Source organism: Sphingomonas sp. PvP056 (assembly GCF_040549155.1).
In the GTDB taxonomy this organism is placed as follows: Bacteria; Pseudomonadota; Alphaproteobacteria; order Sphingomonadales; family Sphingomonadaceae; genus Sphingomonas.
In genome coordinates, this window is record NZ_JBEPST010000002.1 from 172,151 (window position 1) to 283,513 (window position 111,363).

The window sequence follows — 111,363 nt, forward strand, 5'->3', positions numbered from 1 at the left end:
TGCCGCTGGAGGCGCAGGCGGAGAAGCTCGACCGGATCGTGTTCCACGAGAAGCTCGGCACGGTGGCGGACAAGGTCGCGCGCGTTGCGAAACTGGCACGATGGCTGGTCGAAGAGGGGATCATCTCTTCTAAGCCCCTCCCCTTCAGGGGAGGGGTTGGGGGTGGGGCCGTGCCTACTTCCGAAGGCCAGATTGCTGAACTGCCCCACCCCAACCCCTCCCCTGAAGGGGAGGGGCTAAAGGAAGAGCTCGCCAACCTGGCGGAACGCGCAGCCCTGCTCTGCAAGGCGGATCTCGTCACCGGCATGGTCGGCGAATTCCCCGAGCTGCAAGGCCTGATGGGCGGCTATTACGCCGCCGCCCAAGGCGAAGACCCCCGAGTCGCCGCCGCGATCCGCGATCACTACAAGCCGGTCGGGCAGGGCGACGACGTGCCGACCGATCCGGTGACTGTGGCGGTATCGTTGGCGGACAAGCTGGATACGTTGGTCGCGTTCTTCTACGCCGACCTGCCGCCAACTGGATCGAAGGATCCTTTCGCGCTGCGTCGCGCCGCGTTGGGCGTATTGGAACTAATCACCCGCAACAACCTCCGGATGAGTTTGTGGCACGCCATTACGCGAGGCTTGGCTGGTATGACGACATTGCGGTGTTCGCCTGAAATGTCGAAGGAAGCCGATGAGGCGCATACAAGTGCGATGCGCGCAACGTTCAAGACGCTTCCGGCCTTCTTCGCCGACCGCCTCAAAGTCCAGCAACGCGAAGCCGGCGTCCGTCACGACCTGATCGACGCGGTGTTCGCGCTTGGTGGGGAGGACGATCTCGTCCGCCTGCTCGCCCGGGTCAATGCATTGCAGAAGTTCATCGGCACCGAGGACGGCACGAACCTGCTCGCAGGCTACAAGCGCGCGGCGAATATTCTGAAAAAGGAGGGCGTCCCTTCTTCTCCCTCTCCCCTCCGGGGAGAGGGTCGGGGAGAGGGGGACGCATCAACCAGCGTTCCGCTCGAAAATGCAGCACAGCCCCTCTCCCCGCAGAAACCGCTGTCCTACACGCCCGAACCAGCAGAGACTGCGCTCGCCACCGCACTCGACTCTGCCGAACCCGCAGCCTCAGCCGCAATCGAGCGCGAGGACTTCGAGGCCGCAATGGCAGCGCTGGCAACGCTTCGCGCACCGATCGATACGTTCTTTGAAACCGTGATCGTCAACGACCCCGTGCCCGAAAAGCGCACGGCCCGTCTCGCATTGCTCGACCGCGTTCGTGCTGCAGTGCACAATGTGGCAGACTTTTCGCGGATCGAGGGGTGATGCCAACGCGTTACGCCTGACCTTAGCCTAACCTTCCAATCGCCTCCCCAGCGAATTCAACCTGTTAGAGGGAAGACGCATGACTCAGTACGTATATCGCTTCGGCGGCGGGGTGTCCGATGGGGGCAAGGGCGACCGGAACTTGCTGGGGGGCAAGGGCGCTAACCTGGCGGAGATGGCATCGATCGGCCTGCCGGTCCCGCCGGGCTTCACCATCTCGACCGATTTCTGCGCGGTCTATTACGATGAAGGCGGCCAGTTCCCGCAGGGCCTGCGCGACGAAGTCGCGACCGGGATCGCACATATCGAGGGCATCACCGGCAAGACCTTCGGCGACGCCGCCGACCCGCTGCTCGTCTCCGTCCGCTCGGGTGCGCGCGCCTCGATGCCGGGGATGATGGACACCGTCCTCAATCTCGGGCTCAACGACCAGACCGTCGAGGGCCTCGCCGCCACCTCGGGCGACGCGCGCTTCGCGTGGGACAGCTACCGCCGTTTCATTCAGATGTATTCGGACGTGGTGCTCGAGCTCGACCACGGCGCGTTCGAGGAAGCGCTTGAGATCGCCAAGGAAGATCGCGGCTATTTCCTCGATACCGATCTCAGCGCGGACGACCTGCGCGGCCTCGTCGACGAGTACAAAGGCCTGGTCGAGCAGCAATGGGGCAAGCCCTTCCCGCAGGACGTGCATGACCAATTGTGGGGCGCGGTCGGCGCGGTGTTCGGGTCGTGGCAGTCGGAGCGCGCGAAAGTCTATCGCCGCCTCAACGACATCCCCGCGAGCTGGGGCACCGCGGTCAACATCCAGGCGATGGTGTTCGGCAACATGGGCGAGACCTCGGCGACCGGCGTCGCCTTCACCCGCGACCCCTCGATCGGCACGCGCGCTTATTACGGCGAGTTCCTGATCAACGCGCAAGGGGAAGACGTCGTCGCCGGCATCCGCACCCCGCAATATCTCACCGTCGCCGCACGCGAAGCCGCCGGTGCCAAACCCGCCTCGATGGAAGAGGCAATGCCTGAAGTCTACGGCGAGCTCGCCAAGGTGTTCGACCTGCTCGAGACGCATTACCGCGACATGCAGGACATCGAATTCACGGTGCAGCAGGGCAAGCTGTGGATGCTCCAGACGCGCTCGGGCAAGCGCACCGCCAAGGCCGCGCTCAAGATCGCGGTCGACATGGCGAACGAGGGGCTGATCACGCGCGAGGAAGCGGTTGCGCGGATCGATCCGATGGCGCTCGATCAGCTGCTCCATCCGACGCTCGACCCCAAGGCGACGCGCGACGTGCTGACCAAGGGGTTGCCCGCATCGCCGGGTGCCGCCTCGGGTCATGCCGTGTTCGACAGCGACACTGCCGAGAAGCGCTCCAATGCGGGCGAGTCGGTAATCCTGATCCGTACTGAGACGTCGCCAGAGGACATTCACGGCATGCACGCGGCACGCGGCATCCTCACCGCGCGCGGCGGGATGACCAGCCACGCGGCAGTGGTCGCACGCGGAATGGGGCGGCCGTGTGTATCGGGCGCTGGTTCGATTGCGATTGACGCCAAGGCAGGCACGATGCGTGTGGGTGACCGCACGATCAAGGCGGGCGACATGGTGACGATCGACGGCACCACCGGCGAGGTGATGGCGGGCGAAGTCCCGACCGTTCAGCCCGAATTGTCGGGTGATTTCGCGGCGCTGATGGTGTGGGCGGATGGCGTGCGCCGCCTGAAGGTCCGCGCCAATGCCGAGACCCCGCTCGACGCCAAGGTCGCGCGCGAGTTCGGTGCGGAAGGGATCGGCCTGTGCCGGACCGAGCACATGTTCTTCGATGCCGAGCGCATCACCAACGTCCGCCAGATGATCCTGGCCGAGGACGAGGCGGGCCGTCGCACCGCGCTCGACAAACTGTTGCCGGAGCAACGTGCGGACTTCGTCCAGCTGTTCGAGGTGATGGCGGGGCTGCCGGTGACGATCCGCCTGCTCGATCCACCGCTGCATGAGTTCCTGCCGCACGAAGAATCCGAGTTTGCGGATGTGGCGGCAGCCGCGGGGATCGCGGTCGACGTGCTCAAGCGGCGTGCGGCAGAACTGCACGAATTCAACCCGATGCTCGGGCATCGCGGTTGCCGGTTGGGCGTGACCTATCCAGAAATCTACGAGATGCAGGCGCGCGCGATCTTCGAGGCGGCGGTCGATGTGGCGCAACGTTCGGGCGCGGCACCGATCCCCGAGGTTATGATCCCGCTGGTCGGCACGAAGCGCGAGCTCGAGCTGATGAAGACGGTCGTCGACAAGGCAGCGCAGATCGTCTTCGAGCAGACCGGCACGACGCTCGACTATCACGTCGGGACGATGATCGAGTTGCCCCGCGCCTGCCTGATGGCGGATGAGATCGCCGAGGTCGGTGCGTTCTTCTCGTTCGGGACCAACGACCTGACCCAGACCACCCTGGGCGTCAGCCGCGACGATGCCGCGCGGTTCCTCGGCACATATGTCGAGCGCGGCATCTACGCGCGCGATCCGTTCGTCAGCCTCGATGTCGAGGGCGTCGGACAATTGATCGCGATGGCGGCAGAGCGTGGGCGCAAGACGCGGCCTGACATCAAGCTCGGCATCTGCGGCGAGCATGGCGGCGATCCGGCGAGCATCGCGTTCTGTGAGAAGGTCGGGCTCGATTACGTCTCGGCCTCGCCGTACCGCGTGCCGATTGCACGGCTGGCGGCTGCACAGGCGGCGCTGGCGAAGCGCGACTGAAGAAGGAGGGGCGTACCCGACGTCCCTCCACCGTCCCCGCGCACGCGGGGATCCATATTGGCGAACGGCGCGAGCAACGACGGACGGTGACTATGGATTCCTGCCTTCGCGGGAATGACGGGGAAGGGGCCGATAGCGGTTCCGCTTCAGATCAGGTCGCGCGGCGGCAGAGGCTCGGATCCGCGCAACGCCGCGATGGTCCGATCCGCCTCTGCCAGCTCGTGGCGTAGCACTTCGGTCTCACGGTGCAGATCCGCAACGCGCTGGTCGGCGATGCGCAGGCGGCCTTCCGCATCGTCGTGATAGGCGGCGTAGCGCGTCGCTTCGTCGCGCAGCTGCCGCTTGTACTTCCGCGTACCCGGCGCGCTGGCATAGCCGATCAGCCACCCCGCCACCAATATGACGAAGAGCAAAATGAACTGTTCGGGTGTCGTGAACGGCATTCCGGATCCCCTGTCGCAAAGCCAAGGGCGTGATCCTGGCCGCTCGCCAACCGTACCGCAAGTGCCTCTATTTGAACGCATCCGCGATCGAGCAGGCGGCCGGCCCGAGAATGACGATGAACAGCGTCGGCAGGATGAACAGGATCAGCGGGATCGTCATGATCGCCGGCAGCCGCGCCGCCTTCTCCTCGGCGCGCATCATCCGTTCGTTGCGGAACTCCGACGACAGCACGCGCAATGCGGAGGCGAGCGGCGTCCCGTATTTCTCGGTCTGGACCATCGTGGTGACGACGCCCTTGACCGCGTCCAGCTTGACCCGCGACGCAAAGTTCTCGAACGCCTGCCGTCGCTCGGCAAGGAACCCCAGTTCGATCGCCGTCAGCGTAAACTCGTCGCCCAGTTCGGGATAGGCCTTGCCCAATTCGCGTGCGACGCGGTTGAAGGCGGCGTCGACGGTCAATCCCGCCTCCGCGCAAATGACGAGCAGGTCGAGCGCATCGGGCAGGCCCTTCTGGATCGCCAGCGACCGCTTCTTGATCTTGTTGTCGAGGTAAAGGTCGGGTGCCTTGTACGACAGGACGAAGTTGGTCGCGACGATCGCGTACATCTTCCACGGGGTCCAGTTGGCAAAGATCCCGCTGCCATAGACCAGGTACAGGACCAAGACCCCCCATGTCAGCGGCAGCACCAGCCGCCCGAAGATCACCGCGACCGCATATTCCTTCGACCGGATTCCCGCCTGCATCAGCTTGACTTGGGCCGCCTTGACCTGGCTGTCCTGCAACACCTTCAGGCTGGACAGCAGGCTCTTGATCCGGTCGGTCGTCTCGTTCTTGGTGACGAGCTTGGCGCGGCGCTTGGTCGAGGCGGTGATCCCCGCCTTCAGCTGCTCGCGCCGGTCGTTGAGCGCCTTGACGCGCTTGGTCATCGGGTCGTTGACGGTGGTCACAGCGTAGATCGCGAGCAGCACCATGAACGCCGCCACCCCGGCGAGGAGCGTCGCCACGGTATAGACGTCGATGCCAAGGATCATCGGGCCGGTGGAGGATGGAGGGTTCATCGCTTAAATCTCGAAACTGACCATGCGGCTCATGATGAACGCGCCCATTCCCATCCACAGCATCCCGATCCCGCCCGTCACCATCAGCCGCTGATCGATGAAGAAGTTGGCCATGTACGGCGGGTTAATGATCCAGATGAGGGTGAAAACGATGAACGGTAGCGAGCCGACGATATAGGCGGACGCCTTCGATTCAGACGACATCGCCCTGATCTTGAGCTTCATCTGTCCGCGCATCCGCAGCACCGTCGCGAGGTTGGCGAGCGTCTCCGCGAGATTGCCGCCGGTCTCGCGCTGGATCGCGATGGTGATGACGAAGAACTGGAACTCGGGCGTGCCCAGCCGGTCGGCGGTGTCCTGCAACGCCGCGTCCAACGTCCGCCCGATCTTCATCTTGTCGGTAATCGACTTGAACTCGACCCCGACCGGGCCATCGACTTCGTTCGCAACGACCGAGATCGTCTCGGTGATCGGCAACCCCGAGCGAAGGCCACGCACGAGCAACTCGATCGCGTCGGGAAACTTGGCGGTGAACTTCGCGATCCGGCGCTTGATCGTGATGCCGATCACCTTGTGCGGCACGCCTGCGCCGATCACGACGCCGAGCAGTAGCGCCAGCAGGAGCGGCAGCCCGAGGATCGCCAGCAACAGCGTGACCCCGGTGATCGCGCCAAGCGTCGCCATCCCATATTGACCGACCGTCCAGGTCTTGCCCGTCATCGCAAGCCGCTTCTTGAGCAGCGCGACGTTGGGCAGGAAGCGCGCCGCCGCCACGTCCATGCGGTTGCTGCGCGCGGCGGCGATCCGGCGCAGCTGCGCATCCGCCAGCACATGGGCCGCCTCGCTGTGCCGCTCGCGCAAGGCACCCAGGCGACGCGCGCCCGCCTTGTCCGCATTGGGCCCGGCAAAGGCGAACGCCATCAGCATCAGCACAATGAGCGCGCCCACGCCCAGCGACAGGATCGGCATCAGGTTCATGACGCTATCAGACGCCTCGCACCGTTACAGGCGCGTTACCGGGGCAGGGGGTGGCGCTCATTTCTTCTTGCCCGACTGGCTGATCATCCCCTTGAGGTTGAACTTGCCGATCAGCGACGTCCCCTTGGCCCCCGTCGCCTTCTTGCCCGGCTTGCCTGCGCTGTCGATCGGCGCTGCGGAGTCCCCCACCGCCATCAGACTGGCGGCGAGATCGACCATCGGCTGGATCGTCTTGGAATTCTTGCCCGCCTCGGCAAGCGGTTTGCCGAGCTTGGCGGCTTGTGCCGCAAGCTTCTGATCGAACGGAATTGCGAAATCGACCTTGCGCTCGATCGAACCCTCAAAGTCCTTGCGGCTGATCTCGAGCTGGGCGGCGATCTGCACCTTGTTCGCGACCACCACGACCTGCGTCTGGGGTGCGTTCGATCGCAGCCACGACAACAGCCGGATCGTGTCGCGCGCCGCCGCCAGCGTCAGTTCGGTGACGATGACCGCGACCTGGATATCGGTCATCAGATGCGGATGCTGCACCAGCATGCCGCGCGGCAGGTCGACGATCGTGCATTCGAACGCGGCGCGCATTTCTTCCTGCAACTGGTAGAAGGCGCTGCCGTCGGTCATCACGGGGACGCTGATCGGCGCTTCGGCGGACAGCACCGACAGCCGCTCGCTCGCCTTGACCATCGCGCGTTCGATGAACAGTCCGTCGATCCGGCTCGGGTTGTCAATCGCATCAGTCAGGCCACGGCCGGGTTCGAGGTCGAGTGTCAGCGCGCCGGTGCCGAAATGCACGTCGAGGTCGAGCAGCGCGGTGGTGCGGGCGCCTTTCTCGCTCATCATCCAGGCAACCGAGGTCGCGAGCGTCGACGCGCCGACCCCGCCCCGCGCGCCGATGAAGCAGGTCGAGATATGCGGGCGCTCGGTCGACGCCTCGACCGCCTTGGGGGCGTTGAGCATCGCCTGCGCATGACTGAATGCATCGCGCAGCATGTCCGCGCTCAGCGGCTTGAGCAGGTAATCCTGGATCCCGCTGACGACCAGTTCACGGTACAGCCGCACGTCGTTGACCTGCCCTGCCGCGATGACGACCGTGCCCGGCTCGCACACTTCGGCAAGCGCATTGATGTCGTTGATCGGATCGCCGCTTTCGGACAGGTCGACGAACAGGATTTGCGGGGAGGCGGATACGGAGAGCGATTGCACCGCATTGCGCAAACCGCCCTTGTTCACCTTCTCCGGCGCCCAGCCCATTTCGACCGCGACCGGGCGCAGCGTCTCGGCGGTGGTTTCGTCGCAGACATAGGCCGCAAACGGATCGCGCAGCCCGAGGCGGCCTGAATTGAAGGGTGCGTTCATTGCTTGCTGCCGCTTCCGGTGGTTTCCGACTTGATCGTTGTGCCGCCGGCGCCGGTCGGTACGGCCTTGCGGTAGGTGTCGATCGCGCGGTTCGACGTGGCCTGATCGGTGATCGCGCGTCCGGTCTGGCCCCGGACGAGATCGCCCGGATTGGCGACCATCGCGGCGATGTTGGAATTGATCGCGCAGCCCTGGTTGGACGATGTGTTGCTCTCGAACTCAGGCGAACGGACGCGGCTGAAATCCGGACAGCCGGGCACCTTCGCGGACATCCGCGTGACGACGATCCGGGCGGTACCGGGAAGGACGGGCGAATCGGTCAGCGGCGTGTCGTTCGACAGGATCAGGCCGTACCGTTCGGTTTCGGCCGCGACCGTGTCGCGAACCGCGCTGCCATAGCTGTCGGACGTCTCGACCGAGACCGCATCGCCATAGCCGACCCGCAGCGACGCCATCCATCCCGCGAGTCGCTGTTGCTCGCCGGGCGCAAGGCCGTCCGGCGTGGTCGCCACGTCGAAGGCATAACTGGTCCGGCTGACAACCGGCTGATGCACCGATTCGAGGCCGCGGTTCTGGGTCCCGGCGCAACCGCCTGCGATCAGAAGCGCGGGGAGCAGGCCGATCGCGATCGACCGTGCGCGCATATCCATCATCATGTCCCTCGAAGACCTCACTTCAGGTTGAAACCGGGCGCGGCATTGCTGTCGCGCTTGGCGGACGAACGCGGGGCGGCGGTCGGGGCGGCCGGATCAACCGTGCGCGGTCCCTGGTTCATCGGAAGGGCCGGCGCGGCCGGGGCGAAACTTGGCTTCGGCCGTTCCGCGCCGGTCTTCCCTCCGCCGAGCTGGCCGAACAGCACGCGGTCGAGATCGGTCGGAGCCTTGATGCCGTCGGTCGGCAGGACGATGTCGTTCGCGTTGACCGGCTTGACCAGATACGGCGTGATGACGATCACGAGTTCGGTCTCGTTGCGCTGGAACGCGTTCGAGCGGAACAGCGCGCCGAGGATCGGCACGTCGCCGACACCGGGGGCCTTTGTGATCGAATTGTTGTGGCTGTTCTGGAGCAGCCCGGCGATCATCATGCTCTGACCGGAACCCAGCTCGACCGTCGTCTCGGCGCGACGGGTGGTGAGGGCCGGGATCGTGGTGCCCGAGATCTGCACCGCGCCGTCCGAGGTCAGCTGCGACACTTCGGGACGAACACGCAGCGAGATGCGGCCGTCCGCGAGCACGGTCGGCGTATAGGACAGGCTCACGCCATATTGCTTATACTCGACCGACACGGCGCCAAGACCCTGACTGAGCGGGATCGGAATTTCACCGCCTGCGAGGAACGAGCCCGTTTCGCCGGAGATCGCGGTGAGATTTGGATTGGCCAGCGTCGATACCTGCCCGTCGGTTTCCCCCAGATCGAGCGAACTCAGAAGATCCATGCCAAGCATGCGCCCGGCCAGCCCGATGGTCGTGCCGGAAGCCGTTGCACCCGGGAAGCCGAAGAGCGTGGCGCCGGGTCGCGCACCGTTTGCATCGACCGGAGCATTGGGCTGGTTCGGCACGCCTGGGACAGTCGTGATCGTACCCTGACGACCCTGGCTAATCCCGAACAGGACGTTCCCACTGCCGCGGTTGGTCAGATTGACGCCCAGATTCTTGACGAAAGTGCGGCTGACTTCCGCGATGCGGACCTGTAAGTTGACCTGCAATGGTGTCGCCGTGGCAAGGCGCGACAACACCTTCGTGGTTTCCCCCACGAACGCCTGGACGAGACGGGTGGCTTCCGCGCCATCCTCGGGCGAGGCGACCGTGCCGGTGAGCAGGACCAGCCCGTTCATCGGCGTCGCAACGATCTTTGCCTCGGGCATGGCGAGCCCCAGCATCTGCTGGATCGAGTCGAAATTGCTGCCAACCCGGATCGTCGCCGAATAGACGACCGCGCCGGTCCGGCTGGTCGCCGAGATCGTCGTCTCGCCCGCGCCCTTGCCGAAGATGTAGAGCTGGGTCGGCGAGCGGACCTGGACGTCCGCGATCTTGTCGTCGGCGACGAACACGTCGCTCATCGGGCGCATCAGCGTGACCAGGCGGCCACGACCGGTATTGACCTGGAACACCGGCGTGCCCGTGCCGGCTTGTACCGGCGCGGCGGTCTGCGCGGATGCGGCGGTGGGCAGGGTGGCCACACTGCCGGCGACCAGCGCGCAGGCCAGCGACCAGCCGAGCGAGATCGAAACGCTACGCATTTTACTTCTTCCCCCCGACGGCGACGTCCGTCACCGTATTGCCGCGTGCGACGCGGATCATTGGTCCTGTGGCCATCGAGCCGCCCGGGAAAGCGGCGCCGGTCGAGCTCGTCGGGGCCATGGGAACGCCGCCGTTCCCCCCGGATTGATCGACTGCCTTGCCGGGCACGGTGCGGCGCTGGTAGCGCGATACGTCCGCACCCGTCGCCATCGAGCCGCCACCCGCCGAGGGCGCGCTTGCGATCCGCGTCAGCATCGCGCGTTCGGCCTTGGGGTCATCGGGCATCGACACGTCGCCGCTCGCGATCGCCTGCTCCAGTTCCGTACTGTTGTCCGCGATCGAGCGCAGCGACAGCGACAACGTCCCCACCGTCTGCGCGACCGCGATCTGCTCTGCCATCCGCGGCGTCGCCTCGATCGTCACGTTGGAGAAGGTCTTCACGATCGTCTTGCCGTCGTCGCCGACGGCGTTGTCGGTGCGCTGGTCGGTCGCCAGGACCCGAATGTTGCGCATGATCGTCTCGGCTGCCTTGAGCGGTGGACCATCGCCCCCGCCCGCGACGCTCTGCGTTAGGATCAGGTCGATCCGGTCACCCGGAAAGACGAAGCCCCCGACGCTGGTGGTCGCCTCGACCGGCACGGTGACCGCGCGCATCCCGGGCCCGAGCGCCGCCGCGAGGAACCCCCGGTCGCCCGGCTTGACCAATGCGCCCTGCGTCAGCGGCTGCCCCGCGGTGATCGCGTTGCGGACGACGGTGCCCTGGAGCGACTTGGGGTCGAACCCGGCCTTCTTGATGTAATAGACGTTCTGGACGAGTTCCTTGGGCCACGGCTGATAGCGCAGCGAACTCGCGTCGAGGATCGTGCCGACCGGCAGCGCCTTGGTCGCGACGAGCACGTCCGGGCCATCGGGTGCCGCGGCGACGACGGTCATCGCGGCAGATTGCGGCGCCGGGCTGCCAACGATCAGCGACCGCGCCATGAATGCGGTGATCGCGGCGACGATCAGCGCGCCCACCAGCAATATGACCTTACGACTATCCATTTCCGACCTCTCGAACACGGCCGGTTGGGCCTGCGTTAAGCATATCCACCAAGGTGGTTAAAAAGCGGTGCACGCAGGACCAAAAGCGCGGCGATGGCGATTGCGACACCGTAGGGGACCTCGATTGGGGTGGTGCGCGGCCGCACCGCACGATCGATCAGCAACACCACCGTCAGCACGCCGCCCAGCAGCGACATCACGACCAGCATCCACATCAGCGGTTGCAGCGGCAGCCACAGCGCGAGCGCGCCGATCATCTTGACGTCGCCGCCGCCCATCCAGCCGAAGTGAAACGCCGCGACGAAGCCCGCGAACACTACCGCCGCAAGGCCCAGCTGGATCGCCATGTCAGGCCAGAGCGAAAGCCCGTTGCCCCACCACCACAAGGGCGCGAGCAGCGCGATCGTCGCGTTTTTCCAGTTGGCGATTTCCCGGACTCGCGCGTCCTCGACCGCGGCCGAGAGCAGCAGGCACACCAGCGCGAAGAGCACCGTGGCGGAAAGAGAAGGCGCGCTCATGGCCGAAAGCCCTAGACGACGTGCCTTTCGAAAACGTAACCATGCCGCATGGTCTCCCCCCAATTGTACCGGCGCGCGATTCCCGCAGCGGCGCGGATCACGCGCTGGGCCGCGCCGGACGGATGGATGCTCCGCCGGTTCGACTGGCCCGCCAAGGGCACGCCGCGTGGGCGCCTGCTGTTCCAGGGGGGACGCGGCGACATTTTCGAGAAGTATCTGGAAACCTTCGCGCACTGGCACGCGCAAGGTTGGTCGGTAACGTCGTTCGACTGGCGCGGGCAGGGTGGATCTGGGCGACTGGCGAAGACCCCGCACGTCGGCCATGTCGAGGACTTCAAACACTATATCGACGATTTTCGAGCTTTTTGGGCCGAATGGGTGACCAAGGGCGCAGGACCGCACGTCGCGATCGGCCATTCGATGGGCGGGCATTTGCTGCTCCGCGCGCTGGTCGAGGGCGCCGCGACCCCCGATGCGGTCGTACTCGTCGCGCCGATGCTGGGGTTACACAGTCCGGTCGGTCAGGGGCTGGGCGGACGGGTTGCGGACGCGATGGCGCGGCTCGGCGATCCCGCGCGCCCAGCCTGGCGCGGCAACGAACGCCCCGCCACGACCGAGACGCGGCAGGCGCTGCTGACGCACGATCCGGCGCGGTACGAGGACGAGATCTTCTGGCAGTCGACTCGGCCCGAGCTGCTGCTGGGACCACCGAGCTGGCGCTGGCTCGCGCAGGCCTTCGCCTCGACGCGGGCGCTGCAACGCGATTCGCGGATCGCCTTGCTCAGCGTGCCGACGTTGTTCCTCCTCGCCGATGCCGACAAACTGGTTTCGACCAAGGTCGCCGCGCGCGTCGCCGGCCGGATGCCGGCGAGCGAAACGCTGCGCTTCGGATCCGAATCGGCACATGAGATCCTGCGCGAGGCGGACGGGGTCCGCAGCCGCGCGATCGGCGCGATCGACGCGTTCTTCGCGGCGCACGCAGCAAAGGGATAAGCGGACATGCGGTATGATGTCGCCATCGTGGGCGCGGGCATGGCGGGCGCGAGCCTCGCCGCCGCGATCGCGCCACATGCCTCGGTCGTGCTGCTCGAGGCGGAAGACCAGCCCGGATATCACGCGACCGGGCGGTCGGCGGCGTTCTGGTCGGAGACGTACGGCGGTCCGGGTGTCCAGCCGCTGACCACCGCCTCCGGCCCCGCGCTCCACGGCGGCGGGTTCCTGCAAGCGCTGGGGTCGCTGCATATCGGGCGGGAAGCGGATCGCGCCGCGATCGACGCCTTTCTTGCGGAGTTCGACGGGAGCGGGGTCGTGCTCGAACGAGTCGATCCGCAGGCGATGGTGCCGGGTCTGCGCCCGGACTGGACGCTCGGCGTGCTCGAACAGAGCAGCACGTATATCGACGTGGGGGCGCTCCATGCGCATTACCTTGCGCAGGCACGGCGCGGGGGCGTGCGGCTGGTCGTGTCCGCGCCGCTGTCGGGTGTGGCGCGGGTCCACAATGGCTGGTCGCTCGAGACGGGGGCGGGGACGTTCGATGCCACGGTGCTCGTCAACGCCGCCGGGGCGTGGGCCGATGCGGTCGCGCTTATGGCGGGAGTCGCGCCGATCGGCATTACCGCCTACCGCCGCACGATGGTCCAGCTCGCGACCGATCCGGGCGCGCCGGAGGGATTGCCGCATGTTGTCGGGATCGGCGGGGATTTCTATTTCAAGCCCGAGGCGGGCGGCAGGATCTGGCTCAGCCCGCACGACGAGACCGCGACCGACCCGGGCGACGTCCAGCCCGAGGAAATCGACGTCGCCACCGCGATCGACCGGTTCGAGCATGTCGTCGACTGGCGCGTGATCAAGGTCGAACGGCGCTGGGCAGGACTGCGCAGCTTCGCGCCCGACCGGTTGCCGGTCTACGGTTTCGCGCCGGATGCGCCAGGGTTCTTCTGGTGCGCGGGGCAGGGCGGTTTCGGGATCCAGACGGCACCCGCGGCGGCGGCGCTGGCGGCTTCGTTGCTGCTGGGGCGGGTGCCGGACGATAGCGTGAGCGGGATCGATGCGGAGCGCTATGCGCCGGGGCGGTTCGGCGTGTGCAAGTGAAACCGTTTGCTAGGGTCGTTGCGAGCTGATCCCAAAGACGCTTCCCCGGCGAAGGCCGGGGCCCACTCGAAGTGGCCGACGTAACGAAGCGCAGCCGCACGCACCCTCAGGTGGCTCTACTGGGCCCGGCCTCCGCTGGGGAAGCACTTTGAAGTCTCACGATCTTGCTTCGCTATCCGCCGCCTTGCCGGGCCGATGCGGTAACCCAACGGCATTCTCATCACCGATAAAAGACGCCCAAACGCCCCCCGGCTGCCAGATGCTTTCCATCTCCTGCCGCGCCAGCTGTTCGTCCATGCCAAGGACGTCGCGGCGATATCGGTACAGGAACGCCGAAACGCGCGCATTCACGATGCAATGAACGTGCACTTTCGCCCCGGCCATGCTTTCCATCGCCGCACAGAAGCGGCGGAAATCCCCCTCGGTCGGAGCGTCGAACGCGACCGGGATGTGCGTATAGGTCATCCCCAGCGCGGTTACGCTGCCAGCTTCGTCCGGCAACGCACGCTCGTGCGTGTGCAAGGCCAGGTTGATGACATGTTCGACCCCGAGCGCCGAAAACGCCTTGAGATCGTCCTCCGTCGGCTGGCCGGATGTCGTGAGCTCTCCATCAAGGCGGCGCCAGACGGGGATGTGGGTCGGGTCGGACATGCGGCATCCTTTCAGTAATGGATGCCCAGGCGCGCGGCATAGTCTTTTCCGCTTCCCGGTGGTGCTCCACCCAAGTCGCCAGTCACGGACACGGTGCCGAGTGTACCCCACTGTTCGACCGTTCGCTACTGCGTGTCCCTCGGTATAGCGTGTCCTACAGGTCTCGCATTTGCTGTCGACTCTAGAGCTAGAATGCGATCCGTTCGCCCTGAGCGCAGTCGAAGGGCACCGTGTTACAGAGCGTGACGCTCGACGAGATGGCGGGGCTTCGACTACGTTCAGCCCGAACGGGTGTCAGAGATGCCAAACGCGCCAACCGGCACCCCCCACAGAGTTACCCGCGCCGCGCCGCCAGCACCGCCGCGTCGCTCGCCAACTTGTCGCACCGCTCATTGTCCGGATGCCCGGCGTGGCCCTTGACCCACACCCAGTCGATCCGGTGCGGCTTGGCGGCATCGAGCAGCGCCTGCCACAGTTCGGCGTTCTTGACCGGCTGCTTGGCGGCGGTCTTCCAGCCGTTCTTCTGCCATCCCTTGATCCACTTGGTCAGGCCATCCATCACATAGCGGCTGTCGGTCGACAGCGTGACGCGGCACGGGCGTTTCAGCGCGCGCAGGCCCTCGATCGCGGCCATCAGCTCCATGCGATTGTTGGTCGTCATCTTCTCGCCGCCCGACAATTCCTTCTCGGTCCCGCCGCTGCGAATCAGCGCGCCCCAGCCGCCCGGGCCTGGGTTGCCCTTGCAGGCACCGTCGGTGGCGATTTCGACCTTGGTCAGTTCGGGCGGGGTGATCGGGGGAGGGGTATCGGTCATCGGCTGCGCTTAGCCAGCCGATGGACGCTTAGCTAGCTCCGGCGCATAGTGCGAAAGCCGCCGGACATAAGCGAGCGGATCCTTACGCGTCACCAGCGCGTCCGCCGGCGTGTTGAGCCAGTCCCACGCGCGCGACAGCGCGAAACGGATGCATGCGCCCGCCGCAAGCGTCGGGAAGTGCGAGGTTTCGTCCGCCGTCAGCGGGAAGCGATCGGCATAGCCCGCCATCAACGCCGCGCTGATGCCCGCATCGAAATACGTGCCCGTCGGATCGAACGACCAGGCGGTGTCCATGATCGCGAGGTCGAACACGCGGATGTCGGTGCAGGCGAAGTAGAAGTCGATCACCCCCGACACCGATTCGCCGCGCATCAGTACATTATCCGGGAACAGGTCGGCATGGATCGCACAGCGATCGAGCGAATCACCGGGCCATTGGCGGACGACCGAGTCGAGCGCGAACCCGAGATCATCGTACAGGCCCGGCGCAATCTCATCGAGGCTGCGCCCGCAGCGGTCGAACAGCGGCTGCCAGCTGTCGACGCCCATCGTGTTGGGGCGGGTCAGCGGGAAATCGGCGAGGCCTGCGTGCATCGCCGCCATCGCCGCGCCCGCCGCGCGGGCCTGTCCCGCGGTCGGGTGCGAGATCGAGACGCCGGGCAGGAACTGGATCAGGCACGCCGGTCGCCCTTCGAGCGTGTGGATCGCGACCCCGGCGCGGTTCTTGATCGCGGGCGGGACCGGATTACCGCGCGCCGCGAGATGATCGAGCAGCGCGAGAAAGAACGGCAGATCCCCGCTGTCGACGCGTTTCTCGTAAAGCGTAAGGATGAACCGCCCGGTCGTCGTGTCGACCAGATAGTTAGTGTTCTCCACCCCCTCGGCGATCCCCTTGGCCGAGACGAGCGCGCCGCAATCGAAGTCGCGAAGGAAGGTGCCGAGCGCCTCGGCGGAAACCTGCGTGTAGACCGCCATGGTTCAGGCCGCGACTTCGAGGCCGCGGGGCAGCTTGAACGAGACCGTCTCGCGCTTGGTCTCGACCTCGCGCTCGGTTACGTCGTAGCGTTCCGCCAGCCGGTCGACCAGTTCGCGCACCAGCAGCTCGGGCGCGGACGCCCCGGCGGTCAGCCCGAGCGTGCGGACACCCTCGAGGAACGCCCAGTCGAGCTCGGCGGCGCGCTGGATCAGGCGGGCTGGGGTGCCTTCGCGCTCGGCGACTTCGACGAGCCGGACCGAATTGGACGAATTGGGCGCGCCGATCACCAGCATCGCATCGCAGGTCTGCGCGATCGCCTTGACCGCGGCCTGGCGGTTGGACGTCGCGTAGCAGATGTCCTCGCCCGGCGGCCCCTGGATCGCGGGGAAACGGCGCATCAGCACCGCGACCACCTCCGCGGTGTCGTCCATCGACAGCGTGGTCTGGGTCAGGAAGGCGAGATTGACGGGGTCGCTCGGGCGATACGCCTCGGCATCGGCGACCGTCTCGACCAACGTCATCGCGCCGTCTGGTACCTGGCCGAACGTGCCGATGACTTCGGGGTGGCCGCTATGCCCGATGAACACGATGTGGCGTCCCTGTGCGACCATCCGCTCGGCCTGGCGGTGGACCTTGGACACCAAAGGGCAGGTCGCGTCGAAGAACTCGAGCCCGCGTTCGGTCGCCTTGTCGGGCACCGCCTTGGGGACGCCGTGTGCGGAGAAGACGACGGGCACGCCGTCCGGAACCGCGTCCAGTTCCTCGACGAACACCGCGCCCTTGTCGCGCAGCATGTCGACCACGAAGCGGTTGTGGACGATCTCGTGACGGACATAGACGGGCGCGCCGTATTTCTGGAGCGCCAGTTCGACGATGCGGATTGCCCGGTCCACCCCGGCGCAAAACCCGCGCGGGGCGGCGATGACGAGGTCGAGCGGCGGCTTTGCGATGAGGGTACCCATACCCCAGGGAGCCTACGCGATTGCTTGCGTGCGCGAAAGGCGGTTCCTATGAAGCGAGGCGTCCGTTCCGTCGCTTTACGGGGCGGCATCCTTTTGCATGATAAGGTGCGTGCCCCCGTGACCAACCGGAAATCAGCCATTGCCGCTCTCGCGGTCAGCGCGTGCGGTGCGATCCTGCTTGGTGGGTGCGCCAAGACCGGCGAACTCGATGCGTCGGGCGGCATCACCGCGGTTCGCAATGCGTGCCCATCGGTCGGCGTGCCCGCCGCGACCGGCGACGTCACGATGTTCGATCCGCCCGCCAGCCGCGAAGCGAATGCGATCGATTTGACGGCGGTTTTGACCAACGTCCGTTCGACCTGCGATGATTCGACCGCCGACGTGCTCACGAAGCTGACGTTCTCGGTCGAAGCGCGCCGCGTTCATACCGAGACCGCACGCGACGTGACGCTGCCGTATTTCGTCACGGTCGTGCAGGGCGGTACCGCGGTCGTCGCCAAGCGCGTGGGTCGTGTGACGCTGCACTTCGATGCCGGGCAGGCACGCGCATCGGCGCAGGGCACCGGCGAGGCGAGCGTCTCGCGCGCAGCGGCGACGCTTCCCGACGACGTCCGCAAGAAGCTGACTGAGAAGCGTAAGGCCGGCGACGAAGACGCCGCGACCGACCCGCTGAGCCGTCCGGAAATCCGCCAGGCGGTGCTGCGCGCGAGCTTCGAGGCGCTGGTCGGCTTCCAGCTGACCGACGAACAGCTCAAATATAACGCGACGCGCTAAGCCTTCTCGTTGACTTGCCTGTTGCGGCGCGGCAAACCGGCCGCGTCGTTGACGGGCAACCGTCAAGGGTACGCGCGGGAGAGCGTCCGGGGTAACTCGGACCGCCGAAGGAGCAACCGCCCCGGAATCTCTCAGGCAACCGGACCGCGCGGATCGAATCGACACTCTGGAAAGCGCGCTGCCCTGTGGGCGAGCGCCACCGAAGGGGTAAGCGGAGCATGAGGTTCCGTGAAAGCTCTCAGGTTCCGTGACAGAGGGGGCGGCACATCACGGCGTTCCGGCGCCATGGCGCGCCGTTGACCTCTTGCGGAAGACCAACATGAGCGACCTCGACCCATACGAGACCGAAGCCGACGAGATTGCGATCGAGCAGCTCCCGCTCGATGCGTGGCATCGCGCGCGGGGTGGCCGGATGGTGCCGTTCGCGGGCTACGAAATGCCCGTTCAATATGAAGGCATCATGGCCGAGCATCTGTGGGTGCGCGAATCGGCCGGGCTGTTCGACGTCAGCCACATGGGCCAACTCCTGTTCCGCTCGGAAGAGGGCGCAGACGTCGTCGCGGCGCTCGAAGCTGTGCTGCCGGCCGATGTCGCCGGTCTGGGGCAGGGCAAGCAGCGCTATTCGCTGCTGCTGTCGGAGGATGGCGGTATCCTCGACGATCTGATGGTCACGCATCTGCCGGACGCCAACCCGTTCGACATCCAGGGCTATTACATGGTCGTCAACGGCGCGACCAAGATCGACGATATCGCGCATCTGCTCGAATATCTGCCCGACGGGATCGCGCTCAACCATATGGAAGACCAGGCGCTGCTCGCGTTGCAGGGACCCAAGGCGGTCGATGCGCTCGCACGGCTGGTGCCGGGCGTCGAAGCGCTGGTGTTCATGACCGCGGGCGCGTTCGCGTGGAACGGCGTTCCGCTGTGGATCAGCCGCTCGGGCTATACCGGCGAGGACGGGTATGAGATTTCGGTGCCCGCGGAGAATGTCGAGGCGCTTGCCGACGCACTGACCGCCGAGCCCGAGGTCAAGCCGATCGGTCTTGGCGCACGCGATTCGCTGCGGCTCGAGGCGGGCTTGCCGCTTTATGGGCATGATCTCGACCCCGAGACGACGCCGGTCCAGGCCGACCTCGGTTTCGCATTGTCGAAGCGCCGCCGCGAGGCGGGCGACTTCATGGGCGCGCCGCGCATTCTCGCCGAGCGCGAGTCGGGTGCGATCATCAAGCGTGTCGGCCTGCTGGTCGAAGGGCGCCAGCCCGTTCGTGAAGGTGCGGCAGTGCTCGACGAGCAAGGGTCCGAAGTCGGCCGCGTCACCTCGGGCGGGTTCGCGCCGAGCGTCGGTGCGCCGATCGCCATGGCCTATGTCCCTACCGCGCTGGCGGTTGCGGGCACCACGATCCAACTCGCGCAGCGCGGCAAGGTCCATCAGGCGACCGTGACGACGATGCCGTTCATTCCCCACCGCTATGTCCGTGCAGGAGGCAAGTGATGAGCCGTTATTTTACCGAAGATCATGAATGGGTCGATGTCGATGGTGACGTCGGCATCGTCGGCATCACCGAATATGCGCAGAGCCAGCTCGGCGACATCGTGTTCGTCGACGTGCCCGAAGAGGGCAAGGAGCTCGCCAAGGGTGACGAAGCCGCGGTCGTCGAATCGGTCAAGGCGGCGTCCGACGTCTATTCGCCGGTGTCGGGCACGGTGATCGAAGGCAATGCCGCACTCGCCGACACGCCCGGGCTGGTCAACGAGGATCCCGAGGCGGAAGGCTGGTTCTTCAAGCTTACGCTGAGCGATGCAGACGAGCTCAACGCGCTGATGGACGAGATCGCGTACAAGGCGTTCGTCGAGAAGCTGTGAGTCTTCCTCCCCTCCCTGGAAGGGAGGGGATCGAGGGGTGGGTCGCTCTCAACGGGAACGTCACGCCAGCCTCATGCCAACCCACCCCCAGCCCCTCCCTTCCAGGGAGGGGAGAGGATTGATTGATGCGCTATCTACCCCTGACTCAGCCTGACCGCGACGCGATGCTCGGCGTGATCGGCGTCGCGACGATCGACGACCTGTTCGTCGACGTGCCCGAAGCCGCGCGGCTCGACGGGCCGATCCACGGCCTGCCGATGCACGCCAGCGAAATGGCGGTCGAACGCCACATGACCGCCCTCGCGCGCAAGAACCTGACCGCGGGGGAAGCGCCGTTCTTCCTCGGCTGCGGCGCGTACAAGCATCATGTCCCGGCCTCGGTCGATCATTTGATCCAGCGTGGCGAGTTCCTCACCGCCTATACGCCGTACCAGCCCGAGATCGCGCAGGGCACGCTGCAGATGTTGTTCGAATTCCAGACGCAGGTCGCCCGGCTGCTCGGCACCGATGTCGCGAACGCGTCGATGTACGACGGTTCGACCGCGTGCTGGGAAGCGATCGGCATGGCGCGGCGGATCACCAAGCGCGGCAAGGCGATCCTGTCGTCGGGGCTGCATCCGCATTACGTCTCGGTCGCCAAGACGATGGCCAAGTTCACGGGCGACCTGCTGGAGACGTCGGTTCCGACGCTCGCCGCAGAAACCGACCTCGACGCGCTGATCGGCGCGATCGACAAGGATACGTCGTGCGTCGTCGTGCAATATCCCGACATTCTCGGGCGGATCGCGGACCTCACGCCGCTTGCGGACGCGTGCCATGCCAACAAGGCTCTGCTGATCGCGGTCGTGACCGAGCCGGTCGCGCTGGGCGCGATCAAGTCGCCGGGCGAGATGGACGCGGATATCGTCGTCGGCGAGGGGCAGTCGCTCGGCGTCGGGTTGCAGTTCGGCGGGCCCTATGTCGGGCTGTTCGGATGCAAGGACAAATATGTGCGCCAGATGCCGGGTCGCCTGTGCGGCGAGACGCTGGATGCGGATGGGCGGCGCGGGTTCGTGCTGACGCTGTCGACGCGCGAGCAGCATATCCGACGCGAAAAGGCGACGTCGAACATCTGCACCAACTCGGGGCTGTGCGCGCTGGCTTTCTCGATCCACATGACGTTGCTGGGCGAGAAGGGGCTGCGGACGCTGGCGCAGATCAACCATCGCGGCGCGGTCGCGGCGGCGGAGCGGCTGAGCAAGGTTGCCGGCGTCGAACTGGTCACGCCTGCGTTCTTCAACGAATTCACGCTCAAGCTGCCGGTCGAGGCGCGCCCGGTCGTGCGGACGCTGGCGGATCGCGGGATCCTGGCGGGTGTGTCGCTCGGGCGTCTCTATCCGGGTGAGGACGGTCTCGCCAACGGGCTCGTCGTCGCAGTGACCGAGACGACGTCGGCAGAAGATGTGGAAACGCTGGCGGCAGCGCTCGAGGAGATCTTGGCATGAGCATCAACGCAAGCGGATGGCGCCCCGAAGCGCCCGTCGCCGGGGGCAAGGCGTCCCCGACCGTCACCGGCAACAAGGGGCTGATGCTTGAAGAGGCGTTGATCTTCGAGATTGGTGATGCAGGGACGACCGGGGTAGATTTTTCTGAAGCCCCTCCCCTTCAGGGGAGGGGTTGGGGTGGGGCCGTACCAGGCGCTGGTCTCGGTGAGACTCCCCCCACCCCCAACCCCTCCCCTGAAGGGGAGGGGCTTGCTCGATTAGGCTCCCTCGCGCGCACCACCCCGATCGGTCTCCCCGGCCTGTCCGAGCCCGAGACCGTGCGACACTACACCCGTCTGTCGCGTCAGAATTACGGGATCGACCTCGGCTTCTTCCCGCTCGGCTCGTGCACGATGAAGCACAATCCGCGGCTCAACGAGAAGATGGCGCGGCTCCCGGGTTTCGCGGACATCCATCCGCTTCAGCCGATCGACAGCGTGCAGGGCGCGCTCGGCGTCATTCATGAACTCGCCACCTGGCTGATCACGCTGACCGGCATGCACGGCGTCGCGATGAGCCCCAAGGCGGGCGCGCATGGCGAGCTGTGCGGCGTGCTCGCGATCCGCGCTGCGTTGGAAGCAAAGGGCGAGGGGCATCGCAAGATCATCCTCGTCCCCGAAAGCGCGCACGGCACCAACCCGGCGACCGCGGCCTTCGCGGGCTATCAAGTCGAGGATATCCCCGCGACCGCCGAAGGCCGCGTCGATACGGCGGCGCTGATCGCGCGACTCGGGCCGGACGTGGCGGGCGTGATGATCACCAACCCCAACACCTGCGGGCTGTTCGAGCGCGACATGCGGACGATCTCGGACGCGGTCCATGCGGCGGGTGGCTACGTCTATTGCGACGGCGCGAACTTCAACGCGATCGTCGGGCGCGTGCGGCCGGGGGATCTCGGCATCGATGCGATGCACATCAACCTGCACAAGACCTTCTCGACCCCGCATGGCGGCGGCGGACCCGGCTCGGGCCCGGTCGTGCTGTCGGAAGCGCTGTCGCCGTTCGGCCCGTTGCCGTTCGTCGCCAAGCAGGCGGACGGCCATTTCGCGCTGATCGAGGAAGAGACCGCAGGCGACGATCACCCGCAGGCGTTCGGCCGGATGGTCGCGTTTCATGGCCAGATGGGCATGTTCACGCGCGCGCTCACCTACATCCTCAGCCACGGCGCGGATGGCCTGCGGCAGGTGGCCGAGGATGCGGTGCTCAACGCGAACTACATCCTGCGCAGCCTCGACACGACGCTCGACGCACCGTTCGGGGCGTCGGGGCCGTGCATGCATGAGGCATTGTTCTCGGACAACGGTCTGGCGACCGGTTTCTCGACGATCGATATTGCCAAGGGGCTGATCGACGAGGGGTTCCATCCGATGACGATGTACTTCCCGCTGGTCGTCCACGGCGCGATGCTGATCGAGCCGACCGAGACCGAATCGAAGGCCGCGATCGACCAGTTCGTCGCCGCGCTGCGTTCGGTCGCGGAGCGCGCCAAGGCGGGCGACGTCAGCCTGAAGAGCGCGCCGCATTTCGCGCCGCGCAGCCGCCTCGACGAGACGCTCGCCGCGCGCAAGCCGGTGCTGGTATGGAAGGAACGACCGCTGGCGGAAGCAGCGGAATGATCGTGCGGCGTCCGGCATGACCGGGTCGGGGCCCTGGATCCCCGGGGAGGCGGGCAGCGAGGCACGACGCCACGCGCCTGCCACGCTGCGCAACCGCATGGCGATCGCGGACGTGCTGCGCGAGCATCTGCCGCGCAGCGGAACGGTGCTGGAAGTCGCGAGCGGGTCGGGCGAGCATGTCGCCTATTTCGCGGAGGAGTTTCCAGCACTCGACTGGCAACCGAGCGATCCTGATGCGGACGCATTGGTGTCGATCGCGGCATGGTGCGACGGAATCGTCAACGTCGCGCCGCCGCTCGCGCTCGACGCGAGCGCAAGCGATTGGCCGATCGCGAGGGCGGATGCGCTATTGTGCATCAACATGGTCCATATCAGCCCGTGGAACGCGACGCTGGGCCTCCTGACGGGCGCGGCCAGACTGTTGGCGCCGGACGCACCGCTGATCCTGTACGGCCCGTTCCTGCAGACCGACGTGCCGCCCGCACCGAGCAACACCGCCTTCGACGAATCGCTGCGGGCGCGCGATCCGCGCTGGGGATTGCGTCAGGCCGAATCAATCGAGCGTATCGCGGCGGGGCACGGTTTCACGCGCGACCGGTTGATCGAGATGCCGGCGAACAATCTGATGCTCGTGTTCCGCGCCGGGTAACGCGTTACTGCACTTCTTCGAGCGCGCGTTTGACGTGGCGAACGCGTTCGCGCCACAGGATGTAAAGGCCACTCGCGACAATGACGGGTGCGCCGATCCACAGGGCGGCGGCGGGGAGCGTTCCGAAGATCAGCCAGCCGAACAGCGTCGCCCAGAGCAGCGACGAATAGTCCATCGGCACCACAACCGACACCGGCCCCCAGCCGAGCGCGCTCGTCATCGCCAGCTGCGCGATGCCGCCGATCAAACCCACGCCCGCGAGCAACAGCCAGACGTCGGCGGAATGACTGCGCGCGACGAACACGTAGATCAGGCCGAGCGGCAGCAACGACAGGGTCGAGAACCAGAAGACGACCGTCATCGCGCTTTCGGTCCGGGTGATCTGGCGCAGCAGGATCGACACGCCCGCGGTCCCCAGCGCGCCGAGCAGTCCCGTTACCGCGCCCCAGAGCGGAAAATGGCCGGTGCCGGGTTGCGCGATGATCAGCACGCCGACGAATCCGGTTACGACGGCAATCCACCGGTGCCAGCCGGTCGGCTCGTGGAGGATGAGCGCACCCAGTATCGTCGCGAAGATCGGCATCGTAAAGCCGAGCGTTGTCGCCTCGGCGAGCGGCAGCGTGACGATCGTCGTGAAGGTGAACGCCATCGCCACCAGACCCAGAACGGCGCGCGAAATATGTGCCCCGATTTTCTGCGTCGCGACCGAACGCCAACCGGGGCCGGCGAGCACGATGCTGCCGACCAGAACGGATGCCCCCAATTGGCGGAAGAAGAGAATTTCGCCCAGCGCGGCACCATGTTGTTCGGCCAGCTTGATGACGACGTTCATGATGGCGAACAGCATGACCGACACGAGCCGCATCCCGATCGCGGCAAGAATACGGTCGGGTGTGCGCAGGATGTCGCGAGGAATGTGCTTGCTGGGGGCAGGGGACGTCATTGGCGTCCTACTAGGAGGATGCTCGCCCGACCGCCAGCTACGGGGTCAGGCAAGCGCGTCCCAAGCAGCCTCGAACGCGCTTCGTTCGGTCTCGCTCAGGTGCAGGCCGATCTTGGAGCGCCGCGACAGCACGTCTTCCGCGCTCCGGGCCCATTCGCGGGTGCGCAACCACCGCGCTTCGACTTCGCTCACACCCCCGCCGAGGTCCTGGCCCAGATCCTCGGCACTTTTGACGTCCTGCAACATATCCGGAAGCATCGATCCATAGGCATGAGCCATCCGCTCCGCGCGGGCCGCGCCGAGAAAAGGCCAGGTCGCGCAGACTTGGGCGACATATTGCGGGAAGGCGGGGATTGCACCGCCGGGAAACGCGCGCGCGCGCGTGACGGGATACGCGCTGAAGCCCATCGGGGTAGACAGCTTCTCGAGCGCTTCCTCCGCCAGATGCCGTGCGGTCGTGATCTTACCACCGAAGATTGACAGGAGCGTGGGGCCGTTCGTGTCGAGCTCCAGCACGTAATCGCGCGTTACCGCCTTCGCTTCGCTTGCGCCGTCGTCGTACAGCGGACGGACCCCCGACCAGGTCGAGGTGACGTCCGCGGGGGTGATCTGCCGCGTGAAGTGGCGGTTCGCCGCTTCGCAGAGATAGGCGATCTCGTCCTGATCGATCACGGCGTCTTCTGGCGCGTCGACCGGGACGTCGGTGGTGCCGATTTCGGTGAAGCCGTCCTGATAGGGGATCGCAAACACGATCCGCCGATCGGGCTGTTGCAGGATATAGGCGTGGTCGCCGTCATACAGCCGCGGGACGACGATATGGCTGCCCTTGACCAACCGCACGCCCGAGGCGGCGTTGACGCCGAGGCGTCCGAGCAGTTGCGAGACCCATGGCCCCGCTGCATTGACCATCCCGCGCGCGCTGACGCTGCTGCCGTCGGACAGATGCGCCTGCCATACGGCTCCGTCCCGCCGTGCCGAGTCGAGCGCGACTCCGACCCGGATGTCCGCGCCATTGGCGGCGGCGTCGATCGCGTTGAGCACGGTAAGCCGCGAATCGTCGACGAACGCGTCCGAATAGACGAAGCCTTTGGACGCGACCTTGAGCGGGGCCACGAACGCCGCGTCGCTCTTGCGGAGCCCGCGCGAGCGCGCCAGCGTCATCTTGCCGCCAAGGAAATCGTACAGATACAGGCCCAGTCGGACCATCCACCACGGCCGCACCGCATTTTCGTGCGGAAGCACGAAACGGAGCGGGTGGATGATGTGTGGTGCCGCTTTCACCAGCCGTTCGCGTTCGCGCAAAGCCTCGGCGACGAGCTTGAACTCGTAATATTCGAGATAGCGAAGCCCGCCGTGGATCAGCTTGGTCGATGCAGACGACGTATGCGCCGCGAGATCGTCGCGTTCGACGAGCAGGACCTTGAGGCCGAGCAGACTCGCTTCGCGCGCGATCGCGCAACCGTTGATACCGCCGCCGACGATGAGGAGATCGTATGTCACCGTTGTCCTGTATCGCACTCATGCGCGCGATGCGACCCGGCGTTTACGTGCTTTAGGGGGTAGAATGGCAGTTTGGGAAACGAGCGGCCAACGCGGAAGGTTAGGGGCAAGTCAGGCGGAATGCGCCGGTCAGGGGGCGGATGTCTCGAAGGACGTGAGGATCGGGCACGGCCCGGTTCCCCCGCTGCCGCACAGTTGTGCAAGCCGGTGCAACGACGTCCGGGCCTGCTCCAGCTCTGCGATTTTTGTGTCCAGCGCCGCGATCCGTTCGCTAGCGAGTTCTCGCACGCGGGTTCGATCGTCAATCGCATCGAGGGCGAGCAGTTCGCTGATCTCCGCAAGCGTAAATCCGGCCGCTTGCGCCGAGCGGATAAAGCGCAGCCGGCGCACATCTGCCGCGCTGTAGCGCCTAACGGTCCCTCCATGTCCGGCGTCGCCCGGTCGGTCGGGCGTCTCCAGCAATCCGCGCCGCTGGTAGTAGCGCACGGTCTCGACGCCGACGCCCGCTGCGCGTGCCAGCCCGCCAATGGTCATCTGCGGCATCCCTTGACTCCGTACCATGGTACGCACCCCATATGGATGGCAATCCGACAGATACCAGTTCGAAAGCCGCTACTCATGAACACGATCGCCGAACCGCGCCGCGCCATCTTGTACCGGATGGTGATGGACGCGCACGTGTGCCCTTACGGACTGAAGGCCAAGGACCTGCTCCAACGCGAGGGGTACACCGTCGACGATCGCTGGTTGACCACACGTGAGCAAACGGACGCCTTCAAGGCTGAGCATCGCGTAAAGACGACGCCGCAGACTTTCATCGGCGGTAAGCGCATCGGCGGCTATGACGACGTCCGCCGCCACTTCGGCAAGGTCGTCCGCGATCCCAAGGCGACCACCTACACTCCTGTCGCCGCGCTGTTCACGATGACGGCACTGATGGCGCTTGCCGCCAGCCACGCGGCCTACGGCACGCCGCTCACGTTCCGGGCGGGGGAGTTGTTCATCGGGTTCAGCATGGCAGTACTGGCGCTGCTCAAGCTCCAGAATATCGACAGCTTCGCCACCATGTTCCTCAATTACGATCTGCTGGCGAAACGCTGGGTGCCCTATTCCTACATCTATCCTTTTGCCGAGGGCGTGGCGGGCGTGCTGATGGTCGCAGGGGTACTGCCCTGGATCTCGGTGCCGGTCGCGTTGTTCATCGGGACTGTCGGCGTGGTGTCAGTGTTCAAGGCGGTATACCTCGATCGGCGTGAATTGAAGTGCGCTTGCGTAGGCGGTTCCAGCAATGTGCCGCTTGGCTTTCTGTCGTTGACCGAGAACCTCATGATGATCGCAATGGCGGTGTGGATGGGGCTGACAGCCTCCGGTCTCGGCAGCGGGGCGGCGCACGCCATGCCGCATCCTTCGCCTGTCGCTGTGTCCCCTGCGACCGTAGCCGACCAAACGGGGCACAGCGCGATGACGCGCGGGATGACACAGGGCTATACTGGTGATGCGGATCAGGATTTCATGCGCGGCATGATCCCGCACCACGAGGGCGCGACCGCAATGGCGCGTGTGGCGCTCCGGCACGGGCGTGATCCGGAAGTGCAACGCTTGGCAACCGACGTCATCGTCAACCAGGAACGAGAGATCAGCCAGATGAAGGTCTGGCTGGCAAACCGGCACCGGCAAGACGCGGATTGACCCGGCATGCTCGACGCGCCGCCCGAACCCTTGACGGTTCGACCCGTCCCAGTGCCTGGCTTGCAGCGTTTCTGAACCATCCGACTCGGTTGACCCGATCGCCGTCTCGCTGTATGCGCACCTCCGCTCGACCGAAGGTTTTCCTGCGGGACAGTGCTTGAACATTGCTGGATGCATTCCAGGACCCGGGGGGCGCATGTCCCTGACGGTCCTTTTTGTATTCCCGAAATTTGTTCTCGGGGGGCGTGATGGCTCCAGCAAAGTAACCATCGATCCAAGGTGAAGAGATTCAATGCCGACAATCAACCAGCTGGTCCGCAAGGGCCGCGACCCGCAGAAGGCCAAGTCCAAGGTCCCTGCGATGGAAGCAAATCCGCAGAAGCGTGGTGTTTGCACCCGCGTCTACACGACGACCCCGAAGAAGCCGAACTCGGCTCTGCGCAAGGTGGCCAAGGTTCGCCTGACCAACCAGCGCGAAGTCATCAGCTACATCCCGGGTGAGGGCCACAACCTCCAGGAGCACTCGGTCGTGCTGATCCGCGGCGGTCGCGTTCGCGATCTTCCCGGCGTGCGTTACCATGTCCTGCGCGGTGTCCTCGATACACAGGGTGTCAAGGATCGTCGCCAGTCGCGTTCGAAGTACGGCGCCAAGCGTCCGAAGTAAGCCGGTCGGCTCTGATAGCCGACCATCTTATGGCTGAAGTTAGAAAAGGTTTTTGATATGGCACGTCGTCGTCGGCCCGAAAAGCGGGTCATTCTTCCGGATCCCCAGTATGGGGACGAGGTTCTCTCCAAGTTCATGAACAGCGTGATGCTCGACGGCAAGAAGTCGGTCGCCGAGCTGATCGTCTACGGTGCGCTCGCAACCGTCGAGACGCGTGCCAAGAAGGACCCGATCGCGGTTTTTCATGATGCGCTAACCAACGTGAAGCCCGGCATCGAAGTTCGCAGCCGCCGTGTCGGTGGTGCGACCTATCAGGTCCCGGTCGAGGTTCGCCCCGAGCGTGCCCAGGCCTTGGCGATCCGCTGGTTGATCACTGCCGCCCGTGCGCGCAGCGAGAACACCATGTCGGCACGCCTGTCGGGTGAGCTGATGGATGCGGCGAACAATCGCGGCAACGCGGTCAAGAAGCGTGAAGACACGCATCGCATGGCCGAAGCCAACCGCGCCTTCTCGCATTATCGCTGGTAATCGTTCAGACGGCGGCTTTTCGCCGACAGAACTAACACCTATATATTGGGGAGCCGGTTTCGCTGGCTCCCCATATCCTTAAGGAAGCACTGACATGGCCCGCAGCCATCCGCTCGAACGCTATCGCAACATCGGCATCATGGCGCACATCGACGCCGGCAAGACGACGACGACCGAGCGTATCCTCTACTACACCGGCAAGTCCTACAAGATCGGCGAAGTGCATGAAGGCACGGCGACGATGGACTGGATGGAGCAGGAGCAGGAGCGCGGGATCACGATCACGTCCGCCGCTACGACGTGCAAATGGCGCGCCGAAGAAGGCAAGGGCGAAGAGCATCTGATCAACATCATCGATACCCCCGGCCACGTCGACTTCACGATCGAAGTCGAGCGTTCGCTGCGCGTGCTCGACGGTGCGGTCGCCTGTTTCGATGGCGTTGCTGGCGTTGAGCCGCAGTCCGAGACGGTGTGGCGCCAGGCTGAGAAGTACAAAGTTCCGCGGATGTGCTTCGTCAACAAGCTCGACCGGACCGGTGCCGATTTCTATTTCTGCGTTCAGTCGATCATCGATCGCCTGGGTGCGCGTCCTGCTGTGCTGTATCTCCCGATCGGCATGGAAGGCGGCTTCAAGGGTCTCGTCGATCTCGTCGAGAACCGTGCGATCATCTGGCTCGAAGAGAGCCTCGGCGCGAAGTTCGAATATGCCGAGATCCCCGAGGATCTCGTCGAGAAGGCAGCGAAGTATCGCAGCGACCTGATCGAAATGGCGGTCGAACAGGACGACGCGCTGATGGAAGCGTATCTCGAGGGCAACGAGCCGAGCACGGCCGACCTCAAGAAGCTGATCCGCAAGGGCACGCTCAACTTCTCGTTCGTTCCGGTGGTTTGCGGTTCGGCGTTCAAGAACAAGGGCGTCCAGCCCCTGTTGGACGCGGTCGTCGACTATCTGCCGTCGCCGCTCGACGTTCCGGCCATTCAGGGTCTCAAGCTCGATGGCACGACCGTCGACGAGCGTCCTTCGTCGGACGAGGCGCCGTTCTCGGCACTCGCGTTCAAGATCATGAACGATCCGTTCGTGGGCACGCTGACCTTCGCACGCATCTACTCGGGCAAGCTCGAGACCGCGTCGCAGGTCACGAACTCGGTCAAGGACAAGAAGGAAAAGGTCGGTCGCATGCTGCTGATGCATGCGAACGAGCGCGAGGACATCCAGGTGGCATATGCGGGCGACATCGTCGCTCTCGCCGGCCTCAAGGACACCACGACGGGCGACACGCTCTGCGCGATGAGTGCTCCGATCATCCTCGAGCGGATGGAATTCCCCGAGCCCGTGATCGAGCTCTCGGTCGAGCCCAAGACCAAGGCCGATCAGGAGAAGATGGGCGTCGCGCTCAATCGTCTCGCACGCGAGGATCCATCGTTTCGCGTTTCGTCGGACTCCGAATCGGGTCAGACCATCATTAAGGGCATGGGCGAGCTCCATCTCGAGATCCTGGTCGATCGCATGAAGCGTGAGTTCAAGGTCGAGGCCAATGTCGGCGCGCCGCAGGTTGCTTACCGTGAATATCTCGGCAAGCCGGTCGATGTCGATTACACCCACAAGAAGCAGTCGGGTGGTACCGGCCAGTTCGGTCGCGTGAAGGTCAAGGTCACGCCGGGCGAGCGCGGTTCGGGCATCATCTTCAAGGATGAGATCAAGGGCGGTAATATTCCGAAGGAATATATCCCGGCGATCGAAAAGGGCTTCCGTGAGACGGCGGCGACCGGTTCGCTGGTCGGCTTCCCGATCATCGACTTCGAGATCCTCGTCTATGACGGCGCCTACCATGACGTCGACTCGTCGGCGCTGGCGTTCGAAATCTGTGCTCGTGGCGCAATGCGTGAAGTCGCGCAGAAGGCCGGGATCAAGCTGCTCGAGCCGATCATGAAGGTCGAGGTCGTGACGCCTGAGGATTACCTGGGTGACGTGATTGGCGACATGAACAGCCGCCGTGGCCAGATCCAGGGCACCGACACCCGCGGCAACGCGCAGTCTGTGGACGCGATGGTTCCGCTGGCGAACATGTTCGGCTATGTGAACGCGCTGCGCTCGTTCACGCAGGGTCGTGCGAACTACTCGATGCAGTTCTCGCATTACGAGGAAGTTCCTGCGAACGTTGCGGACGAAGTGAAGGCCAAGCTGGCCTAAGGCACCAAACCTGACGCCCGAGATGGGCGTCAGGGCTGGCGCTACCGAAAAACTCTCGCTATGGGGCGCGCTTCGCGTGGCGCTCCGGGCGAACCGAAAACGATCAATAAGGTAGGAAATCATGGCGAAGGCAAAGTTTGAGCGGAACAAGCCGCATCTTAACATCGGCACGATCGGCCACGTCGATCACGGCAAGACGTCGCTCACGGCTGCGATCACCAAGGTGCTCGCTGAGACCGGTGGCGCCACGTTCACCAGCTATGCCAACATCGACAAGGCTCCCGAGGAGCGCGAGCGCGGCATCACGATCTCGACCGCACACGTCGAGTATGAGACCGAAGCACGTCACTACGCGCACGTCGATTGCCCGGGTCACGCCGATTATGTGAAGAACATGATCACCGGTGCGGCACAAATGGACGGCGCGATCCTCGTCGTCTCGGCGACCGACGGCCCGATGCCGCAGACCCGCGAGCACATCCTGCTCGCACGCCAGGTCGGCGTGCCGACGATGGTCGTGTTCATGAACAAGGTCGATCTGGTCGACGACGCTGAGATCCTCGAGCTCGTCGAGCTGGAAATCCGCGAGCTGCTCTCGTCGTACGACTTCGACGGCGACAACATCCCGGTCATCCAGGGTTCGGCTGTTGCAGCCCTCAACGACGTCACGCCCGAGATCGGCCATGACGCCGTCCTCAAGCTGATGCAGGCTGTCGACACGTACTTGCCGCAGCCCGAGCGTCCGCTCGACAAGCCGTTCATGATGCCGATCGAGGACGTGTTCTCGATCTCGGGTCGTGGTACGGTTGTCACCGGCCGCGTCGAGACCGGCATCGTCAAGGTTGGCGAGGAAGTCGAGATCGTCGGTATTCACCCGGCAGTCCGCAAGACGACCGTCACGGGCGTCGAAATGTTCCGTAAGCTGCTCGACCAGGGCCAGGCCGGCGACAACATCGGCGCGCTGATCCGCGGCGTTGGTCGTGAAGAAGTCGAGCGTGGCCAGGTTCTGGCAAAGCCGGGTTCGATCACGCCGCACACCGACTTCCAGTCGGAAGTGTACGTGCTGTCGAAGGACGAAGGTGGCCGTCACACGCCGTTCTTCGCCAACTACCGCCCGCAGTTCTACTTCCGCACCACGGACGTCACCGGCACGGTCGAGCTGCCTGAGGGCACCGAGATGGTCATGCCGGGCGACAACGTTGCACTCGGCGTGAAGCTCATCGCACCGATCGCAATGGACGTTGGCCAGCGCTTCACGATCCGTGAAGGCGGCCGTACGGTCGGCTCGGGCATCGTCAGCGCGATCGCTAAGTAAGACCTAACCGTCTTTTTAAAAAAAGCTGCCGCCCGCGCCTCAAATCGAGGCGCGGGCGGTTGCCTTTTTGTGGAGGGCCGTGTAGTGGCCCGCCTCCGGTTTTTAAAAGAACTAACTAGCGCCCGGTAACGGGCCCGCTCTTTCGCATTGGTAGGGACTATGGACAGCAATATCCGCATCCGTCTGAAGGCGTTCGATCACCGTGTGCTCGATCAGGCGACCGGCGACATCGCCGACACCGCGCGCCGTACTGGCGCTCTTATCCGTGGCCCCATTCCTTTGCCGACGCGCATCGAGAAGTTCACGGTCAACCGCGGTCCGCACATCGACAAGAAGTCGCGTGAGCAGTTCGAGGTCCGCACCTACAAGCGCATGCTCGACATTGTTCAGCCGACCCCGCAGACGGTCGATGCGCTGATGAAGCTCGACCTCGCCGCAGGCGTTGACGTCGAGATCAAGCTCGCCTAATAGCGGCGCTTCGCAAGAGATTCGGTCCGCCAAAACGGACCTGATAGGGATACCGCCAGCTTCGGCTGGGTCTGCGTCCCCCGACACGTTTCCCGCCACGGCGGGGGCACCAGCCCGGGTCGGGGCAGCAGTATAAAAGAATTTGGGCTGAACCGGTTCCGAACGAGGCGAGACGCTTCGGTCGGGGCCAGCACGCATGTTCCGGAATGGTCCGGGATGTGCCTCTGCACTGATTGGAGCATTGGTCATGCGCACTGGCGTGATCGCGAAAAAGTTGGGGATGACCCGCTTGTTCCAGGACGATGGGCGCCACGTGCCCGTCACCGTCCTGGCACTGGAAAATCTGCAGGTGGTGGCCGTTCGCGAGGCCGACCGTGATGGATATGTTGCTGTGCAGCTTGGTGCCGGCGTTGCGAAGGCGAAGAATGTCGCCAAGCCGCAGCGTGGCCACTTCGGCAAGGCCGAAGTCGAGCCCAAGGCGAAGCTCGCAGAATTCCGCGTCGCCGAGGATGCTGTCCTCGAAGTCGGCGCGACCATCTCGGCAGATCACTATGTTTCCGGCCAGATCGTCGATATCCAGGGCGTTACCCAGGGTAAGGGCTTCCAGGGCGGCATGAAGCGTTGGGGCTTCGGCGGTCTTCGGGCAACCCACGGCGTTTCGGTTTCGCACCGTTCGCTCGGTTCGACCGGTCAGCGTCAGGATCCGGGCAAGGTCTTCAAGAACAAGAAGATGGCCGGCCAGATGGGCGACAAGAACCGCACCCAGCAGAACCTCGAAATCGTATCGACTGACGTCGAGCGCGGCCTCATCTTCGTCAAGGGTTCGGTCCCGGGCTCGAAGGGTGGCTGGTTGCTCGTCAAGGACTCGGTCAAGGTCGCGCGTCACGCTGATGCGCCGTACCCCGCCGGTCTCCGCCAGGTCGCCAATAACAACGACACCGCTCCCGCCGAGACGCCTAACGACGTCGCGACCGTGGACGCGACCGACGGCCAGGAGGGCTGATCATGAAGGTTACCTCTCAGTCTTTCGACGGCGCAGCCGGCACGGAAGTCGAGCTCAACGACGAGGTCTTCGGCCTCGATCCGCGCGCCGACATTCTGCACCGCGTCGTTACCTGGCAGCTCGAGAAGCGTCGTGCGACCGCAAGCGGTACGCGTGAGCGCGCCGACGTTGCTCGCACCGGCAAGAAGTTCGGTCGCCAGAAGGGCGGCGGTACGGCACGTCACGGCGATCGCCGCGCGCCGATCTTCGTCGGTGGTGGTAAGGCGCACGGTCAGCGGACCCGCGACTTCAACCCGGGCCTGAACAAGAAGGTTCGTGCGCTCGGTCTGAAGATGGCGCTGTCTAGCCATGCGCAGGCTGGCACGCTGGTCGTCATGGACAGCCTCGCTGTCGAGGCGAACAAGACCAAGACGCTGATCGGCAGCTGGTCGAACATCGGTGCGGGCAAGACCGCACTCGTGATCGACGGCGACATGGTCGACACGAGCTTCGCACTGGCTGCGGGCAACCTGCACACGATCAACGTGATGCCGGCTGCAGGCGCCAATGTGTACGATATCCTGAAGCACGACACGCTGGTCCTGACCCGCGCTGCCGTCGAGAAGCTGGAGGCCCGCTTCAATGGCTAAGCAGAAAGAGGCGATCGACGCACGTCACTATGACGTCATCGTCGCGCCGCACATCACCGAGAAGGCGACGCTGCTCAGCGAGCACAACGCGGTCGTGTTCAAGGTCACCAACGACGCGACCAAGCCGCAGATCAAGGCTGCGGTCGAGGCGCTGTTCGACGTGACCGTTCTGGGGGTCAACACGATCGTCCAGAAGGGCAAGACCAAGAAGTGGAAGGGTGCTCCTTACAAGCGCTCCGACATCAAGAAGGCGATCGTGACGTTGAAGGACGGTCAGTCCATCGACGTGACGACGGGGATCTGATCCGATGGCACTGAAGCATTATAATCCGACGAGCCCCGGCCAACGCGGGCTCATCCTCGTCGACCGTTCGGCGTTGCACAAGGGCGGCCCCGTCAAGGCGCTGACCGAAGGCAAGCGCAAGACCGGTGGGCGCAACAACAAGGGCCATGTGACCTCGCGCGGCATCGCCGGTGGTCACAAGCAGCGCTACCGCATCATCGACTTCAAGCGCCGTAACTGGGGCGTCGATGGCGTGGTCGAGCGGATCGAATATGATCCCAACCGCACCGCCTTCATCGCACTGATCAATTATGGTCAGACCGCGGAAGGCAAGGACAACGTCGCGTACATCATCGCGCCGCAGCGTCTGGCCGTTGGTGATCGCGTGATCGCCGACAAGAAGACCGACGTTAAGCCGGGCAACGCGATGGAACTGGGCCAAATGCCGGTTGGCACGATCGTCCACAACGTCGAGATGAAGCCGGGCAAGGGCGGTCAGCTCGCACGGTCGGCAGGCACCTATGTGCAGGTTGTCGGTCGCGACAAGGGCATGGTCATGGTCCGCCTCAACTCGGGCGAGCAGCGTTACCTCCACGCCAATTGCATGGCGACGGTCGGTGCGGTGTCGAACCCGGACAATGGCAACACCAACCTGGCGAAGGCCGGTCGTAACCGCTGGTTGGGCATCCGCCCGCTGACGCGTGGTGTCGCCAAGAACCCGGTCGACCATCCGCACGGCGGTGGTGAAGGCCGCACCTCGGGTGGCCGTCATCCGGTCACGCCTTGGGGCAAGCCGACGAAGGGTGCGCGCACCCGTCATAACAAGTCGACGGATAAGATGATCATCCGTTCGCGTCATTCGACGAAGAGGAAGGGCTAAGATGGCTCGCTCAGTCTGGAAGGGTCCCTTCGTGGATCTCCATCTGCTGAAGAAGGCAGAAACCGCGCAGGAAACCAACGCGCGTGGTGCGATCAAGACCTGGTCGCGCCGCTCGACGATCCTGCCGCAGTTCGTCGGCCTCACGTTCAGCGTCTATAACGGTCGCAAGTTCGTGCCGGTTTCGGTCAACGAGGACATGGTGGGAATGAAGCTCGGCGAGTTCGCGCCCACCCGCTATTTCCCCGGCCACGCCGCGGATAAGAAGGGCAAGCGCTAATGTCTAAGGCAAAAGCTCCCCGCCGCGTGGCGGACAACGAGGCGCTGTCGGTCGGCACGCAGATTCGTGGTTCGGCGCAGAAGCTCGGTCTCGTCGCGGCCCTGATCCGCGGCAAGAAGGTCGGCGATGCGATGAACATCCTGCAGTTCTCGACCAAGGGTATGGCCGTCGACGCGCGCAAGGTGCTGGCTTCGGCCATCGCCAACGCCGAGAACAACCATAACCTCGACGTCGACGCGCTCGTCGTCGCAGAGGCTTCGGTCGGCAAGTCGATCGTGATGAAGCGTTTCGCGACTCGTGGTCGCGGCAAGTCGACGCGCATCCTCAAGCCGTTCAGCCGTCTGCGCATTGTCGTGCGCGAGCAGGAAGAAGCATAATGGGTCAGAAATCGAACCCGATCGGTCTGCGCCTGCAGATCAACCGCACCTGGGACAGCCGTTGGTACGCCGAAGGCGCCGACTATGGTCGTCTTCTCCTCGAAGACCTCAAGATGCGCACCTACATCATGAAGACGCTGCCGCAGGCCGCGATCTCCAAGGTGGTGATCGACCGTCCGGCCAAGCTGTGCCGCGTTTCGATCTTTGCCGCACGCCCCGGCGTGATCATTGGCAAGAAGGGTGCGGACATCGAGAAGCTGCGTCGTACCCTCGGTGCGATGACGTCTTCGGATGTCAGCTTGAACATCGTCGAGATCCGCAAGCCGGAAGTCGACAGCAAGCTCGTCGCCCAGGGCATCGCCGACCAGCTCGAGCGTCGTATCGCTTTCCGTCGCGCCATGAAGCGTGCGGTTCAGTCGGCGATGCGCCTCGGTGCCGAAGGTATCCGGATCAACTGCGGTGGCCGTCTTGGCGGCGCCGAGATCGCACGGTCGGAGTGGTATCGCGAAGGTCGCGTTCCGCTCCACACGCTGCGCGCAAACGTTGATTACGCCGAAGCGCAGGCACACACGGCTTACGGCGTGTGCGGCGTGAAGGTCTGGATCTTCAAGGGCGAAATCCTGGGTCATGACCCGATGGCGACCGACCGGCTGATGATGGAAGCGCAGACTTCCGGCGTCCGGCCTGATCCGCGCCGCTAAGGAATAGATCATGCTGCAACCGAAAAAGACCAAGTTCCGCAAGGCCTTCAAGGGCCGCATCCATGGCGACGCCAAGGGTGGCACCACGCTTAACTTCGGGTCGTATGGCCTGAAGGCGATGGAGCCGGATCGTCTCACCGCACGCCAGATCGAGGCGGCTCGCCGCGCGATCACGCGTCACATCAAGCGCCAGGGCCGTTTGTGGATCCGCGTGTTCCCGGACGTTCCCGTCTCGGGCAAGCCCGCCGAAGTCCGCATGGGTAAGGGCAAGGGTTCGCCGGAATATTGGGCAGCCCGCGTCAAGCCAGGCCGCATCCTGTTCGAACTGGATGGCGTTCCCGGTGACATTGCCGCTATGGCGTTCAGCCGCGCAGCGATGAAGCTGCCGATCAAGGTGAAGGTCGTTGCCCGTCTCGGCGACACCTCGCATCTGGGAGTTGCATAAGATGGCCCGCATCGACGACCTCAAGGCGAAGTCCGAGGACCAGCTGGGTGAAGAACTCGGCAACCTGAAGCGCGAGGCCTTCAACCTCCGCTTCCAGGCCGCGACCAACCAGCTCGAAAAGCCGAGCCGGGTTCGTGAAGTCCGTCGCGACATCGCTCGCATCAAGACCCTGCAGACCGCGCGTTCGCGCGACACTGCGGCAAAGTAAGGATTTAGACATGCCAAAGCGCGTGCTGACGGGGCTGATCGTCTCCGACAAGGGCGACAAGACGGTGGTCGTGAACGTGGAGCGCAAGGTCAAGCATGCGCTCTACGGCAAGATCATTCGTCGTACCAAGAAGTACCATGCCCACGACGAGGGCAACGAGTTCAAGCTGGGCGAGATCGTGCGGATCGAAGAGACCGCGCCGATTTCCAAGCTGAAGACGTGGAAGGTGATCGAGCGGGTTAACGCCCACGCGACGCCGCAACGAGTTGACGTCGACGCGTAAGCGTCAGCGTTTATTGAGGCGGGGACCGGTCGGTATCGGCCCCAGATGAGAAGGAAGCGGATCCAATGATCCAGATGCAATCCAATCTCGAGGTCGCTGACAACAGCGGCGCGAAGCGGGTTATGTGCATCAAGGTGCTTGGGGGTTCCAAGCGTCGTGTTGCAGGCGTCGGCGACATCATCGTCGTCAGCGTGAAAGAGGCCGCACCGCGCGGCCGCGTGAAGAAGGGCGACGTGCACCGTGCCGTCATCGTGCGTACGGCGAAGGACATTCGCCGCGCCGATGGCACCGTGATCCGCTTCGATTCGAATGCGGCCGTGCTGGTCAACAAGAACGAGGAGCCGATTGGCACCCGTATCTTTGGCCCAGTCGTGCGTGAGCTTCGCGGCAAGAAGCACATGAAGATCATCAGCCTTGCGCCGGAGGTGCTGTAATGGCCGCTGCACGTATCAAGAAAGGCGACCGTGTCATCGTCCTGTCCGGCAAGGACAAGGGCAAGACCGGTGACGTCACGATGGCCATGCCGAAGGACGGCAAGGTCGTCGTGTCCGGCGTGAACATCGCCGTTCGCCACACCAAGCCGAGCCAGGGTGACCCGCAGGGTGGCCTGATGCGTTCGGAAGCGCCGCTGCACGTTTCGAAGGTCGCGCACGTGACCGCCGACGGCAAGCCGACGCGCGTTCGTTTCGAGACCCAGGACGGCAAGAAGGTTCGTGTTGCGGTCAAGACCGGAGACAAGATCGATGGCTGATGCAGCTACCAAGCCCCGCATGAAGGGCATCTACGACGACAAGGTCGTCGCAGCGATGACCGAGAAGTTCGGTTACAAGAACGCGATGGAAGTGCCGCGCATCGAGAAGATCACGCTCAACATGGGCGTGGGCGAAGCGACGCAGGACAAGAAGAAGGTCGACCAGGCTTTCGGCGAAATGGAATTGATCGCAGGGCAGCGTCCCGTCGTGACCAAGGCCAAGAAGTCGATCGCGCAGTTCAAGCTGCGTGAAGGCATGCCGATCGGCGTCAAGGTCACGCTTCGTCGCGAGCGCATGTACGAATTCCTCGATCGCTTCATCACGATCGCGCTGCCGCGCGTTCGCGATTTCCGCGGGCTCAACCCCAAGTCGTTCGACGGACGCGGCAACTATGCCTGCGGTCTGAAGGAGCAGCTGGTGTTCCCGGAAATCAGCTATGACAAGATCGACAAGATCCGCGGTCTTGACGTGATCGTCACGACCAGCGCGAAGACCGATGACGAGGCGCGCGAGCTGCTCCGTCTGTTCGGCTTCCCGTTCCCGCCAGAAGAGACTGGCTCAGAGTCTGCTGACGACCAGAAGAAGGCGGCATAAGATGGCCAAGGTAAGTTCGGTGAACAAGAACGAGCGTCGCAAGATGCTCGTCAAGAAGTACGCGCCCAAGTACGCCGCGCTGAAGGCAATCGCTGCCGACAGCACGCTGAGCGACGGCGAGCGCATCGAGGCTCGTCTGAAGATGGCCGAGATTCCCCGCAACGGGAACCCGACGCGCATCCGCAACCGCTGCGAGCTGACGGGTCGTCCGCGCGCATATTATCGCAAGTTCCGCCTCTGCCGTATTCAGCTGCGCGATCTGGCCAACAAGGGCCTCATCCCCGGCGTTACGAAGTCGAGCTGGTAAGGATCACGAGATGGCATTGACCGATCCCCTGGGTGATATGCTCACCCGCATCCGCAACGGCCAGCGCGCGCGCAAGGACTCTGTCCTGACGCCGGGCTCCAAGCTGCGGACCCGCGTTCTCGACGTGCTGCAGCGCGAAGGCTACATCCGTGGCTATAGCGAAGAGCAGATGGGCCCCGCGGCCGGCATCCGCATTGAGCTGAAGTATTTCGAGGGCCAGCCCGCAATCAAGCACGTTGCCCGTGTCTCGAAGCCCGGTCGTCGCGTCTATTCGGGTTCGACCGAATTGCCGCGCATCATGAACGGCCTCGGCATCACGATCGTTTCCACCCCCAAGGGTGTTCTGTCCGACGCGGAAGCGCGTGAACAGAATGTCGGCGGCGAAGTCCTCGCGGAGGTGTTCTGATGAGCCGCATCGGTAAAAAGCCGATCACCGTTCCCGCCGGCGTCACTGCGACGATCGACGGCGGGCAGATCAGCGTGAAGGGTCCCAAGGGCACCCTCGCGATGCCGCTGCGCGACGAGATCAGCTACACGCTCGAGGACGGCGGCATTTCGGTCGTCCCAGCGAACGAGACCAAGCGCGCACGTGCCTTCTGGGGCATGCAGCGTACCATGGTTCAGAACCTGATCACCGGCGTGTCGGATGGCTTCACCAAGAAGCTGCTGATCAACGGCGTTGGTTATCGTGCTGCGGCCCAGGGTCGTAACCTGAACCTGAAGCTCGGCTACAGCCACGACGTCAACATCAACGTGCCGGAGGGGATCGAGGTCAAGACCCCCGACAACACGACGGTCGAGATTTCGGGCACGGACAAGCAGAAGGTCGGCCAGCTGGCCGCGGAAATTCGCCAGTGGCGTAAGCCCGAGCCGTATAAGGGCAAGGGCATCAAGTACGACGGCGAGTTCATCTTCCGCAAGGAAGGGAAGAAGAAGTAATGTCGACCAAGGGTATGTCTCTCTTCGAGAAGCGGCGCCGCCGCAATCGCACCGCGCTCCGTGCGCGTGGAACGGGCCGTCCGCGGCTGTCGATCCACCGCTCGGGTCGTCACATCTATGCGCAGATCATCGACGACGCCAAGGGCGTGACCGTTGCTGCTGCCTCGACGCTGGAAAAGGACGTGCGCGACACGACCGGGGCCAATGTCGATGCAGCGATCGGTGTCGGCACGCGTGTTGCCGAAGCTGCCAAGGCAGCCGGCGTGACGCAGGTCGTCTTCGACCGTGGCGGCTTCCTGTTCCACGGCCGCGTCAAGGCGCTGGCGCAAGCCGCGCGCGAAGCCGGATTGGAGTTCTAAGACATGGCGGATGAGATCAACACCGGCGAGATCGCCGCACCGGCAACGACGCCGAACGATGCACCGCAGGGCCGTGGCCCCCGTGGTGGTCGTGGTCGCACCGGCCCAGGTGGCGGTGGTCCAAACCGGGGTGGCCGTGATAGCCGCGGCGGTCGGGACAATCGCGGCGGTCGTCCGGGTTCGGACGATGGTGGCGAAGAGCTGATCGAGAAGCTGGTTCACATCAACCGCGTCTCGAAGACGGTCAAGGGCGGTAAGCGCTTCGGCTTCGCAGCGCTGGTCGTCGTGGGCGACGGCAAGGGCCGTGTCGGCTTCGGTCATGGCAAGGCACGCGAAGTGCCGGAAGCCATCTCCAAGGCGACGGCTGCTGCCAAGAAGGCGATGGTTCGCGTTCCGCTGAAGGAAGGCCGTACGCTGCATCATGACGGTCGCGGTCACTTCGGTGCCGGCCTCGTCACGCTGCGCTCGGCGCCTCCCGGCACCGGCATCATCGCAGGCGGCCCGATGCGCGCCGTGTTCGAGGCGCTCGGCGTCGCGGACGTGGTGACCAAGTCGGTCGGCACTTCGAACCCCTACAACATGATCCGTGCGACCTTCGAATCGCTGACCGCGCAGGTCAGCCCGAAGGCGGTAGCGCAGCGTCGCGGCAAGAAGATTGCAGACCTGCTCGGCCGTGGTGGCGCGGACAAGGACGTCGCCGAGGCCCAGGCCGAAGCGATCGCGGAGTAATATCGATGGCGACCATCAAGATCACGCAGACCGGTTCGCCGATCCGCCGCGAGAAGGACCAGCGCGCAACGCTGATCGGTCTCGGCCTCAACAAGATGCACAAGACGCGCGAACTCGAGGATAGCCCGGAAGTCCGTGGCATGATCCGCAAGGTCGCGCATATGGTGAAGATCGAGGCGTAAGGGTCGCGGGGCCTTTGCAAACAGGCCCTGTGGCGCCCGCCACGACAACAGATATCGCCGGGCGGCTGCTTTTGCAGTCTGCCTAGTGACAAATGCGGGGAAGGGGGCTAACGGCCCCCTTCTTCTTTTTCTCAGCGCGACAAAAGCGAAAGCGAGTGCAACTTATGAAACTTAATGAAATCCGCGACAACGATGGTGCCCGCAAGTCCCGCATGCGGGTCGGCCGGGGTATCGGTTCGGGCAAGGGCAAGACGGCTGGCCGCGGCCAGAAGGGCCAGAAGAGCCGTGAAGGCGTTTCGATCGCCGGGTTCGAAGGCGGCCAGATGCCGCTTCACATGCGTCTGCCTAAGCGTGGCTTCAACAACATCTTCGCCAAGGATTATGCCGAGGTGAACCTCGGTGCGATCCAGAAGGCGATCGACGCGGGCAAGATCGAAGCGAACGCTTCGATCGACCATGAGGCGCTCAAGGCCGCTGGTCTCGCACGTGGTGGTAAGGACGGCGTCCGTCTGCTCGGCAAGGGCGAGCTGACCACGGTTCTCAAGTTCACGGTTGCCGGTGCGTCGAAGGGCGCGATCGAGGCCGTTGAAAAGGCTGGCGGTTCGGTCGACGTGATCTACGTCATGCCGGCAAACGAGAAGGCCGCGGCCAAGAAGGGCGTGAAGTACAAGGAGCGCCAGGCGCACAAGGCGTCGTTCAAGGCGTAACTGTCGCTCGGCGACGCGCACCACTCCGGCAGTTTGCCCCGGGTTCATTCTCGGGGTGAACGGCCAAATCGGGGTGGGCGCGAACGCTAGGCATTAGACAAGCCCGTTCGGGCCCCTATATGAAGCGGCGGGGCGGTAAAACGTTTCCCGCCATTTTTGTTTCCGCCGATATCGATTCCAGGACGATCAACCGCATGGCATCCGCAGCCGATAAAATGGCCTCAAGCATCAGCCTGTCGAAGTTCGCGCAGGCGACCGACCTCAAGAAGCGGCTGTGGTTCACCATCGGCGCGCTGATCGTGTTCCGCCTGCTCAGCTACGTGCCGCTGCCGGGGATCGACCCGACCGCGCTGGCCGCGCTGGCGAGCCGCACCAATGGTGGCGTGCTCGACTTCTTCAACGCGTTTTCCGGTGGTTCGCTCAAGCGAGCCAGCCTGATCGCGCTGGGTGTTACCCCGTACATCACCGCCTCGATCGTGGTGCAGCTCGCGACCTCGCTGTCGCCGACGCTTGCCGCGATCAAGAAGGAAGGCGAGAGCGGGCGCAAGCGGCTCAACCAATATACGCGCTTCGGCACCGTCGGCCTGACCGTCATTCAGGGATATTTCCTCAGCCTCGGCTTCCAGAGCCAGGGCGTCGTGGTCGATCCCGGCATGCTGTTCATCGTCGGCTCGGTCATCAGCCTCGTCGGCGGGACAATGTTCCTGATGTGGATCGGTGAGCAGATCACCAGTCGCGGGATCGGCAACGGCATGTCGCTGATCATCATGGCAGGGATCGTCGCCAACCTTCCGACCACGCTGTTCAACCTCGCGCAGACCGCGCGGACCGGGGGCGGGAACGTCACCGGATTCACGCTGGTCGCGATCATCGTCGCGGTCGCCGGGCTGATCCTGTTCATCTGCTTCATGGAGCGCGCACAGCGCCGCATCCTGATCCAGTACCCCAAGCGTCAGACCCAGCGCGGGATGCAGTCGGACCGCAGCCATCTGCCGCTCAAGATCAACACCGCAGGCGTCATTCCGCCGATCTTCGCGTCGTCGTTGCTGCTGATGCCGCTGACGATCACGCAGTTCGCGGGCAAGAACGTGTCGGGCGATACCTGGTGGGGTTCGGTCGTGATCACGCTCAACCAGTATCTGCAGCATGGCAGCGTCGCCTACATGCTGCTGTACGGCGCCGGCATTATCTTCTTCTCATTCTTCTACACCGCGGTCGTGTTCAACCCGGAAGAGACCGCGGACAATCTGAAGCGTCACGGCGGCTTCATCCCCGGCATCCGTCCGGGCAAGAACACCGAGACCTATTTCGATTATGTGCTGACGCGCATCACCGTGATCGGTGCGGGCTATCTCGCGATCATCTGCTTGTTGCCCGAGTATCTGGTGTCGGCGCTGTCGATTCCCTTCTACCTCGGCGGGACGAGCCTGCTCATCGTCGTCAACGTGACGATGGATACGGTGACGCAGATCCAGAGCCACTTGCTTGCGCACCAATATGGTGACTTGATCAAGAAGGCGAAGCTGAAGGGCGGGCGCCTGCGCTGAAGCGCGGCGACAGTAAACGGGAGACGCGCGTGAATATCATTCTGTTGGGCCCCCCGGGCGCGGGCAAGGGCACCCAGGCGGCGCGCCTCGAAAGCGACCGCGGCATGGTTCAGTTGTCCACCGGCGACATGCTGCGCGCTGCGGTCAAGTCGGGGAGCCCGGTCGGGCTCCAGGCGAAGGCGGTGATGGAATCGGGGCAGCTCGTCTCGGACGAGATCGTCTCGGGCATCATCGGCGAGCGGCTCGACATGGGCGACACCGGCAAGGGTGTGATCTTCGACGGCTATCCGCGCACCGCGGCGCAGGCCGAGCAGCTCGACGCGATCCTCGCCGCGCGCGGCCGGACGCTCGACAAGGTGATCGAACTGACCGTCGACGAGGACGCGCTGGTCGAGCGGATCGTCGGGCGGTTCACCTGCGGCAATTGCGGTGCTGGCTATCACGACCATTTCAAGCAGCCCAAGGTTGCCGACACGTGCGACGTGTGCGGGCACCACGAGTTCAAGCGCCGTCCGGACGATAACGAGGAAACCGTGCGCACGCGCATGGCCGAGTATCGTGCAAAGACCGAGCCGATCATCCCGATCTACGAAGCGCGCGGGCTTCTTGCGCGGGTCGACGGGATGGCGGACATGGAGAGCGTGTCCAAGGCGATCGAGGGTATTCTCAACGCGGTTTGAGGCGTGAGGGGGCGTTCTAGTTGCGGCTAGCACGTTGCGGCTTGGCTGCGCCGTGATCATCCGCCGGCCCCGCCCCACTTCCGTCATCCTGAACTCGTTTCAGGATCCAGCCGTCCACGAGTCCGGTCTAAGCCCGTTGAGCGGTGGATGCTGAAACAAGTTCAGCATGACGCCAGAGGGCGTACGGCGCCCCCGCACGAACCAAAAACCATGACATATTCGTCATCCCAATGTCACCGGATCGCGCAGGCAATCCGGTGCAAACATCCCCCGTGGCCGATGCACGCGGCCGGAAATGATTACCGAGATCGGCACTCGCACTCCCGGGGGTGTCGGTGGCCGGCGGAAGGCTTGCTTTCCGTCGGCCTCATTTCATTCTAGGCATGAGGAAACCGCCCGGAATGCCGCCTGTGACCCGCAAGATCCTGATCGTAGAAGACGATAATTCGACCGCCGCCTATCTCGCGAAAGGACTGGCAGAAGCCGGCTATGCCGTCGAGACCTGTGCCGATGGCCGCGACGGCCTGTTCCTCGCGAGCGAGGGGATCTTCGACCTGATCATCGCCGACCGGATGCTGCCGGGCCTCAACGGGCTTGCAATGCTGGGCGCGATCCGCGCGGCGGGGGTCGGCACACCGACGCTGGTGCTCTCAGCGCTCGGGACGGTCGACGACCGGATCGACGGGCTCAATGCCGGTGCGGACGACTATCTCGTCAAACCCTTCTCCTTTGCGGAGTTGACAGCGCGAATCGATGCGATCTTCCGCCGCGTCGATCGAAACGCAGCAGAGGGGCAGACGACTCGCCTTTCGGTTGGCGACCTCGAGATCGATCTGCTCGCCCGCACCGTCGCGCGGCAGGGCAAAGCGATCTTGCTTGGTGCACGCGAGTTCAACCTGCTCGAATATCTCGCCCGCCACGCGGGGCAGGTGGTGACGCGCACGATGATGCTCGAGAAGATCTGGAATTATCACTTCGATCCGGGCTCGAACGTGGTCGACGTCCATATCGGTCGGTTGCGGCGCAAGATCGAGGACGGCTTCCCCGCGCCGATTCTGCATACGGTGCGTGGCGCCGGGTATCGGTTGTCGGTCGAGCCTTGATTCGTCTGTCGGTCACGGCGCGGATCGCGCTGCTGTCGATCCTGCTGGCGTTGGTCTCCAATCTTGTCCTCGTCGCCTTCGTGTGGAAGGTGGTACGCGACGATGCGATCGACGAATTGCGCCGCGACACGATCGAACAATCCGACGCGCTGATCGCGGTCTATCGCAGCGGCGGTCTCCCCGCGCTGGGTCGCACGATCCGCGAGGCGCGGACGCCGGGCGATGTGTCGCGGATCGTCGCGGTGATCGCGCGGGATGGTCGGCTGATCGCCGGGGTCGGCCCTGAACTCGACGGATTCGCGCGCTGGCCCAATCTCGGTTTCCGCATCCGCGCGATCGGATCGCCCTGGGCGGACCGCGAGGTCGGCTATGCGGTCCGCCAGATCGGGCCGTATCGGCTCGTAAGTGGCCGCGTGCTGGATGACTGGGATGCCGAGCAACGCGGGATCGAACGCGGGCTTGCGGCCGCGATGCTGCTGTCGCTAGCGCTGGGAGTCGGCGGGGGACTGGTCGTCACCCGCTATGTCGGACGTCGGCTCGATCGAGTCGCGGACGTGATCGAGGGCGTCGCGGCGGGTGATCTATCGCGGCGCGTCGGCAATGCCGCGAGCGGCGATGCGTTCGACCGGCTCGCCGTTCGCCTCAACGCGATGCTCGACAAGACCGAGCGGTTGATGAGCGAGCTCAGGATCGTCACCGACGGGCTGGCGCACGACCTGCGCTCGCCGCTCGCGCGGTTGCGCGCCAAGGCCGAGGCGGCGGTGCTCCAGGCGGACCCTGCGCAACGCGAGGCGGCGATGGGCGGACTGCTGATCGAGACCGATCTGGTGATGCGGATGCTGTCGACGATGATCGAGATCACGCGCGCGGAAAGCGTGTCGCGCGACCGGCTCGCGCGGATCGACCCGGCGACGCTGGTCGAGGAAATCGCGGATCTGTACGCGCCCGTGGTCGAGGATGAGGGCATGCGGTTCGAGGCGATCGTCGCGCCTGCGCTGCCGCAGATCACGCTCCACCGCGAGTTGATGACTCAGGCCATCGCCAACCTGATCGACAATGCGCTGCGCCATGCGGTGCAGGGCGGGGAGATCGTGCTGCGGCTTGCGCTTCGGGACAATGAAGCGCGTTTTCAGGTCGAGGATCGCGGCCCCGGCATCGCCGAAGCGGATCGCGCGGAAGCGCTGCGGCGATTCGGTCGGCTCGATCGGGCGCGGAGCTTGCCGGGGGCAGGGCTCGGCATGGCGCTGGTCGAGGCGGTCGCGCGGCTGCATGACGGGCGAGTCGAACTGCAGGACAACGCGCCCGGCTTGATTGCCGCGATCGTGGTTCCCATCTCTCGCTAGGCAAACGGCTCACGTGTGCTTGACAGGCGGCGAGTCGATCTTTACCAGCCCAGCATTCCAAACCACCGGTCTCCGGCGGCGCATGCGTGCGCTCGTCGGTATGTTGCGTTTCGCGGCTAGGCACGGAGTTCGGTAACGCAACGCGATGAGATGGGATGTGCAGCCATGCATGTCCCGTGGAGCAGGAGAACCAAGTTCATGGCACGTATCGCCGGGGTCAACATCCCGACCAACAAGCGCGTTGTTATCGCGCTCACCTACATCCACGGCATTGGAGACACCAAGGCCAAGGAAATCGTCACCAAGCTGGGCATCCCGATGACTGCGCGCGTGCAGGACCTGACCGACCAGGAAGTCCTCCACATCCGCGAAACCATCGATGCCGATTACACGGTCGAGGGTGATCTTCGTCGCACCGTCGCGATGAACATCAAGCGCCTGATGGATCTGGCCTGCTATCGCGGTCTGCGCCATCGCAAGGGCCTCCCCGTTCGCGGCCAGCGCACGCATACCAATGCGCGCACCCGCAAGGGCAAGGCAAAGCCGATCGCCGGTAAGAAGAAGTGAGCTTGAGCCGCGGGTGACCGCGGCTCGCTCCTGCAGTAGGGTTAGGACAAGACAATGGCACGTGAACCGCAACGCATTAAGCGGCGTGAGCGCAAGAACATCACCTCTGGTGTCGCGCATGTGAACGCAAGCTTCAACAACACCATGATCACGATCACCGATGCCCAGGGCAACGCGATCTCGTGGTCGTCGGCCGGCGCAATGGGCTTCAAGGGCTCGCGCAAGTCGACCCCGTATGCGGCCCAGGTCGCAGCGGAAGACGCGGGCAAGAAGGCTGCCGAGCACGGCGTCCGGACGCTCGAAGTCGAAGTGAAGGGCCCGGGTTCGGGCCGTGAGTCGGCGCTTCGCGCGCTGCAGGCGGTCGGTTTCCAGATCACCTCGATCCGTGACGTTACCTCGATCCCGCACAACGGCGTGCGTCCTTCGAAGCGTCGCCGCGTCTGATTTCGTCTCGGCCGTGCGCGGTTGATCGCGCTGCACGGTCCGATTCCCACTTGGTCGGCATCGCCCGTGCCGACCCAAAATCAAGGGATAGCCTATGTCCGTCAATGCAAAGAACTGGCAGGAGCTCAAGAAGCCGTCCGGTCTCGAAAAGAAGCCCGGCGGTGACGGCAAGCGCAAGGCGACCTTTATCGCCGAGCCGCTGGAGCGTGGTTTCGGCCTGACGCTCGGCAACGCGCTGCGGCGCGTTTTGTTGTCTTCGCTGCAGGGCGCGGCGGTGACGTCGATCAAGATCGAGAACGTGCTCCACGAATTTTCGTCGCTGGCGGGCGTTCGCGAGGACGTGACCGACATCGTGCTCAACGTGAAGCAGATTGCTTTGCGCATGCAGGGTGAAGGCCCCAAGCGGCTCCAGCTGTCGGCAACGGGCCCGGGTCCGGTCAAGGCGGGCGACATTGCGGTTTCGGGCGACATCGAAGTGATGAACCCGCAGCTCGTGCTCTGCCATCTCGACGATGGCGCGACGCTGAACATGGAACTGACCGCAGACGTCGGCAAGGGCTATGTCCCCGCCGTCGCCAACCGTCCGGCCGATGCGCCGATCGGGCTGATCCCGGTTGATGCCTTGTACTCGCCGGTCAAGCAGGTCAGCTACAAGGTCGAGAACACCCGCGTCGGGCAGGAGCTCGATTACGACAAGCTGACGCTGACGATCGAGACCGACGGCACGGTTTCGCCTGAGGAAGCCGTCGGTTATGCCGGTCGCATCCTGCAGGACCAGCTCGCGCTGTTCGTCGGCTTCGACGATTCGAGCGTGACGCGTCAGGCCCCGATCGGTCAGGCAGCGCCTGCCGCTGGTGGCACCGAGGTTTCGGGCGATACGCAGCAGATCAACCGCTACCTGCTCAAGAAGGTCGACGAGCTCGAGCTTTCGGTTCGCAGCGCCAACTGCCTCAAGAACGACAACATCATCTACATCGGCGATCTGGTCCAGAAGACCGAAGCCGAGATGCTGCGCACGCCGAACTTCGGCCGCAAGTCGCTCAACGAGATCAAGGAAGTGCTGTCGAGCATGGGTCTCCGCCTGGGCATGGAAATCCCCGGCTGGCCGCCCGAGAACATCGAAGAGATGGCGAAGAAGCTCGAGCAGGAAATTATGGGCTGAGCCGCACGGGATTAGCGCGAGCTAATCCCGAGACGGCGAAGGCCCGGCCGGCGGACCTCGGTCCGACCGATGACGCGGCTTCGCCGCGGCGTATCCGGCATCAGTTAGGGTTCCCGCCATCGCGGGTATGACGGTAATTTGGGTGGGCCACCGTCCCCACCGGCTCTGGGGTACCTCACACGGCCCCTTATCGAACGAAGGAAATACCATGCGTCATCGCGTAGGCGGCCGTAAGCTTCAGCGGACCTCGGCTCACCGCATTGCCCTGTTCCGCAACATGAGCGCCGCGCTCATCAAGCACGAGCAGATCACCACGACCGTCGCCAAGGCGAAGGAACTGCGTCCGTACATCGAGAAGATGATCACGCTTGCGAAGAAGGGTGGCCTGTCCAACCGTCGTCTTGCGCATGCGCGGTTGCTCGACGATGCGCAGCTGACCAAGCTGTTCGACGTTCTGGCCGAGCGTTATGCCGGTCGCAACGGCGGCTACACCCGCATCATCAAGGCCGGCATCCGCCTGTCGGATGCGTCGCCGATGGCGATCATCGAATTCGTCGACCGTGACGTCACCGCCAAGGGCCAGGACTCGGGCCCGGTGATGACCGGCGAGGAGTATGACGAAGCGGCATAAGCCCCTCGTCATCGGACGTTGAGAAAGGAGTCGCACTCGTCCAGAGTGCGGCTCCTTTCTTCGTTTCGGGGCTTTGCATGCGACCTTTTCCGATCCTCGCGGTTCTCTTGGCTTCCCCCGCTATCGCGCAGACACAGGCTCCCATGATGCACTATCCCGAAACGCGCCGCGTTCCCCAGGTCGACGAGCAGTTCGGCGTGAAGGTCGCCGATCCCTACCGCTGGCTCGAGAATGACGTCCGCACCGATTCCGAGGTGGCCAAGTGGGTCACGGATCAGAATGCAGTGACCAACGCCTATCTGGCGACGCTTCCGGGGCGCGACATTTTTGCGGCTCGATTAAAGCAGTTGCTCAACTACGAGCGGTTCGGCGTGCCGGTGAAGAAGGGCGGACGCTATTTCTATAGCCGGAACGCCGGCCTACAGAACCAGGCGGTGCTGTACGTGCGCGACAGCGTGGACGGCGAGGGCCGCGTGCTGATCGATCCCAACGGATGGTCGAAGGACGGCGCGACCGCGCTCGCCGAATGGTCGCCCTCGGAAGACGGCAAGAAGCTACTGTATGCCGTGCAGGATGGCGGGACGGACTGGCGGACGGTCAAGGTGCTCGATGTCGCGACCGGTGCGGTGTCGGACTCGATTGAGTGGGTCAAGTTTTCGGGTCTGTCCTGGGCGAAGGACGGGTCAGGATTCTATTATTCGCGCTTCGCCGCACCGGCGGACGGTTCGAAGTTCCAGGCGCTCAACGAAAACCAACAGGTCTATTTCCACAAGCTCGGCACGCCGCAGTCGGTCGATGCGCTGATCTACGCCACCCCCGACCAGCCGAAGCTCGGGCACAATGCGCAAGTGACGGATGACGGCAAGTGGCTGGTCGTCACCACGCATGAGGGCACCGACAACCGCTATCAGATCACCGTCATCGACCTGACCGCGCCCAAGCCTGCGCCCCGGACGATCGTCAAGGGCCTCGAAAACGAGTGGACGCTCGCGGGCAATGTCGGCGGCAATTTCTATTGGGTGACCAACAAGGGCGCGCCGCGCGGGCGGATCGTCGCGACCAACCTCTATGCGCGATCGGCCGAAGTGCCCGAAACCGAGGTCGTTGCGCAGGGCAAGGACGTGATCGATGGGGCGAACCTGGTCGGCGGGCGGCTGCTCGTGTCCTATTTGGCGGATGTGAAGAGCGAGGTCCGTCGATTCACGCTGGAGGGCAAGGCGGACGGCACGGTCGCGCTGCCCGGAATCGGCGATGTGGGCGGCTTTGGCGGGGACGCGGACGACAGTGAGACCTTCTACGCCTTCACCAGCTTCGCCACGCCCACGACGATCTATCGTTATGACGTCAAGACCGGCAAGGCGACCCCCTGGGCCGCGCCCAAGGTCGCGTTCGACCCGGCGCGCTATCACGTCGAGCAGCGGTTCTACACGTCGAAGGATGGCACACGCGTGCCGATGTTCGTGGTGCGCCGCAAGGATGTCACCGGTCCGGCCCCAACGCTGCTCTACGCGTACGGCGGGTTCAACATCTCGGTCACGCCGACCTTCTCCGCGACGCGGCTGGCGTGGCTCGAGCAGGGCGGTGTGCTTGCGGTCGCCAACATCCGGGGCGGCGGGGAATATGGCAAGGCATGGCACGACGGTGGCCGCCTCGCGCAGAAGCAGAATGTGTTCGACGATTTCATCGCGGCGGGCGAGTATCTCAAGGCGGAGAAGATCACCGGCAAGGACCAGCTCGTGATCCAGGGTGGCTCGAACGGCGGGTTGCTCGTCGGCGCGGTGACCAACCAACGTCCCGACCTGTTTGCCGCCGCGATCCCCGCGGTCGGCGTGATGGACATGCTGCGCTTCGACCGGTTCACCGCGGGGCGCTATTGGGTTGACGATTACGGCTATCCGTCGAAGGAGGCCGACTTCAAGACGCTCTACGCCTATTCGCCCTATCACAACATCCGCGCGGGCAAGCCCTATCCGGCGATCCTCGCGGAGACGGCGGACACCGACGATCGCGTCGTGCCGGGCCATACGTTCAAATATACCGCGATGCTCCAGTCGCTCGATCTCGGACCAAAGCCACGGCTGGTGCGGATCGAGACTCGCGCGGGGCACGGCTCGGGCAAGCCGACCGACAAGGTCATCGCCGAAACCGCGGATGCCTGGGCATTTGCGGCGAAGTGGACCGGGTTGCAGGTGAAGCCGGTTCAGTGACCTCGTGGGGCATCCTGCCCCGCATCGCGCAGGGGCAGGATGACCCGCACGCCGTCGAGCACCAGCACACGGTCAGGGGCGACCGGAGGCAAAGGCGCGTCGGGTAGAAGAACGTAGAGCCGCCGCGGGTCCAATACCCCGCGGGCAAAGGCGCGTTCCTCGGCGATCAGCCGGGCCGCAGTCACACGGTTGGTGCGGGCGGCATAGACCAGCCTGACGGGCCGTCCCGCGTCGATTGCCCGCCACGCGATCTCCTGGAAAAGGTCGAGCCGCCGCGTGGCGTCGGGTGGCATGATCGTGACGTCCCGCGCGCTCGCGATCGCGCTTTGCCAACGCGGATCGGTCGTCCGCTTCCAGATGGTACGGTCTTGCGCCGTATCGGTTTCGGCGCGCGTGAGCCGTGCCAATCCGCCGACATCGAGCAGCTGGATCGCCACCGCCAGGGCCATCAACAGACGCCCCCGCGCGATCGGCAGGCGATAGGCCGCCGTGATCGCTGCAAACAGGAGTCCATAGGCAACGGGCCAAAACAGCCGCGCGGATGCACGGACCGGATCGAGCACAGCCAGGACGCGCGGTGACAGCGGGAGGGTGAACAGCGTCGACCCCGCGAAATCGACTCGGTGCGAGATGGCGAGGAGGGTCAGCACGGTACCGGCCGGCAGCAGCCAGCACAGCCGCCGGTGCAGTCCGGTCGCAGGCGAGGGGGCATTCTGCGTCGTCGCCAATGCGAAAGGCATTGCGATGATCATGAGCAGCAGCCCTGCGCCCAAATACTGGAACGCTTCCAGTTGCCGGTCCGGCGCTTGCGCGCTCGCCGGCAGGAACCGCGACAGACCCGCGATCGCCGGGTTCCACGGGGCATCCAGAGGCATTCCGAACCGCCCGAACGTGCCCGTCGCAACGAACCCTCCGCGATCGATCAGCAAGCCCAGAACCAGGCCGACCGCGATCACAACGACGACCGCTCCTGCCAGCAGTCGTCGACGCGCCACCCAGCCCCCGTCGGCGCTGGCCAACCGCTCCAGGAAAGCGCTTCCCCAGATCGCCGCGACCATCAGCAACAGATAGCTGTGGATCAGCGCGGCGGTCACCAGCACCGCAATCCACCAGCGCCAGTCGCTTGCCCGGTGCGGACTGGCGTAGGTCCACAGCGCCCACAGGATCAGCCAGTGAGCACAGAGATTGACGTGGATCTGGCGGAGATACAGCGACGGCAGCAGCGCCAACACCAGCACACCGGCCCACAACATCCAGCGGTTCGGCGCATATGGCGCCAGCAAGGCGCGCGCCAACCCCAGGTGGAGCATCAGGCATGCCAACAGCCACGGCCCGACGACCTGAAACTCCCGGCCGATCAGGTGCCGGAACGGCGCAACGATCGTCGCCAGCAGGGGATTGCTGTCGGTAAACAGTAATGCGACGCCCTCGGGCGCGTTCAGCATTTGCGTCCGCCACAGACCAGCATGGGGGTCGTTCAGCCAGGCATGCAGCCCAAGCGCATTCTCGCCATTGTCGGTGCCGCGCAAAAGCCACCCGATATTGCCGGGGTCGAGCATGTTCACGTTGAAGAACGTCCAGAACAGCGCGATCGCCAGCACAACGATCAGGGCGAGATCTGTCGGTAGACGGGATGATGAACGCATACAAAGCCAGTGCCACGGCATGATGTAGGACGTGTTAACCGCACTGATCTGCGGAACATGCGCGGCCGGGGGGCTAACCACGCGGGTCTTCTCCGCGGCGCGGCGAAACTTGCGGTGCGACTCTGGCATCGCGGCGCACTTCTGCTATCTGGCCGCATGACCCATCCCAGCGACTCCATCCTTATCGTCGATTTCGGTAGCCAGGTGACTCAGTTGATCGCCCGGCGCGTGCGCGAAGCGGGGGTCTATAGCGAGATCGCGCCCTTCACCACCGCCGCCGATGCGTTCGAACGGATGCAGCCCAAGGGTGTGATCCTCTCGGGCAGCCCTGCGTCGGTGCTTGATGAAAACAGCCCGCGCATTCCGCAGGCGATCCTCGACAGCGGCGTGCCGATCATGGGGATCTGCTACGGCCAGCAGGTGATGATGCACCAGCTCGGCGGGACGGTGACGCTCGGCGACAGCGGCGAGTTTGGCCATGCGGTAATCGAGATCCGCGATACCTGCGCGTTGTTCGATGGCGCATGGGAGCCGGGCGAGTCGCATCAGGTGTGGATGAGCCACGGCGACAAGGTGACCGAGCTCGCCCCCGGCTTCCGTCCGGTCGCGGCAAGCCCCGGCGCGCCCTTCGCGGTGATCGCGGACGATGCGCGGCATTATTACGCGATGCAGTTCCATCCCGAGGTCGTCCATACGCCGGACGGTGCCAAGCTGATCGCGACCTTCGCGCGGCATGTCTGCGGGCTGAGCGGAGACTGGACGATGGCCGAATTCCGCGCGACTAAGATCGCGGAGATCCGCGCGCAGGTCGGCAGCGGTAAGGTCATTTGCGGTCTGTCGGGTGGGGTCGATTCGGCGGTCGCAGCGGTACTGATCCACGAGGCGATCGGCGAGCAGCTGACGTGCGTATTCGTCGACCACGGCCTGATGCGCAGCGGCGAGGCCGACCAGGTCGTCACGCTGTTCCGCAACCATTACAACATCCCGCTCGTCCACGTCGACGCCGAGGAAACGTTCATGGCCGGGCTTGCGGGCGTCACCGACCCCGAGGCGAAGCGCAAGTTCATCGGCGGTGCGTTCATCGACATCTTCGAGGCGGAAGCCAAGGCGATCGGCGGGGCGGACTTCCTCGCGCAGGGTACGCTGTATCCGGACGTGATCGAAAGCGTCAGCTTCACCGGCGGGCCATCGGTGACGATCAAGAGCCATCACAATGTCGGCGGCCTGCCGGCGCGGATGAAGATGCAGCTGGTCGAGCCGCTGCGCGAACTGTTCAAGGACGAAGTCCGTGCGCTTGGGCGCGAACTGGGGTTGCCCGAGATCTTCGTCGGGCGGCATCCGTTCCCGGGGCCGGGTCTGGCGATCCGTATTCCGGGTGAAGTCACCAAGGACCGCTGCGACATTCTGCGCAAGGCGGATGCGGTCTATCTCGACGAGATCCGCCGCGCCGGGCTGTACGACGCGATCTGGCAGGCGTTCGCGGTGCTGCTACCGGTGCGCTCGGTCGGGGTGATGGGCGACGGGCGGACCTATGATTACGTGCTCGCGCTGCGTGCGGTGACGTCGACCGACGGGATGACCGCGCAGGCATTCCAGTTCCCGGGTGACTTCCTCCCGCGCGTCGCCACCCGGATCGTCAACGAAGTCCGCGGCGTGAACCGCGTGACCTATGACTATACGAGCAAGCCGCCCGGCACGATCGAGTGGGAGTGAGACCAGCGTCCCGCAAGTTCCTGGCTCGGTAAAAGAGCCGGCTTGCGGAAACGAGGGAAAGGTTGGCGCGCCCGGAGGGAGTCGAACCCCCGACCGAGGAGGTAGAAGCTCCTTGCTCTATCCAACTGAGCTACGGGCGCGCGCCGGGGTCGGCTTTAGCGTGGATTGCGCGTTTGTGAAACGGTCTTCATACCGGTGATGCGGATGGGATGGGGGCCGATGAACGCACCAAAGAGCATGGCCGCGCGCGACCTGGGCGGGCGGGCTTTCCGATATTATGATTTCGTCATGGTCGCGTTCGTCGTGATCCTGCTGCTGTCCAATGTGGTCGGTGCCGGAAAGCGATCGGTGATCGACCTGCCGGGAGTCGGGCTGTGGCCGTTCGGTGCTGGCATCCTGTTTTTCCCGGTCAGCTATGTGATCGGCGACGTGCTGACCGAAGTCTACGGCTACGCGCGTGCGCGGCGCTGTGTGTGGGCGGGGTTCGGCGCGCTCGTTTTTCTGGCCGTCATGGAGCAGATCGTCGTCGCGTTACCACCCGCGGCTGGGTGGAACGGTCAGGCGGCGTATGAATATGTGTTCGGGCGTTCGGTCCTGATCGATCCCGCGGCCGCCACGGGATTGCGGATCATCGTCGCGTCGGTTGCCGCCTTCTGGGTCGGAGAAATTGCGAACAGCTTCGTTCTGGCGAAACTCAAGATCCTTACCGAAGGCCGAATGCTCTGGACCCGCACGATCGGCAGCACGATCGTCGCGCAAGGATTCGACAGCCTCATTTTCTACCCGCTGGCGTTCCTGGGCGCGCCCGACTGGCCGGTCGAGGCAATGCTGTCGGTGATGATCAGCCAGTTCGTGCTGAAGGTGTCGTGGGAGGTGTTGCTGACGCCGGCTACCTATCTGGTGGTGGGGTTCCTCAAACGTCGCGAGGGAATCGACGTGTACGATCGCGGGACCGATTTCTCGCCGTTCAAGGCGGGCGTCTGACGCACGTCCCGCCGCAGTGTCTGCCACGGCTGCCCTAGCCGGACCGGCAAACGGGGCTTAGGGTGGATCGTGGAAGGAAACTCCAATGACCACCGCGTATGACAAGCAAAAAAAGCTGCACTTCGACCTGACCAACGTGGGGCTGCGCGCGCAGGCGACCGCAGTGGGGCTGGTGCAGCTCTGTCATGAACTCAAGCGCGCGAATGTGCTCGACGAGGCAGCGATCGACCGGATCAAGGATGCGATCGCCGACGAAGTGTCTGTCACGGCACCGCGCTCGCTCGCCGCGAAAGGCTATCGCGGGGAAATCCGCACCCGCCTCGACCGTCTGTTCGACGGAGAGCAGCAGGTCGGAAGCGCTGATGCAATGGCGCTCGGCCACCAGCCGGAGTGATATGAGAGACGGGGGGCTTACGCCCCGACCGTCTCCAACAGGCCTTCGAACATCCGGCGGCCATCATTCCCACCGTGCGCTGCGCCATCGATGCGGCGCTCGGGATGAGGCATCAGGCCAAGCACGTTGCCGGCGGCATTCAGGACGCCCGCAACGTTGCGCGCCGATCCGTTGACGGGTTCGGCATAGCGAAACGCAACGCGGCCTTCGCCTTCGAGCCGATCGAGCGTTTCGGCATCCGCCGAATAATTGCCGTCATGGTGCGCGACCGGGATGATGATCTTCTCGCCCGCGGCATAGCGGCTGGTGAATGCGGTCTGCGCATTGTCGACCGTCAGCGCGACATCGCGGCACACGAAATCGAGCCCGGCATTGCGCATCAGCGCACCCGGCAGCAGACCCGCCTCGGTCAGCACCTGGAAGCCGTTGCACACGCCGAGCACCGGAACGCCGCGCTCGGCGGCGTCGCTGACAGCGCGCATGATCGGCGACCGCGCGCCGATCGCGCCCGAGCGCAGATAGTCGCCGTAGGAGAAGCCGCCGGGGAGGGCGACCAGATCAATCCCGTCGGGCAGCGCGGTGTCGCCGTGCCACACCATCGTCGGCGCGGCCCCGCTCACCTCGCGCAGCGCGACCGCGACGTCGCGGTCACAATTCGAGCCCGGAAAGACGATGACCGCGGTCTTCATGCGCGTTCCACCCGGAAATTCTCGATGACAGTGTTGGCGAGCAGCTTGCGGCACATCTCGTCGACCTGTGCGTCGGCCATGTCGTCGGCGACGTCGAGTTCGATCAGCTTGCCCGCGCGGACATCGTTGACGCCGGCAAAGCCGAGGCCGTCCAGCGCCTTGTGGATCGCGCGACCCTGCGGATCGAGCACGCCGGGCTTCAGCGTGACGAAGATGCGGAGCTTCATAGATATGTCCTGCTGCGACGGTAGGGGATGCGGGCCGCTATGCTCGCCCGGGCTACGGGCTGCAAGGGTTGGATGCGGGGGATCGTCCGCCACACATCTTCAATAGTCCTTCCCCGGCGAAGGCCGGGGCCCAGTAGAGGGCGGGTTATGGCGGGCGCTGTACCCGTCACCAGAACCTGTCCGCCTGGGCCCCGGCCTGCGCCGGGGAAGAAGTAAGGTGAAGCAAGCCCCGCGGCTTACTTACCCTTGTTGAGCCGGTGCTGTTCCATGTCGAGCACCGCACCATCGGCTTCCTCGGGCAACAGCCCGAGCCGGCGGGCGACTTCCTGATACGCTTCGACTTCCCCGCCAAGGTCGCGACGGAAGCGATCCTTGTCGAGCTTCTCGTTGGTGGTCATGTCCCACAGACGGCAACCATCGGGGCTGATTTCGTCGGCGAGGATCACGCGCGGGTAATCATTGTCCCACACGCGCCCGAATTCGAGCTTGAAGTCAACCAGACGGATGCCGATCCCGGCGAACAGGCCGCACAGGAAATCGTTTACGCGAATCGCCAGGTCGGCGATGTCGGCCATTTCTTCTTGGCCCGCCCAGCCGAACGCGGCGATATGCTCGTCGGTGATCATCGGATCGCCGAGCGCATCGTCCTTGTAATAATATTCGATGATCGTGCGGGGCAACTGCGTGCCTTCCTCGATCCCGAGGCGAGTCGAGATCGAGCCCGCCGCCACGTTGCGGACGACGACTTCGATCGGGATGATCTCGACCTGGCGAATCAGCTGTTCGCGCATGTTGAGGCGACGGATGAAGTGGGTGGGCACCCCGATCGCGCCGAGCAGCGTAAAGACGTGCTCGGAAATCCGGTTGTTCAGCACGCCCTTGCCGCTGATCGTGCCCTTTTTCTGGGCATTGAAAGCGGTGGCATCGTCCTTGAAATACTGGATCAGCGTACCCGGCTCAGGACCCTCGTACAGGATCTTGGCCTTGCCTTCGTAGATCTGGCGGCGGCGTGCCATGTTTGCGCTAACCCCTGGAAATGAGCGGCCCCGGCAACGCGGATCACGCGGGCCGGGGCGGGAAGATCACGCCTATACCGGATCGATGCCGGGGGTGCAATCAATCGCTTGGCAGGCGTTTACGTAACCGCGTTGCGCGCCTGATACGCGGGATCGCGGTAGGCACCGCTCGACACGATTTCGCCCAGGATCTCGCCCGCCCGAACGACGTCCGCAAAGCCGAGATACAAGGGCGTCAGGCCGAACCGCAAGATATCGGGATCGCGGAAGTCGCCGATCACGCGGCGATCGATCAGCGCCTGGCAGATGGCGTAGGCATCGGGATGGCGGAACGAGATATGGCTTCCACGTTTTGCCGGATCCGCCGGGCTGACGCAGTCCAGTCCGGCCGCCGCGCCGACCGCCGCCAGCGTATCGAACAAGGCGGCGCTCTTCTCTGCGACCTGCTGCTGATCGACGTCGCGCCAGATGTCGAGGCCGGCTTCCAAAGCGGCCATTCCGAGCATCGGCGGCGTCCCGGCAAGCCAGCGCGTCATGCCGGGCGCGGGGGCATAGGCGTCGGCGAATCCGAACGGTGCCGCATGCCCCATCCAACCCGACAACGGACTGGCGAGCGTGTCCTGCAGCCGTTTGGATACGTAGAGGAAGGCTGGCGCACCGGGGCCGCCGTTGAGATATTTGTAGCCACAGCCGACCGCCATATCCGCCCCGGCACCGTTGAGGTCGATCGGGATTGCGCCGACGCTATGGCTGAGATCCCATAGGGTTAAAGCACCATTCTCACGTGCCTTCGCGGACCACGCTAACATATCGAAACATTCGGATGTTTTGTAATGGACGTGCGTCAGCATCAGCAGCGCGGTCTCGCTGTCGAGCGATGTCGCCAACTGGTCGCGCGCGACGGCGTGGAGACGTGCGCCGGGGACGCAGCCGACCGCGCCTTCGGCGATGTGCAGGTCGGTCGGAAAGTTTCCCGTCTCGCTCAGAATGGTCCCGCGCGGGGTCGCGTGGCGCAGCGCGGCAACAAGCAGTTTGAACAGATTGACCGAGGTCGAATCGGCAACGATCACTTCGTCTTCCGCCGCGCCGATCAGCCGGGCGATCTTGGCGCCGACGCGGCGGGGGGCCTCGATCCAGCCTTCGTTCCAACTGCGAATCAGCCGATCGCCCCATTGCCGCTCCGCCATGTCGGCGAGCGCGGCAGGCGTCGTTCGCGGGAGTGGCCCCAGCGAATTGCCGTCGAGATAGATCACGCCTTCAGGAATGTGAAACGCATCGCGATACGCACGAAGCGGATCGGCGGCATCGCGGGCTTGGGCTTCGGCGAGGGTCATTTCGCAAAAGCCGCGCGGATCAGGCGCTTGGTCGTCGCCCAGGCAGCGGTTTCGGGCGCGACCAGTTCGACGTGCCCGGTTTGCGCAACGATATGCAATTCGGCGCTATCGCCCTTGGCACGCGCGGCGGCGACGTAGGCGGTCCCCATCCGCAGCGGAATGATCTTGTCCTCCTGCCCGTTGACGAGATCCTGCGCCACGCCGAGCGGCAGCAGGCGCGGCACCGACGTGTCCGCATAGACGTCGGGGCGTGAACCGGGTGCCCCGACGAGCTTGCCGACGACCTCGACCCCGCAGCCATTATCCGGGCTGGCGGCGGTGGCCTCGAGATCGGGGAGGCCGCCGAGACTGATCGCATAGGCAATCTTGAGCGGCGACCGGGCATAGAGCGGGCTCGTCCGCGCGATCTTTCCGCGCGCGGCGAGCCACAAGGCGAGATGCCCGCCCGCCGAATGCCCCACCGCGACTACATGCTTCGCATCGAGGTGATATTTGCGCGCGTTGGTCTTCAACGCATCCGCCGCCGCCGCCGCATCCGTGAAGGTCCCCGGATAGCCACCGCCCGGCCGATCGACCCCGCGATAGTCGACGTTCCACACCGCGATGCCGTCCTTGCGCAGATCGTCCGCGATCCAGTTCATCAGACTGCGGTCCGCGATGCTCGTCGTCCAGCAACCCCCGTGAACCATCAGCACGGTCGGGAAGGGCCCCTTGCCCTGCGGCACCCAGACGTCGACCTTCTGATAGGGATCGGTTCCGTAATCGACCGTCGCATCGGGCGCAGGCTTGGCGCGCTCGGTCAGGTCGGGCCAGGTCAGCAAGGGTTTCGGGGCATCCTGCGCGGCAACCGCGACGGGGGTGAGCACCGCGGCGGCGGCGAGGGCGAATCTGAGCATCCCCGCATCGATACGACGCCCCCGCGCGCTTGTCGAAGGGGTGTCACGGTGATCGGATGAGTCGCGGTGGACGGGGGCGGCCCCGGCCTGCTAACCGGAACAGATGGCGACCGACATCATCGACCCCAACGACCCCTTCAACGCGATCGCCGACGCACCGTTCGATAGCGCGCTGTCGGATCGGTATCTGGTCTATGCGCTGTCGACGATCACTGCGCGCTCGCTTCCCGATCTGCGCGACGGGATGAAGCCGGTGCATCGCCGATTGCTGTGGGCGATGCGCGCGTTGCGGATGGACCCCGGCACCGCGTTCAAGAAATCGGCACGCGTCGTCGGCGAAGTCATCGGCAAATACCATCCGCACGGCGACCAGTCAGTCTATGACGCGATGGTCCGGCTCGCGCAGGATTTCTCGGTCCGCTATCCGCTGGTCGAGGGGCAGGGCAATTTCGGCAATATCGACGGGGATAATGCCGCTGCGTTCCGGTACACCGAAGCCCGGCTGACGCAGGTCGCGATCGACCTGATGGCGGGGCTCGACGAGGACGCGGTCGCGTTCAAGCCGACCTACAATAATGAGGAACAGGAGCCCGAGCTGTTCCCCGGCGCCTTCCCCAATTTGCTCGCCAATGGCGCCGCGGGGATCGCGGTCGGCATGGCCACCAACATCCCGCCGCACAATGTCGCCGAACTGTACGACGCCGCGATCGCGCTGATCGACCGATCGGGGGATCTGACCGGGTTCAACATCCTGGATCACGTTCGCGGGCCCGATTTTCCGACCGGCGGACTGGTGGTCGATTCGCCCGCCGCGATCGCGGAGAGCTATGCGACGGGTCGCGGTGGGTTCCGCGTGCGCGCGCGCTGGCAAGTCGAGGATCTCGGGCGCGGGACATGGACCGCGATCGTCACCGAAATTCCATACGGCGTGCAGAAGGGCAAGCTGATCGAGCAGCTCGCCGCGATCGTCAACGACAAGAAGCTGCCGATCATGGCGGACGTCCGCGACGAATCGGACGCGGTGATCCGCATCGTGATCGAACCGCGCAGCCGCACCGTCGACCCGGTCGTGTTAATGGAGAGCCTGTTCAAGCTGTCCGACCTCGAGACACGCTTCAGTCTCAACCTCAACGTGCTCGACGCAAGTCGGACGCCGCGCGTGATGAGCCTGGCCGAGGCGCTCAACGAGTGGATCACGCACCAGTTCATCGTGCTCCAGCGGCGCACGGCGCACCGGCTGGGCAAGATCGCGGACCGGATCGAGCTGCTCGACGGCTATATCGTCGCCTATCTCAACCTTGACCGCGTGATCGAGATCATCCGCACCGAGGACGAGCCCAAGCCGGTGATGATCGCCGAGTTCGGGCTCAACGACCGGCAGGCCGAAGCCATCCTCAACATGCGGCTGCGATCCTTGCGGCGGCTCGAGGAGATGGAGTTGCGCAAGGAGCGCGATACGCTCGACGCGGAGCGCACCGGGCTCGAGGCGCTGCTCGGCAGCGAAGCGCGCCAGCGGACGCGGCTGAAGCGCGACTTCGGCAAGCTGCGCGACCGCTACGGGCCGGAAACCACGCTCGGCAAGCGGCGCACCACGATCGAACAGGCGGCCCCTTTGCGCGACATTCCGCTCGACGCGATGATCGAGCGCGAGCCGATCACCGTCATCCTGTCGCAGCGCGGCTGGATCCGCGCGATGAAGGGGCATGTCGATGCCGCCGGGGTCGCTGCAGTCAAGTTCAAGGACGGCGATGCGCCGCTGTTCGACTTCCACGCGCAGACCACCGACAAGATCCTCGTCGCGGCTGAGAACGGACGGTTCTTTACGCTACCCGCGGACAAGCTGCCCGGCGGGCGCGGGTTCGGCGAGCCGCTCAGGCTGATGATCGATCTCGACGGCGACATCGGGATCGTCGGCGTGTTCCGCTCCAGCCAGTCCGACCGCTGGCTCGTCGCAGCGACCGACGGACGCGGGTTCATCGTCCGTACCGCCGATACGCTGGCGGAGACGCGCAAGGGTAAGACGGTCGTGACGCCGCGGCTGGGCGCCAAGCTCAAGCTGGTCAAGCCGGTCGGGCTCGAGGACGATTACGTCGGTGCGATCGGCGACAATCGCCGACTCCTCGTTTTCCCGCTGAGCGAACTTCCCGAACTGACGCGGGGGCAGGGGGTGCAATTGATGCGCTTCCGGGATGGCGGGCTGTCCGACGCGATCACCTTCGTCTTTGCGAACGGTCTGAGCTGGCAAATGGGCGGCGATACCAAGCGCGTTCGGACCGAAACCGATCTTGGTGCGTGGCGCGCCGCGCGCGGTGCTGCGGGGCGCATGCCGCCCAACGGATTCCCGCGCGACAATCATTTCGGATGAACAGATACGATCGCACATAGAAGCCGCAAGGCGCGAGGTAGGATCCATCTCACGCGGTTTTGCCGCGTCCTACAATGTTCTTTCTGCTCGGCTTCGTTGACCAAATCATCCCTGTTCTGAGCACCGATGCGGCAAGAAATCCGTCATCACGGGCATGGTCGACACCCGGTGGAATCGTACGATTGCAGCGGCTTGTTAACTATTGCGCACTACTACCGAATGCATGGCGCTCAGGACCAAACCCGTCTTGGTGGAAGATCCCGTGGTCAGCGCGCTGACCATGATCGATAACAATGCGCTATCGGTCATGCTGGTGTCCCGCGCGATCGATTTGTTGCCGATCCCCGCTGCGCTGGTTGTCCTTGGGGATGACGGTGTACGCATCGAGGTCTCCAATACCGCGTTCGATCTTGCAGGGCTGGGACCGGGCGAGCGACGGCAATCGCTGGTCGCGCAGATCGAGCCGCAGATCACCGCCTTCATCCGCGGCGAAACCCTGCGCGCCGAATTTCGGATCGATTTCGGCGATCTTGTGGACGGGCGCCATTACCAGGCGACCCTCGCGCGGCTTATCCGCAACCCTGAGCAACGCTGCATTCTGACACTGGTCGACCAGACCGCGGAACTGCGCACCGAACATAATCTGCGGCGCGAGATGCTGACCGATAGCCTCACGGGGCTGCCGAATCGCGCAGGATTCAGTGATCGGCTGGAAGGATTGATCGAGGACCCTGCGACGCGGGAACGATATGCCGTTCTGGTGATCGATCTCGACCGGTTCAGCCGCGTCAACGCCTGCCTGGGGTCGATGGCGGGGGATGAACTGCTCATCACCGTCGCCCGGCGCATGAAGGGCGCGCTTCGGGCGCAGGACGTGCTGGCGCGCACGGGGGGCGACGAGTTCGCGATCCTGTTGACGCTTGAGGATGGCGCAGTCGATGCGGATCACGTGTCTAAACGCATTTTCGGCGCGCTGGCGACGCCATTCCGCTTGTCCGACTTTGAGATCCGGGTCGCCTGTTCGATCGGTATCGCCTTCGGGGCGGCCGAGATCGACGATGCGGAAGAACTGATCCGCCACGCCCAGTTCGCGGTCAAGCGGTCCAAGGTGACGGGCAAGTCCGAAGCATATCAGATTCAGGCGTTCGACATCGCGCGGGAGCAGTTCGGCATCGAAACCGCGCTGCGCCGGGCGATCGAGCGTGGACAGATGCGGCTGTGCTATCAGCCGATCATCGATCTCGCGACCGGCAAGCTCGTCGCCTTCGAATCGCTTGCCCGGTGGCGCGCGGAGGACGGGACCGAATATTCACCCAACGATTTCATTCCCGTCGCCGAGGAATCCGGGCTGATCGTTCCGCTCGGGCGGTGGGCGATCCAGGAAGCGGCGGCGACGCTGGCGGGATGGGATGCGCGCCTCGGCGGGGATTGCGGCATCAAGCTTGCGGTCAACCTATCCGCAATCCAGTTGCAGCGCGACGCGATTGCGCCGGTGGTCCAGGCGGCGCTCGACTGCAATGGTCTCAATGGGGACCGTTTCACGCTCGAATTGACTGAAAGTGCGCTGGTTAGCGATCCCGATCGGATCGCAACGATCATGCACGCGCTCAAGGCGCTGGGCACGACGATCGCAATGGACGATTTCGGAACGGGCTATTCCAATCTCGCCTATCTGCAGAAACTGCCGATCGACGTGCTCAAGATCGACCGCAGCTTCGTGACGGGTATGCTCGCGGATCGCGACAAGATCGCCATCGTCCGAGCGATTCTCAGCTTGGCGCAGGCGCTTGGGATGCAGACCACCGCCGAGGGGATCGAGACGGTCGAGCTGTCGCAGACGCTCGCCGCGCTTGGCTGCTCCTACGGTCAAGGATACTTCTTCGCGCGGCCGCTTGAGGCGGACGCTGCTTACGCGATGCTGCTCGATCGCTGCCACTGATCGACGGCATCGTCCGCGAGCTGCGCGGTGCGATCGGCATCGGGGAAGCCTTCGGCAACCCACGCATCCTCGACCTGCCGCAATAACCGCGCAACATCGGGTCCCTTTCCGACGCCGCGCTGGACCAGCGCGCCACCGGTGAGGGGGAAGGCCGGGATCTCAAAACCGACGATCGCGCGCGCGCCCTCCACCGCCTCTGCACCCGACGTGGTCAGCAACCAGCGATCCAGCGCCCCGTCGCAACCGAAGCGATAGGCGAGGGTTTGCGGCGTGTCCCCGGGCTCCCGCTCCGGTCCACTCAGCGCCAGGATCAGGCGCCGACGCTGAGCGTTCGAAAACTTAAGCCTGTTTGCAATGACTTCGGCCATGGTAGGGTCATGCGGCAGCAGCGCAGCAAGACGGCGCAGCGGATCGGGCTGCAGACCGGCTGCCGTTTCGTGCTGTGCGACCTTGGCCATCTTGGCGACCCCGGCGGCGGTGATCTCAGGCAATACGGGCAGCAGGATGCTGTGGGCGATCATCAGCTCGAGCGTCGGCACAGCGCCCCGTGCGACCAGCAGCTTGAGCATCTCTGCCGCGATTCGTTCGCGCGACAGCGCCATCAGGTCGTTCGCGCGGGCGGTGCAGGCGGCGAGACCGTCGGGATCGGGCACGTCGCCAAAGCGCGCGTGAAAGCGGAAGAAACGCAGGATCCGCAAATGATCCTCGGCGATCCGCTGCAAGGGATCCCCGATGAACCGGACCCGGCCCGCTGCCAGATCATCGATGCCCCCGAAATAGTCGAAGATTTCCCCCGTGGCGGGGTCGGCATAGAGCGCGTTCATCGTAAAATCACGCCGCGCCGCGTCCTCGCGCCAATCGTCGGTGAAGGCGACGACCGCGTGGCGTCCATCGGTCGACACGTCGCGCCGCAGCGTCGTCACCTCGACCGGCCCGTCCGCCAGCACCGCGGTAATCGTGCCGTGTGCAAGGCCAGTCGGCACCGCCTTGATCCGCGCGCGCTGGAGCGCTGCCAGGACGTCTTCGGGTGCCTGTCGCGTCGCCAGATCGATATCCGACACCGCACAGCCGAGCAGCGTATCGCGCACTGCGCCGCCGACGACGCGCGTATCCCCCGCGTCCGCTCGGAGGACGCGGCACAGGTCCTGCAACTCTGCCCGGTCGCGCCACGCGGCAGGGGGAAGGGTCACGCGTTCCACCGCAGCCTCCGCGACAGGTTGACGATCATCGCAGCGGTCGCGCCCCAGATCCGGTGTTCCTCCCAGAAGATCTCGTAATAGTGGCGGTTGCGCCCCTGCCATTCGACGCTGGCCTCGACGTGGTTGCCCGAATCGAGCAGGAAGCCGAGCGGGACTTCGAACACGGTGGCAACCTCGGCGGGGTTGGGGGTGAAGACCAAGTCGGGCGGCACCACGCCAATGACCGGAGTCACTTCGAAGCCGGTGACGGTGCGATAACGATCCGCCTCGCCGACGACGCGCACGGCGTCGCGGGGGAGGGCGATCTCCTCTTCGGCCTCGCGTAGTGCCGCCGCGATCGCGTCTGGATCGCCGGGGTCGATCCGGCCACCGGGGAAGGCGACCTGACCTGCATGACGCGTCATCGTATCGGTCCGCCGCGTCAGGATCACGCCGGGTTCGGCGCGGTCGGTCACGGGCACCAGCACCGCCGCCTGCATGAGCGCAGACGGCAGCGGATCATGGTCGACATGGTCGCCGGTCAGCAACACGGCGTTGATCGCGGGCCCGCTCGAAAGCGCTTGCCCAAGGCGCGAGACGAGAGTCATTCCGCTGGCTCGATCGGGAAAAAGGTTCCGGCACTCCACACGCCGGGGGGCGCGTCGCGGCCATCGATCGCGCGCTGGGCCAGATCGTAATAAACCGTCCGCCCGATCACCGCATCCAGGCCGCCGCGGACGTGCAGATACGGGCGTGGCCCATCCTCGCGGTGTTCGAAGCGCAGCGGGTGCTCCGCGTCCGCGGTGACGATGTCGCCGGTATTGAGCTTGAATACGAGAATCGCATCGCGACCGTCGCGCTCCACCTTCAACTCGACCGCGACGAACGGTGCATCCTCGACCTCGATGTCGAGCTTTTCGACGGGCGTGACGAGCACATAGCTGCCATCCGCCTCGCGCCGGAGGATCGTCGAGAACAGGCGAACCATCGCGGGTCGGCCGATCGGCGAGCCCTGGTGAAACCACGTGCCATCGCGCGCGATCCGCATTTCGCTGTCGCCACAATGCGTCGGGTTCCAACGCTCTATCGGCGGCAGCTTATGATCCTGCGCCAGCCGGGCAATGTCGGCGAGCGAGAGGGATGAAAGATCGGGGATCGGCTCCATGGGCATGTCGCAGGCGGTAGGACAGCGCGGTGCAGGCGTAAAGCGATGCCTGAGCGGAGTAGCGTGAAGGTCGCTCAGACCAGCGCGTGGATGCGGGGACCGAGGATCCCGGCGCCGTCGGGCACGGCGCTGCCGCGCGCCAGCAGGCGATGCCGCTCGACCGGACCGGGCACGCGCCAACGCGTCGTCCGGCTGGCGTCGAAGCCGAAGAACCGCCCGTAATATTCCGGGTCGCCGATCAGCGTCAGGGCATCGGCCATGTCATGCTCTGCCGCAGCATCGAGCGCGTGGCTGGTCAGCATCCTGCCAATGCCGCCCTGCTGGTGTGCGGGGTCGACCGCGACCGGACCGATCTGAACCATATTCACATCGGTCGAGTCATCGCCCGCGAAGCGGATCGGCCAGCACTGGATCGTGCCGAGCAGCAGCGTGCCGGACAGCGCCGCGAAGCTCGCTTCGGGAATCACCGACATCCCCGCGCGAATACGGTAGGCGGTGCGCTCGTGACGCGCCGCGCCGAACGCGTGATCGAGCAGCATCTCGACGCGTTCGGCGGCGATGTGCGCAATCGGTACGATATCGATCGGGCTGTCGATCTTGGGGGCGACCACAGGCGTGTCCTCACCGCCGTACAGTCCCGGATGGACCGACGGGGCCGCGCGCTTTAGCCTTCGCGCGGGCGAACGCAAGAAAGAAGGAGTCTTCGCCATGAAACTCTTCGATGCCGACTGGGCACCAAGCCCGCGGCGCGTCCGGATCTATTTGGCGGAAAAGCAGATCACGGTCGAGCGCGCGGTGATTGACTTGCGCGAGGACGAACAGTTCAGCGAAGCCTATCTTGCGATGAACCCGCGCGGGATCGTCCCGGCGCTGCAATTCGACGATGGCGAAGTCCTGTGCGAGTCCGCGGCGATCTGCCGGTATTTTGAAGCAATGGGAGATCCATCCGCCCTGTTCGGCGAAACCCCGCGTGACATCGCGCGGATAGAAAGCTGGACCCGGCGGATCGAGAACGAAGCCTATGCCGCAGTCGTCTATGTGCTTCGCAATCAGCGCGCGGCGTTTCGGGATCGCGGCGTGGCGGGGAAGTGGCCGGCGATTCCGCAGATCCCCGAACTGGTCGAGCGCGGGCGTCTGATGTGGGACGCGTTCATGCTCGGGCTGGATACGCACCTTGCAAGCCGTTCGTGGATCGCAACGGAAGCGTATAGCTTTGCGGACATTTCGGCGTTGGTGACGGTGGATTTCGCCAAGGCGGTACGGTTGACGATGCCGGATCGGGCCAGCCATGTGGCGCGCTGGCATGCCGCGGCGACCGCGCGGCCCAGCGCTGCCGCGTGAGCACGGTTCCCCTGTCGCATCGATCTGCTATGGCGCGCCGATATTCCTTAGACGCGACCGAATGAAGGGCTTCCCTTGGACGACCGATTGACGCTGAACGTGCACGACCTCGAGGTGCAGGTGCTGACCGGCATCTATTCAGAGGAAACACATCTGCCGCAGCCGCTGCGCATCTCGCTGACGGTCGATCTGACGGTACCCGAGCGCTATACGCCGGACACGCCGCTCAGCGCGTCCAAGAACTATCTCGATCTCAAGCACGCCGCGACGACGGCGTTGCCGGAAGGCGTCCACTTCACGCTGATCGAGGCGGTGGCGGATCACATTTGCGAGACGCTGTTCCTGCAGGACAAGCGCGTGACCCGGGTCGAGGTGACGATCGTCAAGCTCGCGATTGCGGAAGCGGGCGAATCGATCGGGATCACGCTGACGCGGCATCGGCGGTGACGTCGCGGTGCTGAGCAACGCGGTCGCAGCAGCACTGGCGGGGCAGGCTGCGGTGGTCGTGGCGGATGCAACTGTCGCCCTGACCGATGTGCTAGCATCGTTGCGGACAGTATCGCCGGACGACGCGGTCATCGTCCTGATCCTGCCTGACGTGCCCGCGATCAACCGTGCGATGCTGTTGGCGGCGCTGGGGCCTCTCGCGATCGAACTGGCACCGCGGCGAATCGCTGCGATCGACGTGACTACGAACGCCGCGACCGAACGCGTCATTGCGGCGGGGCAGTATCTCGCGTCGGCATGCTCCATTACGGGACAGTCCCTGCGGGTAACCTGACCCGCGGACACGGCTCCGTCGAGGCGTCCTACGCGCCCGTGCGCCCCGCTGCGCGACCACAACTGCCGAGGCCGCTCATGATGGTGGCGTAATCCTCGGCCACGATCGCATTGTCGGCTTCGCTGCCGTGCAGCGCGGCGTCAGGCAACGTTGCGGGAAGGCTGCATGCCAGACGATACCACAGCAGTGTGTCACGCGGCGGGGGCGGCGCGGACTGATCGACGACTTCGCTGAGCGCGACCGACCAGCGCGGCGGCTGATCAGGACGACGCTGTACGTTGAGCGAAATCGGGCGGTGGTCTGCGGTCGTAAGGAAGATCTGCGTCTCGCCTTCGCCCGGCAGGTCGCCCGAGGTGTAGAACGCGTTGCCGATCCCAGTGACGGTCGGTGGCGTATCCGGTGCGAGCACTTCGCGAACGATCCGCCGTGTCAGCGCCTCGTTGCTCGCGGTCCAGTTGCGCTGGGCATCGGAGCGGACCAACTGGATCTGCCCTTGGTTGTTTGCGACACCGCGCGCGAACAGCAACACGCGCATCTTGCGGTACCGTGGAGGACGACCACGCGAATCCAATGGCACGTCGATCGTATACCCGATTCTCGGCGGCACGGCTCCGGTTCCACGAATCAAAGCCGTCACATCGGCCTCGATGTACAGTCGCACGGCATTTTGTGGGACATTTGGAGCTTCCGCCGGTTTCAGCCGGACTTCGCTTCGAACCGTCGCGTCGACGATCACGGGTGAGGCCACCACCAGGTCGGCGTAATCCGAATAGGGTACTGCGGTTAACGAAGGAGAAACCGCGGATTCCAGCGCCTTCGGTGGTGTTTGCTGCATTGCAGCAAGACTGGAAGCGGTTGCCAGAAGACAGGTAGCAAGCAGCCATTTGGGAACGTAGTTCATGCGTATCCGATACCCGACCGTGCCAGTTTTAAACAGAAATAATTCTGCCATGCATAGCTTGTACGTTTGTTGCGTCAGACAAAGCGTTTGCGTCGTGGTTTTTGGCGCGATAGAGGTTAGGGCCTGTCCAGGATACATTAACCCATGACAGGCCGGATAACGAGCGGACGTTACGGATCGGGCTTGGACCGTCGTGCCGGAATAGAGGAGTTTCGTTTCTGAATGGCTTACGCTGATCGCAATACAAGTGGCAGCCGCGCCGTGTCGATCGTGATCGTTTCGGTCATCGTCGCACTGTTCGCGTGGGGCTTCGTGAACGGTCTGACCTTCAAATATATCAAGAAGGTTACCGAGAAGTTAAACACGTTCGACGTCGTCGAGCCGCCACCACCGCCGCCTGACAAGCCGCCGCCCCCGCCGCCCGAACAGCCGCAGCTGCAGACCCCGCCGGTCGTGTCGCCGCCGCCAATCGTGCGCGTGCAGGCTCCGCCGCCGCCGGTCACCACCGTCATCACCCCGCCGCCATCCGCGCCCATCACGGTCGTGGCTGCTGCGCCGGCTCCCGTGCCGGTTCCGGCACCGCCTGCGGCACCGACCGTCAGCAAGGCGGCAGGACCCAAGGGGAACCCGGCCGACTGGATCACGAACGACGATTACCCGTCGGACGCGCTGAGTGCGGAAGCACAGGGCACGACCAAGATCCGTTGGGACATCAGCCCGGCAGGCCGCGTCGAGAATTGCACGATCGTCGCATCCAGCGGCAACTCGTCGCTCGATCGCGCAGCCTGTAGCGCGTTGACGCGGCGTGGGCGCTATTCGCCCGCGCTGGATCAGAACGGTGCGCCGATGCGGACCAGCGGCCAGTCGCGCAACGTCGTTTGGCGTCTGCCAGAATAAACCCAATCCTAGCCGTGAGGGCCTGCGAAGGGGCCCCATGGTGATCTTGTCGAGAAGGAAGTCCTCTAATGTCCATTATCATCCTCGCTGCCGAAGGTTCGGCTGCAGACAATTTCGGCTTCATGAACGCGATGAAGCAGGGCGGCCCCGTCACGTGGACGACCGCTGCGATCCTGACGATCTTCCTGTTCTTCACGCTCTACATCCTGTTCACCAAGATTTTCGAGCAGCAGAAGATCATCAACCAGGGCCGTCGCGTCCGGGCAACCTTCTGGAATTCGAACTCGCTGAAGGAAGGCGCTGCCAAGCTCGAGAAGAACTCGGCTTACAAGCAGATCGTCGATGACGGCCTGGCCGCTCAGGAGCAGCACGGCCGCCTGACCGATCCGGTCGAGGCACATGACTGGCTCCACGGTTCGCTCTCGCGTTCGGAAGCCATCATCAACTCGCAGCTGGGCGGCGGTCTCGCCTTCCTCGCAACGGTCGGCGCAACCGCACCGTTCGTCGGTCTGTTCGGTACGGTGCTTGGTATTTACCGCGCACTGATCGGCATCGGCCAGGCTGGCCAGGCATCGATCGACAAGGTCGCAGGCCCGGTCGGTGAGTCGCTGATCATGACCGCTTTCGGTCTGGTCGTCGCGGTTCCCGCAGTGCTCGCGTTCAACTACCTGCAGCGCCGCAACAAGGCGATCGCAGAGCACCTGAGCGCGTTCTCGACCGACGTTCTCGGCTACCTCGCTTCGGACGGCGCAGTTCGCCCGGCAGCAACGCGCGCAGCGGCACCGGTCAAGGGTGCAGCGGTCGTTGGTGGCACGAAGGCGGCTGCTCCCGGCACGACGACTGCCGGCCAGGCAGGTGGCGTCCAGACGCGCGTCTAAGGACGATACGGGGTCGTCCAACCGGGCGACCCCGCTTTTCTAGCCACTCGGACGTGCCGGGTGGCCTGACTGATACGGATAGGATGGCCTTTCATGGCGATTAGTACTGGTGGTGCAGAAGACGCCCCGATGTCCGACATCAACACGACCCCGCTCGTGGACGTCATGTTGGTGTTGCTGATCATCTTCCTCATCACGGTTCCGGCGATTGTGCAGAGCGTCAAGCTGAAGCTGCCAGACGTTAAGTACGACCCGACCGTGACCAAGCCCGAGAACGTCTCGCTCTCGATCACGCGCGAACCCGGCGGCGCCTGCGCCGTTTACTGGGGTCTGACCCGCGTGACGCATGAAGAACTGCTCAAGCGCGCGACTGACAAGCTCGAGGAAATCGTCAAGAAGGCAGGTGGCGCCGCCAACCTGACGACCGAGGATCTCCCCGAGGCACATATCCGCGGCGACGTGGAAACGCCGTACCGGTGCATTGGTGGTGCAATCTACACGATGCAGTCGGCAGGTTTCGCCAAGGTCGGCTTCATTTCCGAGCCGCCCCCCACCGGCGGTCCGTCATCGTAAGCGTGCGCTAGCACCGAGGAGTAATACCCATGGCTATGAGTGTAGGCGGCGCCGAAGGCGAGCCCATGATGGACATGAACACGACGCCGTTGATCGACGTCATGCTCGTGCTCCTCATCATGTTCATCATCACGATCCCGATCCAGACCCACGCGGTTAAGGTCGATCTGCCGATCAACGACCCGAACCAGGTCAAGCCGGCAGTCGATCCGCAGAAGAACAAGATCGTCATCACGCCAGACGGCGTGGTTCTGTGGAACGGCGCACCGACCGACGCGGCGACCCTGCAGCAGTATCTGACGCAGACGACTCAGCTGAACCCGGAGCCGGAACTTCACTTCCAGCCCGATCCGGCTGCGCGCTACGAAAAGGTCGATCAGGTCCTTGCGATCATCAAGCGGTCGAACGTTTCCAAGCTCGGCTTCATCGGCAACGAGCAATATCGCAACGAATTCTAATCGTTAGAATATAGTTGAGGTTTCAAGGCGGTCCTTCGGGGCCGCCTTTTTTTCGTCCATGCGTAACGGGCGTCATCCGAAAATCCGCCTTGCTGCCGTTTCACATATATGACACGTTAGTGTCACAAAAATGAAACCTTCCGATATTGGAAGGGCGAGGAGGTGGAGTGGTGAAAACCTTGCAATTTGTGGCTGCGACGGCAGCCTTGTTCGTGGCAGCACCCGCGGTCGCGCAGGACGACTATAACGGCGCGACGCAGATCCTGCAGGGCGACTATGCCAGTGCGGAAAAGGTCATCCTCAAACAGCAACGGATGTTTCCGGGGGATGCAGATCTCCTGCTCAATCTCGCGCGCATCTATAGCCTGACGGGCCGCACCAGCGAGGCGCGTGCGACCTACAGCGCCGTGCTTGCACGCCCCGATGACCTGATGGATCTGCCCAACGCGGCGCGACCGCAGTCTTCCCATGCACTGGCAGGTGCCGCGTTGCGACGGCTCGACGGCTATCAGATCACAGCGCGCTAAGGCTTTTAGCGAGCATGACCCGGGGGGGTGTCGGCGTGTTAACGGGCCGGCAGCCTGGGCCCAGGTAAGCGCGCGCGCCGTCTGCTTTGGTCGTGAGAAGCTGGAGGGTTATGGCCCGTTACGGGCGAGACCGCTCACAGGCGCGGCAACGTGACTCCGCGCTGTCCCATGTATTTGCCCGCACGATCGGCATAGCTCGTCTCGCACGGCTCGTTCCCTTCGAGGAATAGAAACTGACACGCGCCCTCGTTGGCGTAGATCTTCGCGGGCAATGGCGTCGTGTTCGAGAATTCGAGCGTGACATGGCCTTCCCAGCCGGGCTCTAGCGGCGTCACGTTGACGATGATTCCGCAGCGGGCATAAGTCGACTTGCCCAAACAAATGACCAGCACGTCCCGCGGAACGCGGAAATACTCGACCGTCCGCGCCAGTGCGAAACTGTTCGGCGGGATGATGCAGCAGTCGGTCTTGCGATCGACAAAGCTGTTCGACGCGAAATCCTTCGGGTCGACGATGACGCTGTCGATGTTGGTGAACACCTTGAACTCGTCAGACACGCGGGCGTCATAGCCGTAGGACGACAGGCCGTAGCTGATGCACCCGTCACGCTTCTGCCCATCGACGAACGGCTCGATCATGCCATGCGCAAGCGCTTGCTCACGAATCCAGCGGTCGGACATGATCGACATGCAATGCTCCTAGAAAGGTGTGCCCGTTTCGCGCGATCGACCGCGGCAGGCAAGAACGTTCAGACCGGCTTGCCGTGCCCGAGGTCCGCAGGGCCGAATGCATGCGGCAGAAGCTCCGATAGCGGATAGCGCTCGATCTGGTCGCCTTCTGCCGGGCCGCAATAGACAACCACGTCGCGACCGCCGATTTGCGCAGCTTCGTTGATGACCTGACGGCAGCGACCGCACGGGCCGACCGGCGCGGTGCCGGTCGGGCGACCGTGCGCGTCCATCGCCCCGCCGATGATGCCGATCGCGACCACGCGCGCCAGATCGCCCGCGCTGTTGACGGTGGCAAGCGCGACTGTCTCTGCGCAAAGCGACAGACCGTAGCTCGCATTCTCGAAATTGGCCGCGGTGACGATGCGCCCGTCGTCGAGCAATACCGCCGCGCCAACCGCGAAGCGCGAGTATGGCGCATGCGCGTTACGCGCCGCCGTGCGGGCTGCGGCGATGAGGGTGGCTCCGGTGGACGAATCGGTCATGGCAGCTTCTTTCATGGTCGGACGACATCCCAATGCACGGGTTTGTCGATCCCTTCGATATGCCGCGCATCATTCGCCTGCCACATCCGCCACGTGCGCGAAGGATAATCCGGGGCGATATAATTCTGTACGGCCCATACCGAACGGGGAAGGTCCGCGGTCACGGCATAAGCGGTATCGAACGCTCTGGTGATCTTGATGAGCACGGGCTTGCCGGTATGCGCCTCGACCATCTCCATATATCGGCGAAGGTCCTCCCGAACCTTCGCGGGCAAGGGACGGGTAGTGCAGTCCGGGGCGAAGTCGAGCACGACCGCCGCCGGCAGCGAATCTTCGGTGCGTGGGACGGTGGTGTTGAAGTTGTTGGCTTGGTCGGTCGCTGGCTTGCACAAGGAGTAACGATGCATCGCCCCGCGCCGCATCCCGGTCTCGCCGACGGCGTTCCAATTCTCCTCGAACCGCGTATCGCGCCGATCGGCACCGACCGTGGCGCGGAGGTACGCAAAGTCCGCACCGTCGCGTTTTACCGCCCACCAGTCGACCGGACCGTCCACGCCCGACACGTCGACGCCTTGAAACGTATATGGCGCACCGGGTCGCCACGTCATTGAATATACCCAAGCCACGATCGCCGCCACCCCGAGCGCCACAGCGACGCTCGCGAATACAGCGACCAGTCTGCCCAAACGGCGAACGGTCAACGCTTTACCCCTGATCTTATGCTTTGATGTGGAGGACGCAGATCAGCGTGAAGAGGCGTCGCGCGGTGTCGAAATCGATTTCGATCTTGCCGGCCAGCCGTTCGCGGAGAAGCTCTGCGGCTTCGTTGTGGATGCCGCGGCGCGCCATGTCCACCGTTTCGATCTGCGCGGGCGTCGCATTACGGATTGCCTGGTAGTAACTGTCGCAAATCGCGAAATAATCTCTGATCGGTCGGCGGAATCGGCCCATCCCCAGCACATAGGTTTCGAGCAGCGTCTCGTCATTGCGGTGGATGGCGATCGCAAGGCGGCCTTCCTCGACCGCCAGGGCGATTCGATAGGGCCCTGCATAGCTGTCCGGATATTCGCGCTGAGGCGCGAAATGGTTGCCTTCGATCAGGTCGAAGATCGCAATCCGCCGCTCCTGTTCGATATCCGCGGAACGCCACAGAATCGTGCGCTCGTCGAGCGTGACGGCAATGATGCGCGGATCGGCCATATGCCTGCCGTAGAGGGGAAGGGCAGGGAGAATCAACGCATTCCCGTCGTGCATATGCGGGGCGTTGCGCAAACTGTCCGGCGGCAATGCGGTTTGCCTGTTCTATCCACAATGATAGCAACATCTCTTGCCGAACTTGTTCGCGGGATACGCACATGCTTGTCCACAGACATATCCCACGAATTGCCGGAGTTATCCCGGCGATACCCACAGCTTTTCCGCACCTCACCCACAGGCAATACCGGAGTTATCCGCATACTTATCCACAGATCCGACGAGCGGTAGATCGCAACACGCTTGAGCGGTCGGCTCGACAGGTCCAGACCGCGCGCATGGCCACCGCATTTGCTCCTCCGCCCGTCGTCCCCGAAGCCGTTTCCTTGCCGCAGAACGTCGAGGCGGAAGCGGCGATGCTGGGGGCGATGATGATCGACAACCGGCTTGCCGACGATCTCGTCGACAAGCTGCAACCCGAGCATTTCTTCGAACCGCTCCACGGGCGCATTTTCAGCGCGATCAAGATGCTGCGCGGTAACGACATGCTGGTGACCCCGGTTACGCTGCGCCCGATGTTCGAACAGGATGCGGGGATGCGCGAACTGGGCGGCCCGGCGTATCTCGCGCAGCTGACGGGTAGCGGTGCGGGCCTGATCGGCGCGCGCCAGTTCGCCCAGCAGATCTACGATTTGGCGATGTTGCGCACACTGGTGACGGTTGGACGCGGACTAGTCGATCGCGCGATGGACACGTCCGAGGAGGTGAATCCACGCGCGCAGATCGAGGCCGCAGAGGAGGAACTGTTCAAGGTCGCGGCCGATGGCGGCAGCGAGAGTGCAATCAAATCGTTTGCGCAAGCGACGACGCTTGCGGTGCGCAATGCCGAGAAGGCGCTCAACAGCGGGGGTGGCCTGTCGGGGATCACCACCGGGCTCGACAGCGTCAACGCCAAGATCGGTGGCATGCACCACAGCGATCTCATGATCCTCGCCGGGCGTCCGGGCATGGGCAAGACCTCGCTTGCGACCAACATCGCGTTCAACGCGGCGGCGCGCTGGATGCGCGACATGCAGGACGGCATCAAGCCCGCCGATTCCGTCGGCGCGAAGGTCGCGTTCTTTAGCCTCGAAATGTCCGCCGACCAGCTTGCGACGCGTATTCTGTCCGAGCAGGCGCGGATTAGCTCGGAAGCGCTGCGCATGGGCAAGATCAGCCGCAACGAGTTCAACCAGCTTGCGGCGGCGGCGGCGGACCTCGAGAACCTCCCGTTGTTCATCGATGATACCGCGGGCCTGACGATCGGTGCCTTGCACACGCGAATGCGGCGGTTGCAACGACGGCATAACAACGAGATCGGGCTGGTGGTGGTCGATTACCTCCAGCTGCTGACCGGGTCGGGCAAAAGCTCGGAGGGCAACCGCGTGCAGGAAATTTCCGAGATTTCGCGTGGATTGAAGACGCTGGCAAAGGACATGAACGTGCCGGTGATGGCGCTGTCGCAGCTCAGTCGCGCGGTCGAAAGCCGCGAGGACAAACGCCCGATGCTGTCGGATCTTCGCGAATCGGGATCGATCGAGCAGGACGCGGACATCGTCTTCTTCGTTTTCCGCGAGGACTATTACGTCGCCTCGCGTGAACCCAAGCGCCCGGTCGAGGGGGACAACCCCAAGGTGTTCGAGGACCACGCGCAATGGGCGCTGGAGATGGAGCGGGTGTTCGGCCTAGCCGAGCTGATCGTCGCCAAGCAGCGCCACGGCGCAACCGGCAAGGTGATCCTGAAGTTCGAGCCGAGCGTTACGCGGTTCAGCGATTACGTGGGGTATTGAGAAGCGGGCTGTCGCAGCGTTCCCCTACCCCTTCCGCTTCCCCGGCGAAGGCCGGGGCCCAGTAGCGTCACCGGGATAGTCGCGCCGTGCGCACAGTTGCAAAAACCTGCGCTACTGGGCCCCGGCCTTCGCCGGGGAAGGGCAAATTGGGGAAGCGATAACAGAAGAAGTGCGAGTTTGAAGTGCGGCGAACGTTCAGAACACCGGTTCCTCACCCGGCGCTTCGGGAACGTGAATCCCGCATTCGACCTTGTCCCACCCGCGCCAGCGCCCCGCACGCGGATCTTCGCCGGGTTGTACCTTGGACGTGCACGGCGCGCAGCCGATCGACGGATAGCCCTGCGCCTCCAGCGGATGGCGCGGCAGTTTATGGTCGGCGAAATACGCTTCCAGTCGGGTCTTGTCCCAGTCTGCAAGCGGGTTGATCTTCAACCGCCCCTCGTCTTCCTCGAACCGGGGCATTGCGATCCGCGTGCCCGCCTGAAAGCCCTTACGCCCCGAGATCCAAGAATCGAACGGTGCGAGCGCACGCCGCAACGGTTCGACCTTGCGCAGGTCGCAGCATCCGTCGGGATCGTAATTCCAGCGAAGCCCCGTCGCGTCCTTGGCAGCGAGCAACCGCGGATCGGGACGGAAGACGCGCAGGTCGGTGAACCCGAGCATCTCCGACAGCTGGTCACGATACGCCAGCGTCTCGCCAAAGATCTTCTGTGTGTTGAGGAAGATCACCGGAATGTCGCGATCGACCTGCGCGATCAGGTGGAGCAGCACCGCGCTCTCTGCCCCGAATGAGGAGACTGCGGCAACACGGCCGCGTAATTCGCCCGTCAGCAACTCGCCGAGCAGGTCGCCCGTGCCGACGCCAGCATAGCGCGCCTCCAGCGCCGCTGCGTCGGCAGGCGTGAAGGGCGCGACGTCGATCAGGTCGAGTTTGCGCGCGCTGCTAGCCATGCCGCAGTTTCCACACCGGAACCTGGCCGTCTGCGGCCTTCTGATAGACGTGATCGTAGCGAGTCAGCGCTGCTTCCAACGTTGCCGGATCGATCTCCGCTTCCGGCGCAAAGCTGTCGAAACCGCACCGCTTCATGAAGAGGACCTGATCGACCAGCACGTCGCCTTGCGCACGCAGTTCACCGGTATAGCCCGCCTCGCGCAGAATCCGTGCCGCGGAATATCCGCGCCCGTCGCGGAAGCTTGGGAAGCTGACTTCGACCAGCGCGATGCGGTCGAGATGCGGGAGCAGCGCACGTGCGTCCTCCCCCGCTTCGAGGCGGACCGCCGTCGCGTTCGTCTGCGTGTCGAGGAAAGCGTCGAGCGTGACGGCTGGCTCGTCGTGGGTGGCATCAACCATAAAGCGCTTCCTTGAACGGTTCCATGCCGAGCCGGCGGTAGGTATCGAGGAAGCGTTCGCCCGCTTCCCGCTTGTCGAGATAGACGTTGGTCACGGTCTCGACCGCGTCGACGATGCCGTCCTCGCTAAAGCCTGGGCCTGTGATCCGGGCGAGGCTCGTGTCTTCGGCACCCGATCCGCCGAGGAGGAGCTGGTAATTCTCGGTGCCCTTCTTGTCGACGCCGAGGATGCCGATGTGGCCCGCGTGGTGGTGGCCGCAGGCGTTGATGCAGCCGCTGATCTTGAGCTTCAGCTCGCCCAGATCACGTTGCCGCTCGGGGTCAGCGAAGCGCGTGGCGATCTTCTGCGCGACCGGAATCGAGCGCGCGTTGGCGAGGCTGCAGTAATCGAGGCCGGGGCAGGCGATAATATCGCTGATCAGATCGACGTTGGCAGGCGCCAGGCCCGCCGCATCGAGGGCGCTCCAAACGTCGTGAAGGTCGCTTACGGCGACGTGCGGCAGGACGATATTCTGCGCATGAGTCACGCGCAACTCGTTAAAACTGAACCGTTCTGCCAGATCGGCCATGACGTCGATCTGGTCGGCCGTCGCATCGCCGGGGATGCCGCCGGTCGGCTTCAGGCTGATCGTCACGATCGCATAGCCGGGCTGCTTGTGCGCGACGGTGTTCTGCGCACGCCAGGCGTCGAACGCCGGGTTGGGCGCGGTGTCGGCCTGCGGTCCCACCGCGGCGAAGGCGGGGGGCGCAAACATCTTGGTAATGCGGTCGAATTCGGCCTTGGGCGGATCGAGCCCAAGCGCCTTGACCGCGACGAACTCCTCCTCGACCTGGCGGCGATATTCATCCGCACCCAGTTCGTGGATCAGGATCTTGATCCGCGCCTTGTAGATATTGTCGCGGCGGCCGTAGCGATTGTAGACGCGCAGACACGCCTCGACATAGCTGAGCAGGTCGTCCGCCGTGACGAAGTCCTTGATTTCGGGCGCGATCATCGGGGTGCGGCCCATGCCGCCGCCGACGAAGATGCGCCCGCCGAGGACGCCGTCGCGCTCGATCAGCTGAATGCCGATGTCGTGGAGACGCATCGCCGCACGGTCCTCGTCCGCGGCGATCACCGCGATCTTGAACTTGCGCGGCAAGTAGCTGAACTCAGGGTGGAAAGTGCTCCACTGGCGCAGCAGCTCGGCCCACACGCGCGGATCGGCGACCTCGTCCGCGGCGGCACCGGCGAACTGATCCGACGAGATGTTGCGGATGCAATTCCCGCTGGTCTGGATCGCGTGCATCTCGACCGTCGCCAGCTCAGCGAGGATGTCGGGTGCTTCGGACAGCTTGATCCAGTTGTACTGGATGTTCTGACGCGTCGTGAAATGGCCGTAGCCACGGTCATATTTACGCGCAATGTGCCCGAGCATACGCATTTGCCGCCCGTCGAGAGTACCATATGGCACCGCTACGCGCAGCATATAAGCATGAAGTTGCAGATATAGACCGTTCATCAACCGCAGCGGCTTGAACTGATCCTCGGTGATCTGCCCCGCGAGGCGGCGCTTCACCTGGTCGCGGAACTCCTCGACGCGGGCGTCGACGATCGACTGGTCGTACTGGTCATATTTATACATGGGCAATTCCGGGCAGGATCGCAGAAGGGGTTTTCACGCAAAGGCGCGAAGCCGCGAAGAGGGAAGACGATCGGTTTGCGGGACCGAACATCATATCACCCAGCTTCCGGCAGTCGGGTCGGCAGGCTTCAACGTCAGGTCGGGCCGCACCGTCGGACCCAGCGCACGAACGCGGTCCTTGATGTGCGCGGGGCGGGGGCCCTCGGGGGTCATCGTCGCGTCGATCACATAGGGGCCGGTCACATGCCGCGCGCCTTCTTCGACACGCGCGATGCTCTCGCCCTGGTCGGCGACGTCACCGGCGTCCTCGACATGGCGCGACCAGCCGTTGCCGGTCCACCAGATCACATCACCCGTCGGCAGATCATTTCCGGTCAGCAGTTTCACGCAGCAGTCTCCGCCAATGTCCCGGCGATTCGTGCCCAGGAACCCAATTTGTCTTCCGCGTCGGACAGTTCGACGACTTCGCCGACGATGATGATCGCGGGCGATGCAACCGCCTCGCGCTCGACCATCGCGCCGAGGTCGGCGAGCAAGGTGCGGATGGCGCGGTGGCCCTCCAGCGTCCCACGCTCGAGCACGGCAACCGGCATCTCGGGTGCGACGCCGTCAGACATCAGCTTGTCCGCGATGTCGGGCGCGGTTGCGACCCCCATGTAGATGACGAGCGTACGGCCCTTGCCGGCCAGCCCCGACCAATCCTGCTCGGCAAGCCCTTTGCACTGGCCTGCGACAAAGCTGACCGCGCTGGAATAATCGCGATGGGTGAGGGGCAGCATCACTTGCGCGGAGCAACCGAGCGCCGCGGACACGCCGGGGATGACCTCGACCAGCAATCCGGCAGCACGCACAGCCTCGACCTCTTCGCCGCCGCGCCCAAAAATGAACGGGTCGCCGCCTTTCAGTCGCACGACGACGCTGCCGGCCTTCCCGTGCTCGACCAGCAGGGCGTTGATTGCTTCCTGCGGTAACGTGTGGCGTGCGCGCTTCTTGGCGACCGAAATGCGCTGTGCTTGCGGTGGTGCGATGTCGAGAACGCGGGGGTCGATCAGCCCGTCATGGATGACGACGTCCGCCGCCTTCAGTGCCTCGACCGCGCGCACGGTAAGCAGGCCAGGGTCGCCCGGCCCGGCACCGACAAGAATGACTCGCCCGCGGGCGGTAGGATCAAGAAGTCTTGCCATCGCTGTCAGATGGGCTGGACCAAGCGCCACGGCAATTCAAGGATGCTTTGTCGGGGGGTAGGCAATCTTTCGTACGACCGGCGCTCCGGAGCGCCGGCCGCGTTACTCCTCGGTACGGATCAGAACCGCTTCGCCGATCATGAAGAACAGCAGGAACGGTGCCCAGGCCGCGAGGAAGGGCGGGTAGGCACCGATATTCCCCATCGCAAGCGCGAAATTGTCCGCGACGAAGTAGAGGAAGCCGAGCATCATCCCGATCACCGCACGGACGAACAGCTTGCCCGATCGCGCAAGACCGAAGGCGGCGACAGCACCGAGCAACGGCATCAGGATCGACGACAGCGGCGCGGACAGCTTGTGCCACATCGCGCCCTCCAGCGCCTTGGTCGGCCGTCCCCCGGCGCGCAGGTCCGCGATCGCGGAGCGCAATGCCCCGAACGACAGGCCCCCCGCGTCGATCGTCGACAAGGTGAATTGATCCGGACGAACCCCGTCGCCGATGACGGTCGTGGCAAGTGGTTGCTTCTTGCCCGTCACTACGTCGAAGCGCGCGGCGGGGGTCAATCGCCACCCGTTGCCCTCGCGGACCCCGGTCCCGCCGGTAACGACCGCGACTAGCGACCCGTTGGTGCGATCGAACAGCGTGACGTTGGTCAGGCGCGCCTTTGCGCCAATTCCGCTGACGCGTTCGACCTGGATCAGATCGTCGCCGTCGCGGACCCAGACGTTGGTTCGGTCGCCCCGGTCCACCGGCATCGGCCCGTAGGACACCTTCTGCCACGAATCGAGCGTCGCGGTCGCGCGGCTGACGACGCGGTCGTTGAAGGTGAAGGAAATGATCGCGACACCCAGGCTGGTGATCAGCAACGGGGCCAGCACTTGATGCGCGGACAGGCCGGATGCCTTGAGCGCGATGACTTCGCTGTTCTGGTTGAGCGTCGACAGCGTGATGATCGTGCCGAGCAGGACCGAGAAGGGCAGGAACTGCGCGACGATCTCCGGGATGCGCAGCGTCAGATATGTCCAGATCTGCGACTGGCCATTCCCCGGTTGCGCAAGGATATGGCCTGATTCGGTGAGAAGATCGAGCGCCTGGAGGATCAGCACGAGCATCGCGAGCACCGCGAAGGTGCGGATCAGGAACATCCGGCCCATGTAGATCGCGACCGTCCGCGACGGGAAGAGATCGAGGATCATGCGGCTTTCTCCCGGCGGCCGGGAATGAGCTTGAGGATCGCCTTGCCGAGCTTGGCGAAAACGCGTTCGAGCGCGCCGATCGGTTGTCCGCCTGGGACGAAGGCGACGGTGTAGAACATCCAGAGCGTCAGCCCCGCGAACACCACGAACGGCACCCAGATCGCGACCAGCGGGTCGATCTTGCCGAGACCGCCGACCGCCTGGGCGTATTCGTTCACCTTGTGATAGGCGACGATCATGATGATCGACAGGAAAACCCCCAGCGCCGAGGTCGAGCGCTTGGGCGGGACGCCGAGCGAGATTGCGAGGAGCGGGAGCAACAGGATCGTCAGCACTTCCGCGGTGCGGAAGTGGAAGGCGGCGCGGCTGGTATTGCGCAGCTGGCTCGGGGCGTCGCGATCCCGGCCGATGCGGGCAAGCTCGGGCAGGGTGCGTTCGAGGTTCTCGGCCCCTCGGACCCGGAAATTCTCGGTCTTGGGCAGCGGGATCGGCAAGTCGAACACGGTGAAGCGGAGCACGCGCGGCGTCGGTACCTTGGCCTCGGTGCGCACCAGCGTGCCCTGATCGAGCCGGAAGATGATCTCGTCGGGATTGTCGGTTGCGAAAAACTGCCCGCCCGCCGCGGTGATCGCGATCGACCCGCCCTTCTTGTCGTCACGGCGCAGGAAGATGCCCGACAGGCGGCGGCCCGACTCGTGGCTTTCTTCGATCCGCAGCGTCATGTCGCTGCCGAAGTGGGTGAACTCGCCGACCTTGATCGACGCGCCCAGTGCGCCGGTGCGCAATTCGTAGCGCAGCTTCTCGTAAGCATAGCGCGCATCGGGCTGGACGAAGCCGACGATCGCCAGGTTGATCGCGCCGAGCGCGATCGCATACATGTACGGTACGCGCAGCAGCCGCGGATAGCTCATGCCGACGGCGCGCATGACGTCCAGTTCGGACGAAGTCGCGAGCTTGCGGAAGGCGAGCAGGATGCCGAGCATTAGCCCGATCGGGATGCCGAGCCCGAGATATTCAGGGAGCAGGTTGGCGAGCATCCGCCACACGACGCTGACCGGTCCGCCTTCTGTTGCGACGAAGTCGAACAGGCGCAGCATCCGGTCGAGCACCAGCAGCATCGCGGAGATGATCAGCGTCGAGAACAGCGGCACCGCGATAAGCCGGGCCATGTAGCGGTCGATGGACTTCATGATGGCTGGGGGGACGCCTCTGGCCCAGGCGGATGCCGGGCGTGGTCCCGGCTATATCGCGACGTTCGCGGCTGAGCTACCCAAAGCTTTGCGCTCAATCCCTCATGCCGGTCGTTTCGGCGGGCAGTGCTGGCCGCAGCGTCTGGGGATCATTCCGCGGCGATGCTGTGGGGGGAATGCGACGGGCGGTCCTGCACCGCGGCGTCGATCGCCTGCGCCAGCCCCGCGAGCGTGAACGGCTTGCGCAAAACGTGCCGCCCGCCGAATTCCGCCTCGCCGCCGGCGTCTCCGGCGTATCCGGTCACGAACAGCACCGCCATGTTCGGACGCTGTGGCGCGACGGTGGCGATCAGTTCGGGGCCGGTGCGGCCGGGCATCAGCACGTCCGAAATGATCAGGTCGATGCTGCCAAGGCCGGCAAGCACTGCGGGGGCCGCGATCGGGTCGTCGCAGGCGATCGCACGGTGCCCGAGTTCCTCGAGCGCGCCCATCGTCGCGTTGAGCACGCGCGGGTCATCCTCCACCACGAAGATGTCGAGCCCTGAGCGTTCGTCCTCGATTGCAACAACCGGCGCGGGTGCGCTGCTGGTGTCGTCCTCCGCGATGTGACGGGGCAGGTACAGCGTGACCGTCGTTCCCTTGCCGACGACCGATTCGAGCAGGACCTCGCCGTCCGCCTGTCGCACGAAGGCGAACACCTGGCTGAGCCCGAGTCCGGTTCCCTTGCCCGAAGGCTTGGTGGTGAAGAACGGTTCGAACACGCGTTCCGCGAGATCGGGAGACATGCCGCATCCTGAATCCGACACCGCAAGCGCGATATACTCGCCCGTGCGGCACGTGCCGATCTCCCCCTGGAGCAACGTCACGTGGGTCACCGCGATGGAGAGGCCGCCACGCCCGTCCATTGCGTCGCGCGCGTTGACGGCGAGGTTGAGCACCGCATTCTCGAACTGGAGGCGATCGGACCGGACCATCCAGCCGCGCGCGGCATCGGCGCGGACCGATACCACCACGCCGTCGCCCAGCGTCCGGTCGAGCAGATCGGACATGCCGCCGATCAACACCGCGGGGTCGAGCGTTTCGGACCGGAGTGATTCTTCGCGGGAGAAGGCGAGCAGGCGGCGGGTCAGTGCCGCGGCACGGTCTGCGCCTTCGGCTGCGCTGGCGATGTGGCGCTGGGTGGCGGCGGGATCGTCGTCGACATGCCGCCGGGCAAGTTCCAGCCCGCCGATGACGACCGCGAGCATGTTGTTGAAGTCATGCGCGATCCCGCCCGTCAATTGACCGACGGCTTCGAGCTTCTGGACTTGTCGCAGTTTTGCTTCCTGCGCGAGCAATTCGGCCGAGGCCTTGGCGACCGCGGCTTCCAGTTCGATCGCGCGGTCTCGCTCCGATTCGGCTTCGGCGCGGGCCGCGGCGCTTTGGCCGAGCGCGGCGACGGTCAGCCAGCCCATCGCCAGCGCACCGAGCAGGATCAGGACGCCGAACACCCCGAGCGCGCTCGCAATCTTGCTGGACCGCGCAACCGATTTGAGCGCCGCCCCGCCGCGCTGTTCGAGCACGGTGCGTTCCTGGTCACCGATCAAGGTCAGCAACCGGTCGATCGCATCGCGCGCGGGCGTCTGCCGCACCTTGTAGTAAAGCCCCAGCGCCTGGGTATTGCGCTTGTAGAACGTGTTGAGCGCGATGGCGTCGAGTTCGGTGCTGCGCACCCTGAAGGCGTTGCGCAATGCCTCGATCGCAACCTGCTGGCGGGGGTTGTCGTGCGTGATCCGTTTGAGACGGCTGATCTGCTGCGATGCCAATTGCCAGTCGGCGGAATAGGCCCGGCCTACATGATCGTCGAGGCTGATGACATAACGGCCAAGCGACGCCTCGGCCCGGGCGAGCGTGCCGGCGAGGTTCGCCGTGAGGATCATAACGTCGTAGCTATGCTTCTGGAGCGTCAGCGCGCGATCGCGCTGCCGATCCGCGTCCCGCAGCGTGAGGCCAAGCGCGACGAGAACGAGCACGCCCAGCACGGCCATCACGACCAGCGTAAAGGAACGCCACGTCGTGCCTGACGTCGTGCCCTCCTCGGTTTCGCCGAAGTCCCCGATCATTCCATCAGCTTAGCGAATGGAATGACCGGTTGATAGGGGCGTTGCGCCCGTAACGATCAGGCAATGGCGCCGGTCGCGCGTCCTGCTGCCTCGAACATCTTCAGGACGGTGGCGATTTGCGCGGGCGTATGCTCGGCACAAAGCGAGCAACGCAGGAGATATGTGCCCGCCGGAGTCGCGGGGGGGCGCGCCATATTGACGTACAGGCCGCCCTCGAGCAGCGACTGCCACATCGCGACTGCCTGGGTCTGGTCTTCCAGGATGATCGCGAGGATTGCCGACTGTGGCGTCTCGGTGCCGAGGTGGAACCCCAACGCCTTCAGCCCGCCATGCAGCGCACGCGCGTTTTCCCACAGCTGGCGGCGCTTGTCGTGCGCATGCATCAGCTTGCGGATCGAGGTTGCTGCGGTCGCCACCACCGAGGGGGGGAGCGATGCGGTGAAGATGTACGGGCGGCACGCCATGCGGATCGCCTCGAACTTCGGGTGATTCGAGACACAGAACCCGCCGACCGTGCCGACCGACTTGGAGAAGGTGCCGATGATGAAATCGACGTCCGCCTCGCAGCCCTGGTCCTCATACACGCCGCGCCCGTTCGGGCCGAAGAAGCCCATCGAATGCGCCTCGTCCGACAGCACCATCGCGCCGTGCTTCTTGGCGATCGCGACCATTTCCTTCAGCGGGGCGATATCGCCGAGCATCGAATAGACGCCCTCGAGGATGACGAGCTTGCCGGCTTCCTTGGGCAGGCGGCCGAGGCGCTTGTCGAGATCCGCGACGTCATTGTGGCGGAAGCGGACAATCTCGGCATTGCCCTGCTTGCAGCCGTCGTAGATCGACGCATGGCTGTCCGCGTCGAGGATGATGTACTCGCCCTTGCCGACGAGCGTCGAGATCATCCCGAGGTTCGCCATATAGCCTGTCGAGAAGACGATCGCGCCGCTGACGCCGTAGAAATCGCGCAGTGCCTGCTCGACTTCCATATGATCGTGGAAGGTGCCGTTGAGCATCCGGCTGCCGTTGGTGCCCGACCCGAACTTGTCGAGCGCTTCCTTGCCCGCCGCGAGCACGTCGGGGTCGAAGGTCATCCCCATGTAATTGTACGTGCCGAGCAGGATCGTGTCGCGACCCTTGATCACCGCTTCGGTCGGGGATTTGACTTCGTCCATCACGATCGCGAACGGGTCGCGCACGCCGGTATCCTTGAGCGCCTGGCGTTCTGCGATCAGGCCGTCGAACTTGCTCATCAGGTCGCGCTCAGGTGCGACGGTCTCGGGTTCGGCGAGCGCGTGGGCGGTGGCAGCGGCTTCGGTCATCGTAAAATCAGCCCTTGAGCTTGGCGACGGCGTCGACGAGCTGGCCGACGGTCTCAATTTCGGCCTGCATGTTCATCGTGATGATGATGTCGAACTCGTCCTCGATCGCGGCGACGAAATCCATCACGGTCAGGCTGTCCCATTCGAGATCGCCCTGGAAGGTCGTCGCGTCGCTCAGCGTCACGCCCTTCTTGTTGAACGGCTCGATCTGCGCGGTGACGGTGTCGTAGATGGATTGGCGGTCGCTCATGCTCGGTCCTTGAAACTGGGTACGCTTTGCCGGGAAAATGCGGCGGCTTTATGCACCGCCTATAGCAAGCCGTTCGCGCGATACCATGCCGCGGTGTCGGCGAGGCCCTGCGCGGTCGGCACTTGCGGAGTCCATAGATCGGAGGATGGGCGCTTGGCCGGGTCGATCGTCCAGTCGGGATGGCACATGTAGCCGACGCGGTCGTGCGTCAGTTTCGCGGCCTTGCCGCGCAGCAGCGTGTCGCCGCGCGCGATCAGATCGAGGACGAAGCGGGGGAGGGCGATCGGCACGACGCGTTTGCGGCCCGAGGCGATGCCCATCGCGCTGAGCAGTTCGGCATGGCTCCAGCCGTCCGGACGACCATCGTCAGGCTCCAGGATCAGTTTGCCCGGATCGGTCTCCGCGACCGCGAGCAGCAGCATCGCGATATCGCCGACCTCGATCACCGACAGGCGACCGCCGGGGGGCAGCAAGGCGACCCCTTTGCTCGCCATGCGGAACAGGTCGCGCATCTCCATGTCGCCGGGACCGTAGATCGCCGGGGGGCGAACCATCGTCCAGTCGAGCGTGGAGGCCGCGACGACGGTTTCGGCCTCGCGCTTGGACCAGCCGTAGATCGAGATGTCGGGCTTGCGCGCAGCTAGCGAGGAGACATGGACGAACCGACGGACCCCTGCGCACATTGCTGCATCGACCACGGCTTGCGTGCCGGTAATGTTTCCGGCGACAAACCCCGCGCGATCGGGCGCGTTGACCACGCCGGCGACGTGCAGCACCGCGTCCGAGCCCGTAATGAGGGTGGTGAGTGCATCGGGCGTGTCGAGCGCGCCGGAGACCCAAGTGACGCCCGCGCGATCGGGCTGCGCGCGTCGGGTCAGCGCGCGGACGGTGTGTCCTCGGGCGAGTGCGAGATTGATCAGCCGGCTGCCGACGAAGCCGGTGCCGCCGGTGATGGCGAGGATTTTGGAGGTCATAGCAGCGCCATATGATTGCGGTGGATCAGCGCGGCGCGGGGCGCGTAGCCGAGAATGGCGGCTTGCGCCTCGCTGCGCAGGCCAATGATCGCAGCGGCCTCGGCGGCGTGATATTCGCTGAGGCCGCGCGCGAGGGTGCGGCCATCCGGGTCCATGACCGTGACAAGGTCGCCCCGCGCGAAGGTTCCCGCGACGCGAGTTGCCCCCGCCGCGAGCAGGCTCTTGCCGTTCCGGAGCGCGGCGATCGCGCCTGCATCGATCGTGATCTCACCCATCGCGGTCAGACCGCCTGCGAGCCACGCCTTGCGCGCGGGTGCGCTCTTTTCGGGGAGGAACACGCTGTGGCGGGCGGGTGTGGAGAGCGGATGGTCGATCTTGCCGCTGACGATCGCGAGCGTCGCGCCCGCTGCGTTGGCGATCCGGGCGGCTGCGATCTTGGACACCATCCCGCCGCTGCCCATGCCCGACGCCGAGCCGCGGTCCGCCATCGCCTCGATTGCGGTGTCGATCCGCTCGATCCGCGCGATGTGGTTGGCATCAGGCAGCGCCGGGTTGCGATCGTACAGGCCGTCGATGTCGCTCAGCAGGACGACACCCTGTGCGCCCGCCGCCTGCGCGACGCGCGCGGCGAGCCGATCGTTGTCACCGAAGCGGATTTCCTCGGTGGCGACGCTGTCATTCTCATTGATGACGGGCACGACGCCGAGCGACAGCAACCGACCGAGCGTGGCGGCGGCGTTGAGATAGCGTCGGCGGTCTTCCAGATCGTCAAGCGTCACCAGCATCTGCGCGGCGGTCAGCCCCTGCGCGGCGAGCATTTCGGCCCAGACCTGGCTGAGCGCGATCTGGCCGGTCGCGGCGGCGGCCTGCGCATCCTCGAGGCTGGCACGGCCACCCTTGACAAGGCCGAGCCGGCGCGCGCCGAGCGCGATTGCGCCGGAGGAGACGACCGCGACCTGTTGCCCGGCGCGGGCACGGTCGGCGATGTCGGCGACCAGCCCTTCGAGCCACTCGCGCCGCACCGTTCCATCAGGCGCGACGAGCAGCGCGGAGCCGACCTTGACGATCAGGCGTGGGCAGGAGGGGGGCGGGAAGACGGGCATGCGTGGGTTTGCGTTAGCGTGGCAGGGGCGCTGCGCCAATGCCCCTTGGCCGGGGATCGGTCGCGCGCGAAGATCTCGTCGTGGGGGATGGTGATGCCGAGGGTGGGGATAACGATCCCCGTTTGCGCGGAGAACATCTGCTCATACCACCCCATCGCCATGCGTTCCCGCGTGCGAACCATCTCGTTGATCGGATCCACGAACACGATGGTGCGAATGCTGGGCAGCGTTTCGTACAGATCGAGCTTGGTCCCCTGATCGAGCGTCGTGGTGCTGGGCGAAAGGACTTCGATTACTACCGTCGGGTCCGACAACGCCCGCACCTCGGTCAACTCGTCGCGCGGGCGCTGATCGCAGAAGATGCTGACGTCGGGGTAGCGCACGTCGGTCTCGGTGATCCGGACCGCCATGTCGGGGCCGTAGGGGCGGCACCGCGTCCCCTTCAACTTCATCCGCAGCCAGACGAAGATGTTCCCCTGAACCCAGGCGTGGGGCTCAGTGCCGCCCGCCATCATCACGATCACACCATCGGCAAGCTCGAACTTGCGATCCGTGCCGAACTCCATCGCGAGGAATTCGTCGGCCGTAATCTTTCGATAGGCGGGGTCGGGTCGCATGGCGGCATCATACCACCTGCGACCCGCCCGTCATAGACGGTGGCCCGTCCTCCTCAAACCGGCGACCACTCCGCCGGTTCGTCGCTGCCGTCCGCACGCTTCGCCACGGTCTCCGCTGGGCCGATCGCCTCGATCAGCCGGTTGAGGACCGCATCGATCCCATCACCGCTCGCGCCCGACATCGGCAGGACCTCCGCCTTGCTCGCGCGCTTGAGCTTGGTGATCAGCTTCTTGACGTCCGCCGGGTCGAGCGCGTCGATCTTGTTGAGGCCGATCACCTGCGGCTTATCCACAAGCCCCGCGCCGTATGCCTCGAGTTCTCCACGGACGATCCTGTAGTTATCCACAGGGTTATCCTCGGTCGCATCGACCAGATGGAGCAGCACCTTGCACCGCTCGATATGCCCGAGGAAGCGGTCGCCGATCCCCGCACCATCCGCCGCGCCCTCGATCAGGCCGGGAATGTCCGCGATTACGAATTCGCGATTATAGCGGCTGACCACGCCCAATTGCGGGCGGACGGTCGTGAACGGATAGGCGCCGACCTTTGCCTGCGCGTTGGTGACGGCATTGATGAAGGTGGATTTGCCCGCATTGGGCAAGCCAACGAGCCCGGCATCGGCAAGCAGCTTCAACCGCAGCCAGACATACATTTCCTGCGAGGGCCAGCCGGTGCCGTGCTGGCGCGGGGCGCGGTTGGTCGAGGTCTTGTAGGTCGCGTTGCCGCGTCCGCCATCGCCGCCGCGCAGGAACACGACTCGCTCGCCCGGTACGGTGAAATCGGCGAGCACTTCTTCCTGGTCTTCGGCCAGGACCTGTGTCCCGACCGGCACGCGGATGATGAGGTCGTCGCCGCCAGCGCCGGTGCGGTTCGAACCCGACCCGCCATTACCGCGCGGGGCGCGGAAATGCTGGGTGTAGCGGAAGTCGATCAGCGTGTTCAGGCCGGGGACGGCCTCGAAAATGATGTCGCCACCCTTGCCGCCGTTGCCGCCGTCGGGGCCGCCATATTCGATGAACTTCTCGCGCCGGAAACTGACGGCGCCGGGGCCGCCCGCGCCCGATCGGACGAAGATCTTTGCTTGGTCAAGAAAATGCATGGCCGCTCCTTAGCGGATTACGCGATTTTAGCCAGACTAGCCGAGTCGGCTTCCGATTCGCCACTGCGCGACGCAATCAGTGCACGAGTCGCTATCGTGCGCGCGGTCTCCGGCGGCAGGCCGAGCGCATTCGCCATTGCCCGCCCGAGCAGCGCATCGCCCATCGCCATCAGCACCAGTTGGAGCGTTTCCTCATGGATCGCTTTGCCTGCCGCATCGCCCTCGGCAAGATCGTCGACGAGCCGGTGGATCGCGGTCAGCACCGGATCGAGCGCGTCGTGGTTGCCCGACAGAATCATCCACGAGGCCATCGCGCCGGCACCGTTGGCGAACGCATCGAAGGTCAGGTCGACCACTTCGCGCGGATCCGCTTCGCCTGCGCGGGCGCGCTTGGCGGCATCGCCGATTTGCGCGGTGATCGTGTCGGCCAGATGCGTGATCAACGCGCGTTGCAGATCCGCCGCCGAGCCGAAATGGTGGAGCAGATTGGCATGGGTCCGGCCGATCCGCGCGGCGACGGCCTTCAGCGTGACGGCTTGCGGCCCCTGTTCGATCAACAGCGCGCGTGCAGCGTCGATAGCGGCATCGCGCGATTCTTCGGGGCTGAGACGCTTGCGAATAATTGACACGGTTGTAAGTAACGCCTATTGACAGTCTTGTCAGCAGTCACGGATCCTATGGTCCGCTGCATTGCAGAAACGTTTGGAGGTTTCCGTGGCGAAAGCAACCAGTCCCGCCGATCTGACGATCACGCCGCGCGACCTGCGCTTCGGGCGAGGCGTAACGATGCGGCGTTGGTGGCTCAACGACGATCCGTTCGCGACCGCTTTCTACAATGCGCTGTCGGTCACGTTTCCGAAGGGCGAAGGGTTCTTCGTCGACAGTGTCCGCAATTTTCGAGAAGGCACGCCGCCGCGGCTCCGGGCCGAGATTCAGGCGTTCATCAAGCAGGAAGTGATCCATACGCGCGAGCATGTCGCGTTCAACCGGCATGTCGCCGACCAAGGCTATGACACGCGGCTGCTGGAGCAGCATGTCGACGAGGCGCTGGCGCTGACCAAGGGGAAGCCGCCGATCGGTGCGCTCGCTGCGACGATGGCGCTCGAGCATTTCACCGCGATGCTGGCGCATGAACTGATTGCCAACCCGCGCCATCTCGCGGGGGGCGACGAACAGGCGGCGGCGTTGTGGCGCTGGCATGCCGCGGAGGAGATCGAGCATAAGGGCGTCGCCTATGACACCTGGCTTCATGCGACCCGCGACTGGCCGCGGCGGCGGCGCTGGCTGATCAAGGCGATCGTCATGCTGGCGACGACCAAGAAGTTCTTTGCCGGGCGGTACAAGGGGATGCTCGAGCTGCTGCGGCAGGACGGGATCACCGGCTGGCGCGCGCATCGCGGGATCCTGTGGTACGCGCTTGGCCGCCCGGGGATGGCGCGCAAGATCCTCGGGGCGTGGATCGCGTTCTTCCTGCCGGGCTTCCACCCGTGGAAACATGACGACCGCGCGCTGATCGCGCTGGCCGAGAGCGACTATGCCGCTGCTGTGCTGCCGCGCGTGGCGGTGGTGGGCTAAACTCTGCGGGGCGGTGACCGAATTGGTACTGCAGCCGTAGGTGTGCAATAAGTCACGCTAAAGTGAGATGAGAGTGGCTCGAGTGGCTCCTCCGCGGAGAGGGCAGCGGTCACGAGTTTTGGCTTGTGCTTCTTCCGGCCAGTCCTGATGGGTGGGTTGCACCCTCACGACAGGAGAGACGGTTTGTCGCGGTTCCAGTTCGTCGTGCCAGTTCTGCTTATTCTTGGTTTTGCCGGGGCGGCTCAAGGCGAGGCCAGCACGTTCAAGGGTTCGCCTGCAAAGGTCCAGGTTCCGAAGGTGGAACGCGAGGGGATATGGCAGCCAGCCCCGGGTGGAACACAGGTGCCGCTCTGGCCCGCGAGCGTCGTTTTGGCACAGCCCGACACGGGCGATCATCCCGAAGCGACCGGTAATGGCTCGCCGCTCGTGGGTGGACGGATGTGGTATTGGGCAAGCTATGTCACCCGACCGACCATAACCATCTACCGGCCAAAAGGGCGCAACACCGGGGCCGCGATGATGGTCCTGCCCGGCGGCGGGTTTTACGCCGTGGCGACCGATCTTGAAGGGACCGAAATCTGCGACTGGGTCGTGCGACAGGGCATGACCTGCGTGCTGCTCAAGTATCGGACACCGCAAGTGTGGGAGAACGCGATCGGAAAGCAGCAGCGGCCGAAGGTACTGCTGGGGCTTGAAGACGCGCAGCGCGCGATGGGGATGTTGCGGGAACGTGCCTCCAGCTACGGGATCGATCCGCACAGGATCGGTGTGATCGGCTTTTCCGCAGGCGCTTATCTCGTGGCGAACATGAGCAACACGGAGGAGCGTACATACCCGCTGACCGACGCTGCCGACCGGCAGTCGCCGCGGCCCGATTTTGCGATCGTCGCCTATACGGCGCGGATGCTCGATAGCAGCAAGGGGAAGAACAACCTCGAGCTGCAACCGTGGGTCAAGATCAGCGCGAAAGCACCACCGACGCTCATCCTCCACGCGATGAACGATCCGACGGACAACGTGCGTCAGGGCATGGCCTATGGGCTGGCGTTAAACGACGCTGGCGTGCCGGTGGACATGCGTCTCTATGCGAAAGGCGGTCACGCGTTCGGGATGCGACCGACCGCCGATCCGATCACCAGGGAGTGGCCGGGACAGGTCAAGCAATGGCTGCGAAACCTCGGTATGCTTGGACACCGATAGCAGTTCCGTCAGCCAAGGCAGATCACGCCGCCAGCGGCATCGCCTGCGCCGGCGCCAGATCTAGCGCATAGTCGACGCCAGCCACATCCGCGCCCCGCGCGCGGCAGGCGCGCTGCGCGACGCCGGTTTCGCGGAAGCCGAGCTTGCGCAGCACCCGGCCCGATCCCGGATTGTCGTGGAAGTGCCCCGCGTGGACATGCCGCAGGCCAAGCGCATGGCGCGCCATGTCGATCACCGCGCGGCCCGCCTCGGTGGCGTAGCCGCGGCCCCAGGCGTCGGGCGTCAGCCAATAGCCGAACTCGTGGCCCGATTCGTCCTGCGTGAACCCGATTCCTCCGACGAGCCGTGGCTTTGCGCCGCCGTGCGCGAGGATCAGCATCCGTGGGCTGCGGTGGTCGCGGGGCAGTGTCAGAAACGCCTCGGCATCCGTCAGCGTGTAAGGCCACGGCGCGCGCGCCAGCATCGTGCAGACCGATTCGTGCGCGATCGCTTCGACCAGCGCGGGGGCGTCCTCCGGCCAGCCGGGGCGCAGCGTCAATCTCGAAGTCCGAGCGAACATGATACGACTCTCCTCAGGCGGCGTCGCTCGCATGCCGGGATGACATGGATGCGACAGCGGGGAGGGAGCCATGAAAAAAGGGAGCCGGGGCGACCCGTCTCCCTTGTTTCGGTATCCTTGCGGATACGCGGGTCGCCCTGGTGGGCAACCCGTCCGGTTGCCCGTTATTCTGCGGCTTGCGCCAGCATCTCGACCGAGCAGAATTTGCGGCCGAGCTTGCCCTGGTGGAAGGTCACGCGGCCTTCGACGAGCGCGAACAAGGTGTGATCCTTGCCGATGCCGACGTTGGTGCCCGGGTAGAACTTCGTGCCGCGCTGACGCACGAGAATGTTGCCCGGAATGGCGATCTCGCCACCGAACTTCTTCACGCCAAGGCGACGGCCTGCCGAATCGCGACCGTTGCGCGAAGAGCCGCCTGCTTTCTTATGTGCCATCTCGAACTACTCCTTACGCCTGAGCGGCCGGGGCATCGGCCTTGGCCGGTGCTGCCTGCTTGTCATTGTTGCCGATCGCGGTGATGCGCAGGATCGTGTGACGCTGGCGATGACCGTTCTTGCGGCGATAGTTGTGACGGCGACGCTTCTTGAAGACGATGACCTTGTCCGCCTTCGCCTGCGCGATGATTTCTGCCGAGACCGTCAGGCCCTCGACCGAATGCAGCTCCGAGCCTTCGCCCGCCAGCAGAATGTCGCCGAGCGTGATCGACGCGCCGGCTTCACCGTCGAGCTTCTCAACGACGATCTTGTCTCCGGCGGCAACGCGATACTGCTTGCCGCCTGTGCGCACGATTGCGAACATGGCCCTCATCACCTTCAAAATACCTGTGCTCCACGCCACGGCAAGCCGAGCGCGGGAAAGAAGCGCCAGCTATGCCAAGCGTGGCGCGGTGTCAACCGCCGAGGCCGCCGGATGACCGCCAAAAGCGTTGCACAAACGCAATAGGACCACACGAATCGGTTCGGTTCGGACCCTTCTTGCGACGGTCGGTGAACTTTTTGTTGCAATGCGTCAGAACCTATGGCGTCATCGTGTTGGAACAGATGGAGCAATTACCAAATCAGCATCCACGGGATGCAATGAAGTAATAAGCGCCACAGGTTTTCGAGGCGGCAGAGACTGAGGCGCGAAATAAGGCGTCCGGTCAAGGTATGCGTGTCAAGTGTTCGGCAGGATTACTGGAATGTCGTGTTTTGCGGCAGGGGGAACTGCGTCAGCCACTTACTGTGGCGGCGTAGCTTTGGTGATGAATGACCTGACAACTGTAGAACCCTGGGAGGATTTCCTTGCTTTACAAACACTCCATTTCGACGCTTGCGCTTGTCGCGAGTATGTCGGCGATGCCTGCGCTGGCGGCAACGAATGACCAGGCGAACACCGCCATCGCGGCTGCAGCTGTGCCCGCGATCGCGCAGACTGACCCCGCGGACCCAAGTGCCGGTGACGTACCCCCGAATGACATCGTCGTGATCGGGACCAGGCGAACCGATCGCACCCTCACCAATTCGCCGTCGCCGGTCGACGTGATCAGCTCGGCCGAACTGACGTCGCAACCCGCGACCAACATGATCGACGCGCTCAAGAACATCGTCCCGTCCTTCTACGTCGGGCAGAATACGATCTCGGACGCGTCGACCTTCGTTCGGTCGCCTTCGCTGCGCGGATTGTCGGGCGATCAGGTGCTCGTGATGCTCAACGGCAAGCGGTATAACCGGTCGGCGCTGGTGCAGGTCTATGGCGGCAGCGATACCGGCCTTGGCCGTGGCGCGCAGGGACCTGATATCTCTGCAATCCCATCACTCGCGATCGGCAGCCTGCAGGTGCTGCGCGAAGGCGCGACCGCGCAATATGGGTCGGACGCGATCGCCGGCGTGCTCAACTACGGATTGCGCGAGGATCAGGGAATCGAGCTGGTCGGGCGTGCCGGCCAATATTACGCCGGCGACGGCGAAAGCTATCAGATTGCGGGCAACGTCGGGTTCAAGCGCGACTTCGGCTTCATCAACCTGACCGGCGAATATACCGATGACGGGCAAACCAGCCGCGGCGTGACGCGCCCCTCCGCTGCCAATTTTGCGAACAATTTCCCCGCGCTGGCGTCGCAATTGCCCAACTATCCGCTGCCGGTGCAGATCTGGGGCAGCTCGCCGTCGAAAGCCTATAAAGGCGTGGTCAACGCGGCGCTCAACGTGACCGACTCGAGCAAGATCTACTTCTTCGGCAATTACGCGAACAGGGAGGGCAACCAGAGCTTCAACTATCGCGCTTCGGTGTCGAGCACGGCGGTCGATTCGAACGGCGTGGTGCGCAATCAGGGCGCCAATGGCGCGTTCAACAACACCTTCTTCCTGACGGCGTGCCCGGCAGGCAACGCGACCTGCCCGGCGGGTGGATTTGTCCGTGACACCAACACCTTCCGCTTCGGCCAGCTTTATCCGGCAGGTTTCACCCCGCGCTTCGTTGGCAAGACCGAGGAATTGTACGGCGTGCTCGGCTACAAGGGCACGGCAGGCAAGTTCAGCTATGACGTATCGGGCACGCTGGCGCGCAACACCATGTCGCTGTCGATGTATGATTCGGCGAACTTCTCCTACGGCCCGCAGACGCAGACGCGCTTCGAGTTCGGCGATCTCATTCAGAACGAGATGAACTTCAACGCGGACTTCACCTATGCCGCCGACCTCGGGCTCGCCAGCCCGCTGACGATCTCGGCCGGTGGCGAATTCCGCAAGGAAACCTACGAACAGACCGCAGGTGACGCGCAATCCTATGGGGCTGGACCCTATGCCGTCGCGCAACAACTCTACACGCAGACCGCGCCGGGGGTGTATGCCTTCTCGGGCACAAGCGCCGCGCAAGGCGTGGGGGCAAGCGGCTATGCCGGCACGAGCCCGAGCACCGCAGGCAAGTTCAGCCAGGAGAACTTCGGCGCTTATGTCGGGCTGGAAACCGACATTACCGAGGCGTTCACCGTGGGGGCTGCGGGGCGATACGAACATTACAACACGTTCGGCGATGCCTGGGTCGGCAAGGTCAACGCGCTCTACAAGCTGGTGGACGCGCTGTCGGTGCGCGGCAGCTTCGGCACGGGCTTCCATGCGCCATCCCCGGGGCAGGCGAACGTCTCGATCGTCACGACCTCGTTCAACAATGGCGTCGCGTTCCAGAGCGGGACCTATCCGACCAACAATGCGGTCGCGCAATATTATGGCGCGACGACGCTGAGCCCGGAAAAGTCGACCAATTACGGCCTAGGGTTCGTCCTGGAGCCGTTGCGTGCGATGACGATCACGGTCGATGCCTATCAGATCAACCTGCGCGATCGAATCGGCCTGACGTCGCCCTTCATCGTCAGCGCAGCGGATCTGGCGGCGCAACCCGCGCTGCTGCCGGTCGGGGTCGGGGGGCAGGTGCAGTATTTCACCAACGGCTTCCGCACACGGACGCGCGGCGTCGACGTGGTCGCGACCTATCGTGCCCGGGTCAGCGAGGCGCAGCTCAATTTCTCGCTCGCCTATAACTACAACAAGACCAAGGTGACCGGGTCCGATGCCCGCGTGGTCAGCGTTGCGCAGCTGATCGACGCCGAGAACCTCGCACCGAAGCACCGAATCGTGTTCAATTCCGGGCTGACGCTGGGCGACTTCGGCTTCACCGTGCGCGAGAACTATTACAGCTCCTGGACCAGCGCGCAGGATTATGGCCAGACCAACGGCGTCGCGAACCAGACCTTCCGGGGCAAGTTCGTGACCGACCTCGAGCTAAACTACACCTTCGCCAAGCACTTCACGCTGGCGATCGGCGCGCAGAACTTCCTCGACGAGAAGCCGGACCGGCTGAAGGCGACGTCGACGGTGCAATTGTACCCGCTGACCGGGGGAACGTCGGACGGGCAGGTCTATGCCCGCAACGGGGGGCCGTTCGGGTTCAACGGCGGCTTTTACTACACGCGGCTTCGCGTGAAATATTGAGGTTGGGTTCCCGGGGCATCAGCGCGTCCCGGGGTTCTCGCGTCGAGAGGAGCGTGCCCGGACGCTAAGCATTTCCGACGTGATTTAATACCTGCTTCCCCGGCGAAGGCCGGGGCCCAGTCGGAATGGCCGAGGTAACGATGCGCCGTGCCCGCATTCTACCGTTTCTCGACTGGGCCCCGGCCTTCGCCGGGGAAGTAAGCGGAAATTGGGGAGGCGCGTTAGACCGGCGCCATCCCGCTCCCGCAACTGGGCCTTAGTGCCGGTGTTCGCGCCGCAACGGGTACTTCCCGCCCGCATAGTCCCCGAATAGCCCCGAGATCGCGGGATGATCGACCGGTTCGTCGGTGTCGTCCGGGATCAAATTCTGCTGGCTGACATAGGCGACGTAGCTCGACTCCATGTTCTCGGCGAGGAGGTGGTAGAAGGGCTGGTCCTTGGGCGGGCGGATGTTCTCGGGGATCGCATCATACCATTCGTCGCTGTTCGCGAAGATCGGGTCGATGTCGAACACGACCCCGCGGAAATCGAACAGGCGATGCCGCACCACGTCGCCGATCGTGAATCGGGCATGGCTGACCGGGGGGAGGGCGATGCTGCTGTCGAACGGCGGGGACGTGATGGGGGTACGGTACATGAGGATAATTTAGGGGCTCCGTGGCGGCACACAAGCGATTGCTGTGCGACAAACCTGCATCGAAGCGCTTGCGTACCGTAGAGCACTACGTTAGAGGCGCCCGCTCACCGACCGGTGCTGGCCTTACAGACAGCATCACACGACCTCGCGGAGAGGTGGCAGAGTGGTCGAATGTACCGCACTCGAAATGCGGCGTGCCCTCACGGGTACCGTGGGTTCGAATCCCACCCTCTCCGCCATTTCCTTCTTTCCTCGATGAGGTTAAAGCCCGCCACATGGCATCCTACAAAGAACCTTCCTTCAAAGACCGGGCAGCCTTGTCCGCCGACGCAAAGCAACGTGCGCTGGAAAAGCTGAAGTCCAAGCCGCCGGTCGATCCTGCGGTCGTCGCGGCCCGTGCGGCTGCGCGGGAAGCCAAGGAAGAGGCGGAAGCCAAGAAGCGCGAAGAGAAGAAAGCCGCGATCGAAGCGGCCCGGCTCGAGAAGATCGCCAAGGCCGAAGCCGCTGAGCGCGCGATCGAAGAGGCCAAGCAGGCCGCGATTCAGGCCGAGATCGACAAGAAGGCAGCGCGCGACGCCCGCTACGCTGCGCGGAAAAGCCGCAAGTAAGGCGGTTTGCTGCGCCCTACCTTTCACTTCCCCGGCGAAGGCCGGGGCCCAGTCGAAATGGCCATGGTAAGATAGCGCAGCGCAGACGTTCTCACGTTCTCGCTACTGGGCCCCGGCCTCCGCCGGGGAAGCACTACGGAAGCGCCACTGAAGCGCTCTTAGCCTAGAGCGGCAACCCCCGCGCCAGTTCCTCCAGCCAAATCCGCGCTGTCCCATCCGACGGCGCCCGCCAGTCGCCCCGCGGGGACAAGGCCCCCGCGCTCGATACCTTCGGGCCATTCGGGAGTGCCGAGCGCTTGAACTGGCTGGTCGCGAAAAACCGCACCAGAAACTTCTCAAGCCACCCGCGAATCGTCGGCAGATCGTACGCCACGTGCCCCGCCGCCGGGAAGTCGCGCGGCCACCGGCCTTGCTCCACGTCGCCCCACGCCTGCAACGCCAGGAACGCGATCTTGGACGGCGCCATGCCGTGGCGCACCACATAATGCAGGAAGAAGTCGTTGAGCGCATACGGCCCGATTCGCGCCTCTGTGCTCTGGATTGCCCCGTCCGCGCCGGCCGGGACGAGTTCGGGCGAGATTTCCGTCGCCAGAATCGCCTCAAGGATCGAATCGGTCGCGGGGTCATATTGATCGGTGCGGATGCACCAACGAATCAGGAACTGGATCAGCGTCTTGGGAACGCCTGCGTTGACCCCGTAATGGCTCATCTGATCGCCGACGCCGTACGTGCACCAGCCGAGCGCGAGTTCTGACAGGTCGCCCGTGCCGACGACCAGCCCGCCGCGCTGGTTGGCAAGGCGGAACAGATAATCGGTGCGCAAACCCGCCTGCACATTCTCGAACGTGATGTCATACGTAGGCTCGCCATCCGCGAACGGGTGGCCCATGTCGGTGAGCATCTGGCGTGCGGCGGGGCGGATGTCGATTTCGTCGGCGGTGATGCCGAGCGCGCGCATCAGCGCCCAGGCGTTGGCCTTGGTGCCGTCGCTCGTCGCGAATCCGGGCATGGTGAAGCCGAGGATCCGGTCGCGCGGAAGCCCGAGCCGATCCATGACCTTCGCCGCGACGATCAGCGCGTGAGTCGAATCGAGTCCGCCCGAGACGCCGATCACCAGAGTCTCGGCGCGCGCCGCCTCGAACCGCTTGAGCAGTCCCTCGACCTGGATGTTGAACGCCTCGTAGCAATCCTCGTCGAGCAGCGCGGGCATATTGGGGACGAACGGGAAGCGGCGGATGTCGCGCACCAGCCCGACGTCTGCAAAATCTGGCAGGTGATCGAACCCGATTTGCCGGAAGCGCGTCTCCGGGTGCCCTGCCAGATCGGCCGAATCGTTGAACGTGCCCACGCGCATCCGTTCCTGCGCGATTCGCCCGGCGTCCACGTCGGCAATTACCAGTTCGGCTTCGCGACCGAATCGCGTCGAGCTAGCGATCAATTCGCCGAGTTCGTGGATCGTAGCCTGGCCGTCCCACGCCAGATCGGTCGTGCTTTCGCCCGGGCCCGAGGCTGCAAAGACATAGCCGCACATCGCGCGCGCGCTTTGCGAGGCGCACAGCAGCGATCGCTCGCGCGCCTTGCCGACGACGATGTTCGATGCCGACAGGTTGCAGCAGATCAGCGCCCCGGCGAGCGCGCCCATCGTGGAGGGCGGGGTGGGGGCCCAATAGTCCTCGCAAATCTCCGCGTGGAAGATGAACGGCGCGAGGTCGCGGGCGGCGAACAGCAGGTCGGTGCCGAACGGAACGGTCTGCCCAGCGATGGTAATGTCGAGCCCGGTCAACCCGGTACCGCTCGCGAACCAGCGTTTTTCGTAATATTCGCGGTAGTTCGGCAGGAAGACCTTGGGCACGACCCCGAGGATCCGCCCTCGCGCGATCACCACCGCGCAATTGTACAGCCTCCCGTTCCGCGGAAGCGCCGCGCCGATGACCAGCACCGGCCGCAGTGTTGCGGTCTCTGCCGCGACCGTGGCAATCGCGCTTTCGGTCGCCGCCTGCTGCGCGGTCTGCATGTGCAGATCGTCGATCGCGTAGGAGGTGATGTTGAGTTCGGGGAACACGAGAAGGTCGGCGTGGCGCACATCGCCCTGTTGCGCGAGTGCGATCGTCTCGCCAGCGTTCGCCGCGGTATCGCCGACGCTGGCGCGCGGGGTGCACGCGCCGACCCGGATCAGCCCGTGCGTGTGGATCGAATGGAACGGATGCGCCTTCGTCTTCGCCATGTCCGGCGCTTAGCGAGCTTTGGCGTGCGATGCCACCTGCGCGCGGTCAGGGCGGCGTCAGGAGACCACCCGGCGTGCTTCGCCGACCTGCCATGCCAGCAACGCGGGGACTGCGATGATGATGTCGCGCGCGCGCTTGAGCAGCGACAGCGCGAGCGCATGCGCTGGGGGCAGGCCGAACAACGGGCCGATCAGCACATAGGCGGCTTCCTGCACACCGACCGCGCCGGGGATCGCGAAGGCGACGCTGCGCAGCGTGAAGATCAGCGCCTCGATCGTCAGTACCGCCCACAGCGGCAGGTCCGAGCCCATGAACCGAAGCGCGATCCACGCACCCGTCGCGCTTGCGAGCCATGCGGCGAGATTGAATATGAACGCGGCGATCACGCGGCGCGGGGTTTGGTAAATCGCGTCGAGTTGCTCGCGCACCGCCGCCATCGCTGCAACTGAGCCAGGCAGCATCCGCGCGCCGAGTGAGCCGGCAAGCCGAAGCATCGGCTTTTGCGCGAAGACGAACAGCAGCATCAGCGTGATCATCGCGGCGAGCCCACCGAGCGCGAGCGGCACGAGCCCCTGCTGTACGGGTTCCGCCGCAAGGACGAGCAGCAGGACCGCCACCCCGCACAGCGTGAAGATCAGCTGCGCCGCCATCTCGGTCGTCATATCCGCGATCATCGATGCATAGATCACCGGCTGCGGAACACCGAACACCGCTAGCGTCCGCGCGCCGACCACCAGCCCGCCGAGTTGCGAGAAAGGCAGGATATCGGTCGCCGCCTCGCGCGTGGTACGCGCCCAGACGAACCAGCCGAGCCGATCAATGGGTTGCCCCGGCGCGACCGCGAGCCACGCCATTCCCAACAGGACGAGCACGCCGATCGACCACAGCGTGAAGGTCGCCATGCCGATCCAGCCGATCGACGCCATGACGTCGACGACCTGGTGCAACCCGACCGTGCCGACGGTAGCCGCCGCCACTATGAGGCCGACGATCGTCGCAACGAGCAACCCGATTCGGGCGGAACGGCTCATCGCAGCAGCATCGCCACAGGAGGCACCTGTCGCGCGCTGTCGGTGCGGGCGGTGGAACGGCGGGATGAGTCGCGCAGCATTGGGGGGTCTTTGGGGCTTTGGACGCGGCAATCAACCCGGCTTGCGCCGATGACGTGGGTTCTTGCGGTCTGGAACGGCGATTTGGCGCACAAACGTGCAATAGCGCGCAGATGGCAGCGGAAGCGAACGCGCGCGGTGGGTGCTTTCGGGCGGTCGCCAACTGGCCCGCGTAGGGGCGACGCCGCAGCGAGACGAATGTCGGCAAAATCATCAGGGGCCTGGATACTTAAACACCTCTTAATCGGTGATAGTTAATCCATGTGCGCATGACCAACCCGGCGCTCAGGCTCGATCATACCATTCGGCAAGCCGCGCGCCTGTCGGGCGAACTTGGCATTCGCTCGCTGGATCTGCAGGCCGACATCGCTGCCCTGGCGGAACGGGTGACGGAACAGGCCACGACGATCGAAGCGATCGGGTCCGAGGCAAACATCCTGTCGGGCGATGTCGACAACGTCGCAATGGCCGCGCGAGACGCGCGCAACGATACTGCGGCGGCCAAGGGCGTCATCGAGGACTCGACCGCGCAACTCGGCACGGCAACGTCGGACGTCGTCGAACTGATCGAACAGGTCAGCCATATTCACAACGGTCTGGGAGCATTCAACACCGCGCTCAGCGATGTCAGCCATGTAACCGCGGGGATCAACGTGATCGCGCGGCAGACCAACCTGCTTGCGCTCAACGCAACGATCGAAGCAGCCCGCGCGGGGGATGCTGGGCGCGGGTTCGCGGTGGTCGCCAGCGAGGTGAAGAAGCTCGCGAGTGAAACCGCCGCTGCCACGAACCGGATCGAGCAGTCGATCGGGTCGCTCACCTTCGAAGCGGGCGTCATGCTGGACCGGATCGGGCAGGGTGTCGCCAAGGCGCAGTCGGCACATGGCAGCGCCAAGGGGATCGAAACCCTGGTGTGTCAGCTCGGTACGATCATGCAGGGGCTCGAACAGAATAGCGACAGCGTTGCCAAACGTGTCGAATCGATGGTGCAGGCGGTCGATATGGTGCGGGCGGGATTGATGGCGCTGTCGAGCGCCTCGACCCAGAATGCCACCGGGCTCCAGCAACTCTCCGCCCGCGTGAGCGCGGTCAGCGACGATACGAACGCACTGCTGCAAATGCTCGCCGAAAGCGGTGCGGATATGCTCGATTCGCCTTACATCAACTTCGGGCTAGAGGTTGCGCGGTCGGTCGGCGATGGTCTCGAGAAAGCGGTCGCGTCTCACGAAATTGCGCTCGACGCGATCATGAGCGATGATTACCGGCCCGTCCCCGCGAGCGACCCGCCCATTTTTACCCACGCCGCGCAGGCGCTGTTCACGCGGCTGGCGCGCCCGCACCAGGAGCGGGCGCGTCAACTGCCGGGCTTCTTCGGGATGAGCTTCACCGATCGAAACTGTTTCGGGGCGGTGGCGATGCCCGAACGCTCGCTTCCGCAACGCCCGAACGATCGCGTGTGGAACGAGGAGCATTCCCGCGCCGGGTTGATCTACACCTATCCGGAAACGCAGATACAGGTCCGGATCGAGGCACCATTTTGCCTGAAGGCCTATCGCCGACCCGTGGCGAACGGCGGCGTGGTTCTGCTCAAACAGGTCATCGCCTCGATCTGGGTTGAGGGCCGACACTGGGGCGTGCTGCAGCTCGCCTACGAGAGCCAGGACTGACCGCGGATCACGCCCGCGCGGGCTTCTTTCCCATGAAGCGCAGCACCAGCCGGATCATCCCCGGCACGAATTTCGGCCGGATCAGCCGCGGGTCATAGACCGCCAGCCGCCGGTCGTTTTCTGCCAGGCAGATCGCCGCCAGTTCGGGAAATTCGATCTCGACGCCAAGCTCCTTCGAGCCGTTGAGCGTGAAATTGTTTTCCTGTGCCTTGGTGTTGTCGTCGCCCATGCCCTTGGCCATGTCGATCCGTTCCCAGATCAGCGCGATCCACACCGCCCAAACCTTCATCTCGAACCACGGGCGGCGCCAGAACGGCATGTTACGGCGGTGCCAGGCGACCCAATTGACGAAGAACAGGATGTGGCGGCCTTCCTCGCGCATCACCGGCTCGAACGTGTCGATCAGCTCCTCAGGGAAGAAGCCGGTGTCGGCGGCGACCTTGAACAGGCCGAAGCCGAAGAAGCTGTCGATACACTCGGAAAATCCCGTCCGCATGAACGCGAATTCCGGGTCGCGTGGTCGTTTATACTCTTCCTCGGGCTGAAGAACGATGCCGTAAAAGGTCACCATGTCCGCGAGCACGATCTTGTGGCGGCTTTCCTCATAGGCGTTCATGTCGATCGCGTCGCGCAGCAGCGGGTCGCTGATCTGCTCGCCATAGGTCTTGACGTTCATGCCCGCGCGGCCTTCCGTCGCCACGGCGATGTCCCAGATCGGCAGCGAGACGATCTTGTTGCGTGTTTCGGGCTCGAGCACCGGCCAGTCGATCAGCGCGGGGCGATAGGGATCGTGCGTGTCGAGCATCGTGCGGCAGAACAGCGTCTTGTGTTCGGGGCTGCCGAGCTTGACGCGCACATCCGGGGCGGGACCTGCGGGGGCGATCGACTTGGGAATGAAATTCATCGGGGCTCTCCCGGTTTAAAGATCGGCAAAACGCGCCAGGGTGATGTCATTGTCCGAAACGATGGTACGTGCGACGGGGTCCAGCAGTGCCGCCAGCTCGGCTTCATATTGGTAACCGGGGGCGGACAGCGGGTAGGGCCCGGTCGCGGGGTGAAGATACACTTCGCTGACGCCATCGGGAAGGTGTCGCAGCACACCGCGGAGCCGTTCGGTGTGCATCGCGCCCGACCAGGCGAGGCCGAACGTGTGGTCGGGGACCTTCATGCCCCCGCTGCGCATCCTGCGCTGGACGCTGCGCGCGAACGGCCTTGCGATGTGGAGCCCGGTTGCCTTTTCGAACTTGGCCAGCACGTCGCGCGGTTCGACGGGCGCGCGGACGGTGGTCATGCCGTGGCGCTTGCCGACCTTGAGCACAGTTGCGGCAATCACCGGATGCATATGCATGTGCTTGTGCGAATTGACGTGATCGAGTGGCAGCCCGGTCGCCTCGAACAATGCGAACTGCGCATCGATCTCGGCCTCGAGCTGGCGGCGGACCGACGCCTTGCCGACCAATGCGAGCGCGACGGGAAGCGATTCGATCCGGAACTGGCCCGCGTCATCGACAAGGTCGGGGATTTCCGCGGGCGGCAGCGCGGGCGGCGTTTCGGCAAGCGCGATGTGCAAGCCAACGCCGAGCGTCGGCGTCCGCCGCGCGCGCCGCACGGCGTCCATCGCGGCAGCGCCCGTCACCATCAGGCTGGTGACGGTGAGGATCCCCTCGCGATGCGCTTGCTCGACCGCGGCGTTGACCTCGACCGAGACGCCGAAATCGTCCGCGGTGATGATCGCGGTCTTCACCGCGTCGCAAACCCGTAGAATTCAGGGTCAGCGAGCACCCCCTGCGCAACCCGACGCGGATCGGGCGCGGCGACGAGGCGCAGCAACAGGACCATCGCGTCCATGTCGCGCGCCTCGACCGCAGCGTTCCATGCGTCGAGCCGCCCGGTCGCTTCGAGCCGCTCGTTGACCGTCATACGGGCCATCGTCGTCATCGAACCTAACCCTTACACGGCCTCTTTGCGGCGCCGCAGGAAGTCGAAGAATTCGACGCCTTCGCGCAGCCGGCGCTTCATCATGTCCCAGTCGGTCAGCATTTCGCGAACGATTTCCCAAATTTTCGACGGGCGGAAATAGAAGCGCTTGTAGAACTCCTCGACCTTGTCGAAAATCACCGTCGAATGCAGATGCGGGTAGCTGAGCTGCGCGATCTGGTTGCCGCCGTCGGTCAGCAATTCGTGCGAATTGTCGAACCAGCCGTTCTCGGTCGCCTGCTTGTACAGGAAGGTGCCGGGATAGGGTGCCGCAAGCGACACCTGGATCGTGTGCGGATCGATCTCCTTGGCGTAGTTGATCGTCTCCTCGATCGTCTCGAGCGTCTCGCCCGGGAGACCCAGGATGAAGGTGCCGTGGATCACGACGCCGAGCTCGTGGCAATCCTTGGTGAACTGACGCGCGACGTCGGTGCGCAGACCCTTCTTGATGTTGTGCAGGATCTGCTGGTTGCCGCTTTCATAGCCGACGAGCAGCAGGCGCAGGCCGTTGGCTTTCAGCACTTCGAGCGTCTTGCGCGGCACGTTCGCCTTGGCGTTGCAGCTCCACGACATCTTGAAGCCGGGCTTGCCGAAGCCGAGTTTGCCGAGCGCGATCGCGAGTTCCTCGACGCGCGCATGGTTGTCGGTGAGCGTGTCGTCGTCGAAGAAGATCTCCTTGGTCTCGGGGATCTCGCGGATGATGTACTCGACTTCCTCGATCACCTTGGCGACCGAGCGGAAGCGATAGGTGTGCCCGCCGATCGTCTGCGGCCACAGGCAGAAGGTGCAACGGCTCTTGCAGCCACGCCCGGTGTAGAAGCTGACATACGGGTGGAGCAGGTAGCCGCCGAAATATTTGTCGATCTGCAGGTCGCGCTTGTAGACCGGCGAGACCATCGGGAGCGAGTCCATGTCCTCGATCATCGCGCGGTCGCGGTTGCGGATGAACGCGCCGTCCGAATCGCGCCAGGTGATGCCGTCGACTTCGCGCAGCGGCTTGCCTTGGGCGATCTCGAGGATCGTGAAGTCATATTCCTCGCGCGCGACGAAATCGACGTCGGGGGTGGCGGCGAGGCTCTTGTCGGGCTCGACCGCGACCTTCGCACCGACGAAGCCGATCAGGATCCGCGGGTTGCGCTGCTTGATCAGCGCCGCCGTGCGGATGTCCTGGTTGAACGACGGCGTCGAGGTGTGGAGGATCACGAGATCGCGATCGTCGAACTCATGCGCGATATCGTCCCACGACTGGTCGTGCGCGGGCGCGTCGATCAGCTTCGAGCCCTCGACCATTGCCGCCGGCTGCGCGAGCCAGGTCGGATACCAGAAGGATTTGACCTCCCGCTTCATCTGGTAGCGCGCACCCGCGCCACCGTCGTAACCGTCAAAAGACGGCGCCTGGAGGAAAAGCGCCCGCATCATGCCCGTTGCTCCGCATTCTGGATCTTGTGCGCCGCAACAATGCGGCCTTCAGTCTTCATTGTAAGGGTCGCGCCGCGCCAATCAACCGATCGGACGAAGAAGCTCGCGATATAGATGGCAAAACTCATGCCATCGTGCGCCAGCGCCATCCACAACGGAGCGATGCGCCTCCCTACAGTCGCATTCACGGTCCGCACAACCACCAACCGTGCAACGACCGCAAGCGCACACAGGATCAGCCCGACGGTCGGCCAGTACAGCATCGAGAGGATTGCGACCGGGAGCGGCAGACCGATGATGATCCCGACATACGGCCAGAAGGCCACATCGCGGACGGTCGCGCCCCAGCGGAGTTCGTGCCGCCACAGCGCCGCGAAGCTGATCTCGTCGAACGCATGGTCGACCAACATCGCCGGCACTGCGATCTCGAGCCCGAGCTCGCGGACCGCTTCGCCCATCGCGTAATCGTCCGCGAGTTTGTCGGAGAAGCGGGTGAACCCGCCGATCCGGCGCAGCGTCTCGCGCGTCATCGCGATGGTCGATCCCATGCACGGCGTCGCAAGCTTGTTGGCAACCCCGAAGACGAGGCCAAGCATGAACTGGTAGCTCACCCCCGCCGCGCCGAAGTGCGACCAGAAGCCGGTGTCGCCGCGACCGGCGTAGACGCAGGAGACGAGTCCGGTCTTTGGCTGATCGAGCGCGCGCAGGATCTGCGCGAGATAGTCGGGCGCGACCGCGATGTCGCTGTCGCTGAGCACGACCACATCGTGGCGGATCAGCGGCTCCATGTTGATCAGGTTGGAGAGCTTGCCGCTCGCGCCGTGGATCGTGCCATCGATCACGAGATCGATCTGCGCGTCGGGATGCGCGGCTTTCAGTGCCTCGACCACCGCGATCGCGGGATCGTCGTGGCGCTGGATCCCGCACAGCAATTGGATCGGCCCGGCATGATCCTGTGCGATGAAGCTCGCGAGATTGTCGGAGAGCCGCGGTTCGTCGCCGTAGAGCGGTTTTACCAGCGTGACCGCCTCGTGCCGCGCGGGCGCAGGCGTCGCCGCCGCGAAATAGCGGCGGAAGACGAGCGCGGCGGCGGTCAAATAGACCACGCCGAGCGCCGCGACCACGATCGTCAGCCAGCCCAAGACTGTGCCCAGTAGGTGCAGGATATGGATCACACAGCCCCCGTAGCGCCGCGGTGGTGACGGGTACAGGCGCGCGTTTGTGAAAAAGGCGTCACCTTGCCGTGCGCGAAGACTTTGTTGCTGCGACATTGCGCGAGATTGTTTGCGCTTGAGCGCTCGCGTTCTACAGCGTCGCCGCATGGAGGCTGCGTGAGCGATCAACCTATTACGCTGGTGACCGGAGTATCCGGTTTCGTCGGTTCGGCGGTCGCGCGGCGGCTGGCGGCGTCTGGCGCTCGCGTGCGCGGGCTGGCGCGCGCAAGCAGCGCGCGGACCAACCTGACCGACTTCCCGGGCGAGATCGTCGAGGGCGACGCGCGTGACCCCGAAGCGATGGCACGCGCGATGGCTGGCGTGACGCATCTGTATCACGTCGCCGCCGATTACCGGATCTGGGCGCCCGACACCGAGGAGATCGTCCGCAACAACCAGCTCAGCACGCAGACCGTAATGCAGGCGGCGCTGGGGGCGGGGGTCGCGCGGATCGTCTATACCAGCAGCGTCGCGACGTTGCGGCCGGACCACGGCAAGGCGTCGGATGAGACCCGCCCCGCGACCCCCGAACAGGCGGTCGGCGCGTACAAGCGCAGCAAGGTCGTCGCCGAGCGGCTGGTCGAGGCGATGGTGCGCGAGCAGGGGCTGCCCGCGGTGATCGTCAATCCCTCGACCCCGATCGGCCCGCGCGATGCGCGGCCCACGCCGACCGGGCGGATCATCGTCGAGGCGGCGTCGGGGCGGATGCCCGCGTTCGTCGAGAGCGGGCTTAACCTAGTGCATGTCGACGACGTCGCGGACGGGCATATCGCCGCGATGGCGCACGGCGTGATCGGCGAACGCTATG

General features: G+C 64.6%; 120 protein-coding genes, 2 tRNA genes, 2 pseudogenes and 2 riboswitches (2 of these 126 only partly in view). Of the genes and pseudogenes, 67 read left to right on the top strand and 57 right to left on the bottom strand.

The genetic code is table 11. The annotated features are described in order from the left end of the window. Together glyS and ppdK are read left to right on the top strand one after the other, a co-directional pair. Positions 1-1,310: the 3' portion of a glycine--tRNA ligase subunit beta gene (gene glyS, locus ABIC17_RS04985; protein WP_354279730.1), read on the top strand. 994 nt of this gene lie to the left of the window's left edge; only the last 1,310 of its 2,304 coding nucleotides appear in the window; the start codon falls outside the window, past its left edge; its stop codon occupies positions 1,308-1,310. Between the two features lie 79 nt (positions 1,311-1,389). After that, entirely contained in the window at positions 1,390-4,056 is a 2,667-nt protein-coding gene (gene ppdK, locus ABIC17_RS04990; protein WP_354279732.1) for a pyruvate, phosphate dikinase, read from the top strand. A gap of 146 nt (positions 4,057-4,202) precedes the next feature. Here the strand turns inward: ppdK and ABIC17_RS04995 are convergent, their stop codons facing one another. The 8 genes from ABIC17_RS04995 to ABIC17_RS05030 form a co-directional block, all read right to left on the bottom strand. After that, complete coding sequence (locus tag ABIC17_RS04995; protein ID WP_354279734.1) at positions 4,203-4,499, bottom strand: hypothetical protein; 297 nt, start codon at positions 4,497-4,499, stop codon at positions 4,203-4,205. 67 nt (positions 4,500-4,566) lie between these two features. Then, the gene (locus ABIC17_RS05000) at positions 4,567-5,532 is read right to left on the bottom strand and encodes a type II secretion system F family protein (RefSeq protein WP_492722041.1); all 966 of its coding nucleotides are present in this window, start codon (positions 5,530-5,532) and stop codon (positions 4,567-4,569) included. 30 nt (positions 5,533-5,562) lie between these two features. After that, positions 5,563-6,537 carry a type II secretion system F family protein gene (locus ABIC17_RS05005; protein WP_354279738.1) on the bottom strand — a complete coding sequence of 325 codons (975 nt, stop codon included), beginning with the start codon at positions 6,535-6,537 and terminating at the stop codon, positions 5,563-5,565. 57 nt (positions 6,538-6,594) lie between these two features. Continuing rightward, positions 6,595-7,893, bottom strand: coding sequence for a CpaE/TadZ family protein (locus tag ABIC17_RS05010; protein WP_354279740.1), 1,299 nt, complete (start codon positions 7,891-7,893; stop codon positions 6,595-6,597). Further along, complete coding sequence (locus tag ABIC17_RS05015; protein ID WP_502958411.1) at positions 7,890-8,543, bottom strand: CpaD family pilus assembly protein; 654 nt, start codon at positions 8,541-8,543, stop codon at positions 7,890-7,892. Before ABIC17_RS05015 ends, ABIC17_RS05010 begins: the two co-directional genes overlap by 4 nt. Positions 8,544-8,563: 20 nt before the next feature. Further along, the gene (locus tag ABIC17_RS05020; protein ID WP_354279744.1) at positions 8,564-10,132 is read right to left on the bottom strand and encodes a type II and III secretion system protein family protein; all 1,569 of its coding nucleotides are present in this window, start codon (positions 10,130-10,132) and stop codon (positions 8,564-8,566) included. Between the two features lies 1 nt (position 10,133). Further along, the gene (gene cpaB, locus ABIC17_RS05025) at positions 10,134-11,177 is read right to left on the bottom strand and encodes a Flp pilus assembly protein CpaB (RefSeq protein ID WP_354279745.1); all 1,044 of its coding nucleotides are present in this window, start codon (positions 11,175-11,177) and stop codon (positions 10,134-10,136) included. A 35-nt stretch (positions 11,178-11,212) separates the two neighbouring features. Beyond that, the gene (locus tag ABIC17_RS05030) at positions 11,213-11,695 is read right to left on the bottom strand and encodes an A24 family peptidase (RefSeq protein WP_354279747.1); all 483 of its coding nucleotides are present in this window, start codon (positions 11,693-11,695) and stop codon (positions 11,213-11,215) included. A gap of 48 nt (positions 11,696-11,743) precedes the next feature. Here ABIC17_RS05030 and ABIC17_RS05035 point away from each other — a divergent pair, with 48 nt between their 5' ends. Further along, entirely contained in the window at positions 11,744-12,688 is a 945-nt protein-coding gene (locus ABIC17_RS05035; RefSeq protein WP_354279749.1) for an alpha/beta fold hydrolase, read from the top strand. 6 nt (positions 12,689-12,694) lie between these two features. After that, complete coding sequence (locus tag ABIC17_RS05040) at positions 12,695-13,786, top strand: NAD(P)/FAD-dependent oxidoreductase (RefSeq protein WP_354279751.1); 1,092 nt, start codon at positions 12,695-12,697, stop codon at positions 13,784-13,786. A 156-nt stretch (positions 13,787-13,942) separates the two neighbouring features. On the opposite strand, the gene ABIC17_RS05045 is transcribed toward ABIC17_RS05040, so the two are convergent. The 4 genes from ABIC17_RS05045 to ispH all read right to left on the bottom strand — a co-directional run bounded on the left by ABIC17_RS05045 (position 13,943) and on the right by ispH (position 17,189). Beyond that, positions 13,943-14,437: a protein tyrosine phosphatase family protein gene (locus ABIC17_RS05045; protein ID WP_354279753.1), complete on the bottom strand. Its 495-nt coding sequence runs from the start codon at positions 14,435-14,437 to the stop codon at positions 13,943-13,945. Positions 14,438-14,453: 16 nt separating this feature from the next. Beyond that, a riboswitch (ZMP/ZTP riboswitch) is annotated at positions 14,454-14,533 on the bottom strand. Between the two features lie 238 nt (positions 14,534-14,771). Then, positions 14,772-15,251, bottom strand: a complete 480-nt coding sequence (gene rnhA, locus ABIC17_RS05050) for a ribonuclease HI (protein WP_354279755.1) — start codon at positions 15,249-15,251, stop codon at positions 14,772-14,774. A gap of 9 nt (positions 15,252-15,260) precedes the next feature. Next, a complete protein-coding gene (thrB, locus tag ABIC17_RS05055; RefSeq protein ID WP_354279757.1) occupies positions 15,261-16,226 on the bottom strand; it encodes a homoserine kinase in 966 nt (321 codons plus the stop codon). 3 nt (positions 16,227-16,229) lie between these two features. Next, positions 16,230-17,189, bottom strand: coding sequence for a 4-hydroxy-3-methylbut-2-enyl diphosphate reductase (ispH, locus tag ABIC17_RS05060; protein ID WP_354279759.1), 960 nt, complete (start codon positions 17,187-17,189; stop codon positions 16,230-16,232). 117 nt (positions 17,190-17,306) lie between these two features. On the opposite strand from ispH, the gene ABIC17_RS05065 reads away from it, so the two are divergent. From ABIC17_RS05065 to ABIC17_RS05090, 6 genes are all read left to right on the top strand, one after another. Continuing rightward, positions 17,307-17,963, top strand: coding sequence for a hypothetical protein (locus ABIC17_RS05065; RefSeq protein ID WP_354279761.1), 657 nt, complete (start codon positions 17,307-17,309; stop codon positions 17,961-17,963). 65 nt (positions 17,964-18,028) lie between these two features. After that, a riboswitch (glycine riboswitch) is annotated at positions 18,029-18,120 on the top strand. Between the two features lie 162 nt (positions 18,121-18,282). Beyond that, positions 18,283-19,455 carry a glycine cleavage system aminomethyltransferase GcvT gene (gcvT, locus tag ABIC17_RS05070; RefSeq protein WP_354279762.1) on the top strand — a complete coding sequence of 391 codons (1,173 nt, stop codon included), beginning with the start codon at positions 18,283-18,285 and terminating at the stop codon, positions 19,453-19,455. After that, positions 19,455-19,826 (top strand): glycine cleavage system protein GcvH, encoded by a 372-nt coding sequence (gcvH, locus tag ABIC17_RS05075; RefSeq protein ID WP_354279764.1) that lies wholly within the window; start codon positions 19,455-19,457, stop codon positions 19,824-19,826. Before gcvT ends, gcvH begins: the two co-directional genes overlap by 1 nt. 125 nt (positions 19,827-19,951) lie before the next feature. Next, positions 19,952-21,310, top strand: coding sequence for an aminomethyl-transferring glycine dehydrogenase subunit GcvPA (gcvPA, locus tag ABIC17_RS05080; RefSeq protein WP_354279766.1), 1,359 nt, complete (start codon positions 19,952-19,954; stop codon positions 21,308-21,310). Beyond that, entirely contained in the window at positions 21,307-22,965 is a 1,659-nt protein-coding gene (gene gcvPB, locus ABIC17_RS05085; protein ID WP_354279768.1) for an aminomethyl-transferring glycine dehydrogenase subunit GcvPB, read from the top strand. The genes gcvPA and gcvPB overlap by 4 nt, the downstream gene beginning before the upstream one ends. A gap of 16 nt (positions 22,966-22,981) precedes the next feature. Next, positions 22,982-23,614 carry a DUF938 domain-containing protein gene (locus ABIC17_RS05090; protein ID WP_354279770.1) on the top strand — a complete coding sequence of 211 codons (633 nt, stop codon included), beginning with the start codon at positions 22,982-22,984 and terminating at the stop codon, positions 23,612-23,614. 4 nt (positions 23,615-23,618) lie between these two features. On the opposite strand, the gene ABIC17_RS05095 is transcribed toward ABIC17_RS05090, so the two are convergent. From ABIC17_RS05095 to ABIC17_RS05105, 3 genes are all read right to left on the bottom strand, one after another. After that, positions 23,619-24,557, bottom strand: coding sequence for a DMT family transporter (locus ABIC17_RS05095; RefSeq protein WP_354279772.1), 939 nt, complete (start codon positions 24,555-24,557; stop codon positions 23,619-23,621). 45 nt (positions 24,558-24,602) lie between these two features. Continuing rightward, complete coding sequence (gene glpD, locus ABIC17_RS05100; RefSeq protein WP_354279774.1) at positions 24,603-26,057, bottom strand: glycerol-3-phosphate dehydrogenase; 1,455 nt, start codon at positions 26,055-26,057, stop codon at positions 24,603-24,605. A gap of 129 nt (positions 26,058-26,186) precedes the next feature. Continuing rightward, positions 26,187-26,600 (bottom strand): MerR family transcriptional regulator, encoded by a 414-nt coding sequence (locus tag ABIC17_RS05105; RefSeq protein ID WP_354279776.1) that lies wholly within the window; start codon positions 26,598-26,600, stop codon positions 26,187-26,189. A 75-nt stretch (positions 26,601-26,675) separates the two neighbouring features. Here ABIC17_RS05105 and ABIC17_RS05110 point away from each other — a divergent pair. From ABIC17_RS05110 to ABIC17_RS05285, 36 genes and pseudogenes are all read left to right on the top strand, one after another. Beyond that, positions 26,676-27,410 (top strand): annotated as a pseudogene (locus ABIC17_RS05110) (MauE/DoxX family redox-associated membrane protein); the annotation flags it as partial. A 108-nt stretch (positions 27,411-27,518) separates the two neighbouring features. Further along, positions 27,519-27,746: pseudogene (copM, locus tag ABIC17_RS05115) on the top strand (CopM family metallochaperone); the annotation flags it as partial. Positions 27,747-28,038: 292 nt separating this feature from the next. Continuing rightward, positions 28,039-28,410 (top strand): 30S ribosomal protein S12, encoded by a 372-nt coding sequence (rpsL, locus tag ABIC17_RS05120; RefSeq protein WP_010164594.1) that lies wholly within the window; start codon positions 28,039-28,041, stop codon positions 28,408-28,410. A gap of 57 nt (positions 28,411-28,467) precedes the next feature. Then, positions 28,468-28,938 (top strand): 30S ribosomal protein S7, encoded by a 471-nt coding sequence (rpsG, locus tag ABIC17_RS05125; protein ID WP_010164592.1) that lies wholly within the window; start codon positions 28,468-28,470, stop codon positions 28,936-28,938. A gap of 94 nt (positions 28,939-29,032) precedes the next feature. Continuing rightward, the gene (fusA, locus tag ABIC17_RS05130) at positions 29,033-31,129 is read left to right on the top strand and encodes an elongation factor G (protein WP_354279779.1); all 2,097 of its coding nucleotides are present in this window, start codon (positions 29,033-29,035) and stop codon (positions 31,127-31,129) included. A gap of 121 nt (positions 31,130-31,250) precedes the next feature. Continuing rightward, positions 31,251-32,444 (top strand): elongation factor Tu, encoded by a 1,194-nt coding sequence (tuf, locus tag ABIC17_RS05135; RefSeq protein WP_242137512.1) that lies wholly within the window; start codon positions 31,251-31,253, stop codon positions 32,442-32,444. Positions 32,445-32,603: 159 nt separating this feature from the next. Further along, complete coding sequence (gene rpsJ / locus ABIC17_RS05140) at positions 32,604-32,912, top strand: 30S ribosomal protein S10 (RefSeq protein ID WP_007406109.1); 309 nt, start codon at positions 32,604-32,606, stop codon at positions 32,910-32,912. A gap of 247 nt (positions 32,913-33,159) precedes the next feature. Beyond that, on the top strand, positions 33,160-33,915 hold the full coding sequence (gene rplC, locus ABIC17_RS05145; RefSeq protein WP_354279783.1) for a 50S ribosomal protein L3: 756 nt from the start codon (positions 33,160-33,162) through the stop codon (positions 33,913-33,915). Between the two features lie 2 nt (positions 33,916-33,917). Further along, the gene (rplD, locus tag ABIC17_RS05150; protein WP_242182313.1) at positions 33,918-34,544 is read left to right on the top strand and encodes a 50S ribosomal protein L4; all 627 of its coding nucleotides are present in this window, start codon (positions 33,918-33,920) and stop codon (positions 34,542-34,544) included. Further along, on the top strand, positions 34,537-34,848 hold the full coding sequence (locus ABIC17_RS05155) for a 50S ribosomal protein L23 (RefSeq protein WP_131531370.1): 312 nt from the start codon (positions 34,537-34,539) through the stop codon (positions 34,846-34,848). The genes rplD and ABIC17_RS05155 overlap by 8 nt, the downstream gene beginning before the upstream one ends. A gap of 4 nt (positions 34,849-34,852) precedes the next feature. Continuing rightward, positions 34,853-35,707: a 50S ribosomal protein L2 gene (gene rplB / locus ABIC17_RS05160; RefSeq protein ID WP_131531372.1), complete on the top strand. Its 855-nt coding sequence runs from the start codon at positions 34,853-34,855 to the stop codon at positions 35,705-35,707. Position 35,708: 1 nt separating this feature from the next. Continuing rightward, positions 35,709-35,984, top strand: a complete 276-nt coding sequence (gene rpsS / locus ABIC17_RS05165) for a 30S ribosomal protein S19 (RefSeq protein ID WP_010164582.1) — start codon at positions 35,709-35,711, stop codon at positions 35,982-35,984. Next, a complete protein-coding gene (rplV, locus tag ABIC17_RS05170; protein WP_010164581.1) occupies positions 35,984-36,361 on the top strand; it encodes a 50S ribosomal protein L22 in 378 nt (125 codons plus the stop codon). Before rpsS ends, rplV begins: the two co-directional genes overlap by 1 nt. Next, positions 36,361-37,062, top strand: a complete 702-nt coding sequence (rpsC, locus tag ABIC17_RS05175) for a 30S ribosomal protein S3 (RefSeq protein ID WP_010164580.1) — start codon at positions 36,361-36,363, stop codon at positions 37,060-37,062. The genes rplV and rpsC overlap by 1 nt, the downstream gene beginning before the upstream one ends. Positions 37,063-37,072: 10 nt before the next feature. Beyond that, complete coding sequence (gene rplP, locus ABIC17_RS05180; RefSeq protein WP_010164579.1) at positions 37,073-37,507, top strand: 50S ribosomal protein L16; 435 nt, start codon at positions 37,073-37,075, stop codon at positions 37,505-37,507. A gap of 1 nt (position 37,508) precedes the next feature. Beyond that, on the top strand, positions 37,509-37,715 hold the full coding sequence (gene rpmC, locus ABIC17_RS05185) for a 50S ribosomal protein L29 (protein WP_010164578.1): 207 nt from the start codon (positions 37,509-37,511) through the stop codon (positions 37,713-37,715). Positions 37,716-37,725: 10 nt separating this feature from the next. Next, positions 37,726-37,998 carry a 30S ribosomal protein S17 gene (rpsQ, locus tag ABIC17_RS05190; protein ID WP_010164576.1) on the top strand — a complete coding sequence of 91 codons (273 nt, stop codon included), beginning with the start codon at positions 37,726-37,728 and terminating at the stop codon, positions 37,996-37,998. Between the two features lie 65 nt (positions 37,999-38,063). After that, positions 38,064-38,432, top strand: coding sequence for a 50S ribosomal protein L14 (gene rplN, locus ABIC17_RS05195; RefSeq protein ID WP_010164574.1), 369 nt, complete (start codon positions 38,064-38,066; stop codon positions 38,430-38,432). Continuing rightward, positions 38,432-38,749 (top strand): 50S ribosomal protein L24, encoded by a 318-nt coding sequence (gene rplX / locus ABIC17_RS05200; protein ID WP_242137509.1) that lies wholly within the window; start codon positions 38,432-38,434, stop codon positions 38,747-38,749. The genes rplN and rplX overlap by 1 nt, the downstream gene beginning before the upstream one ends. Next, complete coding sequence (gene rplE, locus ABIC17_RS05205; RefSeq protein ID WP_354279789.1) at positions 38,742-39,344, top strand: 50S ribosomal protein L5; 603 nt, start codon at positions 38,742-38,744, stop codon at positions 39,342-39,344. The genes rplX and rplE overlap by 8 nt, the downstream gene beginning before the upstream one ends. Before the next feature lies 1 nt (position 39,345). Continuing rightward, on the top strand, positions 39,346-39,651 hold the full coding sequence (gene rpsN / locus ABIC17_RS05210; protein WP_010164571.1) for a 30S ribosomal protein S14: 306 nt from the start codon (positions 39,346-39,348) through the stop codon (positions 39,649-39,651). Positions 39,652-39,661: 10 nt separating this feature from the next. Beyond that, a complete protein-coding gene (gene rpsH / locus ABIC17_RS05215; RefSeq protein WP_010164570.1) occupies positions 39,662-40,057 on the top strand; it encodes a 30S ribosomal protein S8 in 396 nt (131 codons plus the stop codon). Continuing rightward, positions 40,057-40,590 carry a 50S ribosomal protein L6 gene (rplF, locus tag ABIC17_RS05220; protein ID WP_354279791.1) on the top strand — a complete coding sequence of 178 codons (534 nt, stop codon included), beginning with the start codon at positions 40,057-40,059 and terminating at the stop codon, positions 40,588-40,590. Before rpsH ends, rplF begins: the two co-directional genes overlap by 1 nt. Then, the gene (gene rplR, locus ABIC17_RS05225) at positions 40,590-40,949 is read left to right on the top strand and encodes a 50S ribosomal protein L18 (RefSeq protein ID WP_010164568.1); all 360 of its coding nucleotides are present in this window, start codon (positions 40,590-40,592) and stop codon (positions 40,947-40,949) included. Before rplF ends, rplR begins: the two co-directional genes overlap by 1 nt. A 3-nt stretch (positions 40,950-40,952) precedes the next feature. Next, a complete protein-coding gene (rpsE, locus tag ABIC17_RS05230) occupies positions 40,953-41,678 on the top strand; it encodes a 30S ribosomal protein S5 (protein ID WP_010164566.1) in 726 nt (241 codons plus the stop codon). Between the two features lie 5 nt (positions 41,679-41,683). Further along, positions 41,684-41,860: a 50S ribosomal protein L30 gene (rpmD, locus tag ABIC17_RS05235; RefSeq protein WP_277969172.1), complete on the top strand. Its 177-nt coding sequence runs from the start codon at positions 41,684-41,686 to the stop codon at positions 41,858-41,860. Positions 41,861-42,024: 164 nt separating this feature from the next. Next, positions 42,025-42,567, top strand: coding sequence for a 50S ribosomal protein L15 (gene rplO / locus ABIC17_RS05240; protein ID WP_131531388.1), 543 nt, complete (start codon positions 42,025-42,027; stop codon positions 42,565-42,567). A 194-nt stretch (positions 42,568-42,761) separates the two neighbouring features. Further along, positions 42,762-44,114, top strand: a complete 1,353-nt coding sequence (gene secY, locus ABIC17_RS05245) for a preprotein translocase subunit SecY (RefSeq protein WP_354279794.1) — start codon at positions 42,762-42,764, stop codon at positions 44,112-44,114. 29 nt (positions 44,115-44,143) lie between these two features. Further along, positions 44,144-44,794: an adenylate kinase gene (locus tag ABIC17_RS05250; RefSeq protein WP_354279796.1), complete on the top strand. Its 651-nt coding sequence runs from the start codon at positions 44,144-44,146 to the stop codon at positions 44,792-44,794. Positions 44,795-45,204: 410 nt separating this feature from the next. After that, on the top strand, positions 45,205-45,897 hold the full coding sequence (locus tag ABIC17_RS05255; RefSeq protein ID WP_354280572.1) for a winged helix-turn-helix domain-containing protein: 693 nt from the start codon (positions 45,205-45,207) through the stop codon (positions 45,895-45,897). Next, a complete protein-coding gene (locus ABIC17_RS05260; RefSeq protein WP_354279798.1) occupies positions 45,894-47,240 on the top strand; it encodes a HAMP domain-containing sensor histidine kinase in 1,347 nt (448 codons plus the stop codon). Before ABIC17_RS05255 ends, ABIC17_RS05260 begins: the two co-directional genes overlap by 4 nt. A 198-nt stretch (positions 47,241-47,438) precedes the next feature. Further along, a complete protein-coding gene (gene rpsM, locus ABIC17_RS05265) occupies positions 47,439-47,807 on the top strand; it encodes a 30S ribosomal protein S13 (RefSeq protein WP_010164558.1) in 369 nt (122 codons plus the stop codon). Between the two features lie 54 nt (positions 47,808-47,861). Continuing rightward, positions 47,862-48,251 carry a 30S ribosomal protein S11 gene (gene rpsK, locus ABIC17_RS05270; protein ID WP_010164557.1) on the top strand — a complete coding sequence of 130 codons (390 nt, stop codon included), beginning with the start codon at positions 47,862-47,864 and terminating at the stop codon, positions 48,249-48,251. Positions 48,252-48,345: 94 nt separating this feature from the next. Continuing rightward, positions 48,346-49,413, top strand: coding sequence for a DNA-directed RNA polymerase subunit alpha (locus tag ABIC17_RS05275; protein WP_242137497.1), 1,068 nt, complete (start codon positions 48,346-48,348; stop codon positions 49,411-49,413). Between the two features lie 208 nt (positions 49,414-49,621). Continuing rightward, a complete protein-coding gene (gene rplQ, locus ABIC17_RS05280; RefSeq protein WP_242137496.1) occupies positions 49,622-50,044 on the top strand; it encodes a 50S ribosomal protein L17 in 423 nt (140 codons plus the stop codon). 77 nt (positions 50,045-50,121) lie between these two features. Next, complete coding sequence (locus tag ABIC17_RS05285) at positions 50,122-52,251, top strand: prolyl oligopeptidase family serine peptidase (RefSeq protein ID WP_502958412.1); 2,130 nt, start codon at positions 50,122-50,124, stop codon at positions 52,249-52,251. Here the strand turns inward: ABIC17_RS05285 and ABIC17_RS05290 are convergent. Further along, positions 52,245-53,897, bottom strand: coding sequence for a DUF6311 domain-containing protein (locus ABIC17_RS05290; RefSeq protein ID WP_354279802.1), 1,653 nt, complete (start codon positions 53,895-53,897; stop codon positions 52,245-52,247). The two genes, ABIC17_RS05285 and ABIC17_RS05290, sit on opposite strands and share 7 nt — an antisense overlap. 156 nt (positions 53,898-54,053) lie before the next feature. Here ABIC17_RS05290 and guaA point away from each other — a divergent pair, with 156 nt between their 5' ends. Continuing rightward, positions 54,054-55,610, top strand: a complete 1,557-nt coding sequence (gene guaA, locus ABIC17_RS05295) for a glutamine-hydrolyzing GMP synthase (protein WP_354279804.1) — start codon at positions 54,054-54,056, stop codon at positions 55,608-55,610. A 63-nt stretch (positions 55,611-55,673) separates the two neighbouring features. On the opposite strand, the gene ABIC17_RS05300 is transcribed toward guaA, so the two are convergent. Further along, a tRNA-Arg gene (locus tag ABIC17_RS05300) sits at positions 55,674-55,750 on the bottom strand. Positions 55,751-55,829: 79 nt separating this feature from the next. On the opposite strand from ABIC17_RS05300, the gene ABIC17_RS05305 reads away from it, so the two are divergent. Both ABIC17_RS05305 and ABIC17_RS05310 read left to right on the top strand, forming a co-directional pair. Further along, on the top strand, positions 55,830-56,594 hold the full coding sequence (locus ABIC17_RS05305; RefSeq protein ID WP_354279805.1) for a queuosine precursor transporter: 765 nt from the start codon (positions 55,830-55,832) through the stop codon (positions 56,592-56,594). 85 nt (positions 56,595-56,679) lie between these two features. Beyond that, entirely contained in the window at positions 56,680-56,988 is a 309-nt protein-coding gene (locus ABIC17_RS05310; protein WP_354279807.1) for a hypothetical protein, read from the top strand. Positions 56,989-57,005: 17 nt separating this feature from the next. On the opposite strand, the gene purQ is transcribed toward ABIC17_RS05310, so the two are convergent. The 5 genes from purQ to ABIC17_RS05335 all read right to left on the bottom strand — a co-directional run bounded on the left by purQ (position 57,006) and on the right by ABIC17_RS05335 (position 61,150). Beyond that, complete coding sequence (purQ, locus tag ABIC17_RS05315) at positions 57,006-57,677, bottom strand: phosphoribosylformylglycinamidine synthase subunit PurQ (protein WP_354279809.1); 672 nt, start codon at positions 57,675-57,677, stop codon at positions 57,006-57,008. Next, positions 57,674-57,904, bottom strand: coding sequence for a phosphoribosylformylglycinamidine synthase subunit PurS (gene purS / locus ABIC17_RS05320; RefSeq protein ID WP_131531432.1), 231 nt, complete (start codon positions 57,902-57,904; stop codon positions 57,674-57,676). The genes purQ and purS overlap by 4 nt, the downstream gene beginning before the upstream one ends. A gap of 236 nt (positions 57,905-58,140) precedes the next feature. Then, entirely contained in the window at positions 58,141-58,920 is a 780-nt protein-coding gene (gene purC / locus ABIC17_RS05325; RefSeq protein WP_354279811.1) for a phosphoribosylaminoimidazolesuccinocarboxamide synthase, read from the bottom strand. Between the two features lie 119 nt (positions 58,921-59,039). Beyond that, entirely contained in the window at positions 59,040-60,254 is a 1,215-nt protein-coding gene (kynU, locus tag ABIC17_RS05330; protein WP_354279813.1) for a kynureninase, read from the bottom strand. After that, positions 60,251-61,150: an alpha/beta hydrolase family protein gene (locus ABIC17_RS05335; RefSeq protein WP_354279815.1), complete on the bottom strand. Its 900-nt coding sequence runs from the start codon at positions 61,148-61,150 to the stop codon at positions 60,251-60,253. Before ABIC17_RS05335 ends, kynU begins: the two co-directional genes overlap by 4 nt. Before the next feature lie 103 nt (positions 61,151-61,253). Here ABIC17_RS05335 and parC point away from each other — a divergent pair, with 103 nt between their 5' ends. Then, on the top strand, positions 61,254-63,515 hold the full coding sequence (parC, locus tag ABIC17_RS05340) for a DNA topoisomerase IV subunit A (protein WP_354279817.1): 2,262 nt from the start codon (positions 61,254-61,256) through the stop codon (positions 63,513-63,515). A gap of 223 nt (positions 63,516-63,738) precedes the next feature. Next, a complete protein-coding gene (locus ABIC17_RS05345; protein WP_354279819.1) occupies positions 63,739-65,454 on the top strand; it encodes a putative bifunctional diguanylate cyclase/phosphodiesterase in 1,716 nt (571 codons plus the stop codon). On the opposite strand, the gene ABIC17_RS05350 is transcribed toward ABIC17_RS05345, so the two are convergent. From ABIC17_RS05350 to ABIC17_RS05365, 4 genes are all read right to left on the bottom strand, one after another. Further along, positions 65,424-66,653 (bottom strand): CCA tRNA nucleotidyltransferase, encoded by a 1,230-nt coding sequence (locus tag ABIC17_RS05350; protein WP_354279821.1) that lies wholly within the window; start codon positions 66,651-66,653, stop codon positions 65,424-65,426. The two genes, ABIC17_RS05345 and ABIC17_RS05350, sit on opposite strands and share 31 nt — an antisense overlap. Beyond that, positions 66,641-67,240 (bottom strand): CoA pyrophosphatase, encoded by a 600-nt coding sequence (locus ABIC17_RS05355; RefSeq protein WP_354279823.1) that lies wholly within the window; start codon positions 67,238-67,240, stop codon positions 66,641-66,643. The genes ABIC17_RS05350 and ABIC17_RS05355 overlap by 13 nt, the downstream gene beginning before the upstream one ends. Continuing rightward, positions 67,237-67,803 carry a DUF1285 domain-containing protein gene (locus ABIC17_RS05360; protein ID WP_354279825.1) on the bottom strand — a complete coding sequence of 189 codons (567 nt, stop codon included), beginning with the start codon at positions 67,801-67,803 and terminating at the stop codon, positions 67,237-67,239. Before ABIC17_RS05360 ends, ABIC17_RS05355 begins: the two co-directional genes overlap by 4 nt. Before the next feature lie 68 nt (positions 67,804-67,871). Beyond that, positions 67,872-68,336 (bottom strand): GNAT family N-acetyltransferase, encoded by a 465-nt coding sequence (locus ABIC17_RS05365; protein WP_354280575.1) that lies wholly within the window; start codon positions 68,334-68,336, stop codon positions 67,872-67,874. A 169-nt stretch (positions 68,337-68,505) separates the two neighbouring features. On the opposite strand from ABIC17_RS05365, the gene ABIC17_RS05370 reads away from it, so the two are divergent. The 3 genes from ABIC17_RS05370 to ABIC17_RS05380 all read left to right on the top strand — a co-directional run bounded on the left by ABIC17_RS05370 (position 68,506) and on the right by ABIC17_RS05380 (position 69,919). After that, on the top strand, positions 68,506-69,138 hold the full coding sequence (locus ABIC17_RS05370; RefSeq protein ID WP_354279826.1) for a glutathione S-transferase family protein: 633 nt from the start codon (positions 68,506-68,508) through the stop codon (positions 69,136-69,138). Positions 69,139-69,213: 75 nt separating this feature from the next. Then, positions 69,214-69,585, top strand: coding sequence for a dihydroneopterin aldolase (locus ABIC17_RS05375; protein WP_354279828.1), 372 nt, complete (start codon positions 69,214-69,216; stop codon positions 69,583-69,585). Positions 69,586-69,592: 7 nt separating this feature from the next. Beyond that, entirely contained in the window at positions 69,593-69,919 is a 327-nt protein-coding gene (locus ABIC17_RS05380; RefSeq protein WP_354279830.1) for a Rossmann fold domain-containing protein, read from the top strand. Between the two features lie 28 nt (positions 69,920-69,947). Here the strand turns inward: ABIC17_RS05380 and ABIC17_RS05385 are convergent, their stop codons facing one another. After that, a complete protein-coding gene (locus ABIC17_RS05385) occupies positions 69,948-70,958 on the bottom strand; it encodes a hypothetical protein (protein WP_354279831.1) in 1,011 nt (336 codons plus the stop codon). Positions 70,959-71,042: 84 nt separating this feature from the next. Here ABIC17_RS05385 and ABIC17_RS05390 point away from each other — a divergent pair, with 84 nt between their 5' ends. From ABIC17_RS05390 to ABIC17_RS05410, 5 genes are all read left to right on the top strand, one after another. Further along, positions 71,043-71,717, top strand: a complete 675-nt coding sequence (locus ABIC17_RS05390) for an energy transducer TonB (protein ID WP_354279833.1) — start codon at positions 71,043-71,045, stop codon at positions 71,715-71,717. Between the two features lie 68 nt (positions 71,718-71,785). Beyond that, positions 71,786-72,595 (top strand): MotA/TolQ/ExbB proton channel family protein, encoded by an 810-nt coding sequence (locus tag ABIC17_RS05395; protein ID WP_354279835.1) that lies wholly within the window; start codon positions 71,786-71,788, stop codon positions 72,593-72,595. A 93-nt stretch (positions 72,596-72,688) separates the two neighbouring features. After that, the gene (locus ABIC17_RS05400; RefSeq protein ID WP_354279837.1) at positions 72,689-73,168 is read left to right on the top strand and encodes an ExbD/TolR family protein; all 480 of its coding nucleotides are present in this window, start codon (positions 72,689-72,691) and stop codon (positions 73,166-73,168) included. Between the two features lie 29 nt (positions 73,169-73,197). After that, complete coding sequence (locus tag ABIC17_RS05405) at positions 73,198-73,626, top strand: ExbD/TolR family protein (protein WP_354279838.1); 429 nt, start codon at positions 73,198-73,200, stop codon at positions 73,624-73,626. 170 nt (positions 73,627-73,796) lie between these two features. After that, positions 73,797-74,153 carry a tetratricopeptide repeat protein gene (locus tag ABIC17_RS05410; protein ID WP_354279840.1) on the top strand — a complete coding sequence of 119 codons (357 nt, stop codon included), beginning with the start codon at positions 73,797-73,799 and terminating at the stop codon, positions 74,151-74,153. Between the two features lie 134 nt (positions 74,154-74,287). Here the strand turns inward: ABIC17_RS05410 and dcd are convergent, their stop codons facing one another. From dcd to ABIC17_RS05430, 4 genes are all read right to left on the bottom strand, one after another. Further along, the gene (gene dcd / locus ABIC17_RS05415; RefSeq protein ID WP_010162822.1) at positions 74,288-74,842 is read right to left on the bottom strand and encodes a dCTP deaminase; all 555 of its coding nucleotides are present in this window, start codon (positions 74,840-74,842) and stop codon (positions 74,288-74,290) included. A 59-nt stretch (positions 74,843-74,901) separates the two neighbouring features. After that, positions 74,902-75,366: a cytidine deaminase gene (locus tag ABIC17_RS05420; RefSeq protein WP_354279842.1), complete on the bottom strand. Its 465-nt coding sequence runs from the start codon at positions 75,364-75,366 to the stop codon at positions 74,902-74,904. A gap of 11 nt (positions 75,367-75,377) precedes the next feature. Continuing rightward, positions 75,378-75,974, bottom strand: a complete 597-nt coding sequence (locus ABIC17_RS05425) for a glycoside hydrolase family 25 protein (RefSeq protein WP_354279844.1) — start codon at positions 75,972-75,974, stop codon at positions 75,378-75,380. A 109-nt stretch (positions 75,975-76,083) separates the two neighbouring features. Further along, positions 76,084-76,566 carry a UPF0262 family protein gene (locus ABIC17_RS05430; RefSeq protein ID WP_354279846.1) on the bottom strand — a complete coding sequence of 161 codons (483 nt, stop codon included), beginning with the start codon at positions 76,564-76,566 and terminating at the stop codon, positions 76,084-76,086. A gap of 332 nt (positions 76,567-76,898) precedes the next feature. Between ABIC17_RS05430 and ABIC17_RS05435 the strand changes: the two genes are divergently transcribed. Further along, positions 76,899-78,389: a replicative DNA helicase gene (locus tag ABIC17_RS05435; protein WP_354279848.1), complete on the top strand. Its 1,491-nt coding sequence runs from the start codon at positions 76,899-76,901 to the stop codon at positions 78,387-78,389. A gap of 195 nt (positions 78,390-78,584) precedes the next feature. Here the strand turns inward: ABIC17_RS05435 and ABIC17_RS05440 are convergent, their stop codons facing one another. The 15 genes from ABIC17_RS05440 to ABIC17_RS05510 form a co-directional block, all read right to left on the bottom strand. Further along, complete coding sequence (locus ABIC17_RS05440; RefSeq protein WP_354279850.1) at positions 78,585-79,340, bottom strand: phosphoadenylyl-sulfate reductase; 756 nt, start codon at positions 79,338-79,340, stop codon at positions 78,585-78,587. Beyond that, a complete protein-coding gene (locus tag ABIC17_RS05445; protein WP_354279852.1) occupies positions 79,333-79,740 on the bottom strand; it encodes a DUF934 domain-containing protein in 408 nt (135 codons plus the stop codon). The genes ABIC17_RS05440 and ABIC17_RS05445 overlap by 8 nt, the downstream gene beginning before the upstream one ends. Then, positions 79,733-81,364, bottom strand: a complete 1,632-nt coding sequence (locus ABIC17_RS05450) for a nitrite/sulfite reductase (RefSeq protein ID WP_354279853.1) — start codon at positions 81,362-81,364, stop codon at positions 79,733-79,735. Before ABIC17_RS05450 ends, ABIC17_RS05445 begins: the two co-directional genes overlap by 8 nt. Before the next feature lie 90 nt (positions 81,365-81,454). Beyond that, positions 81,455-81,751, bottom strand: a complete 297-nt coding sequence (locus ABIC17_RS05455) for a DUF2849 domain-containing protein (RefSeq protein ID WP_354279855.1) — start codon at positions 81,749-81,751, stop codon at positions 81,455-81,457. Continuing rightward, positions 81,748-82,548: a uroporphyrinogen-III C-methyltransferase gene (gene cobA, locus ABIC17_RS05460; protein ID WP_354279857.1), complete on the bottom strand. Its 801-nt coding sequence runs from the start codon at positions 82,546-82,548 to the stop codon at positions 81,748-81,750. The genes ABIC17_RS05455 and cobA overlap by 4 nt, the downstream gene beginning before the upstream one ends. 102 nt (positions 82,549-82,650) lie before the next feature. Beyond that, entirely contained in the window at positions 82,651-83,745 is a 1,095-nt protein-coding gene (gene lptG, locus ABIC17_RS05465; RefSeq protein WP_354279859.1) for an LPS export ABC transporter permease LptG, read from the bottom strand. Continuing rightward, a complete protein-coding gene (gene lptF / locus ABIC17_RS05470; RefSeq protein WP_354279860.1) occupies positions 83,742-84,935 on the bottom strand; it encodes an LPS export ABC transporter permease LptF in 1,194 nt (397 codons plus the stop codon). Before lptF ends, lptG begins: the two co-directional genes overlap by 4 nt. 149 nt (positions 84,936-85,084) lie before the next feature. Then, positions 85,085-87,037 (bottom strand): ATP-binding protein, encoded by a 1,953-nt coding sequence (locus ABIC17_RS05475; protein WP_354279861.1) that lies wholly within the window; start codon positions 87,035-87,037, stop codon positions 85,085-85,087. Between the two features lie 56 nt (positions 87,038-87,093). Next, positions 87,094-88,353 carry a serine palmitoyltransferase gene (gene spt / locus ABIC17_RS05480; RefSeq protein WP_354279863.1) on the bottom strand — a complete coding sequence of 420 codons (1,260 nt, stop codon included), beginning with the start codon at positions 88,351-88,353 and terminating at the stop codon, positions 87,094-87,096. Between the two features lie 7 nt (positions 88,354-88,360). After that, complete coding sequence (locus tag ABIC17_RS05485) at positions 88,361-88,603, bottom strand: acyl carrier protein (protein WP_010162746.1); 243 nt, start codon at positions 88,601-88,603, stop codon at positions 88,361-88,363. Between the two features lie 59 nt (positions 88,604-88,662). After that, on the bottom strand, positions 88,663-89,577 hold the full coding sequence (locus tag ABIC17_RS05490; protein WP_354279865.1) for an NAD(P)H-binding protein: 915 nt from the start codon (positions 89,575-89,577) through the stop codon (positions 88,663-88,665). Beyond that, entirely contained in the window at positions 89,574-90,680 is a 1,107-nt protein-coding gene (gene proB, locus ABIC17_RS05495; protein WP_354279867.1) for a glutamate 5-kinase, read from the bottom strand. Before proB ends, ABIC17_RS05490 begins: the two co-directional genes overlap by 4 nt. After that, positions 90,644-91,297 (bottom strand): Uma2 family endonuclease, encoded by a 654-nt coding sequence (locus ABIC17_RS05500; protein ID WP_354279868.1) that lies wholly within the window; start codon positions 91,295-91,297, stop codon positions 90,644-90,646. Before ABIC17_RS05500 ends, proB begins: the two co-directional genes overlap by 37 nt. Positions 91,298-91,350: 53 nt before the next feature. Next, positions 91,351-92,397 carry a GTPase ObgE gene (gene obgE / locus ABIC17_RS05505; RefSeq protein WP_354279870.1) on the bottom strand — a complete coding sequence of 349 codons (1,047 nt, stop codon included), beginning with the start codon at positions 92,395-92,397 and terminating at the stop codon, positions 91,351-91,353. Between the two features lie 17 nt (positions 92,398-92,414). After that, positions 92,415-93,026: a TetR family transcriptional regulator gene (locus ABIC17_RS05510; RefSeq protein ID WP_354279872.1), complete on the bottom strand. Its 612-nt coding sequence runs from the start codon at positions 93,024-93,026 to the stop codon at positions 92,415-92,417. A gap of 85 nt (positions 93,027-93,111) precedes the next feature. Between ABIC17_RS05510 and ABIC17_RS05515 the strand changes: the two genes are divergently transcribed. Further along, entirely contained in the window at positions 93,112-93,972 is an 861-nt protein-coding gene (locus ABIC17_RS05515) for a metal-dependent hydrolase (protein WP_354279874.1), read from the top strand. A 123-nt stretch (positions 93,973-94,095) separates the two neighbouring features. Beyond that, entirely contained in the window at positions 94,096-95,172 is a 1,077-nt protein-coding gene (locus tag ABIC17_RS05520) for an alpha/beta hydrolase (protein WP_354279876.1), read from the top strand. A gap of 22 nt (positions 95,173-95,194) precedes the next feature. On the opposite strand, the gene ABIC17_RS05525 is transcribed toward ABIC17_RS05520, so the two are convergent. From ABIC17_RS05525 to rplU, 3 genes are all read right to left on the bottom strand, one after another. After that, complete coding sequence (locus ABIC17_RS05525; protein WP_354279877.1) at positions 95,195-95,731, bottom strand: GNAT family N-acetyltransferase; 537 nt, start codon at positions 95,729-95,731, stop codon at positions 95,195-95,197. Between the two features lie 164 nt (positions 95,732-95,895). Next, positions 95,896-96,165 carry a 50S ribosomal protein L27 gene (gene rpmA, locus ABIC17_RS05530; protein WP_277968727.1) on the bottom strand — a complete coding sequence of 90 codons (270 nt, stop codon included), beginning with the start codon at positions 96,163-96,165 and terminating at the stop codon, positions 95,896-95,898. A gap of 13 nt (positions 96,166-96,178) precedes the next feature. Then, the gene (gene rplU / locus ABIC17_RS05535) at positions 96,179-96,529 is read right to left on the bottom strand and encodes a 50S ribosomal protein L21 (RefSeq protein WP_010162753.1); all 351 of its coding nucleotides are present in this window, start codon (positions 96,527-96,529) and stop codon (positions 96,179-96,181) included. A gap of 530 nt (positions 96,530-97,059) precedes the next feature. Between rplU and ABIC17_RS05540 the strand changes: the two genes are divergently transcribed. After that, positions 97,060-99,699: a TonB-dependent receptor plug domain-containing protein gene (locus tag ABIC17_RS05540; protein WP_354279879.1), complete on the top strand. Its 2,640-nt coding sequence runs from the start codon at positions 97,060-97,062 to the stop codon at positions 99,697-99,699. Between the two features lie 256 nt (positions 99,700-99,955). Here the strand turns inward: ABIC17_RS05540 and hspQ are convergent, their stop codons facing one another. After that, positions 99,956-100,336 (bottom strand): heat shock protein HspQ, encoded by a 381-nt coding sequence (gene hspQ, locus ABIC17_RS05545; RefSeq protein WP_354279881.1) that lies wholly within the window; start codon positions 100,334-100,336, stop codon positions 99,956-99,958. Positions 100,337-100,485: 149 nt separating this feature from the next. Between hspQ and ABIC17_RS05550 the strand changes: the two genes are divergently transcribed. Together ABIC17_RS05550 and ABIC17_RS05555 are read left to right on the top strand one after the other, a co-directional pair. Further along, positions 100,486-100,575: transfer RNA gene (locus ABIC17_RS05550), tRNA-Ser, on the top strand. A gap of 36 nt (positions 100,576-100,611) precedes the next feature. Then, positions 100,612-100,944: a DUF6481 family protein gene (locus tag ABIC17_RS05555; protein ID WP_354279883.1), complete on the top strand. Its 333-nt coding sequence runs from the start codon at positions 100,612-100,614 to the stop codon at positions 100,942-100,944. Between the two features lie 163 nt (positions 100,945-101,107). Here the strand turns inward: ABIC17_RS05555 and ABIC17_RS05560 are convergent, their stop codons facing one another. Together ABIC17_RS05560 and ABIC17_RS05565 are read right to left on the bottom strand one after the other, a co-directional pair. Beyond that, complete coding sequence (locus tag ABIC17_RS05560; protein ID WP_354279885.1) at positions 101,108-103,168, bottom strand: NAD(+) synthase; 2,061 nt, start codon at positions 103,166-103,168, stop codon at positions 101,108-101,110. A 57-nt stretch (positions 103,169-103,225) separates the two neighbouring features. Next, entirely contained in the window at positions 103,226-104,200 is a 975-nt protein-coding gene (locus ABIC17_RS05565) for a lysylphosphatidylglycerol synthase domain-containing protein (protein ID WP_354279886.1), read from the bottom strand. Between the two features lie 347 nt (positions 104,201-104,547). On the opposite strand from ABIC17_RS05565, the gene ABIC17_RS05570 reads away from it, so the two are divergent. Further along, complete coding sequence (locus ABIC17_RS05570) at positions 104,548-105,945, top strand: methyl-accepting chemotaxis protein (protein ID WP_354279888.1); 1,398 nt, start codon at positions 104,548-104,550, stop codon at positions 105,943-105,945. A gap of 7 nt (positions 105,946-105,952) precedes the next feature. Here the strand turns inward: ABIC17_RS05570 and ABIC17_RS05575 are convergent, their stop codons facing one another. Genes ABIC17_RS05575 through hpnI form a run of 5 tightly spaced genes read right to left on the bottom strand, consistent with a single transcriptional unit; the run spans position 105,953 to position 110,516 of the window. Further along, entirely contained in the window at positions 105,953-106,849 is an 897-nt protein-coding gene (locus ABIC17_RS05575) for a ferritin-like domain-containing protein (protein ID WP_354279890.1), read from the bottom strand. A 15-nt stretch (positions 106,850-106,864) separates the two neighbouring features. Then, the gene (gene hpnK, locus ABIC17_RS05580) at positions 106,865-107,689 is read right to left on the bottom strand and encodes a hopanoid biosynthesis-associated protein HpnK (protein WP_354279892.1); all 825 of its coding nucleotides are present in this window, start codon (positions 107,687-107,689) and stop codon (positions 106,865-106,867) included. Continuing rightward, the gene (locus ABIC17_RS05585) at positions 107,686-107,883 is read right to left on the bottom strand and encodes a hypothetical protein (RefSeq protein WP_354279894.1); all 198 of its coding nucleotides are present in this window, start codon (positions 107,881-107,883) and stop codon (positions 107,686-107,688) included. The genes hpnK and ABIC17_RS05585 overlap by 4 nt, the downstream gene beginning before the upstream one ends. Before the next feature lie 12 nt (positions 107,884-107,895). Continuing rightward, complete coding sequence (gene hpnJ, locus ABIC17_RS05590; protein WP_354279896.1) at positions 107,896-109,341, bottom strand: hopanoid biosynthesis associated radical SAM protein HpnJ; 1,446 nt, start codon at positions 109,339-109,341, stop codon at positions 107,896-107,898. Continuing rightward, positions 109,338-110,516, bottom strand: coding sequence for a bacteriohopanetetrol glucosamine biosynthesis glycosyltransferase HpnI (gene hpnI / locus ABIC17_RS05595; protein WP_354279898.1), 1,179 nt, complete (start codon positions 110,514-110,516; stop codon positions 109,338-109,340). The genes hpnJ and hpnI overlap by 4 nt, the downstream gene beginning before the upstream one ends. A 156-nt stretch (positions 110,517-110,672) precedes the next feature. On the opposite strand from hpnI, the gene hpnA reads away from it, so the two are divergent. Then, positions 110,673-111,363, top strand: partial view of a hopanoid-associated sugar epimerase gene (gene hpnA, locus ABIC17_RS05600; protein WP_354279899.1) — the 5' portion only. The gene runs 308 nt beyond the window's last position; the window shows 691 of its 999 coding nt (coding positions 1-691); its start codon is at positions 110,673-110,675; the stop codon falls past the right edge of the window.

Coding starts and splice junctions, on each gene's coding strand:
- purS (WP_131531432.1), bottom strand. CDS start 57,904: ATGAAGCTCCGCATCTTCGTCACGCTGAAGCCCGGCGTGCTCGATCCG.
- ABIC17_RS05405 (WP_354279838.1), top strand. CDS start 73,198: ATGGCTATGAGTGTAGGCGGCGCCGAAGGCGAGCCCATGATGGACATG.
- ABIC17_RS05370 (WP_354279826.1), top strand. CDS start 68,506: ATGAAACTCTTCGATGCCGACTGGGCACCAAGCCCGCGGCGCGTCCGG.
- ABIC17_RS05450 (WP_354279853.1), bottom strand. CDS start 81,364: ATGTATAAATATGACCAGTACGACCAGTCGATCGTCGACGCCCGCGTC.
- rplD (WP_242182313.1), top strand. CDS start 33,918: ATGAAGGTTACCTCTCAGTCTTTCGACGGCGCAGCCGGCACGGAAGTC.
- dcd (WP_010162822.1), bottom strand. CDS start 74,842: ATGTCGATCATGTCCGACCGCTGGATTCGTGAGCAAGCGCTTGCGCAT.
- gcvPA (WP_354279766.1), top strand. CDS start 19,952: ATGCGCTATCTACCCCTGACTCAGCCTGACCGCGACGCGATGCTCGGC.
- purQ (WP_354279809.1), bottom strand. CDS start 57,677: ATGAAGACCGCGGTCATCGTCTTTCCGGGCTCGAATTGTGACCGCGAC.
- ppdK (WP_354279732.1), top strand. CDS start 1,390: ATGACTCAGTACGTATATCGCTTCGGCGGCGGGGTGTCCGATGGGGGC.
- secY (WP_354279794.1), top strand. CDS start 42,762: ATGGCATCCGCAGCCGATAAAATGGCCTCAAGCATCAGCCTGTCGAAG.
- ABIC17_RS05565 (WP_354279886.1), bottom strand. CDS start 104,200: ATGAGCCGTTCCGCCCGAATCGGGTTGCTCGTTGCGACGATCGTCGGC.
- ABIC17_RS05430 (WP_354279846.1), bottom strand. CDS start 76,566: ATGGCCGATCCGCGCATCATTGCCGTCACGCTCGACGAGCGCACGATT.
- kynU (WP_354279813.1), bottom strand. CDS start 60,254: ATGACCCTCGCCGAAGCCCAAGCCCGCGATGCCGCCGATCCGCTTCGT.
- rplB (WP_131531372.1), top strand. CDS start 34,853: ATGGCACTGAAGCATTATAATCCGACGAGCCCCGGCCAACGCGGGCTC.
- guaA (WP_354279804.1), top strand. CDS start 54,054: ATGACCCATCCCAGCGACTCCATCCTTATCGTCGATTTCGGTAGCCAG.
- ispH (WP_354279759.1), bottom strand. CDS start 17,189: ATGGGTACCCTCATCGCAAAGCCGCCGCTCGACCTCGTCATCGCCGCC.
- rplO (WP_131531388.1), top strand. CDS start 42,025: ATGAAACTTAATGAAATCCGCGACAACGATGGTGCCCGCAAGTCCCGC.
- rpmA (WP_277968727.1), bottom strand. CDS start 96,165: ATGGCACATAAGAAAGCAGGCGGCTCTTCGCGCAACGGTCGCGATTCG.
- ABIC17_RS05035 (WP_354279749.1), top strand. CDS start 11,744: ATGGTCTCCCCCCAATTGTACCGGCGCGCGATTCCCGCAGCGGCGCGG.
- rpmD (WP_277969172.1), top strand. CDS start 41,684: ATGGCGACCATCAAGATCACGCAGACCGGTTCGCCGATCCGCCGCGAG.
- ABIC17_RS05290 (WP_354279802.1), bottom strand. CDS start 53,897: ATGCGTTCATCATCCCGTCTACCGACAGATCTCGCCCTGATCGTTGTG.
- ABIC17_RS05000 (WP_492722041.1), bottom strand. CDS start 5,532: ATGATCCTTGGCATCGACGTCTATACCGTGGCGACGCTCCTCGCCGGG.
- rplE (WP_354279789.1), top strand. CDS start 38,742: ATGGCTGATGCAGCTACCAAGCCCCGCATGAAGGGCATCTACGACGAC.
- rplN (WP_010164574.1), top strand. CDS start 38,064: ATGATCCAGATGCAATCCAATCTCGAGGTCGCTGACAACAGCGGCGCG.
- ABIC17_RS05015 (WP_502958411.1), bottom strand. CDS start 8,543: ATGGATATGCGCGCACGGTCGATCGCGATCGGCCTGCTCCCCGCGCTT.
- fusA (WP_354279779.1), top strand. CDS start 29,033: ATGGCCCGCAGCCATCCGCTCGAACGCTATCGCAACATCGGCATCATG.
- ABIC17_RS05335 (WP_354279815.1), bottom strand. CDS start 61,150: ATGCTCAGATTCGCCCTCGCCGCCGCCGCGGTGCTCACCCCCGTCGCG.
- ABIC17_RS05095 (WP_354279772.1), bottom strand. CDS start 24,557: ATGACGTCCCCTGCCCCCAGCAAGCACATTCCTCGCGACATCCTGCGC.
- lptG (WP_354279859.1), bottom strand. CDS start 83,745: ATGATCCTCGATCTCTTCCCGTCGCGGACGGTCGCGATCTACATGGGC.
- rplQ (WP_242137496.1), top strand. CDS start 49,622: ATGCGTCATCGCGTAGGCGGCCGTAAGCTTCAGCGGACCTCGGCTCAC.
- ABIC17_RS05275 (WP_242137497.1), top strand. CDS start 48,346: ATGTCCGTCAATGCAAAGAACTGGCAGGAGCTCAAGAAGCCGTCCGGT.
- rpsQ (WP_010164576.1), top strand. CDS start 37,726: ATGCCAAAGCGCGTGCTGACGGGGCTGATCGTCTCCGACAAGGGCGAC.
- ABIC17_RS05090 (WP_354279770.1), top strand. CDS start 22,982: ATGACCGGGTCGGGGCCCTGGATCCCCGGGGAGGCGGGCAGCGAGGCA.
- ABIC17_RS05475 (WP_354279861.1), bottom strand. CDS start 87,037: ATGATCGGGGACTTCGGCGAAACCGAGGAGGGCACGACGTCAGGCACG.
- ABIC17_RS05490 (WP_354279865.1), bottom strand. CDS start 89,577: ATGACCTCCAAAATCCTCGCCATCACCGGCGGCACCGGCTTCGTCGGC.
- rpsL (WP_010164594.1), top strand. CDS start 28,039: ATGCCGACAATCAACCAGCTGGTCCGCAAGGGCCGCGACCCGCAGAAG.
- ABIC17_RS05395 (WP_354279835.1), top strand. CDS start 71,786: ATGTCCATTATCATCCTCGCTGCCGAAGGTTCGGCTGCAGACAATTTC.
- lptF (WP_354279860.1), bottom strand. CDS start 84,935: ATGAAGTCCATCGACCGCTACATGGCCCGGCTTATCGCGGTGCCGCTG.
- rpsE (WP_010164566.1), top strand. CDS start 40,953: ATGGCGGATGAGATCAACACCGGCGAGATCGCCGCACCGGCAACGACG.
- ABIC17_RS05005 (WP_354279738.1), bottom strand. CDS start 6,537: ATGAACCTGATGCCGATCCTGTCGCTGGGCGTGGGCGCGCTCATTGTG.
- rpsS (WP_010164582.1), top strand. CDS start 35,709: ATGGCTCGCTCAGTCTGGAAGGGTCCCTTCGTGGATCTCCATCTGCTG.
- ABIC17_RS05020 (WP_354279744.1), bottom strand. CDS start 10,132: ATGCGTAGCGTTTCGATCTCGCTCGGCTGGTCGCTGGCCTGCGCGCTG.
- rpsM (WP_010164558.1), top strand. CDS start 47,439: ATGGCACGTATCGCCGGGGTCAACATCCCGACCAACAAGCGCGTTGTT.
- rplV (WP_010164581.1), top strand. CDS start 35,984: ATGTCTAAGGCAAAAGCTCCCCGCCGCGTGGCGGACAACGAGGCGCTG.
- ABIC17_RS05105 (WP_354279776.1), bottom strand. CDS start 26,600: ATGCCGCAGATGACCATTGGCGGGCTGGCACGCGCAGCGGGCGTCGGC.
- ABIC17_RS05525 (WP_354279877.1), bottom strand. CDS start 95,731: ATGTTCGCTCGGACTTCGAGATTGACGCTGCGCCCCGGCTGGCCGGAG.
- ABIC17_RS05010 (WP_354279740.1), bottom strand. CDS start 7,893: ATGAACGCACCCTTCAATTCAGGCCGCCTCGGGCTGCGCGATCCGTTT.
- parC (WP_354279817.1), top strand. CDS start 61,254: ATGGCGACCGACATCATCGACCCCAACGACCCCTTCAACGCGATCGCC.
- ABIC17_RS05425 (WP_354279844.1), bottom strand. CDS start 75,974: ATGACGTGGCGACCCGGTGCGCCATATACGTTTCAAGGCGTCGACGTG.
- ABIC17_RS05385 (WP_354279831.1), bottom strand. CDS start 70,958: ATGTATCCTGGACAGGCCCTAACCTCTATCGCGCCAAAAACCACGACG.
- ABIC17_RS05030 (WP_354279747.1), bottom strand. CDS start 11,695: ATGAGCGCGCCTTCTCTTTCCGCCACGGTGCTCTTCGCGCTGGTGTGC.
- rplR (WP_010164568.1), top strand. CDS start 40,590: ATGTCGACCAAGGGTATGTCTCTCTTCGAGAAGCGGCGCCGCCGCAAT.
- rpsJ (WP_007406109.1), top strand. CDS start 32,604: ATGGACAGCAATATCCGCATCCGTCTGAAGGCGTTCGATCACCGTGTG.
- gcvPB (WP_354279768.1), top strand. CDS start 21,307: ATGAGCATCAACGCAAGCGGATGGCGCCCCGAAGCGCCCGTCGCCGGG.
- ABIC17_RS05355 (WP_354279823.1), bottom strand. CDS start 67,240: ATGACTCTCGTCTCGCGCCTTGGGCAAGCGCTTTCGAGCGGGCCCGCG.
- rpsK (WP_010164557.1), top strand. CDS start 47,862: ATGGCACGTGAACCGCAACGCATTAAGCGGCGTGAGCGCAAGAACATC.
- ABIC17_RS05485 (WP_010162746.1), bottom strand. CDS start 88,603: ATGAGCGACCGCCAATCCATCTACGACACCGTCACCGCGCAGATCGAG.
- ABIC17_RS05440 (WP_354279850.1), bottom strand. CDS start 79,340: ATGGCTAGCAGCGCGCGCAAACTCGACCTGATCGACGTCGCGCCCTTC.
- ABIC17_RS04995 (WP_354279734.1), bottom strand. CDS start 4,499: ATGCCGTTCACGACACCCGAACAGTTCATTTTGCTCTTCGTCATATTG.
- spt (WP_354279863.1), bottom strand. CDS start 88,353: ATGACCGAAGCCGCTGCCACCGCCCACGCGCTCGCCGAACCCGAGACC.
- rplP (WP_010164579.1), top strand. CDS start 37,073: ATGCTGCAACCGAAAAAGACCAAGTTCCGCAAGGCCTTCAAGGGCCGC.
- ABIC17_RS05155 (WP_131531370.1), top strand. CDS start 34,537: ATGGCTAAGCAGAAAGAGGCGATCGACGCACGTCACTATGACGTCATC.
- ABIC17_RS05305 (WP_354279805.1), top strand. CDS start 55,830: ATGAACGCACCAAAGAGCATGGCCGCGCGCGACCTGGGCGGGCGGGCT.
- cobA (WP_354279857.1), bottom strand. CDS start 82,548: ATGGCAAGACTTCTTGATCCTACCGCCCGCGGGCGAGTCATTCTTGTC.
- ABIC17_RS05400 (WP_354279837.1), top strand. CDS start 72,689: ATGGCGATTAGTACTGGTGGTGCAGAAGACGCCCCGATGTCCGACATC.
- gcvH (WP_354279764.1), top strand. CDS start 19,455: ATGAGCCGTTATTTTACCGAAGATCATGAATGGGTCGATGTCGATGGT.
- ABIC17_RS05040 (WP_354279751.1), top strand. CDS start 12,695: ATGCGGTATGATGTCGCCATCGTGGGCGCGGGCATGGCGGGCGCGAGC.
- ABIC17_RS05420 (WP_354279842.1), bottom strand. CDS start 75,366: ATGACCGATTCGTCCACCGGAGCCACCCTCATCGCCGCAGCCCGCACG.
- rpsG (WP_010164592.1), top strand. CDS start 28,468: ATGGCACGTCGTCGTCGGCCCGAAAAGCGGGTCATTCTTCCGGATCCC.
- rplC (WP_354279783.1), top strand. CDS start 33,160: ATGCGCACTGGCGTGATCGCGAAAAAGTTGGGGATGACCCGCTTGTTC.
- ABIC17_RS05570 (WP_354279888.1), top strand. CDS start 104,548: ATGACCAACCCGGCGCTCAGGCTCGATCATACCATTCGGCAAGCCGCG.
- ABIC17_RS05555 (WP_354279883.1), top strand. CDS start 100,612: ATGGCATCCTACAAAGAACCTTCCTTCAAAGACCGGGCAGCCTTGTCC.
- ABIC17_RS05310 (WP_354279807.1), top strand. CDS start 56,680: ATGACCACCGCGTATGACAAGCAAAAAAAGCTGCACTTCGACCTGACC.
- purC (WP_354279811.1), bottom strand. CDS start 58,920: ATGGCACGCCGCCGCCAGATCTACGAAGGCAAGGCCAAGATCCTGTAC.
- ABIC17_RS05585 (WP_354279894.1), bottom strand. CDS start 107,883: ATGACGACGATGGCCCGTATGACGGTCAACGAGCGGCTCGAAGCGACC.
- rpsH (WP_010164570.1), top strand. CDS start 39,662: ATGGCATTGACCGATCCCCTGGGTGATATGCTCACCCGCATCCGCAAC.
- rplX (WP_242137509.1), top strand. CDS start 38,432: ATGGCCGCTGCACGTATCAAGAAAGGCGACCGTGTCATCGTCCTGTCC.
- rpsC (WP_010164580.1), top strand. CDS start 36,361: ATGGGTCAGAAATCGAACCCGATCGGTCTGCGCCTGCAGATCAACCGC.
- ABIC17_RS05540 (WP_354279879.1), top strand. CDS start 97,060: ATGTCGGCGATGCCTGCGCTGGCGGCAACGAATGACCAGGCGAACACC.
- rnhA (WP_354279755.1), bottom strand. CDS start 15,251: ATGACCGATACCCCTCCCCCGATCACCCCGCCCGAACTGACCAAGGTC.
- hspQ (WP_354279881.1), bottom strand. CDS start 100,336: ATGTACCGTACCCCCATCACGTCCCCGCCGTTCGACAGCAGCATCGCC.
- rpmC (WP_010164578.1), top strand. CDS start 37,509: ATGGCCCGCATCGACGACCTCAAGGCGAAGTCCGAGGACCAGCTGGGT.
- ABIC17_RS05360 (WP_354279825.1), bottom strand. CDS start 67,803: ATGCCCATGGAGCCGATCCCCGATCTTTCATCCCTCTCGCTCGCCGAC.
- ABIC17_RS05500 (WP_354279868.1), bottom strand. CDS start 91,297: ATGCGACCCGACCCCGCCTATCGAAAGATTACGGCCGACGAATTCCTC.
- thrB (WP_354279757.1), bottom strand. CDS start 16,226: ATGGCGGTCTACACGCAGGTTTCCGCCGAGGCGCTCGGCACCTTCCTT.
- ABIC17_RS05345 (WP_354279819.1), top strand. CDS start 63,739: ATGGCGCTCAGGACCAAACCCGTCTTGGTGGAAGATCCCGTGGTCAGC.
- rplF (WP_354279791.1), top strand. CDS start 40,057: ATGAGCCGCATCGGTAAAAAGCCGATCACCGTTCCCGCCGGCGTCACT.
- hpnJ (WP_354279896.1), bottom strand. CDS start 109,341: ATGATGCGGGCGCTTTTCCTCCAGGCGCCGTCTTTTGACGGTTACGAC.
- gcvT (WP_354279762.1), top strand. CDS start 18,283: ATGAGCGACCTCGACCCATACGAGACCGAAGCCGACGAGATTGCGATC.
- ABIC17_RS05435 (WP_354279848.1), top strand. CDS start 76,899: ATGGCCACCGCATTTGCTCCTCCGCCCGTCGTCCCCGAAGCCGTTTCC.
- proB (WP_354279867.1), bottom strand. CDS start 90,680: ATGCCCGTCTTCCCGCCCCCCTCCTGCCCACGCCTGATCGTCAAGGTC.
- rpsN (WP_010164571.1), top strand. CDS start 39,346: ATGGCCAAGGTAAGTTCGGTGAACAAGAACGAGCGTCGCAAGATGCTC.
- obgE (WP_354279870.1), bottom strand. CDS start 92,397: ATGCATTTTCTTGACCAAGCAAAGATCTTCGTCCGATCGGGCGCGGGC.
- ABIC17_RS05045 (WP_354279753.1), bottom strand. CDS start 14,437: ATGTCCGACCCGACCCACATCCCCGTCTGGCGCCGCCTTGATGGAGAG.
- ABIC17_RS05390 (WP_354279833.1), top strand. CDS start 71,043: ATGGCTTACGCTGATCGCAATACAAGTGGCAGCCGCGCCGTGTCGATC.
- ABIC17_RS05575 (WP_354279890.1), bottom strand. CDS start 106,849: ATGAATTTCATTCCCAAGTCGATCGCCCCCGCAGGTCCCGCCCCGGAT.
- cpaB (WP_354279745.1), bottom strand. CDS start 11,177: ATGGATAGTCGTAAGGTCATATTGCTGGTGGGCGCGCTGATCGTCGCC.
- ABIC17_RS05560 (WP_354279885.1), bottom strand. CDS start 103,168: ATGGCGAAGACGAAGGCGCATCCGTTCCATTCGATCCACACGCACGGG.
- rplU (WP_010162753.1), bottom strand. CDS start 96,529: ATGTTCGCAATCGTGCGCACAGGCGGCAAGCAGTATCGCGTTGCCGCC.
- ABIC17_RS05285 (WP_502958412.1), top strand. CDS start 50,122: ATGCGACCTTTTCCGATCCTCGCGGTTCTCTTGGCTTCCCCCGCTATC.
- tuf (WP_242137512.1), top strand. CDS start 31,251: ATGGCGAAGGCAAAGTTTGAGCGGAACAAGCCGCATCTTAACATCGGC.
- ABIC17_RS05365 (WP_354280575.1), bottom strand. CDS start 68,336: ATGCTGCTCGATCACGCGTTCGGCGCGGCGCGTCACGAGCGCACCGCC.
- ABIC17_RS05445 (WP_354279852.1), bottom strand. CDS start 79,740: ATGGTTGATGCCACCCACGACGAGCCAGCCGTCACGCTCGACGCTTTC.